The organism is Pauljensenia sp. C0170B4, from assembly GCF_056590235.1.
In genome coordinates, this window is record NZ_JBWPVS010000005.1 from 57,672 (window position 1) to 173,014 (window position 115,343).

General features: G+C 59.7%; 97 protein-coding genes and 1 tRNA gene (2 of these 98 cut by a window edge). 62 read left to right on the top strand and 36 right to left on the bottom strand.

Annotated features, from left to right (window positions below):
- From AC1EJ1_RS07650 to AC1EJ1_RS07670, 5 genes are all read left to right on the top strand, one after another.
- Positions 1–827, top strand: the 3' end of a protein-coding gene (locus tag AC1EJ1_RS07650) for a DUF6541 family protein (protein WP_058237040.1). Its footprint begins 1,219 nt before the window's first position; only the last 827 of its 2,046 coding nucleotides appear in the window; its start codon lies beyond the left edge, outside the window; the stop codon is at positions 825–827.
- Between the two features lie 126 nt (positions 828–953).
- Positions 954–2,147, top strand: coding sequence for a UDP-galactopyranose mutase (gene glf / locus AC1EJ1_RS07655; protein ID WP_480294339.1), 1,194 nt, complete (start codon positions 954–956; stop codon positions 2,145–2,147).
- Positions 2,147–4,150 carry a glycosyltransferase gene (locus AC1EJ1_RS07660; RefSeq protein WP_480295642.1) on the top strand — a complete coding sequence of 668 codons (2,004 nt, stop codon included), beginning with the start codon at positions 2,147–2,149 and terminating at the stop codon, positions 4,148–4,150. Before glf ends, AC1EJ1_RS07660 begins: the two co-directional genes overlap by 1 nt.
- A 21-nt stretch (positions 4,151–4,171) precedes the next feature.
- Complete coding sequence (locus AC1EJ1_RS07665; protein ID WP_285015757.1) at positions 4,172–5,056, top strand: ABC transporter permease; 885 nt, start codon at positions 4,172–4,174, stop codon at positions 5,054–5,056.
- Positions 5,057–5,818, top strand: a complete 762-nt coding sequence (locus tag AC1EJ1_RS07670; protein ID WP_058237036.1) for an ABC transporter ATP-binding protein — start codon at positions 5,057–5,059, stop codon at positions 5,816–5,818. It abuts the gene before it with no gap.
- A gap of 56 nt (positions 5,819–5,874) precedes the next feature.
- Here the strand turns inward: AC1EJ1_RS07670 and AC1EJ1_RS07675 are convergent, their stop codons facing one another.
- Complete coding sequence (locus AC1EJ1_RS07675) at positions 5,875–6,858, bottom strand: hypothetical protein (RefSeq protein WP_285015754.1); 984 nt, start codon at positions 6,856–6,858, stop codon at positions 5,875–5,877.
- A gap of 263 nt (positions 6,859–7,121) precedes the next feature.
- On the opposite strand from AC1EJ1_RS07675, the gene AC1EJ1_RS07680 reads away from it, so the two are divergent.
- The 3 genes from AC1EJ1_RS07680 to AC1EJ1_RS07690 are packed head-to-tail and all read left to right on the top strand — an operon-like array spanning position 7,122 to position 12,413.
- Positions 7,122–7,391, top strand: a complete 270-nt coding sequence (locus tag AC1EJ1_RS07680; RefSeq protein ID WP_371935782.1) for a WhiB family transcriptional regulator — start codon at positions 7,122–7,124, stop codon at positions 7,389–7,391.
- A 4-nt stretch (positions 7,392–7,395) separates the two neighbouring features.
- A complete protein-coding gene (locus AC1EJ1_RS07685; RefSeq protein ID WP_480295643.1) occupies positions 7,396–10,929 on the top strand; it encodes a glycosyltransferase in 3,534 nt (1,177 codons plus the stop codon).
- Positions 10,926–12,413, top strand: coding sequence for a DUF5719 family protein (locus AC1EJ1_RS07690; protein WP_285015750.1), 1,488 nt, complete (start codon positions 10,926–10,928; stop codon positions 12,411–12,413). The genes AC1EJ1_RS07685 and AC1EJ1_RS07690 overlap by 4 nt, the downstream gene beginning before the upstream one ends.
- Positions 12,414–12,432: 19 nt before the next feature.
- Here the strand turns inward: AC1EJ1_RS07690 and AC1EJ1_RS07695 are convergent, their stop codons facing one another.
- Complete coding sequence (locus AC1EJ1_RS07695) at positions 12,433–12,852, bottom strand: metallopeptidase family protein (RefSeq protein WP_092648713.1); 420 nt, start codon at positions 12,850–12,852, stop codon at positions 12,433–12,435.
- Positions 12,853–12,945: 93 nt separating this feature from the next.
- Here AC1EJ1_RS07695 and AC1EJ1_RS07700 point away from each other — a divergent pair, with 93 nt between their 5' ends.
- Positions 12,946–13,422, top strand: a complete 477-nt coding sequence (locus AC1EJ1_RS07700; protein WP_092649122.1) for a DUF3499 domain-containing protein — start codon at positions 12,946–12,948, stop codon at positions 13,420–13,422.
- Between the two features lies 1 nt (position 13,423).
- Here the strand turns inward: AC1EJ1_RS07700 and AC1EJ1_RS07705 are convergent, their stop codons facing one another.
- Positions 13,424–14,263, bottom strand: coding sequence for an RDD family protein (locus AC1EJ1_RS07705; protein WP_157886372.1), 840 nt, complete (start codon positions 14,261–14,263; stop codon positions 13,424–13,426).
- An 85-nt stretch (positions 14,264–14,348) separates the two neighbouring features.
- Between AC1EJ1_RS07705 and AC1EJ1_RS07710 the strand changes: the two genes are divergently transcribed.
- Positions 14,349–15,275, top strand: a complete 927-nt coding sequence (locus AC1EJ1_RS07710) for a stage II sporulation protein M (RefSeq protein WP_480295644.1) — start codon at positions 14,349–14,351, stop codon at positions 15,273–15,275.
- 6 nt (positions 15,276–15,281) lie between these two features.
- On the opposite strand, the gene AC1EJ1_RS07715 is transcribed toward AC1EJ1_RS07710, so the two are convergent.
- Genes AC1EJ1_RS07715 through AC1EJ1_RS07735 form a run of 5 tightly spaced genes read right to left on the bottom strand, consistent with a single transcriptional unit; the run spans position 15,282 to position 21,027 of the window.
- Positions 15,282–16,661 (bottom strand): DUF58 domain-containing protein, encoded by a 1,380-nt coding sequence (locus AC1EJ1_RS07715; protein ID WP_257590286.1) that lies wholly within the window; start codon positions 16,659–16,661, stop codon positions 15,282–15,284.
- Positions 16,658–17,656, bottom strand: coding sequence for an AAA family ATPase (locus AC1EJ1_RS07720; RefSeq protein WP_092649119.1), 999 nt, complete (start codon positions 17,654–17,656; stop codon positions 16,658–16,660). The genes AC1EJ1_RS07715 and AC1EJ1_RS07720 overlap by 4 nt, the downstream gene beginning before the upstream one ends.
- Positions 17,657–17,675: 19 nt before the next feature.
- Entirely contained in the window at positions 17,676–18,857 is a 1,182-nt protein-coding gene (locus AC1EJ1_RS07725) for a DUF4350 domain-containing protein (protein ID WP_092648712.1), read from the bottom strand.
- A complete protein-coding gene (locus tag AC1EJ1_RS07730; protein WP_285015743.1) occupies positions 18,854–19,585 on the bottom strand; it encodes a DUF4129 domain-containing protein in 732 nt (243 codons plus the stop codon). Before AC1EJ1_RS07730 ends, AC1EJ1_RS07725 begins: the two co-directional genes overlap by 4 nt.
- Positions 19,586–19,599: 14 nt before the next feature.
- Positions 19,600–21,027, bottom strand: coding sequence for a DUF7847 domain-containing protein (locus AC1EJ1_RS07735; RefSeq protein ID WP_058237027.1), 1,428 nt, complete (start codon positions 21,025–21,027; stop codon positions 19,600–19,602).
- A 163-nt stretch (positions 21,028–21,190) separates the two neighbouring features.
- Between AC1EJ1_RS07735 and mtrA the strand changes: the two genes are divergently transcribed.
- The 6 genes from mtrA to secA all read left to right on the top strand — a co-directional run bounded on the left by mtrA (position 21,191) and on the right by secA (position 30,572).
- Positions 21,191–21,871, top strand: a complete 681-nt coding sequence (gene mtrA / locus AC1EJ1_RS07740; protein ID WP_058237026.1) for an MtrAB system response regulator MtrA — start codon at positions 21,191–21,193, stop codon at positions 21,869–21,871.
- The gene (gene mtrB / locus AC1EJ1_RS07745) at positions 21,852–23,510 is read left to right on the top strand and encodes an MtrAB system histidine kinase MtrB (RefSeq protein WP_285015739.1); all 1,659 of its coding nucleotides are present in this window, start codon (positions 21,852–21,854) and stop codon (positions 23,508–23,510) included. Before mtrA ends, mtrB begins: the two co-directional genes overlap by 20 nt.
- Positions 23,507–25,246 (top strand): LpqB family beta-propeller domain-containing protein, encoded by a 1,740-nt coding sequence (locus tag AC1EJ1_RS07750; RefSeq protein ID WP_480295645.1) that lies wholly within the window; start codon positions 23,507–23,509, stop codon positions 25,244–25,246. The genes mtrB and AC1EJ1_RS07750 overlap by 4 nt, the downstream gene beginning before the upstream one ends.
- A 114-nt stretch (positions 25,247–25,360) precedes the next feature.
- Positions 25,361–26,068, top strand: a complete 708-nt coding sequence (locus AC1EJ1_RS07755) for a ComF family protein (RefSeq protein WP_480295646.1) — start codon at positions 25,361–25,363, stop codon at positions 26,066–26,068.
- 177 nt (positions 26,069–26,245) lie between these two features.
- Positions 26,246–26,920, top strand: coding sequence for a ribosome hibernation-promoting factor, HPF/YfiA family (gene hpf / locus AC1EJ1_RS07760; protein ID WP_058237022.1), 675 nt, complete (start codon positions 26,246–26,248; stop codon positions 26,918–26,920).
- A 673-nt stretch (positions 26,921–27,593) separates the two neighbouring features.
- Entirely contained in the window at positions 27,594–30,572 is a 2,979-nt protein-coding gene (gene secA, locus AC1EJ1_RS07765; protein ID WP_285015735.1) for a preprotein translocase subunit SecA, read from the top strand.
- An 85-nt stretch (positions 30,573–30,657) separates the two neighbouring features.
- On the opposite strand, the gene AC1EJ1_RS07770 is transcribed toward secA, so the two are convergent.
- Positions 30,658–31,140: an Rv3235 family protein gene (locus tag AC1EJ1_RS07770; RefSeq protein WP_285015733.1), complete on the bottom strand. Its 483-nt coding sequence runs from the start codon at positions 31,138–31,140 to the stop codon at positions 30,658–30,660.
- Positions 31,137–32,240, bottom strand: a complete 1,104-nt coding sequence (locus AC1EJ1_RS07775; RefSeq protein WP_285015731.1) for a LysM peptidoglycan-binding domain-containing protein — start codon at positions 32,238–32,240, stop codon at positions 31,137–31,139. The genes AC1EJ1_RS07770 and AC1EJ1_RS07775 overlap by 4 nt, the downstream gene beginning before the upstream one ends.
- A gap of 162 nt (positions 32,241–32,402) precedes the next feature.
- Here AC1EJ1_RS07775 and AC1EJ1_RS07780 point away from each other — a divergent pair, with 162 nt between their 5' ends.
- Positions 32,403–32,975: a hypothetical protein gene (locus AC1EJ1_RS07780; protein ID WP_058237018.1), complete on the top strand. Its 573-nt coding sequence runs from the start codon at positions 32,403–32,405 to the stop codon at positions 32,973–32,975.
- 7 nt (positions 32,976–32,982) lie between these two features.
- On the opposite strand, the gene AC1EJ1_RS07785 is transcribed toward AC1EJ1_RS07780, so the two are convergent.
- Positions 32,983–33,198 (bottom strand): helix-turn-helix domain-containing protein, encoded by a 216-nt coding sequence (locus tag AC1EJ1_RS07785; RefSeq protein ID WP_058237829.1) that lies wholly within the window; start codon positions 33,196–33,198, stop codon positions 32,983–32,985.
- A 258-nt stretch (positions 33,199–33,456) separates the two neighbouring features.
- On the opposite strand from AC1EJ1_RS07785, the gene AC1EJ1_RS07790 reads away from it, so the two are divergent.
- Genes AC1EJ1_RS07790 through AC1EJ1_RS07800 form a run of 3 tightly spaced genes read left to right on the top strand, consistent with a single transcriptional unit; the run spans position 33,457 to position 35,982 of the window.
- Complete coding sequence (locus AC1EJ1_RS07790; protein ID WP_058237017.1) at positions 33,457–34,077, top strand: SAF domain-containing protein; 621 nt, start codon at positions 33,457–33,459, stop codon at positions 34,075–34,077.
- Positions 34,074–35,384, top strand: coding sequence for a CpaE/TadZ family protein (locus AC1EJ1_RS07795; RefSeq protein WP_285015726.1), 1,311 nt, complete (start codon positions 34,074–34,076; stop codon positions 35,382–35,384). The genes AC1EJ1_RS07790 and AC1EJ1_RS07795 overlap by 4 nt, the downstream gene beginning before the upstream one ends.
- 46 nt (positions 35,385–35,430) lie before the next feature.
- Entirely contained in the window at positions 35,431–35,982 is a 552-nt protein-coding gene (locus AC1EJ1_RS07800) for a DUF6912 family protein (protein ID WP_157886370.1), read from the top strand.
- A gap of 12 nt (positions 35,983–35,994) precedes the next feature.
- Here the strand turns inward: AC1EJ1_RS07800 and AC1EJ1_RS07805 are convergent, their stop codons facing one another.
- Genes AC1EJ1_RS07805 through AC1EJ1_RS07815 form a run of 3 tightly spaced genes read right to left on the bottom strand, consistent with a single transcriptional unit; the run spans position 35,995 to position 41,317 of the window.
- Complete coding sequence (locus tag AC1EJ1_RS07805) at positions 35,995–39,186, bottom strand: AAA family ATPase (protein WP_285015722.1); 3,192 nt, start codon at positions 39,184–39,186, stop codon at positions 35,995–35,997.
- Positions 39,183–40,454, bottom strand: a complete 1,272-nt coding sequence (locus AC1EJ1_RS07810) for an exonuclease SbcCD subunit D (RefSeq protein WP_092649116.1) — start codon at positions 40,452–40,454, stop codon at positions 39,183–39,185. Before AC1EJ1_RS07810 ends, AC1EJ1_RS07805 begins: the two co-directional genes overlap by 4 nt.
- 53 nt (positions 40,455–40,507) lie before the next feature.
- Positions 40,508–41,317 carry an inositol monophosphatase family protein gene (locus AC1EJ1_RS07815; RefSeq protein WP_058237012.1) on the bottom strand — a complete coding sequence of 270 codons (810 nt, stop codon included), beginning with the start codon at positions 41,315–41,317 and terminating at the stop codon, positions 40,508–40,510.
- Positions 41,318–41,410: 93 nt separating this feature from the next.
- On the opposite strand from AC1EJ1_RS07815, the gene AC1EJ1_RS07820 reads away from it, so the two are divergent.
- A complete protein-coding gene (locus tag AC1EJ1_RS07820; protein ID WP_074026193.1) occupies positions 41,411–42,151 on the top strand; it encodes a glutamine amidotransferase in 741 nt (246 codons plus the stop codon).
- 101 nt (positions 42,152–42,252) lie between these two features.
- Here AC1EJ1_RS07820 and rsgA read toward each other — a convergent pair whose 3' ends face one another.
- The 3 genes from rsgA to AC1EJ1_RS07835 are packed head-to-tail and all read right to left on the bottom strand — an operon-like array spanning position 42,253 to position 45,265.
- Positions 42,253–43,326 (bottom strand): ribosome small subunit-dependent GTPase A, encoded by a 1,074-nt coding sequence (rsgA, locus tag AC1EJ1_RS07825; RefSeq protein ID WP_285015714.1) that lies wholly within the window; start codon positions 43,324–43,326, stop codon positions 42,253–42,255.
- Positions 43,323–44,762 (bottom strand): 3-phosphoshikimate 1-carboxyvinyltransferase, encoded by a 1,440-nt coding sequence (locus AC1EJ1_RS07830; protein ID WP_285015712.1) that lies wholly within the window; start codon positions 44,760–44,762, stop codon positions 43,323–43,325. Before AC1EJ1_RS07830 ends, rsgA begins: the two co-directional genes overlap by 4 nt.
- Positions 44,759–45,265 carry a DoxX family protein gene (locus AC1EJ1_RS07835; RefSeq protein ID WP_070726395.1) on the bottom strand — a complete coding sequence of 169 codons (507 nt, stop codon included), beginning with the start codon at positions 45,263–45,265 and terminating at the stop codon, positions 44,759–44,761. The genes AC1EJ1_RS07830 and AC1EJ1_RS07835 overlap by 4 nt, the downstream gene beginning before the upstream one ends.
- Before the next feature lie 187 nt (positions 45,266–45,452).
- Here AC1EJ1_RS07835 and AC1EJ1_RS07840 point away from each other — a divergent pair, with 187 nt between their 5' ends.
- The 4 genes from AC1EJ1_RS07840 to AC1EJ1_RS07855 all read left to right on the top strand — a co-directional run bounded on the left by AC1EJ1_RS07840 (position 45,453) and on the right by AC1EJ1_RS07855 (position 48,936).
- Complete coding sequence (locus AC1EJ1_RS07840; RefSeq protein ID WP_285015710.1) at positions 45,453–46,178, top strand: sigma-70 family RNA polymerase sigma factor; 726 nt, start codon at positions 45,453–45,455, stop codon at positions 46,176–46,178.
- Positions 46,175–46,486, top strand: coding sequence for a hypothetical protein (locus AC1EJ1_RS07845; RefSeq protein ID WP_058237008.1), 312 nt, complete (start codon positions 46,175–46,177; stop codon positions 46,484–46,486). The genes AC1EJ1_RS07840 and AC1EJ1_RS07845 overlap by 4 nt, the downstream gene beginning before the upstream one ends.
- Positions 46,487–46,661: 175 nt before the next feature.
- Positions 46,662–46,736, top strand: coding sequence for a 50S ribosomal protein bL37 (locus AC1EJ1_RS07850; RefSeq protein ID WP_371935780.1), 75 nt, complete (start codon positions 46,662–46,664; stop codon positions 46,734–46,736).
- 790 nt (positions 46,737–47,526) lie between these two features.
- Entirely contained in the window at positions 47,527–48,936 is a 1,410-nt protein-coding gene (locus AC1EJ1_RS07855; protein ID WP_285015707.1) for an Nramp family divalent metal transporter, read from the top strand.
- Positions 48,937–48,970: 34 nt separating this feature from the next.
- Here AC1EJ1_RS07855 and AC1EJ1_RS07860 read toward each other — a convergent pair whose 3' ends face one another.
- On the bottom strand, positions 48,971–49,573 hold the full coding sequence (locus AC1EJ1_RS07860) for a GDSL-type esterase/lipase family protein (RefSeq protein ID WP_285015704.1): 603 nt from the start codon (positions 49,571–49,573) through the stop codon (positions 48,971–48,973).
- A gap of 335 nt (positions 49,574–49,908) precedes the next feature.
- A complete protein-coding gene (locus AC1EJ1_RS07865) occupies positions 49,909–53,643 on the bottom strand; it encodes a multifunctional oxoglutarate decarboxylase/oxoglutarate dehydrogenase thiamine pyrophosphate-binding subunit/dihydrolipoyllysine-residue succinyltransferase subunit (RefSeq protein WP_480295647.1) in 3,735 nt (1,244 codons plus the stop codon).
- Positions 53,644–53,963: 320 nt separating this feature from the next.
- On the opposite strand from AC1EJ1_RS07865, the gene AC1EJ1_RS07870 reads away from it, so the two are divergent.
- From AC1EJ1_RS07870 to AC1EJ1_RS07895, 6 genes are all read left to right on the top strand, one after another.
- Positions 53,964–55,301, top strand: a complete 1,338-nt coding sequence (locus AC1EJ1_RS07870) for a hemolysin family protein (protein ID WP_092648700.1) — start codon at positions 53,964–53,966, stop codon at positions 55,299–55,301.
- The gene (locus AC1EJ1_RS07875) at positions 55,298–56,347 is read left to right on the top strand and encodes a hemolysin family protein (RefSeq protein ID WP_070726401.1); all 1,050 of its coding nucleotides are present in this window, start codon (positions 55,298–55,300) and stop codon (positions 56,345–56,347) included. The genes AC1EJ1_RS07870 and AC1EJ1_RS07875 overlap by 4 nt, the downstream gene beginning before the upstream one ends.
- Before the next feature lie 258 nt (positions 56,348–56,605).
- On the top strand, positions 56,606–57,706 hold the full coding sequence (locus AC1EJ1_RS07880) for a M23 family metallopeptidase (protein WP_480295648.1): 1,101 nt from the start codon (positions 56,606–56,608) through the stop codon (positions 57,704–57,706).
- A complete protein-coding gene (locus tag AC1EJ1_RS07885; RefSeq protein WP_070726404.1) occupies positions 57,697–58,461 on the top strand; it encodes a glycerophosphodiester phosphodiesterase family protein in 765 nt (254 codons plus the stop codon). The genes AC1EJ1_RS07880 and AC1EJ1_RS07885 overlap by 10 nt, the downstream gene beginning before the upstream one ends.
- Before the next feature lie 59 nt (positions 58,462–58,520).
- A complete protein-coding gene (locus tag AC1EJ1_RS07890; protein ID WP_480295649.1) occupies positions 58,521–59,198 on the top strand; it encodes a DUF4126 domain-containing protein in 678 nt (225 codons plus the stop codon).
- Positions 59,199–59,282: 84 nt separating this feature from the next.
- A tRNA-Arg gene (locus AC1EJ1_RS07895) sits at positions 59,283–59,355 on the top strand.
- A 325-nt stretch (positions 59,356–59,680) separates the two neighbouring features.
- On the opposite strand, the gene AC1EJ1_RS07900 is transcribed toward AC1EJ1_RS07895, so the two are convergent.
- Positions 59,681–59,872 (bottom strand): hypothetical protein, encoded by a 192-nt coding sequence (locus tag AC1EJ1_RS07900; protein WP_480295650.1) that lies wholly within the window; start codon positions 59,870–59,872, stop codon positions 59,681–59,683.
- 6 nt (positions 59,873–59,878) lie between these two features.
- Here AC1EJ1_RS07900 and AC1EJ1_RS07905 point away from each other — a divergent pair, with 6 nt between their 5' ends.
- Positions 59,879–60,208, top strand: a complete 330-nt coding sequence (locus AC1EJ1_RS07905) for a hypothetical protein (RefSeq protein WP_480295651.1) — start codon at positions 59,879–59,881, stop codon at positions 60,206–60,208.
- Between the two features lie 26 nt (positions 60,209–60,234).
- Positions 60,235–60,570: a sigma factor-like helix-turn-helix DNA-binding protein gene (locus AC1EJ1_RS07910; RefSeq protein ID WP_480295652.1), complete on the top strand. Its 336-nt coding sequence runs from the start codon at positions 60,235–60,237 to the stop codon at positions 60,568–60,570.
- Between the two features lie 328 nt (positions 60,571–60,898).
- Here AC1EJ1_RS07910 and AC1EJ1_RS07915 read toward each other — a convergent pair whose 3' ends face one another.
- The 5 genes from AC1EJ1_RS07915 to AC1EJ1_RS07935 all read right to left on the bottom strand — a co-directional run bounded on the left by AC1EJ1_RS07915 (position 60,899) and on the right by AC1EJ1_RS07935 (position 65,304).
- Complete coding sequence (locus AC1EJ1_RS07915) at positions 60,899–62,227, bottom strand: DUF3631 domain-containing protein (RefSeq protein WP_480295653.1); 1,329 nt, start codon at positions 62,225–62,227, stop codon at positions 60,899–60,901.
- On the bottom strand, positions 62,224–62,565 hold the full coding sequence (locus tag AC1EJ1_RS07920) for a hypothetical protein (RefSeq protein WP_480295654.1): 342 nt from the start codon (positions 62,563–62,565) through the stop codon (positions 62,224–62,226). The genes AC1EJ1_RS07915 and AC1EJ1_RS07920 overlap by 4 nt, the downstream gene beginning before the upstream one ends.
- Positions 62,566–62,974: 409 nt before the next feature.
- Positions 62,975–63,163: a helix-turn-helix domain-containing protein gene (locus tag AC1EJ1_RS07925; RefSeq protein WP_480295655.1), complete on the bottom strand. Its 189-nt coding sequence runs from the start codon at positions 63,161–63,163 to the stop codon at positions 62,975–62,977.
- Positions 63,164–63,231: 68 nt separating this feature from the next.
- Positions 63,232–63,501 carry a helix-turn-helix domain-containing protein gene (locus AC1EJ1_RS07930; protein WP_480295656.1) on the bottom strand — a complete coding sequence of 90 codons (270 nt, stop codon included), beginning with the start codon at positions 63,499–63,501 and terminating at the stop codon, positions 63,232–63,234.
- Positions 63,502–64,071: 570 nt separating this feature from the next.
- Entirely contained in the window at positions 64,072–65,304 is a 1,233-nt protein-coding gene (locus AC1EJ1_RS07935) for a tyrosine-type recombinase/integrase (protein ID WP_480295657.1), read from the bottom strand.
- 284 nt (positions 65,305–65,588) lie between these two features.
- On the opposite strand from AC1EJ1_RS07935, the gene argS reads away from it, so the two are divergent.
- The 4 genes from argS (at position 65,589) to AC1EJ1_RS07955 (ending at position 72,176) form a co-directional block, all read left to right on the top strand.
- Positions 65,589–67,268 carry an arginine--tRNA ligase gene (argS, locus tag AC1EJ1_RS07940; protein WP_058237002.1) on the top strand — a complete coding sequence of 560 codons (1,680 nt, stop codon included), beginning with the start codon at positions 65,589–65,591 and terminating at the stop codon, positions 67,266–67,268.
- A 45-nt stretch (positions 67,269–67,313) separates the two neighbouring features.
- Entirely contained in the window at positions 67,314–68,768 is a 1,455-nt protein-coding gene (gene lysA, locus AC1EJ1_RS07945; protein ID WP_285015688.1) for a diaminopimelate decarboxylase, read from the top strand.
- 100 nt (positions 68,769–68,868) lie between these two features.
- Positions 68,869–69,708 carry an aldo/keto reductase gene (locus AC1EJ1_RS07950; RefSeq protein ID WP_092648689.1) on the top strand — a complete coding sequence of 280 codons (840 nt, stop codon included), beginning with the start codon at positions 68,869–68,871 and terminating at the stop codon, positions 69,706–69,708.
- A 239-nt stretch (positions 69,709–69,947) separates the two neighbouring features.
- Positions 69,948–72,176: a S8 family serine peptidase gene (locus tag AC1EJ1_RS07955; protein ID WP_480295658.1), complete on the top strand. Its 2,229-nt coding sequence runs from the start codon at positions 69,948–69,950 to the stop codon at positions 72,174–72,176.
- 183 nt (positions 72,177–72,359) lie between these two features.
- Here AC1EJ1_RS07955 and hrpB read toward each other — a convergent pair whose 3' ends face one another.
- The 6 genes from hrpB to AC1EJ1_RS07985 form a co-directional block, all read right to left on the bottom strand.
- Entirely contained in the window at positions 72,360–74,909 is a 2,550-nt protein-coding gene (gene hrpB / locus AC1EJ1_RS07960; RefSeq protein WP_480295659.1) for an ATP-dependent helicase HrpB, read from the bottom strand.
- Between the two features lie 94 nt (positions 74,910–75,003).
- Positions 75,004–75,900 carry an aldose-1-epimerase gene (locus AC1EJ1_RS07965; RefSeq protein WP_058237823.1) on the bottom strand — a complete coding sequence of 299 codons (897 nt, stop codon included), beginning with the start codon at positions 75,898–75,900 and terminating at the stop codon, positions 75,004–75,006.
- A 123-nt stretch (positions 75,901–76,023) separates the two neighbouring features.
- Positions 76,024–76,905, bottom strand: a complete 882-nt coding sequence (gene pflA, locus AC1EJ1_RS07970; RefSeq protein ID WP_480295660.1) for a pyruvate formate-lyase-activating protein — start codon at positions 76,903–76,905, stop codon at positions 76,024–76,026.
- A gap of 146 nt (positions 76,906–77,051) precedes the next feature.
- Complete coding sequence (grcA2, locus tag AC1EJ1_RS07975; protein WP_058236997.1) at positions 77,052–77,303, bottom strand: autonomous glycyl radical cofactor GrcA2; 252 nt, start codon at positions 77,301–77,303, stop codon at positions 77,052–77,054.
- A 56-nt stretch (positions 77,304–77,359) separates the two neighbouring features.
- A complete protein-coding gene (gene pflB, locus AC1EJ1_RS07980; RefSeq protein ID WP_058236996.1) occupies positions 77,360–79,456 on the bottom strand; it encodes a formate C-acetyltransferase in 2,097 nt (698 codons plus the stop codon).
- Positions 79,457–79,720: 264 nt separating this feature from the next.
- Entirely contained in the window at positions 79,721–81,463 is a 1,743-nt protein-coding gene (locus AC1EJ1_RS07985) for a pyruvate dehydrogenase (RefSeq protein WP_070726417.1), read from the bottom strand.
- Between the two features lie 263 nt (positions 81,464–81,726).
- Between AC1EJ1_RS07985 and AC1EJ1_RS07990 the strand changes: the two genes are divergently transcribed.
- The 24 genes from AC1EJ1_RS07990 to AC1EJ1_RS08105 all read left to right on the top strand — a co-directional run bounded on the left by AC1EJ1_RS07990 (position 81,727) and on the right by AC1EJ1_RS08105 (position 105,872).
- Positions 81,727–83,034 (top strand): homoserine dehydrogenase, encoded by a 1,308-nt coding sequence (locus tag AC1EJ1_RS07990; RefSeq protein WP_480289333.1) that lies wholly within the window; start codon positions 81,727–81,729, stop codon positions 83,032–83,034.
- Positions 83,035–83,037: 3 nt separating this feature from the next.
- Positions 83,038–84,150, top strand: a complete 1,113-nt coding sequence (gene thrC / locus AC1EJ1_RS07995) for a threonine synthase (RefSeq protein ID WP_285015672.1) — start codon at positions 83,038–83,040, stop codon at positions 84,148–84,150.
- A 148-nt stretch (positions 84,151–84,298) separates the two neighbouring features.
- Positions 84,299–85,243 carry a homoserine kinase gene (gene thrB / locus AC1EJ1_RS08000; protein ID WP_285015669.1) on the top strand — a complete coding sequence of 315 codons (945 nt, stop codon included), beginning with the start codon at positions 84,299–84,301 and terminating at the stop codon, positions 85,241–85,243.
- 269 nt (positions 85,244–85,512) lie between these two features.
- Positions 85,513–87,378, top strand: coding sequence for a transcription termination factor Rho (gene rho, locus AC1EJ1_RS08005; RefSeq protein WP_480289433.1), 1,866 nt, complete (start codon positions 85,513–85,515; stop codon positions 87,376–87,378).
- Positions 87,379–87,552: 174 nt separating this feature from the next.
- On the top strand, positions 87,553–87,765 hold the full coding sequence (gene rpmE / locus AC1EJ1_RS08010) for a 50S ribosomal protein L31 (protein ID WP_058236992.1): 213 nt from the start codon (positions 87,553–87,555) through the stop codon (positions 87,763–87,765).
- Positions 87,766–87,848: 83 nt separating this feature from the next.
- Positions 87,849–88,952 (top strand): peptide chain release factor 1, encoded by a 1,104-nt coding sequence (gene prfA, locus AC1EJ1_RS08015; protein WP_092648684.1) that lies wholly within the window; start codon positions 87,849–87,851, stop codon positions 88,950–88,952.
- Positions 88,945–89,853, top strand: a complete 909-nt coding sequence (prmC, locus tag AC1EJ1_RS08020) for a peptide chain release factor N(5)-glutamine methyltransferase (protein ID WP_074026190.1) — start codon at positions 88,945–88,947, stop codon at positions 89,851–89,853. The genes prfA and prmC overlap by 8 nt, the downstream gene beginning before the upstream one ends.
- Before the next feature lie 4 nt (positions 89,854–89,857).
- A complete protein-coding gene (locus AC1EJ1_RS08025; RefSeq protein ID WP_480295661.1) occupies positions 89,858–90,517 on the top strand; it encodes an L-threonylcarbamoyladenylate synthase in 660 nt (219 codons plus the stop codon).
- A gap of 12 nt (positions 90,518–90,529) precedes the next feature.
- Positions 90,530–91,672 (top strand): glycosyltransferase family 4 protein, encoded by a 1,143-nt coding sequence (locus AC1EJ1_RS08030; protein ID WP_285015659.1) that lies wholly within the window; start codon positions 90,530–90,532, stop codon positions 91,670–91,672.
- 2 nt (positions 91,673–91,674) lie between these two features.
- Complete coding sequence (locus AC1EJ1_RS08035) at positions 91,675–92,202, top strand: hypothetical protein (RefSeq protein WP_480295662.1); 528 nt, start codon at positions 91,675–91,677, stop codon at positions 92,200–92,202.
- Between the two features lie 143 nt (positions 92,203–92,345).
- Entirely contained in the window at positions 92,346–93,245 is a 900-nt protein-coding gene (atpB, locus tag AC1EJ1_RS08040) for a F0F1 ATP synthase subunit A (protein ID WP_285015655.1), read from the top strand.
- 43 nt (positions 93,246–93,288) lie between these two features.
- A complete protein-coding gene (atpE, locus tag AC1EJ1_RS08045; RefSeq protein ID WP_092648680.1) occupies positions 93,289–93,495 on the top strand; it encodes an ATP synthase F0 subunit C in 207 nt (68 codons plus the stop codon).
- Positions 93,496–93,500: 5 nt separating this feature from the next.
- Entirely contained in the window at positions 93,501–94,085 is a 585-nt protein-coding gene (locus AC1EJ1_RS08050; protein ID WP_092649113.1) for a F0F1 ATP synthase subunit B, read from the top strand.
- Positions 94,085–94,912: a F0F1 ATP synthase subunit delta gene (locus AC1EJ1_RS08055; protein WP_480295663.1), complete on the top strand. Its 828-nt coding sequence runs from the start codon at positions 94,085–94,087 to the stop codon at positions 94,910–94,912. The genes AC1EJ1_RS08050 and AC1EJ1_RS08055 overlap by 1 nt, the downstream gene beginning before the upstream one ends.
- Positions 94,913–94,955: 43 nt before the next feature.
- Positions 94,956–96,590: a F0F1 ATP synthase subunit alpha gene (gene atpA, locus AC1EJ1_RS08060; RefSeq protein WP_092648678.1), complete on the top strand. Its 1,635-nt coding sequence runs from the start codon at positions 94,956–94,958 to the stop codon at positions 96,588–96,590.
- Between the two features lie 3 nt (positions 96,591–96,593).
- The gene (locus AC1EJ1_RS08065) at positions 96,594–97,520 is read left to right on the top strand and encodes a F0F1 ATP synthase subunit gamma (RefSeq protein ID WP_092648677.1); all 927 of its coding nucleotides are present in this window, start codon (positions 96,594–96,596) and stop codon (positions 97,518–97,520) included.
- 18 nt (positions 97,521–97,538) lie between these two features.
- Positions 97,539–98,993 (top strand): F0F1 ATP synthase subunit beta, encoded by a 1,455-nt coding sequence (gene atpD, locus AC1EJ1_RS08070; protein ID WP_371935771.1) that lies wholly within the window; start codon positions 97,539–97,541, stop codon positions 98,991–98,993.
- The gene (locus tag AC1EJ1_RS08075; protein WP_058236982.1) at positions 98,993–99,256 is read left to right on the top strand and encodes a F0F1 ATP synthase subunit delta/epsilon; all 264 of its coding nucleotides are present in this window, start codon (positions 98,993–98,995) and stop codon (positions 99,254–99,256) included. The genes atpD and AC1EJ1_RS08075 overlap by 1 nt, the downstream gene beginning before the upstream one ends.
- A 79-nt stretch (positions 99,257–99,335) precedes the next feature.
- Positions 99,336–99,758, top strand: coding sequence for a DUF2550 family protein (locus AC1EJ1_RS08080; RefSeq protein WP_058236981.1), 423 nt, complete (start codon positions 99,336–99,338; stop codon positions 99,756–99,758).
- Positions 99,759–99,785: 27 nt separating this feature from the next.
- Positions 99,786–100,484 (top strand): endonuclease NucS, encoded by a 699-nt coding sequence (gene nucS, locus AC1EJ1_RS08085; RefSeq protein WP_285015641.1) that lies wholly within the window; start codon positions 99,786–99,788, stop codon positions 100,482–100,484.
- Positions 100,485–100,497: 13 nt separating this feature from the next.
- Positions 100,498–101,751, top strand: a complete 1,254-nt coding sequence (locus AC1EJ1_RS08090; RefSeq protein WP_285015639.1) for an N-acetylglucosamine-6-phosphate deacetylase — start codon at positions 100,498–100,500, stop codon at positions 101,749–101,751.
- A gap of 498 nt (positions 101,752–102,249) precedes the next feature.
- The gene (locus tag AC1EJ1_RS08095; protein WP_285015636.1) at positions 102,250–103,902 is read left to right on the top strand and encodes a hypothetical protein; all 1,653 of its coding nucleotides are present in this window, start codon (positions 102,250–102,252) and stop codon (positions 103,900–103,902) included.
- Positions 103,899–104,912 carry a hypothetical protein gene (locus AC1EJ1_RS08100; RefSeq protein ID WP_285015634.1) on the top strand — a complete coding sequence of 338 codons (1,014 nt, stop codon included), beginning with the start codon at positions 103,899–103,901 and terminating at the stop codon, positions 104,910–104,912. The genes AC1EJ1_RS08095 and AC1EJ1_RS08100 overlap by 4 nt, the downstream gene beginning before the upstream one ends.
- A 6-nt stretch (positions 104,913–104,918) precedes the next feature.
- Positions 104,919–105,872 (top strand): tetratricopeptide repeat protein, encoded by a 954-nt coding sequence (locus tag AC1EJ1_RS08105; RefSeq protein ID WP_285015632.1) that lies wholly within the window; start codon positions 104,919–104,921, stop codon positions 105,870–105,872.
- A gap of 64 nt (positions 105,873–105,936) precedes the next feature.
- On the opposite strand, the gene AC1EJ1_RS08110 is transcribed toward AC1EJ1_RS08105, so the two are convergent.
- The 5 genes from AC1EJ1_RS08110 to AC1EJ1_RS08130 all read right to left on the bottom strand — a co-directional run bounded on the left by AC1EJ1_RS08110 (position 105,937) and on the right by AC1EJ1_RS08130 (position 114,160).
- Entirely contained in the window at positions 105,937–106,458 is a 522-nt protein-coding gene (locus AC1EJ1_RS08110; protein WP_285015631.1) for an O-acetyl-ADP-ribose deacetylase, read from the bottom strand.
- 70 nt (positions 106,459–106,528) lie between these two features.
- Positions 106,529–108,718, bottom strand: coding sequence for a 1,4-alpha-glucan branching protein GlgB (gene glgB, locus AC1EJ1_RS08115; RefSeq protein WP_285015630.1), 2,190 nt, complete (start codon positions 108,716–108,718; stop codon positions 106,529–106,531).
- 102 nt (positions 108,719–108,820) lie between these two features.
- Positions 108,821–110,230, bottom strand: a complete 1,410-nt coding sequence (locus AC1EJ1_RS08120) for a phosphotransferase (RefSeq protein ID WP_480295664.1) — start codon at positions 110,228–110,230, stop codon at positions 108,821–108,823.
- Positions 110,223–111,938: a maltose alpha-D-glucosyltransferase gene (gene treS, locus AC1EJ1_RS08125; RefSeq protein ID WP_058237816.1), complete on the bottom strand. Its 1,716-nt coding sequence runs from the start codon at positions 111,936–111,938 to the stop codon at positions 110,223–110,225. Before treS ends, AC1EJ1_RS08120 begins: the two co-directional genes overlap by 8 nt.
- A 197-nt stretch (positions 111,939–112,135) precedes the next feature.
- A complete protein-coding gene (locus AC1EJ1_RS08130; protein WP_480295684.1) occupies positions 112,136–114,160 on the bottom strand; it encodes a maltotransferase domain-containing protein in 2,025 nt (674 codons plus the stop codon).
- Positions 114,161–114,493: 333 nt separating this feature from the next.
- Between AC1EJ1_RS08130 and AC1EJ1_RS08135 the strand changes: the two genes are divergently transcribed.
- Positions 114,494–115,343 carry the 5' end (the start) of a glycogen/starch/alpha-glucan phosphorylase gene (locus AC1EJ1_RS08135; protein ID WP_285015628.1) on the top strand. The gene runs 1,520 nt beyond the window's last position, so 850 of the gene's 2,370 nt are visible here — the first part of the coding sequence; the start codon lies at positions 114,494–114,496; the stop codon falls past the right edge of the window.

Sequence of the window (115,343 nt, forward strand, 5' to 3'; positions counted from 1 at the left end):
TGGGAATTCTGACAATAGGTGGGATTCTCGTCTGCGTTGGTCAGAAACAGGGATGGGTCCTTCCGGCCTGGGCATCCATCGTAGCCCTATATCTGATTGCTGCAGTACTGTGGAAACCGGGCCTGAAGCTCGTGGGCCTGTGGTACACAGATCCTGCTCGTATAGGCTCAGCAATTCCCCTCATAGCTGCGCCGGTGTCTATAGTCGCGCTGGCGACGGTGATTCATGTCGTGCACTGGCACTGCGCGCGTGCGTTGGGAGCGGACGACAAGCGACGCTCACTGCGTCCCCTGCTATTGCTGACCTGTTTCGGAGTCACGATCGGGCTCCTATACGTCCCAACGGGTAAATACGGGCGCACAGTAGGAGCGCACCAACTGTACCTGAACTATATGCAGCTGAACCAACAGGGCTACAGTTCTCTGGTCTCTGATGCTGAATTAACGATGATGGCGAGAATAAAGGAAGAAATCCCCCCGGATGCCGAGGTAATCGGAGATCCGATGAATGGTTCGTCCTTGTTGTATGCGGTTGCCAATGTTGATGTAACTTTCCGCCACATCACCGGGTCATACGATCCTGACCTGCTTGATGCCGCCTATAACATCTCAGACATGCTGGAAGATCCTGAAATCTGTCGCGTCCTGAATGCGCACGACATTCAGTACTATTACACCGACTCGTTGACATATTGGCCGGAAGAAGCAGATACGCGCCCACTATCTGTGGGACTGCGCGAAGGTCGATTCTTGACGAGGCATATGCGCTTGGTTGATCGAGGCGGAACTGCGGCGCTCTGGAAGATCACACCTTGCGAGGAGAAATGACGATGCCTGTGCGATTGAGTAGTCTGTGGTGGCTTACCTTAAATCAGAGCCGAAAGGCGCTAGCATTTAGAGCTAAGTGCATCCTGCGGTAGGCAACCGCGCCAATTAAGGATTAAGGAGAATGCAGTGGAGAAGGACCAACCGGATCTCGTTGTGGTGGGTGCGGGCCTATTTGGACTGACGATCGCACAACGAGCTGCAGAAGAGCTTGGACTCAAAGTCGCCATCATTGAGAAGCGCTCCCACATTGGTGGAAACGCATGGTCGGAAGAAGAACCAACCACCGGCATTGAGGTCCACCGCTATGGCGCTCACTTATTCCATACATCCAACGAGCGGGTGTGGGAATACGTCAATCGCTTCACTTCTTTTACGAATTACCAGCATCATGTCTACACCACTCACAACGGCGAAGTGTTTCCCATGCCGGTCAACTTGGGCACCATCAACCAGTTTTTCCGCGCGGCGTACACTCCCGACCAGGCGCGCGCGGTCGTTAAAGAGCAATCCGCCGAACTGGGTGACAAGAAGCCGGAAAACTTTGTCGAAAAAGGAATCTCCCTTGTCGGGCGTCCGCTCTATGAAGCATTCTTCATGAACTACACAGCCAAGCAGTGGCAGACAGAGCCAGAGAACCTTCCCGCATCGATCGTCTCGCGCCTGCCAGTTCGATACACCTATAACAATCGGTACTTCAACGACACCTATGAAGGGCTGCCAACCGACGGTTATGGCGCGTGGATGGAAAAAATGGTGGACGACCCGAATATCACGGTGTACACCGATACCGATTTTTTCGACGATTCACACGAACTCAGCCGATCCCATGTTGTCGGCAAGATTCCAGTTGTGTACACCGGCCCGATCGACCGTTACTTTGACTACGACGAGGGTGACCTTGGATGGCGCACCATCGACTTGGAAGAGGAAATCCTCGACACCGGAGATTTCCAGGGAACATCAGTGATGAATTATGCAGACCTGGATGTTCCGTACACCAGAATTCATGAGTTCCGCCATTTCCACCCCGAACGCGACTACCCGGCTGACAAGACGGTAATCCATCGCGAATACTCCCGTTTTGCTGAACGAGGCGACGAACCGTACTATCCCATTAACACCAGCGATGATCGCGAGCGTTTGGAAAAGTACCGCGCCAAAGCTGACAAAGAGCCCAATGTGTTGTTCGGCGGCAGGCTTGGAACATATAAGTACCTCGACATGCACATGGCGATCGCCTCTGCGCTGACGATGTTCGACAACGTTCTTCAGCCTCACTTCGCTGATGGTACGCCGCTAAAGTCAGGAGAAAACAACTGATGAGCATCACGTCACACCAGGACTACACCCAGGTCGCGCGAATAGTCTTTCCCGCACAGGGGGAAGAGGATCTGCTGCCCCTGTATGTAGATTTCGGCCGGGCACACAATTCGACAGAACCCATTGATGCCGGCAGCAAGAAGGCGCGCAATGCCACACTGCGTAGTCTTGCCATGCAACGCCATGGGGGCGAAGACCATAGCGCATTGATCAACGGGGACTCGACAATGAGGCTGCCTGGAGGTCTTCGAGTCTCATTCGCGTCAGTCTTTAACGCGTTTCCCGCGAGTTACTGGCGCCAGTGGACCCGTGCGACAGCAGCACGTCTCGAAGTGACGATCAAAGGACGCGCATCGGTTCTGGTCTATAAGTCCAACGCTCAGGGGCGCTTTGTGCGTATCGACTCCGCAACGGTCGATTCGCGGACCGTTGAGTTCGACATTTCACTGAAGACGTTTGCCGATGGCGGCTGGATCTGGTTCGACGTCATTGCATCAGATGAAGACGCGCAGTTCCTCTCCGGATGCTGGAAAGTGGACGCGTGCCCTGACGGTGATGCGTCCCTGTCGATCGGCATCACCACCTTTAATCGCCCTGATTACTGCGCAAAGACAATCCTCGCCCTTGGTGAAGCCGAAAATCTGAAGGATATCCTCAAACGGGTATACGTCGTCGATCAGGGCAACAAGTACGTCAGCGATGATGAGCTCTATCCGAAAGCAGCGGAGTCGCTTGGCGATAGGCTCGTCATGATCCACCAGGGAAATATGGGAGGCTCCGGTGGATTCTCGCGCGGCATGTACGAATCGGTACAAGCTGACGAGACAGAATTCCACATGCTGCTTGATGACGATGTCATCGTGAACCCCGAATCAGTCGAACGTTTGGTTCGCTTCGCATCACTGTGCCGTAACCGCACGATCGTCGGTGGGCAGATGTTCGATCTTAATGACCGTGCAGTTGCTCACTCCTTTGGCGAGGGAATCAATACGTGGCGCTGGCTGTGGGGACCTGTTCCGGGAACTGAGAATCGCATTGATCTTGCACTGGCTAATCTCCGTCAGCGTCGTGAACTGCACCGCAGACTCGACGTCGACTACAACGGCTGGTGGATGACGCTCATTCCTGTCTCAGTGATCAAAGAAATTGGCTTGTCCTTGCCGATCTTTATCAAGTGGGACGATCTTGAATACTCGCTGCGCGCCTCCGAGCATGGCGTGAGCACAGTGACCCTCCCAGGGGCAGGTCTGTGGCACGTAGCGTGGGGTGACAAAGACGACGCACGCGACTGGCAGGCGTACTACCACGAGCACAACAGGATCCTGACGGCTCTTCTGCATTCGCCATATGACCACGGTGGCCGCCTGCCGTACGAGCTCACGACACTTGACGTGAAGCACTCTGTATCTGCTGAATACTACGCCCAGTCAGCGCGACTGATGGCAGTGCGCGATATCTTGTCTGGCCCTGAGCATCTCCACCGCACCCTCAAGACGCGCATGCAACAGCTTCGTGAAATGACGAAGAACTTTACTGACGCGCAGTACAAGTCAGAGCCGGACGCCTTCCCGCCGATTAATCGTCTGAGCCGTTCGCGTTTCAAGAAAGGGCTACCCAAGGGGCCAAATATGCTGACCTTGGCGCCTTGGACACTGAAAACACTGATCCGGTTGATGACGCCTCCGAAAGAAAGCGCAAAACAGCATCCGGAAGGATTTGTTGCACACGCTGACTCGAAGTACTTTATTTTGAGCCAGTTTGACTCTGTCCTCGTCACGAAAGCGGACGGCTCTGGCACAGCATGGTACAAACGAGATCCACGGAAACTGCGTAAGCTCCTGAGTCAGTCAATTTCGGCCAGAAGCCAACTGATCAGCCGCTGGGATGAACTTTCAGCGCAATATCGACAGGCTCTTGCGCATATCGTCTCGCTCGACGAGTGGGCGAAGACTTTTGGTATCACGTCCAATGAATCAAGTGAAACTGCCGCCGCGGAGTACTGATCGAACAGAATTCTTCCATTGATGACTAAAGAACTGAGCGAATACCCACTTCGAGCGCCCGGCCATTCGGCCGGTTTGCTCGACTTGGGACGATGGAGTTTCCTCCTGCGCCTGTTGGTGAAGAAAGAACTGCGGGTACGCTACAGAGGGTCCGCGCTGGGCATGGTGTGGAGCTATGTAAAACCAGCGGTCCAACTGGTCGTTTACTACATCGCAATGGGTAAATTCATGGGCCTGGGTCGTTCCATTCCCAGCTACGTGGTCTACCTGTTCGCCGGCATGGTGATGATCAACTTCTTCAACGAGATCCTGTCCAACACCACGCGATCGATTATCTGGAACGCTCCGCTGGTGGGCAAGATCTATCTACCACGCGAGCTATTCCCGGTCTCAAGCTTGTGGGTCGCCTTCGTCCATGTTGTTCCGCAGATCGTTGTGCTGATAGTCGGAGCACTCCTCTTCGGATGGAGACCAACCCCAGTGCACATTCTGGTCGGTGTACTTTCAGTGCTGACGATCGGCATGTTCTCCCTCGGTTTAGGTCTGCTCTTCGCGGCTTTCAACGTCTTTTTCCGTGACGCTGAAAACTTCGTTGACTTGCTGTCGATGGTTGCTATCTGGGTCTCGCCTGTGTTCTACCAATGGCATATGGTGGCGGATGTCTTCCCTCGGTGGCTTGTCAACCTCTACATGCTGAACCCTCTTGCGATGGGCGTCGAACTGTCTCACTTCTGCTTCTGGGCACCGACGCAAGGCGTTGTCGAAGCCGGCCGTACGAGCTGGGACCTCATGGCCCCAAGCATGCCCGCACTGATGATGGGATCCTTCGTCATTGCGTTTGGTGTGCTGCTCATCGGCCAACTGGTCTTCCACCGTCTTGAAGGTAAGTTCGCACAGGAGTTGTAAATGAACGATCCTCACAATTCTGGGTCCGAAGCCCTCGAGATGGTCCGGCTTGAACACCTCGACAAGGAATTTCGGCTGCGCCACACCCGTTCCATCAAGGAATACGTGGTGTGGACCCTGAAGGGGCGCAAAGATGAACTGGACGATTCCTTCAAAGCACTTGACGACCTGTCATTGTCAATCCACCAGGGTGAGTCCGTGGCACTGCTCGGCTTCAATGGCTCAGGAAAATCCACCACGCTCAAACTGATCAGTGGCGTGATGCGCCCCGATCAGGGCACTGTTCTGGCCCGTGGCAGAATCGCCGGTTTGATTGAAGTTGGCGCGGGAATGCACCCGGATCTGACCGGACGCGAAAATATTTACCTGAATGCGGCGATTCTGGGCATGAAAGAAAAGGAGATCGACGAAAAGTTCGATCAGATCGTGGCGTTCAGCGAGATCGAGAAATTCATCGACACTGAGGTGAAATTCTACTCCTCAGGTATGTACATGCGGCTTGCTTTTTCCGTTGCCGTCCACTGTGAGCCTGACGTCTTCCTGGTCGATGAGATCCTCGCCGTGGGAGATGAGCCTTTCCAACGCAAGTGTATTTCGAAGATGGAAGAGCTTCGGGGTACCGGCCAGACGCTTGTTGTTGTCAGCCATGACCTCGAAATGATAAAGAACATTTGTGAGCGCGGCATCGTGCTGGATCATGGAGTCAAGAAGTTCGATGGGTCAATCGTTGAGGCCGTCGACTTCCTCCGCGCCTCTCGATAAGAACCAGTGTGCCGCCGGAGTGGGGGCCACCCGCGCTGTGCGAAGCCGCCAGAAGGCTAAGGGCGCAGCTGCGCGCGTTCCTGGGTGGCGATGCGGGCGATCTGGTCGGCAACGGCTGGATCGTCTGGGTCAAGCCCGCCGCAGGCGATGATGACCAGAGGGCGGCTGCGGCTCAGCGCCCAGAGCAGCAGACTCGTATCTGCAACCAGGCCCCGGCTCATCACAGCGATACGAGGCGGCAGGTCGATGCTGCCGCGCAGGGATGCCGGCGTAGCGCTGTCAGTGCGTGGAGATCCGGGCACAGCACTGTCACCGCGTGGGGACTTCGTCACGCCACCGTTACCATGCGCAGACCCCGGCGCAGCGCCCTCATCGTGCGCAGCGCCAGGCGCGCCGCCGTCAGTCTCCCACAACTGCCCCCACGCTAGATTCGAGGGCTCATCGACCCGCCAGCCGGCAGAAAAAGTAGGCAACTCATCAACACCGAAGTCCGGCACATCGTTGTACCCCGACACCTCAGCGATCGCATCCATCATCGCGCCGGGCAGGTCCCCGTCCCATTGCAACGCCAGCGCAGACAAGTTATGCGCATACACACTCACACCGGCCTCATCAGCGGCGCACGCCCGCTCAGACACCTCGCCCGTGATCAAAATGTCGGCGTCCCCCTCGTCCATGAGGGCCGCGTCAACGGTGCGCCACCCGCACAGCCACGAGGCACCCGCCCACAGGCACCCTTGCCACGAAGACGGCATGTCCACGCAGATCCGTCCGCGCGGCTGACAGTCCTGATCGTCGAGGGCGACCTGCCCGCTCGGCGCGTTGATGCTGCGACTGTCACCGCTGCCGACGCCGGCAAGGTCACCCCACTGGTTCATCGCGGAATACTCCATCAAAAGGTTCGCGATCTTGGAGAACCAGCGGGCCAGAACAGGGCCGGAGAGCTCGGTGCGCTCAATGGGGGAGGCTGCAAGGTCGTACCACGTCAGTAGTGGCAGCGGCTGTCTTTGAAGCAGGCTGACCAGCTGATGAAGAGTCATACTCGGTACGTTAGCGAAAAAGGCGGGGGAACGGGGGGTGTGCCCGCGCAAACCCGTGACATTGCAGGCTGAATAACGGTTAGGTCACCGTGAGTGGCCACGCTAACCCGCGATGCGACACAGCGACAACTCGACACGCCGAGTGGCGGAGAAAAAATCGCAAGCGAACTTGACACCGGCGGATAACAACGGTGTAATTCAGGTACGAACTGTTTACGGCGAGGGGACGATAAATCGTGTGGAACATCCTGGGTGACGGACCTCTGACATGGTCCGAGGCTGCGGATGTCGAGGCATTTGCCCGTGCTGATGGCCCGCTGGCGTGGCAGCAGCATGCGCTGTGCGCACAGACAGATCCAGAAGCCTTCTTCCCGGAAAAGGGAGGATCGACGCGCGAAGCGAAAGCCGTGTGCCAATCATGCTCAGTGCGTGAAGAGTGCCTGGAATACGCATTAGCTCATGACGAGCGATTCGGAATCTGGGGCGGATTGTCCGAACGGGAGCGTCGCCGCTTGCGCCGTGCCGCTGGCTGATGACATGACCTCCAGCGCTTCGCACCGCTCGGCGCACACTACGCCACCCTCGTCCAATCCTGAACAATCAGACGCTGACGTCTCACCTCATGGCGATGAGCCAGGTTCACGCCGCGCGCGCAGCCACACTGCTCACGGCGTTGTCGCCGTGCTGGTCACCCGTTCGACGAATGACAACCGTTGCCGCGCAGCCGCGGTCAGTATCGATTCCCAGGCCGAACAGCCCGAACACCTCGTCATCATCGATGCGGAAGCTGGGGATCCCCGGCCACCTCACACTCCCGCCCAGGCTGACAAACACGCCACGCTCGACGATGCCATTCGTGACTTCACGGTTCCGACCACCTTCGTCTCAACACCAGGTGCGCGCAACCTCTCTGACGCCATCCACCGTGCATATGCCGACAACGATCGCGTGGCTGAACTGATCGATAATTCCACGTGGCTGTGGATCATGCACGATGACTGTGTGGCGCACCCACAGTGTCTGTCTCGTCAGTGGAATACCGCCCAGAGCGGACGCACAATCGGCGTGGTCGGTGCCAAACAGGTCGCAATGGACGGCTCACGCCTCCTTGAGTTGGGTATTCGCGCCACCCGTTCAGCACGGCGAGTCGACACAGTAATGCCCGATGAGATCGATCAAGGTCAATACGATGACACGTCCGATGTCCTCGCGGTCGGCACCGCCGGCATGCTGGTAAGCACGCAGGCATGGACGAAACTGGGCGGCTTGAGCCCCTACCTCGGACCTTTCGGTGACGGACTGGAGTTCGGCCGCAGGGCGCGGCGCGCCGGGTACCGCGTCGTCGTTGACCCGAAGGCACGAGTACGACATGAACAGGCCAGCCTGCGTGACCAAGGCGCTGACCATCCCGATGACGCGTCTTTCCAGGTACGCCGCTATGCCCAGTTGTTCAACTGGATGGTGGCTGCACCATGGTGGCAACTGCCGCTGCTCATGGTGGCTCTGACCGTGTGGACACCGCTGCGTGCCATCGGCAGGATCATGACCAGTGCCGCCCACCTGGCGATACCTGAGCTGAGCGCCTGGCTCAAGCTGATCGCACACACGCCCGACCTGATTCGCGCACGCCACCTCGCCGCCCGCACCGCCACACTGCCCCGACGAGTACTCGCATCAGTGGAAGCCAGCCCACGCGAGGTGTGGCGCGCCCGTAAACTTCGAGCCCGCACCATTCGCGCACGCAACGACATGGACGAGGGCGACCCCATCCAGCATGCCTCACTGCGCAGCTACCGCATGACCAGTGCTGTGACGTTCACAGTGATGACCGTGATCACTGTCGTACTCAGCATCGTCCTCTGGCACTCGCATCTGTCCACCCTGCGCGGAGGTGCCTGGCTTGCATTGCCATCGACATGGAAACAGACGGCGCAAGCCGCGCTGACATGGTGGTTGCCGTCAGGCAGTGGAATTGCTGCTGTTCCTGACCCGTTCCTCGTTCTTCTCACGGTGCTCATTGCGCCGTTGTGCGCCTTGGGAGTATCCCCAACGTATGCGACTGCTCTTTTGCTGGCCGCAGCCATACCGGCATCGTGCCTGACAATGTGGGCTCTTTCGTGCGCTGTGACGGCGTCACTGCGCCTGCGAGTCGTGATGTGCATGGTGTGGACCTGCGCCCCGACATTGCTGCTGGCATTACTCCAGGGACGTCTCAGCGCCGCCCTCGTCCACGTCTTTCTTCCCCTGGCAGCGTGGGGCTGGATCCGACTGATCAGCCGCGCAAAGCCAACACTGGTCGTCCCGAGCGCTGATGGGGTGGCAACTCTTGACCGCCATGTCCGTGCCGGCGGAGCGTGGGGGATTGGGGCAATCAGCCTGGCCGTCATCGTGAGCGCGGTGCCTGCCCTGATGGGTGCGGCTGTGCTGATCGCCGCCGTTGCACTGATGCGGTGGAGGAGGCGTGCCGCCGTCCTCGCATGGTCCCTCGTGCCTGCTGGAGTTGTGATCACCCCATTGGTCAGCGCGGCGATCCGCACTGGCGGTACAAGCTGGCATGCGCTCATTACGCCTGGCGGTGGAACACTTGCAGTTCCTCCTGCACAGGCCTGGCAGATTGCACTGGGTCTGCCCTTTGACATTCGTGCCCCCTACGGAGAACTCAGCAGACACAACCCGTCGGTGTGGACGTGGCTGAATATTCACGGTTTGACCACAGCGCTCATCTGCGGGGCAGTCGTTATTGTCATGCTGGCGGTGTGCGCCCTGTTGAGCATCCTCCCTGTGCGTGTCCATGAGCCCTTCACCCGCATGTGGGGAATGGCCGTGGCAGCGCTGAGCCTGTTCGCAGCCTACGGTGTGAGCACAGTGCCAGTGGCACTGGGGGCCGATGCTCATGCCCCTGCCGGATGGCTCGCTGCAGACACGGTAGCCTATGCGTGGCCCGGCCCCTTTATTTCACTGGGACTGTTGGGCATGACCCTCGCGCTGTCAACGTGCGACAGTCCGCACTACACGGCCAAGGCTGAAGACGGTGAGCTGACTGTGCGCATACGCGCATGGTCGCAGCGCCCGCCTCTCATCCGTAGCGCAGCCACCGCACTGGTTGCCTGCACCGCGCTGGTCCCCATGATCGTGTGGGTCACGATGATGATGGCGCCCCCAACGGCGAGCAGAGTCACCGCCACATCGCGCCCGGCCCTGCCAGCTGTGTCCACTCACGCACAGGAATCACCGCGAGGCGGACGCACCCTCGTGATCGCCCCACTCGAACCGTCCGCTGAAGCGTTTGGCTCAGCCGAGGGGACAGGCGCGGCCAGTCCACATGATCATCAGGAAGACGAGGCCGCGACGCGCGCTCACGGCGCACTGGCCGCGTGGATCCTGCGCGCCCAGGACGTGTCATGGACCGATGATTCAGCGCTGACACGATGGGCCCGTCTGATCGCAGTCAGTCCGAGCGAGGCGGATGGCGATGCAGCCCTCCCAGACCCCGTATCCGCGCAGCTTCTCAGCGCACTCGCCACGCTGGTTGCGACCCCTGACGAGCAGGCTGCGCGCATCCTGTACCAGCACAACATCGACACAGTGGTGTGCACCGGATCGAAAGGTTCCCACGCGGCTGCTTCTCATTGCCAGGCCAACGTCGAAGAATCACTCGACAAAGTGGCGGCACTGGAAAAAGTAGGTGACACGGATGCGGGTGCCCTGTGGAGAGTCCGACCAGATTCGGCCCAGCCCGCACACTTACGGATCGGCACGACGCCGATTGACTCCACTCAACTCGGCACGTCAGTCGCCCTTGATACTGGAGCAGGGGTGGACGAGGGAGCCCCTGCCACCCTGGTGTGGGCGGAGCGTTCAGATGCGCGCTGGCATGCCACTGTGGACGGGCGCGCACTTGAATACGTGACACCCTCGGAAGCCACCTGGGCTCAAGGCTTTGCACTGCCAGAATCGGGGCAGCTTGTCATCACCTGGTCGTGGTGGCCGCAGACCCTGTGGCGCGTTGTGCTCGCTGTGGCCGGAGCCGCCTGCATTATGGGCCTCGTGCCACTCAGGAGGCGCACATGAGTACCGCGCACGCACCCACAGCCGTGCCCCGCACGAAGCTGGCACGCTCACGGCGACCGATGGTCGCCGCACTGATCACGATTATGGCTATCGCGTCAATCTGCTACCTGGCCGCACGCTCCGCCACAACGCAGCCCAGTGCCATCGGCCCGGCCCGTATTGAAGCTCCGGTTGTGACGGCGTCCCCCTCGTCAGTGACACTGGGCTGCCCGGGAGGCCTGGACGACCCGCAAGCCGTCGGCAATACGCGGATGCCGGCGCAATGGTGGGTGTCACCTGCCGGATCCTCTGGTGTCAACGCTGGCGGGAACGATGCTGCAAAGAACGAACCACACGTGGCACTCACCGTGACAGGAGAGCGTGTGCAACGTGCCACCGCGCTGGTGCTGTCGGGAAACGGCGGAGGAGAACTGCGCTCCTTGGTGCTCGACACATGCCGACCAGCTCTGCAGGACCAGTGGGTTGCGCTCGGAAGTACTCTCGTGGGTGAGGACGTGGTGCTCCAACTGGTCAACCCATCCGACAAGTCGACACAGGTTTCCATCGATGCAATCAGCGAATCTGGCCCGACCACCACGCCAGGACCTGCCGTCGTTGTCCCGCCCCAATCACGCATGTCGCTGCTGGCAGCCTCCTGGTTCCCAGGATATGAGCGCCTTGCACTGCACGTTCGAGCCGACGGTCCCGGCGTCATCGCCTGGGCACAGTCATCCGGCATGAACGGTGAGACACCGTTGGGACTGACGCGAATTGCAGGGCAGCCAGCATCGCTGGACTCCGTCATAGCGTTGCCGGATCGCACCGCACTCGAATCAGCAGCCATCCGTATCGCCGTACCCAGCGGAGAGAACGCGCAGGTCACGTTGAGCGTGCTGAACCCCGTGGGAACAACGCCGTTGGCCGGCACCGACCAGCTCACCGTGGACAACGGGACAGTTCTGGATGTGGATATTTCCACGCTGGATGACCAGGCTCGTGCAGTTCGCGTCCAATCAGATGTGCCCATCGCGACAACCGTGATGGTGAAGACGGTTGGGAGCCAATGGAACGGGTCGCAGACGCACTGGGAAGACAGAGATGCATCCGTCGGGGTCGCTCCCGTCACGACGCTCACCATCCCGGCTCGCCAGGACCTCGGGGCGCTCCTGAGTGACATTCTGGCTGAGGAGCAGGTGGCGCGTCCAACAGCCCTCGAAACTGCCAGCGGTGCAGAACTGAGCACCATGTCCGTGCTTGTCACCACCGGCGCGAACGCCACACAGGTGAGTATCGGGGACCTCACACACGACTTGCCAGCCGGGACAAGCACGCAGATCGATCTGGACGAAGCAGCTCAGCAGACACTCGAAGCCAGCCAGCCGGTCCACGTCAGCCTCGCACTGAGTGTGAAGACACCGACAGGTATGCTTCACGCGGTGACAGGGCTGGATCACGCCGGGTTAGGACAAGGCCAGGAAACGATCCTCATGACGCCCAGCCGATAAGCGGACCGGACTGAAGCGACTACATGTCGAAATACTCTTCGAGCTCGTCGGGCGGAATCGCCAGAATATGCGAAATACGGTCAGCCAGAATCTGACGCATCACCGTGTCCATGTCTGAGCGCGCGCTGTGCAGCTCCATCGCCCGGCGATACACGACGATACGGTCACGCAGCCCGCGCCGGCGATCAGCGGGAAAAATGCGGGCAATGACCACCGAATGGTCCTCCCACGCAGCAGGATCGGACGGTGGAACATCCTCCACACCGAATTCAATGGTCGCCACAGCTGGCCACCGTTCAGTCAGCTCACTGACAGCATCTTGAACGCAGCGCACAAACTGTGCGCGCCGCGTCATTCGCGCAGGGATGCCCGGAACAAACTGTGGTCCGCGCGTCCCTCGTCCGTGGCGATCACGACGACCTTGACTCCGTGTAGGCACATGGCCACTGTAAGCGATGACATGGCGAAAATGGCAGTCAACCTTGGGTGTGCCTCCACGCAACCGGCGTCAGGCCACCCTACAGTAGAAGGCGTGATGCTGGCTCGACACTGTTCCAAACCCGGATGCGCAGGGGCTCCTGTTGCAACATTGACGTATGACTATGCCGATTCGACGGCCGTCCTCGGTCCACTGTCAACAGCGAGCGAGCCGCACGCATACGACTTGTGTGAACGCCACGCGAATAATCTGACTGCCCCTCAAGGATGGCAAATCGTGCGTTTGCAGAGCTCGTTTGACCCGGCACCACCATCGGCCGATGACCTGATGGCGCTCGTTGACGCAGTCCGCGATGCCGCCCACACCGATTCAGCCTCACCAGTGGCTCAATGCGTCGCGCACCACGCCCAACAAGGCGACCCGGCTGCCCCCTCGTCAATTGACGGGAAAGACACACCCAACCGCCCCTGGCAGGCTGAACGCGGCCCCTTCGCTGGTGATCACGAGGCCAGAAAATCACGGTTCCATGTGATTACGACACAGGGAATGACTCCTGAGGACAAGGAATAGTTCAGGCAGCACCGATCTCAAAAGGCACGGCGCCTGCGCGTGACCTTTGAACGTCATCACGGTGATGGCGACGCACGTCGCGCACATACTCGCGATTACGCAATGTCACCAGGAATGCCGCGATGAAACGCTCCGCATCAGCCGTGGGCGGGGCAGGTGAGACATAATCCAGCAACGAGTGGGCGTACTCCGATGTGAGCTGAGCGCGCTGAGCTGGCGACATGGTTGCGATCGTGCGCATCAGATACAGGCCGTACGCCCTCACGTCACTTCCAGGATCAGTGAACAACGCAGTGTCAGCCCATCGCTTCAACTCCGGTGGCATCACCAGGGGAACAAAATGTGCCGGCTCAGGCAGTCGGACCACGATCGTTCCTGCAGCGATATCACCCAGACGCTTTGACTGCTTGTTGACCAGCGATGTCACCGCGGCAACCGACCCCATCGTCATGAAAATTTCCAGGAGCGCGGACACCGCTCGCATCGCGATCTGACGCATCGTGACAGGACCACCGTCATCTCGAACAACCTGCAGGTGGAACGCCCATTTGCCCAGTGAGCGACCATGCGTCAAAAACTCCACAGTCATCGGGGCGATCAGGAAGATCATCACCATCGTGCCGATGATACCGATGCGTTCCAGTGACCATGAGTCAAAGGTGCCCAGAAACGTCATCAGCAAGAACACGCTGCCGAAGGTGGCGATATACACATACATATCGATAAGGAGAGCCAACCCACGCACCACGGGGGAGGCGGGGTAGACGTCCAGGGAGACACCCTCGCCGGTTTTCAACCGGTTATCGGAAATCTTGCGTACGGGCGAGACGTTTGGGCTCATGTATGACATGCTAGCTCGAGTGGACATAGATGCGCTGAAAGCTTCGCGGTCGCCTTCATGGGATCGACTCCATACGCTTGCACGGATGCGCCGCCTGGACGGCGATCAGATTGACGAACTCAGCCTGCTGTACAGGCGTGCATCTTCGGACCTGGCGATGATACGCGCCACCATGCCTGATCCGGACCTCATCCACCAACTGTCCAACGACCTGGCGCGAGCGCGTTCACGCCTGACCGGAACGTCAGGCGCATCCCTGGTTGGCATGGCTCGATGGTTCAAAGTGACGCTGCCTGCCGCACTGTACGAAGTGCGGTGGTGGACAATCGGCATCATGGCGTTGTTCCTGACGATTACCATTACTGAAATTGTGTGGCTCGGACGCAACCCCGCTGCCATTGAAACGCTGATGGAGCCAGAAGCAGCACGATCATTCGTCTTCCACGACTTCGTGGAGTACTACTCACAGGACACGAACGCCCAGTTTGGCGCATCCGTATGGTTTAACAACGCATTTATCGCCATCCAGATGATCGGCGCGGGTATCACCGGAATCATGCCGTTCGTGATCATTTACAACAATGCTGTCTCCATGGGGGTAACAGGTGCGCTGGTTGTGCACTATGCGGGGCCAGCTTTCTTCCTGCATTACATCCTTCCGCACGGTCTGCCCGAGCTGACGGCGATCTTCATTGCCGGTGCGGCAGGGCTGCGCCTGTTCTGGGCTCTGATCAGCCCAGGTGGTACCACCCGCGGACGAGCCCTTGCGCGAGCTGGCAGGTCAATGGTGGTGATTTGCGGCGGCCTGGTGATCCTCCTGGCACTCTCCGGTTTCATCGAAGGATTCGTGACGCCATCATCATTGCCGAACTGGATTCGCATCGGCAGTGGGGTACTGGTCATCACCGCACTGTGGCTGTACACGTTCATCCTCGGAGGGCGTGCCCACAAGCTCGGGATCATTGGCGATCTGGAATCGGATGCCGGGTACGCGCAACCCGTTGCTGCCTGACCTGTGCTAGGCCAGTCCCTGGCCTTTCAGCTGCACATACAAGTCAGCCAGTTTGGCGCTGAGCAGACCCGCCGACACGTCGAGCGTCATCACACCGATGCGATTGAGTTGCTCACAGGCCTGACGGATCTCACGGCGGGCAGCGGAAGCAGCTGCCGCGCCATACACCTGATCAATCGTGTCAGATTCTGACAGCATGTGATCCAGATGCGGGTCACGCGCCGAAGCTACGACCACACGATGATTGCGCGACAGGGCTGCCACAGAATCCACAAAGTCAGGATCTGACCCCAACGGCGGAACTTCGGTAACCAGGACCAGCAGCGAATGGTGATGCACCATGCGCCCTACTTCCACGATCACCTTATTCCAGTCAGTAGGTTCAACGGTGGGCTGCACGCCGGCAAAATCGATCGCCAACTGGTTGAGAAGGCGCGGCCCCGTCAGACCGCTGACACGGGCACGCACCTGACGGTCAACCGCCATCACGTGCACCTTGTCCCCACCTCGATCAGCTAAAGCCGCCAGAAGCAGCGTCGCTTCAATACCTGAATCCAGGCGAGGCGCCGACCCGACATCCACCACGTCAGCGTCATGCGTATGTTCTTCAACTACTGAAAGGTCGCTGCTGCGAATCATCTCCACATCTGTGGGGCCCAAAAGCAGGGATCCTGCGCGCCCGGTATCCACAACGATCACCACGTGGCGATCTCTTTCAGGGCGCCACGTGCGCACCATGAGGTCGCGTGAGCGGGCAGTGGCACGCCAGTCAATGTCACGAGGGTCATCACCGATGACATACTCGCGCAGAGAATCAAACTCGGTGCCCGGTCCGCGCAGAACCGTGGCCGTCGACCCATCCAGATCGTGGAGGCGCTGCAGTCGGGACGGGAGTAGGCGGCGCGAGCGGAACTCCGGGATCACTGTCAGCGTCAGGTCAGCTCGCAACGACACCTGACGGGACCCCAGCCGAAGTGGACCCCACGCGCGCACGGTGACAAAATCAGAAAAAACCGTGCCACGCCTGGCAGGAAAAATCGCTGTCCGCAATCGCGCCTTACCGTGCGCCTCGAGACGCACATGGTGACGACGAGGGTCCTGGCGCACCGACGGCGGCCATGCATCGCGCACATCCATGTGCACGACCCTGCCGGAGGGATTTGCCAGAGTGAGGGTGCAGACTGAATCAGTGCCGGCACGAATAGGTGAAGGCGTCTCCCTCGTGACTTCCAGCCTTCGCGGCGAAAGCGCGAGCGCACTGTCAACCAGCACCATCGCCACCACGAGGAGGAACCACGCGACCGTCAATGTCATCGTGGGGAAAAAGATGATGGGGATGATGCCAAGCGCCGTGAGGGCGACAGCTCTCCACGAAGGGATAATCACCGTGGAACCGCCACCGTCGCCAGGACGTTGTTGATCACTGCCGTTTTTGTCGTACCTTCCAGTTCTGCTTCAGCATTCAGTGAGAGACGATGCGCAAGAGTTGCCGGCGCCATCGCCTTGACGTCATCAGGAGTGACAAATGATCGACCCATCAGGAACGCCCACACCCGCGACGTGGCCAACAGGGCGGTACCGCCTCGTGGCGAGACACCGAGCGATGTTGCCGGGGAACGACGGGTTGCCTGGACAAGATCGACGATGTAGGCGATTACTGCGTCGTCCACGTTGATGTGCGCAGCAGCCTTTCGGGCCAGAGCCAGATCATCAGCCGTGGCGACAGGTTCCACTCCCGCCTGTCTGAGCTGCAGAGGATCGAATCCGCGCTGGTGACGCGCCAGCACTTCCCGTTCCACATCTGCCTGCGGAAGCGGCATGTCGAGCTTGACCAGGAAACGGTCCAGCTGCGCTTCAGGCAGGGGATAGGTTCCCTCCTGCTCAACGGGGTTCTGCGTGGCGACCACCATGAACGGCTCACGCAGACGATGAGTCGTGACATCAACACTGACCTGGTGTTCTTCCATTGCTTCAAGCAAAGCGGACTGGGTCTTTGGTGGGGTGCGGTTGATCTCATCGGCCAGCAGGATATTCGTAAAGACCGGGCCTTCGCGAAACTCGAAGGACGAATCGCCCGCGTTCCACACCATCGACCCGGTGATGTCAGCCGGCATCAGGTCGGGCGTGAACTGGACTCGTGTCATCTCAAGATCCACAGCCGCAGCAAGGGACCGCACCAGCAGTGTCTTCGCAACGCCGGGCACACCCTCAATCAGTGCATGTCCGCCTGCCACGAGCGCAATAATCAAGCCGGTGACGGCCTGATCCTGGCCGACAACCGCTTTGCTGATCTCGGAGCGGATCCGCAGCAAGGATTGCTGGGCTGACTCGAACTCTTCTTGAGAGAACTCGTGAGAAGACTGGTGAGGTGGGGTGCTCATCTGGTCATTGGTCATCTGGTCACTCATGGCGAATATCAGCCTCCAATTGTTTGAGTTCCTGTGCAAGGCGGGCAAGATCCTGATCGTTGGTGGGGGCCGGCCCCCACAATGTGTCGTCAGCACGCATCACATCCACACCTGAGGCTCGAATTGCCTCGGTCAGCGCGGCGCGTGAGGAATGGTCAGTGACCCCTAGGCGGCGGGCAATCCTTCGTGCCGTGTGGACGCGCAACGACGTGGCTGCGTGGGCGTGCGCACGGTTGGAACGCAGGAGTCGTCCTCGTCCCTGGACGGTTTCAATGGCGGGGACAGGCGTGGGCAGGTTTTCAGGAACGAGGCGACCAAGACGCACGCCTTTGACCCACGCCAGCATTGCCATCGTCAGGCCCAGCAGTAAAATTCCGTATTTGAGCCACAGCGGCATCGGAGGGGCAGGTGCGGCAACCGTCGTGCCGGCGTTCAGTGAGCCCACGAACCACACCAGGTTCGCGTTGCGGCCCAGGGTGTTCAACGCCAACGCAGCATTACCCGCCTGAGCGATCGTCTTGTTCTGCACCACCGCCCCGCCGGGAATAATGGCGCGGAACTGGTCACCCTCGATCTTCTCAGCGTAGACAAATTGGCCGGAAGACTGCTCGAAGCACCCGGTCCACGGTTCGTGCACGCTGACTGTGACCTCGGACTTCGAAATCTTTCCGGCCCGTTTGGCCGCCTCGGACCGGCACGTTGAATCCTCCAGCAAACGAACCGTCGCAGGGACGTCTGGTTTCAGGACACCAGGCAGAAGCTGGGACGTGCCGGCAAACGTGACGCCGTTGAATTCCGGGCCGGTCATCTGACCGTTCGCGATCCACACGATTGAGTCGATCCGGTCGGTGTACATCTGAAAATTCAGTGGCACCACATCTCCTGCGACTGCGAGCGTGGTATCAGGCTGCTGAGCGCGGGCGATAGCGTCCTCCGGCGAAGACGTGACGAAGACATTCACCCCTTGTTCGCGCAGGACTTCAATGAGGGCGGCCGAGCCTTCATCGTGCAGATTTCCGGCGGAAAATGGGCGCCGATCCTGCGAATTGGTCGGGATAATCAGCAGGAGCGCCATGCACGCGACAATGATGCCGATCAGGATCAGCAGGGGTTTGCTTTCGCGCAGTCGTTGCCGTGCGGACAGCGTGGCGACCGTGGCTCGTTGCTGATTCACCTGGCCCCCTGGGCTGAGGGAACACGGTCAGCGTCTGAGGGTGAGTGTTCAGATACTGAGCCGTCTGGAGACGAGTCGCCTGACGGTGGGTCACCTGCGAGTGATTCGCCTGAGGAGGTGCGTGAAGTGCGTAGCGCTTTCGTCAGTTTCATCAGGCGGGTGACATCGTCACGTGTCGGAGTTGACCTGCCGTATAGGACAGCATCGAACAGCGCGGCCGCATTGACGAGGGAGTCGCGCGAGTCTGGAAACTGCGCGCTGGCAGCCGTGGCCGCTTCATGAGCGGTCAGGCCAGGCGTGGCACGCACGACGTCACGCTCGTCAAGACTCAGGACCAGGTAGCGCATTCCCCAAATGAACGCCTGTGCGAAGTCCGCCTCTTTCAGATAGCTAGATGCGTTGTCATGCGCCTGGCGTGCGGAGACGTCCTGGTCGGACATGACCGAATGAGAACGCACACGGTTGCGTAGGCGAATGGGGTTGAGGATCAGCGCGACAATGAGAAGCACGGCAAAGACAGCCAGCGCCACCATGAGAATCTTGAAGCCGGGCAATGTAGGGAAAGACTGCTCCTGAAGAAATCGCAGGATGCGCTGCAGGAGTGTCTCACCGGACTTGTCGACGGGGTCTGGAAACTGATAGCGCGTCTTGGAAAGCTCGCGTTGGAGCCACTCCTGAGCCTCTGGGGCATCCGGAGTGACGGGCACGTCCAGGTTGACGATTCGCATCAGTGGCCTGCCAGTCAGGCGCGGGCAGCTTGAGCCAGGGCGGGGCCGAGGTTTTCCTTGCGCATGCGTTCATCGACATACATCAGTGTCGTAAAGCAGGCGACGACCGGCAGCGTGATGGCTTGCGCGATCGTTGTGCCCAGGACGGACGAGACGAACAAAATGGTGGGGGAGCCGGTCAATGCGAGCAGGCCCGTGACGGCACCGACCACGCCGCTGGCGACAGATACAAGCGCAGTGAGCAGAATGTAGATCAGCGCGTAGCGTCCGAATGTGCGCCAGAAACTGCCTTTGGTCAGCTTCCATGAGCGTTTGATGGAGTCGATCAGGCCGGCGCGTTCGATGACGATGACGATTTCGACGTACAGGAGTCGAATCAGCAGGAACAGGTAGACCAGTGAGAAAATGAGTGCCGCGACGGTGGCAACAAGGAGCATGATGACAATGCGCTGCATGTCGCTTTCCTGAGCACTTCCCAACTGAGTGAGCACGAAGATCATCAGCGCACCGATGGCGATGCTGGGGATCGACAGGAGCAAACCGTACAGGGACAGCACGCCTACGCGTGACTTGATCTGGTTCCACGCTTCCGCCAGTGTGCACGCCCTGCCCAAAACAGCGTCCTGAACGGTTGCGCACAGCACGCCGGTGACCAGCACGGTGGAGATCGTCAGAAGAACGGTGGTAGTCACCGCGTTGATACCGAGGTTGGTGGCGATGCTGGACAGGTCGGACAGGATGAAGTCAATGAGAACGGTTGGGTCTTCGTCAGTTTGGTCGATCAGCGGGAAAAGCTTGTTGAAGACCGAATCGACCGTCAAAGACGAGATGATCGCGGTGATCACTGCGACGATCAGGACGACGACAAGGGTGAAACCGAAAACAACAGACGGGTTCGAACGCATCGCACGGAACGTTCCCTCGAACAGTTCACCGATCTGGAGAGGGCGCAGCGGAATGACCCCTGGCTTGGGGTCACCCAGGCCCCATTGCTGCGCCCGAGGAGCATTCTGCGGGGCAGGGCCGGCACCGGGAGCAAAGTTCTGATCACCGCCCCCTGGCGCCGAGTGGTCGCTTGCATGCGACCACTGGGCGGAAGCCTGTGAGGCTGGCTGGCTGGGTGCGGCGAATTGGTCAGATCCATTGGCAGGCGGAGCGAACGACGTGCGCTGTCCCCACCGCGGTGGCGGAGCACCCCAGGATGAATCAGGCCCTTCACGTGAGTCGGAACCTGGCTTATAGGCTCCGGCGTGGCCAGATGCCCCGCCGGTAGCGGTGGAATCAAATTGTGATGCGGAAGACGCGGATCCAGAACCTGGTGCTGACCAGGAAGCGTCGTGGCCGGCTTCGGGCGCGGTCTGATTGGCCTCGTAAGGCGGAGACGACGATGCGCCCTCCGATGCCGATTGGTCGAATGTACGCGACTGATCGCTTTCACTCATGGTCTGACTCCTTGGACATTAGTGTCAGTGCAGTGATCGTTTTTAATCGTGCCATGAAGTCATGGACAATTCTATTTTTCACGACCGTGAGTGCCACAAAAGGAACGGAAGTTGAAAGCGGGTCGACTGTAAAAATTGTCCATTTCGTGACACTATTGTGATTATGGCAGCACATATCCTGGTGGTAGATGATGACGTCGCACTGGCGGAGATGATCGGCATCGTCCTCGAATCTGAAGGCTTCATCGTCACCGCAGTGGAAGACGGTGCTCGTGCGCTCGATGAATTCCACACCGATGCTCCAGATCTGGTGCTGCTGGACCTGATGCTGCCGGGAATTGACGGCATTGAAGTATGTCGTAGGCTTCGGCGCGAATCCGACGTTCCCATCGTCATGCTGACGGCACGCTCCGACACTGCTGACGTGGTGGCCGGACTCGAAGCCGGTGCAGATGACTACGTACCCAAGCCGTTCAAACCCAGGGAACTTGTCGCCCGTGTGAAGGCCCGCCTGCGAGGTCGAGACGAAAGCGCCGAGGAACACCTGCGCCTGGGCGAACTGTCCATTGATGTGGCCGGACACGTGGTGCGCCGAGGCGGCGAGACGATTGCGCTGACACCGCTCGAATTCGACCTGCTGGTTGCGCTGTGCCGCGCCCCATGGAAGGTGTTTACGCGCGAGGAACTACTGGAAAAAGTGTGGGGCTACCGTCACGCTGCCGACACTCGTCTGGTCAACGTCCACGTCCAGCGTCTGCGCTCGAAGATTGAACGCGATCCGGAGCGCCCCGAAATCGTCATTACTGTGCGCGGAGTGGGGTATCGTGCCGGAACAGGGTCGTGACACTGCACCGGAATCGGACGCGACCACTCGGCAACCGCGCTGGCATGAACGCCTGTGGCTCTGGCAAAAGGCACGCAGCTCGCTTTCAGTGCGTATCGCCCTGTCACTGTGCGCCTCGGCGCTGGCACTGCTGATTATCTTTGCTCTGATCACGTCCGAGCAGCTCACCGACAGTGTCTTCGATAACAGGAAAGACGCCATCTTGGAGGACGCTGGTGTTCGATTCGCTTCCGCGCAATCCATGTTCGACCAGTCGACAGCCTCCAGCCCTGACCAGGTTCAGGAGCTGGCGCGTCGAATGGTGGCTAATGTGCGTGGTTCAGCTGCCGGCGCCGGAGCAGTGTCGGTGATGGTGCTTCGCTCGCCCTCGTCCGACACTAATTTCCGCATCAACGAAATTATCAACGTCGACTACTTGACAACCATCACGGACCCACTGCGTGACGCGGTTGTTGAATCGACCAGCGGTCAGTGGCAATCCGTGGCGCTGCACGACAGGGATGGCAGTGAACAGCCGGGCATCATCGTCGGCTCTCAGGTCAACCTGCCGCGCGCCGGGCTGTACGAAATGTACATTATCTACTCGCTCAAACAGGAACAGAACATCATCACGATGGTGATGCGCTCCCTGGGCTGGGCCGTCATCCCTATTGCGATCGTGTTGCCGCTGGCAGTTTTCCTGATTCTGTATCACCTGATGGGTCCGGTGCGCATCACCTCGTCCGCCGCATCGCGACTGGCCGAGGGCGACCTGCACGCACGCGTACCGGTGACAGGTGTCGACGAAATGGCTCGCTTGGGACAGACCTTCAACAACATGGCGGATTCCCTGCAACACCGCATCACCGAGTATGACGAGCTGTCGAAACTCCAGCAGCGTTTCGTCTCCGATGTCTCACATGAACTGCGCACCCCGCTGACCACAATCCGCATGGCGGAAGTGATGATCTGGAAGGATCGCGACAACTTATCCCCATCGACGAAGCGATCTGCCGAGCTCCTTCACGAACAGGTCGAACGCTTTGATTCCATGCTGGCTGATCTGCTGGAGATTTCCCGTTACGACGCCCGAAGTGCCCTGCTGGATGCCGAGTCCACGGATCTGCGTGCACTCGCAGCGAAAGTGGTCAACGATCACAGTGAACTCGCTGAGCGTCTCAACGTGCCGATCATCATCCACAACCCAGAAAACAGATGCGACGCAGAGATCGATTCGCGCCGCGTCGAACGAGTTGTCCGCAACCTCGTTGTCAATGCGATCGAACACGCGGAGCGCCGCGCCGTTGATATCGACATTGCCGCCACCGACACCGATGTCGCCCTGCGGGTGCACGATCACGGCGTGGGGATGAGTGAAGAGACCGTTTCCCATGTCTTCGACCGTTTCTTCCGAGCCGACCCCGCTCGCACGCGCACAACGGGTGGAACCGGGCTGGGTCTGGCAATTGCGCGCGAGGACATCAACCTGCATGGCGGCACCATTGAAGCCTGGGGCGTGCCGGGAGCAGGATCTTCATTCGTCATCACGTTGCCGCGCAAGGTGGGCACAGCCGTGGCATCCCGCCCGCTGGAACTTTGGAAGGATGAATGGGGCGAGGGACGCGAGGATGGTTCGTCCGAAGGAGGCGAGGCGGAATGAGGCTGAATCGAATCGCGCGTGCATGCGGTGTGCGGCACCGGTCAGCAGGTTCGCCCGTCTCGCAGTCGCCGGTCCTTATGCGTGCACTCGCATGCGCAACAGGCATTGCGATGGCATTGTCAGCTGCTGCCTGCTCAGTGTTGCCGACTGCCAGCTCGCCCCACCCGTTCGACGTTCCCACGCCATCAGCCGAACCGGTTGAAGTGGCGGCAGGTGGCCCGGCTCAGGGCAGCACCCCGGACATGTTGGTGTCCGATTTCCTGCTGGCGTGCGCTGCCGGCACAACTGACGATTTTGCAGCGGCGCGCCTGTATCTGACCGAAAAAGCTGCCCAGACGTGGCAGCCGACCACAATGATTCAGGTGTATGCGACCGCGTCGACACCCTCGACACAGTTGCAGGAAGGTACGGGCGATGTGACGACAGAGGTCACTGCCCCCGCGGTCGCAACAATCGACGCCAACGGTGTGCTGACACCCTCCGAATCGGGTTCTCAGATCGCACGGTCGTTCCACTTGGTCCAGGAAGATGGTCAGTGGCGCATCGATTCTCTGGACGATGGGGTCATGGTGTCGGAAGCATCCTTGGCAGCCTCCCACCAGCTCGTTTCCTTGTATTTCCCGTCCAATGACGGGGGAGCATTGGTGCCTGATCCGCGGTGGTATCCGATCCGCCGTCTGGCTACTCACCTTATGGAAGGACTCCTCGCAGGACCATCCCAGTCGATCGCGCCGGCCGTCACCTCGGCGATTCCAGAAGGCGTAGCCCTGGGCGCAGGAGGAATCAGCGTTGACAACCAGGTGGCCAGCGTGGCGCTTAACGGGCAGGTCGCGCCGGTACAGGACCCGACGGAACTGTACTGGCAGATCTACACCACGTTAACGCAATCCACGTCCGTCACCTCGGTGCGCATTGTGTCTGAGGGTGCGACGATCGAGGACCTGGCAGTGCCGCTGGGTCCCGACTACCGCATGGACAGTGCGGTGGGGATTTCAGATACAGGTTTTGTCAGCGTATCTGGCAATTCCACGCGCCTGCTTCTTACCCCGGAGCAAATTGGGCCAGACGCGTCAAAGCCGGCAATTGGACCCACCTCTGATGCTGCGATGGCGTGGGTGGGGCAGGACACTGTCTATATTGCTGACGGTGATGGCGGGCAGGTCGCGCATCCGGTCGCCTCGCCATCATGGCCCTCAGTCGACCGCTTCGACATGGCGTGGACAACGTCGTCAACCACGCCCGGTTCTCCCATCTACATCATGGGGCTGGGCGGCACCTACATTGAGCTCCCCTCACCATTTGACCACTCCCACACTATTCACTCGGTGGAAGTCTCACCCGACGGTGCGCGCCTGGCTCTGATCCGCGAAGTCGGTACGACCCGTTCGGTGTGGGTCGCGCCGATCGTGCGTGACCCTCAGGGAGTGCCGACCAGCATGGGTACGCCCATCCAGGTCAGCGCCACGTCTGCCACGGTCAATGACGTGTCGTGGGCTGGCACCGTGACGCTCGTGTTCGACGAGTCCGCCTCGGATTCTTCACCTCAGATCCGCATCGAGCCCCTGGGTGGATTCGGCTCCACCATGCCTGTGCCTGGTGAGGTCGAAATGATCAGTGGAGGGGCGACACCCTCGAACATCTACATCCGCACCCGAGAAGGGAACCTGTATTCGCGTTCAGGGTCGGTGTGGCAGGCCGTGGGCGCCCCCGTTCGCGAGATTTCCTATCCGGGCTGAGACGGGTTATCCACAGAACGGCCCGTGTGAGTCGACACGAGGCACCTAATGAGGTCTGCTGGAGGAGTGGATTACGCCGACGCAACTCACCTTTTGCATCACACATTGACGAGGGTGTCCCATGCACTGTCGGACCTGATCTTGCCCGTGCAATGCGTGGGGTGCGGTAAGTGGGATGCGATCCTGTGCGAGCGTTGCCGTGCCATTGCCACGAATGATCCGGGCGCCTGGCAGGCGGTTGAGGTGAACGAACAGCAGATGATCATGGCGTGGGCACTGGGTGAATATGCGGGAGCGCTGCGTTCGATCGTTCTGGCTGCCAAGCATCGTCCACGCGTAGATCTGAGTGAATTTCTGTGGCGCTGTGGGATCACGCTGGGGGAACATGTGGCGCGCGAGGCGGCGTGGCGAACACTTGATGCGGATGAAATATGGGTTGTGCCGGCTCCGTCACGCTTTGCCAGGCGTTTTCGCGGACAACTCGTGGCGCTCGATGTGGCGCACGGAGTAGCGGTGGGTCTGTTGCATGCGCGCGTTGATGCTGATGGTGGGCGCTCGCGGATGCGTGTGCGCGTCATCGATGCAGTGCGCTTGCGTGTGGGAAGCAGCAGCCAGTCTGGGAAAAGCGGGGCTGCTCGCGCCGCAGGACGCAGCGGGTCGATGATTCGGCGTGTCGATATTGTGCCCAAAGTGAACGTCATCCTCGTCGATGATGTGATGACGACGGGGGCGACGGTGCGTGAAATGGCGCAAGTGCTGGGACCGTCGGTTCAGGCGGTCGTCACCCTGTGTCGGGTCAGTGCGACAGGCACACCCCAGTAACGTGAAATACGTCACGACCATGCATTATGATGGAAGGCACATAACAGAAGGCAGGTCGGTTCCGTAACGTCGGGCCTGCCGCGATACAGGGGGTGATAGCAACACTCACCGCTCATCGCAATGAAGCGTGAGCACTGTTGACGTGGGCACCGGGCCCACTGAATCTCTGGAGGAGACATGGACATCACAATTGTCGGACGTAATGCCGAAATCCATCCGAATTTCCGTGAGTACGTTGAAGAGAAGGTGTCGAAGACAACGCAGTTCTATCCGCGGGCACAGCGCGTGGACGTGGAATTGACCCACGAAAGGAACCCGCGGCAAGCCGACACCGCTGAGCGTATCGAGCTGACGGTCTACGGGAAAGGCCCCGTTATCCGTGCCGAAGCAACCTCAGCGGACCGTTATGCGGCAGTTGATATCGCAGCGGGAAAGCTCTTTGAAAGGCTGCGTCGTGCGCGCGACCGCGCGAAAGATCATCGGCGCCATTACCAGCCACACCCGCATGAGGAGTTCGATCCGCGCACCCTTGAATCCGAACTTGAACCCGAGGCAAAGCCAGCCGCCGCGCCTCGTGCCGAACTGAAGAGCGCGTACGACCTCAAGCCGGGTGAGGCCCGTGAAGAACAGCTGGGTGATTCTCCCGTCATTGTCAGGCAAAAAGTCCATGAAGCTGAGCCGATGAGTGTGGATGAGGCGCTCGACCAGATGGAACTGGTTGGTCACCCATTCTTCCTCTTCGTCGACAAGGAAACACACCAACCGTGCGTGGTGTATCACCGTCACGGCTGGACCTACGGTGTGATCCGCCTGAATACTCGAATCGGAGAAGGCGAATCGCGAGACGACTAGGCGAAATAGGTCAAAGCATCGGTGTAAGCGCTGACCTGATAGCCATCGCGTTGGCCTGTTGTTCATAGTGCTGTCAGTTCATCGTGCTGACCTGTTAGTTCACAGCGCCGGCCTGATAGGTCTTGGCGTCGGCTTAACCGCTGACTGGCCCCTTATGTGGCCCGCTGCCAAGGCAGCGGGCCACACCTTTGTATGCGTGAAAGCTGTACCAGCGATCGGTGCTGCCGCCGCGGACGCGTCTTGTGCCTTTCTCCCTCGAACCCGCTCTCGTGCCGCCATTCGCGCGTGCTCATCTCTTGAGCCCGCGCCTTGTACGGGTTCATCCTTCATGCGTGCCCCTCTTGTCCGCCTTCTGTGCCCCAACTGTCGATCTCAGCTGACTGCAGCGAAGGGCGGATATGCCTATACGCCTGTGACCTGCATGGCTAGAGACAAGTTTGGCGTGGCATCTGTGCGGTAGGGCGCGAGATCGACAGTTGGGGTTGTGGGGGAGTGAGAGGACGGTCGAATACGCGACGACAGGGTGCTGAGTGTGGCTGAGAGCGAAAGAGTTGAATGCCATTAATCGTTTGTGGCAGATTTTTCGTAGACTGTATAAGCGTGATATGCGCCTTTTAACTAGAGTGCGTGCACGTAGGGGCAGAGTGCCTCGAATGAGACGTCAGGAGAACCGGTGTCACTGATTGACAAAATCCTCCGAGCTGGAGAAGGACGAACGCTGAAGAAACTCGAGCGTATCGCGAACCACGTAGATGCACTTGAAGAGGATTTTAAGGCACTGACCGATGAAGAACTTCAGGCTAAGACCCCCGAATTCAAGAAGCGCTACGAAGACGGCGAGACGCTGGATGAACTGATGGTGGAAGCGTTCGCCACAGTTCGCGAAGCTGCCTGGCGGACGCTGCGTCAACGGCCATTCCACGTCCAGGTGATGGGCGGCGCTGCCCTGCACATGGGCAACATTGCCGAAATGAAAACCGGTGAAGGTAAAACTCTGGTTGCCACGATGCCCTCGTACTTGCGAGCCCTCACCGGCAAAGGCGTCCACGTGGTCACCGTCAATGACTACCTGGCGCACTATCAGTCAGAGCTGATGGGACGCGTCTACCGCTTCCTCGGCATCAGCGTCGGATGTATCCTCACCGGCCAGACCCCAGACGAGCGACGCAAACAGTACGCCGCCGATATCACCTACGGCACGAACAACGAGTTCGGGTTCGACTACCTGCGAGACAACATGGCTCAGCGCACTGAAGACATGGTGCAGCGCGGCCATGCCTTCGTCATCGTTGACGAGGTTGACTCGATCCTGATTGACGAGGCGCGTACGCCTCTGATTATTTCCGGGCCGGCGACCGGTGATGTCAACCGGTGGTACACCGAGTTCGCGCGCATCGCGAAGCTGCTGGAACGCGACGTGGACTACGAAGTCGACGAGAAGAAGAAAACGGTTGGCATCCTGGAACCCGGCATCGATAAAGTCGAGGACCAGCTGGGCGTGGAGAACCTGTACGAAGCCGCCAACACGCCGCTGATCGGTTTCCTGAACAACTCCATCAAGGCTAAGGAACTCTTCCACCGCGACAAGGACTACATCGTCAGTAAGGGCGAAGTCCTCATTGTCGATGAGCACACCGGCCGTGTGCTGCCCGGGCGCCGTTACAACGAAGGTATGCACCAGGCGATCGAAGCGAAGGAAAAGGTCCAGATCAAGGCTGAAAACCAGACGCTGGCAACCATTACGCTGCAGAACTACTTCCGCTTGTATCCTGAGGGGTCACGCTCCGGTATGACGGGTACGGCTGAAACGGAAGCCGCCGAATTCTCCAATACCTACAAGATGGGTGTCATTCCGATTCCGACGAACCGGCCGATGATCCGTAAGGATCATTCCGACCTTGTGTACCCCACGCTGAAAGGCAAACTCAACGCGATCGTTGAGGATATTGAGGAACGCCACAAGGCTGGACAGCCGATCCTGGTGGGCACGACGTCTGTGGAGAAATCCGAAGTGCTGTCCAATATGCTGCGTCAGCATCACATCTCCCACCAGGTGTTGAACGCCAAACAGCATGAGCGTGAAGCTCAAGTCGTGGCAATGGCTGGCCGCAAGGGCGCAGTCACCGTTGCCACCAACATGGCTGGCCGTGGTACCGACATTATGCTGGGCGGCAACTCGGAGTTCATTGCGCAGTCCAATCTTGCTGCCAAGGGTCTCGATCCGACTGAGAACGCTGAGGAGTACCGCGAGGCGTGGCCGAAAGCACTGGAGGAAGCCGAAGCGGCAGTTGAAGCTGAACGCGAAGAGGTGCGCGAGGCCGGTGGCCTGTACGTCCTAGGCACTGAGCGCCATGAGTCGCGACGCATTGACAACCAGTTGCGTGGTCGTTCCGGCCGTCAGGGAGATCCGGGCGAGTCTCGTTTCTACCTGTCAATGGAAGATGACCTGATGCGCCTGTTTAATTCAACGATTGCGCAGCGCATTATGGCCTCGAACGCATACCCGGAAGATATGCCACTGGAGTCCAAGGCTGTGTCACGCTCCATTGCCAGTGCACAATCGCAGATCGAAGGCCGTAACGCTGAGATCCGCAAGAACGTCCTCAAATATGACGACGTGATGACCAACCAGCGCGAGTTGATTTATGACCAGCGTCGTCAGGTCCTTGAGGGTGCTGACCTGCAGGATCAGGTATCCTGGTTCATGGATCGTCTGGTTGAATCACTCATTGCTGAGCACACGCAGGAAGATTCGGCTCACGATTGGGATCTGAACGAGCTGTGGGCAGCGTTGCGCTCCTACTACCCGGTATCAGTGAGCGCCAAAGAGGTGGCCGAAGCTCACGGCGGGCAGGACTCATTGGTGCGCGATGACCTGAATTTTGAAATCAGGGGTGACATCCACACGGTTTATGAGCTGGGCGAGGAGCAGCTCAAACAGAACCCGTTGGCAATTCAGCAGCTCGGGGAAGATCCGATGCGTGACCTCGAACGCCGTGTCGTGCTGGCGACGGTCGACCGCCTGTGGCGCGAGCACCTGTATGAGATGGACTACCTCAAGGAAGGCATCGGCCTGCGTGCAATGGGACAGCGCGATCCTCTGGTCGAATACAAGGCTGAGGGCGCGCAGATGTTCCAGGCGATGATGGAGCGTATCCGCGAAGAATCGGTTCAGCAGATCTTCGGCTACCTGCACCAGTTCGAACTCGCGTGGCAGCGTCTGCGCGAACAGGGCGTGCTCTCACCTGCTGGTGAACAGGACGATGAGGCTGCTGAAGAAGACACGACCGGAGCGCTGGAAACTGCTTCAGCGCTGTGGGATTCGGAGGATGACGCCAAGGAAGGGAACTCCGACGAGGCGTCAGAGGCTGAACGTGAACAGCAGCGCCGGATTCGTCAGATGCAGCAGGAAGCCGAGCAAAAAGCTGCAGCTTCGTCTGCAGCGCTGGCGCGTGCTACATCTGTGATGGGTGATGTGGGCCAGCAAAAGCAGGCAGCACGCTTGAAGTATTCATCGAGTAACACCGGTGGCGAGGCGTCGCCTGCTGGCGGTCGGACTGCTGGACGAGGCAGGAGCGGTAACGCGGCTTCGTCTGGCGGCGGGAACCGTGCGCAGCGTCGTGCTGCGGCCAAGCGGAGGAAAAACCGCTAAGGCATCGATACCTGGCAGGCGAGAGATCCGCTCTCTTTGCAGGCGAATTCCCTATGCCTCCTGACAGGTAGTGCGCGGGCAGATTCTAAATGATGTCGAGAGCGGTGGCGAGCCATCGCCCTCGAAAATCTTCCAGCCTCAGCGCTGCTGCCCTGATCCGGCCGCACACCGCAAAGACGACGGTGGTTTCAAACGTCCCAGGTTTGATGGCGCACGTGCTCACTGACATGACGCGACATGGGGCAGGGCTGGTGCGCCGCGCGGGGAGCGCGCCGCCCGGATCGAAGTCCGTGGCATCAATCTGGTCGTAGAGCCCCGGCACGACCCACCGTCGAAGCTGCATGATGGGTCTGCGTCCCAGCAGAACCTCAATGATGCCGCGCGTCAGGTTGGCTGCCCACGTCCCTGCGTCGGGCAACATGTCGCGCGCAATGGGGCGCGCCGGATCGGGCTTGAGGCGCTCTTCAAAATCGAGGACGAGCGGGGTGGGCATATCTCGACGCATATCCCATCTCAGGCAGCCATCTGTGCTGCGGGAGTAACGTTCGGCTGCGCGTATCGTGCTCATGAGTTCTCCTTAGGGGGAATCGTGATAACTGTTCCTGGGTGGATCAGGTCAGGATCGTCTCCGATTACCTCAGCGTTCGCATGGATCAGTCGCTCGACATGGCGGGCGATCGTGGCATCGGATGCTGAGGCGGGGAGGGATGTTTCAGCGATCGTCCACAGACAATCGCCAGGCTGGATTTCGTAGTGGGTGGCGCTGCCCGTGTTGGACGAAGCGGTGTTGTGGGTGGGGGCGGGCGAAGCATCGTGTCCTGCGGTGCCAACACCGTGTGAGTGGACGGATGAGGCTGCCTGTCCGGCAGAACTTAAACCGTTGGAGGAAACAGGTGAAGCAGGCTTCCCCGAGGAATCGATGCTGTATGCGTGCGAGGGGGAGGCGGGCTGCTTGGATGAGTCGGTGCCCTGGGAAGCCGATGATCCAGCAGGGTGGCTGACTTGAGACGGAGTGTTCTTCGCAGATGGTGCAGAGTGCTCGGTCTGTGTCGACGGCCCAGAGTGCGAGGGTGCCATCGCGTTGCCTTCTGGTTGAGTGTCGTGTGGCATCTGGTGAGAAGGGGAGGGAAGCTGTGCGCTTGGACCTCCTGATTGCGCTGTCGAAGTGGATTGTGCGGTCAACGCTGGCCAGGTCAGATCATCGGGAATCGTGGAGTCACCCTCGTCGATGGAAGAAAAGGGAAGAACGTGCGTGGCAGATGATGTACTGGTCAGAGAAGGGGTGGAAGGCGTGAGTGGCGCGGCAAAAACCGGCATTCCAATAGCGCTGATAGCGGTGGTCGACACGCTCAACGCCAGAGCATGACGCGCGATTACTGCGCGTGCCTGCTGCGTGCCGAAGCGACGAATAAAACGAATGAGAGCCCGCGACAGTGCATCAGTGCGCGACGAAGCTGTCGCGAGGAGTGCCAGGAAGACGCAGAGCTGGTTCCATGCCAGAAAAACCGTTGCAACACAGGCGATGATCAGAGCAATCAACAGCTCCGGTCGATACAGATCACCTGATCGCACAATGAGGACAGCGAGGTAGGCGGTCAGTGCCAGGAGAGGTACACCTGCCCAGGCAGTGACCGTCACCAGCCCACGATTGCAATCAGTTCCATCCATGACATCCGTCTCGACTACGTATCCAGACCTGCTGTCTCCATTCATATCGAACTTCTTTCGTATCAGTTGATGTTAGTTCGTAAGAATTGATTAGAGTGTGCACGAAAGAATAATTGATGTCAAGTGGTGGCAGTTCCTTTTAGTTTGTGCCACACTGTGCGCATGGATCTGGATCGCCTTCTGGCAGACTTAAGTGCGCGCTTCGATGCTGAACGGCGCGAGGAAATGGACATTCTTGTCGACGAGCTCGCAGATGTTGAATGTGCGCGTGTAACGATGTCAGCGCGCCTGCTTGCGACGCGGGGGAGTAACTTGAACGTCTTACTGCGCGGAGGTGAGCGCATGGCAGGGATCGTTCGAGACTGCGCGCGTGAGTGGATTGTGATCGACAATGGGGTACACATGGTGCTCATCCCGGCTCACGCCATTGTCGCAGCCTGGCCGCTGGGAAGTCGCGCAGCCGATGAGTCAGCGCTGGCACATGAGGTGGCGATCAGTCACGTTCTGCGCGCGCTGAGAGATGAGAATGTGTACGTCGTCATCGACCATGAAGGCGGCCAGCACGCAGGATACGTCTGTGCTGTCATGGGTGACCACTTTGATCTTGAAAGCATGTCCAGCGGGCAGGCTCTTGACACGCGTGACTTCACCACTCCAGTCGTCATGTCGCTGTCGACGGGTGGGATACGCACGCTGCGTGCGCCGAGCCAGATGGCAGATTCGCTGATGATCTGACGCGCCGTTAGCTGTGAGCCGATTCGACCTTCATGCGCTCACGAGTAGCCGCGTACTGATCCTGAATGTACTGCTCGAGAACACTGGCTTCGACCCGCCATGCCTTCTTGCCGCCAACCTGGATTGCAGGAAGTTCCCCCGACGTCACCAGTGAACGGGCGGCGGACATCGTCAGGTTCAGTGTTTCAGCGACGTCGGCCAGTGTCAGGAATCGTGAAGTCATACCCATATCATGACATTTCCTTTCAGTTCAGTAAAGCTTTATTCACTTGTTGTGGATATAGTGCGGTGTTCATCGAAAGTTGCGTGTCCACTTTGTGAGCATGTGGACGAGGCGAGAGGACTCCTCGACGAGGCCTCATGTGTGAAGATGCAGGTCAGAGCGAACTGACCGCAAAGGCAGTGTGTGGGGGCGAGCGGAAGTTTTTGTGGATAACTCCACATCGAGGAAAAAACCGGGCATGATGTGGGAGTGCCACATATGAAGAACACCGCCCGAATACCGCGCCGGCGCAGCGTCATACGTGATCCGCGATTCCTGATCGGCATCGCACTCGTCACGCTGTCTATCCTTGCGTGCACACTCCTTGTATCTCATGCCCGCGGCGGAGTAAGCATCTATCAGGCAACGCGCGACATCGCTCCGGGAGAACCGCTGGATACGTCGAATCTGCAGATCGTGGATGCACGGCCCGAAAGCAATGCGTATGTGCAGCGCGATGAGCTTCCTGACGGAGCGCTGGCGTCGCACAGCATCGGAAAAGGTGAGCTGATTGCAACGGGAGCAGTGACAACAGACGAAGACGACGATTATCGCCGCCTCGTGATCGACATAGGTGCCGGACTACCGGAGTCCACTGCTACCGGCACATCCATTGAACTGTGGTCGATCCCTTCAGCCTCCATGAGCAAAGACCATCAGTCCCACCCAACGGTCGTATCGGGCAACGCCGTTTTTATTCGCAGTGTCGAGGGCGCCGCAGGAATCGGTGCTGCATCGGTGCACAGAATTGAAGTACGTATCCCATTTTCTGACGTCTCAGCCGTGCTTGAAGCTACGGGAGGAAACGGAACGATCACGGCCGTTCCGATCGGACAATGAGTGGGCCGATCGGTGTGATCGTGTGCGCGCCGACCCAGACGGAGGGGCGCCTCGTCCAGGCGATCAACGAAAGCGAGGAGTTTACTGTGTCGCGCCGGTGCGCTGACCTGACGGAAGTGCGGGCATGCGCGCGCTCATCGGTTGCACAATGCGCCATTATTGATGCTGATGATCCTGACCTTGATGCCCGCATAGTGGAGGACCTGCACGCGCACCATATCGGTGTCATTGTTCTCGCGCCCCTGGCTGATGCGCCGTCCTTACGTGCGCTGCATGCTGATGGAATTGCTCAGCCCGATTCACCTGATGGGATCGTGGATTCGCTGCGCGCCTTGGGGATGAGTGCATCTTTTTCTCCGGAGAGCGGTGAGCTTCCCCAAACGGGGGAGGATGCGTCCGGCCGACGGGAAGCCCAGATAGCGCATCAAAAGCGCTCCTACGCATTTGCCGACGGTGATGACGAGTTATCAGACGGGCAGCGCAGCGTTGACGGGACTGCGGAATTCGGGAAGATCGTCTGTGTGTGGGGGCCGTCAGGTGCTCCCGGAAGGTCGACAATAGCATTCAACGTGGCGGCGGGTGCGTCAGCCAGTGCGCGCGTCCTCCTCGTCGATGCTGACACGTGTGCACCATCCCTGGCTCATATGGCGGGTATTGCGCAGGATGCGTCGGGTATCGCTGTGCTCTCACGGACTGCTGCGCGCACTGATGTCGGAGCCGACGAGATTCGGGGAGCTGCAGTACCACTGACCGATTCCCTCGACATTCTCACGGGAATCACGTCGCCGCAACGTTGGCGTGAGGTATCACCGGCAGCGGTGGTCAGCGCACTGTCGGCGGCCCGCTCGCTGTATGACCTCATCATCGTGGACGTGGCTGCAGCAACGCTGGATCCGGTGGCACCGGGGAATCGGCATCAGGGGTCGCGCGATGACCTGGTCGCGGCAATTGTGCGGAACGCTGATGCGGTGATGTGCGTGTTTCGTGGTGATTCTCTGGGTATCAATCGGCTTGTGGACGCGTATCAGTGGGTAGGCCAGATCGCCCCGCACGTCGAGCCGATCCTGGTGGCCAACCATGTGTCATCGTCGGGAGCAGGGCCTCGACCTGTCAACGCGATTGTCCAGGCCCTCGCTCCGGTGATTCCCGGGCGCAGTATTCAACTTGTCCCGGAGGACTCGCGCGTGAGCGCCTCCCTGCTGCACGCGCGGGCAATTGTTCATGCCGAACCTGATCAGCCGGTCGGTCAGGCGTTGGCCGCGCTGACCCAGGTGGTGTTGGCTGTGCTTCCTGAACATGCTGCGTGATGCTCACCGCGGCAAGCGCGCGGCACTGATGTGGGACACTGGAGGCATGCGATTGTATGTGCCAGCGGTTTTAGACGAGTTATCTGCCGATCAGCCGCCTGTTCGACCAGGGTATGTGGCGATTCTTGAGGATGGGCTTCGAGGCGACGACATTGAGGAGCGTGAAGACTCTGCGATGAACCAGGCTGCTCTCGCCTCACTCGAATTGATCCGCGATCGCCGCGATGCAGAGGACGAAGAAGATGGTGATGAGGCTCGCGCATGCCTTGATTCACCTGCCTTCTGTGTGCCGGCACGCCGAGTTGTCATCGCGTGTGAGGCTGAGGCTGAGGTCAGCGATGAGGCAGGCGACCTGGCTGCTGTGCATGTTGCACAGGCACGTCCCCAGACGTACCGGTGGGATGATGTGGTGGCTTTCTTCATTGATGACGCGGAGGCGGCGCCGCTGGTTGAGCGCGTGACGCAGGCCCTCACTGAGGACGATGTGACCGGGGCTCTTGACGCGCTGTGGGATGAACCGTTGCTGTGGTTTGACGCGAGTGAGCGCACCACGTGCGCTGGTGGTGGCATCGTCAGCTGCGGCCGTACCCGCGTGTGATTCTCGAGGTGCCTATGCGCGTACCCGCAGTGTTGATCCTCCCGATGCCACTGGTATGACTTCGATCTGGTCTAAGATCCGCGACGTCATGTCTGCGACGTGCGAAATCACGCCGATGGTACGCCCTGATGTGTGCAGGGACGCCAGCTGCGCCATCACCGTGTCGAGGGTGGAGGAGTCAAGTGACCCGAAGCCTTCATCGATGAACATCGTGCGCAGTTCGATGCCACCGTTTTCGGTGGTCACGACATCGGACAGGCCCAGTGCCAGAGCAAGGGAAATGTAGAATGTTTCTCCTCCCGATAACGTCTTCGGGGAGCGTACCTTGTCTGTTTCATGGTCGAGTACCGTCAGGCCGAGGCCTTGAGCTTTATTGCGCGAATAGTCCTTGTCTGAACGAATCAGCTCGTAGCGCCCGTTCGAAATTGTCATGATACGAGGGTTAGCGCAGGCCAGAACGTCATCCAGTCGTCTACCGAGCACCCAGTGGGACAGAGAAGTTTGCGGTGAGTCCGCCGAGAGCTGACCCGATGATGCCAGCTGCGAGAGGTAGTCAAGCGGCCCGAACGCGTCGCGGTTCTTCACCAGTGTGTCGAGGCGTTCCTGAACAGTTGCCACAGCTTTTTTCACATCGGCAGCAACCTGCGAGCTGGCGCCGGCACGTTGGGCTGCTTCACGCGATACTGACTGAGCGTCTTCGTAGCTGCGCGCTGCGGCGTCAACGTCGGGACTCCGGGACGTGTCAACGTCTTTCAGGCGCTCGGATTGCAGGGAATTGTGCACGTGTGCGTCATCTCGATCAAACGCTGTGATGCGAGCATCCATTTCGTTGATTGCCACGTCGGTGCGCATGTCAGCGCGCACCTGGGCGGTGCCACCATCGCCTTCAGCGTAGCCGTATCGTTCGAGGGCATCCGCCTGTTCAGCCAGCGCCTGGTCGACGGCAGCTCGCGCGTGGATGGCGTTTTCACAGGCATGTCTCAATGTGTCAATGGCGTCGATCTGCACTGTGATGTCGTGATCTATGTCCTGCAAGGTCGCTTCGCCATCGCCGTGGACGCGCGCCGCTGTACACCGCTTCTCATCAGTATCTAGAGCTGCCTGCGCCGTTTCAATGTCGTGAGTCAGGCGATCACTGCGGCGGAGCAGGTCACGGCATGATTCGTCGTCACGTGTGCGCTGCGTCCGAAGTTTCTCGGCGGTCTTCTGGTCGTGTTGCACCGCTTGTAGAGCAACTTTCAGAGCGTCGATTGTGCGTGCTTCGTCTGCCAGTGCGGCTGTCAGATCCTCCACGCTTCCGTCAGCTTGCTGCCCGAGGGCATCCCATGTGGAACGAATCGATGCGCATTGCGCGCTTAATTGGGTGAATGCATCCTGTTCCTGCTGATACTGCACGTGCAACTGGTCGATGTCAGCAGGATCGACGGTGCCCGCCTCGCCTGCCTGGGCAGGGGACGGGTGCTCGGTTGAGCCGCACACCGGACACGGCTTCCCGGATTCCAGAGTCGAAGCAATACGCAGGGCTGACTGCGCGAGCAGTGCGCGCCGCGCCTGCTGTATAGTGTCATGAACTGTGTCGATGCGCGCCTGAGCTTGTTCAGCTTCGCGTATCGTGTCTTCTAACTTCTGAGCAACAGTGACGGCACGGCGCGCGGCGTCGAGCCGCTTGTCGAGAGCCTCGTGGCGCGTTTGAGCCGCGGTGAGGTCGATCGAAGCGGTCGTTGCCCGCTCATCGGACGCAGCCAGGGCTTCCAACTGTTCGGCATCGTTTCGCATGCGCTGACGCAGCAACTCCTGCTGCCGGTTAAGCTGCTCGAGCTGACTTTGTAGCCCCTGCAAGGCTTCGCGTCGCTCTGGCAAAGCGGCCTCCACGGCGGCCAGTTCAGAGATTTTGATGTGGCGAGCGTGCAGAGTGTCATGGGCGCGGGTCAGCGTGAGCACCGTGGCAGCTATCTCACTGTCATCTGCCAGGGAAGGCTCGCGCGATTCGTCGGTGTCCAGACCTGACAGGTAAGCAGGATCGACGTGGGCACTGCGGGCAGCAGCCATCGCGTCCGCCAGTGCATCGCGCGCGTCGACCTGGCGCGTTCGAGCCTCGTCCAGGCGATGGAGAACAGGAATAACGTGAGCTGCCTGGCGTGCTCGAGCCAGTTGGGTGCGCACTGCGTCAATGTCTTGACGCTCAGCGTTGAGTGTGCTCGCGCGTTTTTCCAGTTCGATGCGCTCACGCACACGCCGGGCGAGGTCAGTCGCGGCTTGCAGCTGCTTGCCTAGTTCTTCTGCAGTGTCCGCACACTCATGCGAGCGCTTCAGATCATCGTGTGCTTGATGCTCAAGAATCCTCTGACCATCCTCCAGATGCGTACGTATGGCAGCATCGTCAATGCCGATTAACTCGACCAGCATGGCGGCAGTGATCGGTGGAGAATCGTGTGCGCTGAGATCTGCCGTCGACTGGCTTTCGTCGGACCCACTTTCTTGGGCGCTGGGCGGCGGTGTCGAATCAGGGTCTGTGTCACCGAGTGCCTGCCATAACTGCGCGGGCAGTGAGTGAATCAGTGAACTGACCCGTTGCTGATCGTGTTCGAGGCTTCCTCGCGCCGCCTTAGCCTTCTCCTTCAGTGCCGTTTCGAAATTGACGAAAAGAGAAGTCTGGAAGATGCTGGATAGCAGTGCGTGACGATCTTCAGATGAGGCAGTGAGAAACTGGGAGAATTTTCCCTGCGGCAAAATCGCTGTTTGCAGATACTGAACGCCGTTAAGACCGATGAGGTGAGTGATCTCAATATTCGTATCTTTGACTCTGGAACAGAGCGCATCGACGGTGACGTAGGTGCCGGATTCGTCGGCTCGAACCTTTTCCAGGTGAGCACTCTGGTTGATGGCAGTCTTACGGCCTTCACGCGTGAACTGGGGAGTACGCGTCACGCGGAAGATACCCGCATCTGTTTCAAAGACCAGGGACACGCGCGAGGGTGCCTTCTCATCAACCAGCGTTGAACGCAGACGTGCATTATCTGCATCGCCTTGACGTGCAACTGTGCCGTAAAGCGCGAAGCTCACGCAGTCAAGAATCGTCGATTTTCCAGCCCCGGTCGGACCGTGCAGCAGGAAAAGCCCACCATCGTCGAAGCGCGTGAAGTCCACTGTGTGGTGAGAGATAAACGGGCCAATACCTTCCAGATCAAGGCAACGAATTTTCATTGGACGCTCCTGACCTGGATCTGCTCCCACACTGAATCAATGACGGACCGCTCTGCTTCATTCAGGGAACGGCCGATCGTCTGCTCGAAGTACTCGTCAATGACGGCACGATCTGAGCGCGCGGCCTGTCTGCTCGGACCGGTAAGGCGTTGGCTGGCGGGCACGGGTGGCGCATGCAAGATGGCGAGCGCGTAGGGAAAGACGTGACGGATGCGTGCAATCAGGTCACGCGGACGAATGTCGTCAGTTACCGTGATCGAGACGAAGTCGTCTCTCTGCTCCGCATACTGGTCAGAAATAACCTGTTCGAAGGGCCCCTCGATCACGTCGAGATTGCGCCAGATAGGGGTGGGAACGGTCTCAATGTCGGTGAGTGTGCCTGCGTCAATATGAAGAAGCGTCACCGATTGGGTGGAGGAAGCCTCAGAAAAGGAAAACGGCATAGGTGATCCGCTGTAGCGGATCGTGGCGCTGCTTCCGCTGATATTTTGCGGCCGGTGGAGGTGGCCGGCAGCCACATAGTCAATACCGTATTCGTCGAAGACACCCGCTGGCACCGAGGCGACCCCACCGACCTGGATGTCGCGTTCTGATTCAGATGGGGCTCCGCCTGTGAAGAATGCGTGCGACATGACGATTCGCACGCCGTCATCGCTGTTCAGAGTGCCACTGGACTCATCGTTGTCACGCCCGCCGTCATGTCCGCCGGTCACCTCACCGCTGCGCATACCGTGTCCATGGTGGCGAGCCTCGATATCGGCACCGATTCGGCGCAACGCAGCACTTATGACGGCCTCATGCGAACGCACCAACGGAATCGCCTGGCCATCCTCGTCAATAATGTCAGACAGGGGTTCGCGCACCAGGTCAGGCTCGAGGTAGGGAATCGCGTAGATGGTGGCATGCTCACCGTCGCTGGACGTGACGACGATGGGGCGGTCAATGTCCTCGATGGTGGAAGCAATCGTGAGTGAGTCTTGAAGAAAAGGAGCGAGGTAGCCCAGCCGAATGGCGGAATCGTGATTGCCGGGAATGATGATGACACGAGTCAGTGAACATAGGCGAACAAGGGCGTCCGACAGAGGACGGAGAACGTGGGCGGGAGGGACTGCTCGATCGAATAAATCGCCGCTGATGAGGAGCGCATCGACGTGGCGCGACTTCACCAGATCGATGAGCCACTCGAAGAAGAGGTCGCGCGCTGGGGACAGGTCGGCCCCGTGCAGGGTGCGGCCAACATGCCAGTCAGAGGTGTGCACAATCAACATGCTGTCAGTGTGCCCCATGCCATGTGCATTTGCGTACCGCCCCGGCAAACACCCTAATCAGAGGTGCTGTCAGGCCAATCCAGCTGGGTCAGAATCTCCTTGTGAATCAGTCCGTTGGAGGCACACGCATTGTCACCCCACGGGCCGTCCTCGCCGGTCAACGACGTGAAAGAACCGCCAGCTTCAGTCACAATCGCACAGCACGCCGCCATATCCCACACGTTCAGTTCCGGTTCGCATGCTGCATCGACCGCACCTTCAGCGACCAGCATGTAGCTCCAGAAATCACCGTAGGCACGGGTGCGCCAAAATGATGACTGTAGCTGGAGGAATTGCCCTCCTCGATCATGGTGGAGCCATCCGTCCAGCGAGGAATACGACAGGGACGCATCCTCGATCGAATCCACCTTCGACACGGAGATTTTCTTCGCTCGCATCAACGAGGTGCCGGTCCACGCTCCCTGGTCAGCAGCAGCCCACCAGCGCCGCTTCAACGCGGGCGCAGAGGCAAGTCCCATCACGACCCGATCATCTTCAACCAGAGCGATCAGCGTTGCCCACACCGGCACACCGCGCACAAAATTCTTCGTCCCGTCAATCGGATCGATGATCCACCGGCGGGCAGAATGGCCCGACGAGCCTCGTTCCTCACCGACTACCGCGTCGCGCGAGCGCACGTGGGACAGCTGGGAGCGGATCAAATCCTCCGCCGCACGGTCAGCATCGGTTACGGGAGTGAGGTCGGGCTTGGACTCAACCTGAAGATCCTGCGCACCGAAACGATCCATCGTCAGCGCATCCACCTGGTCTGCGAGGACGTGCGCCAGGCGGAGGTCCTCAATGTAACGGCGAGTATCAGACATGCTTCTACAGTATCGGCATTTGGCGTGTAAAGTCCTATCTCACGGCGGCGCTTCGCTGAGCGCAGCGGGACACATTCCGTTTACAGTATGGACATGTCACAACCATTCCTCATGCTGACCTCACGTAGCGAAGAAGTCGTTGCACGCGATGAGCTGATTAACCTGCCGCGCCTGGCAGGCCTGTCATCCGATGAGATCGTCCATGTGCGAATGGAAGCTGACCCCTTCCCATCAGTCAACTTCGACGAGTATTCCGGAATCATTCTGTGCGGATCACCGTTTGACGTGGCCGCTCCTGAAGACCGGAAAAGTCAGGTACAGCACGATATTGAGCGTAATCTTTTCGCACTCTTTGACCGCCTCCTCGACGAGTCCTTCCCCTTTTTCGGAATCTGCTACGGCCTGGGTCTACTTGCTGTGCATCAGGGCGGACGCGTCGGACCTGAAGCTGCCGAGGAGATCTCCGCACCGCAGATGACACTCACGTCTGCCGCCGCAGGGGATCCGCTGTGCGAGGGAGTGCCCGACACGTTCCGCGCATTCGTCGGCCACCACGAGGCCGTGACCGCCATGCCTGACAGTGCTGTGCTCATTGCGCAGGGACCGTCTATCGCGCCAGTGCAGCTGATCAGGGTAGGGGAGTCGTGCTGGGCCAGCCAGTTCCACCCCGAACTTGATCACGCAGGTATTGACGTGCGAATCCGCGAATATGCGGACCGGGGTTATTATGCGCCGACTGAACGTGCCCGCATTGAGTCGGAAACCGCGTCGGCCGATGTGTCGGGCGCGCACTTATTCCTGCAAAACTTCGCTCGCCATTTCCGCCGGGGCTGAACTGCTTCTGGCTGCCAGGCTGATCTTCGCGGTCGGCTCAGCTCCCGCAGTCGGTCTGGCCCCTCAGGGGCGGCTAGCCCGAGTGCGCCGATCGGCGCGCGTCAGTGGTGAGCTCTTGCGCTAGCCGTGGACTCGAGAAGTCGGCGCGCCGAATCGACAATCCTGCGCCGCCTGTCCGATTCGTCACTGCTGACCGGTTGCGCGTTGAAAGGTTCCTGCCCACTGATCCATGCGTCCAGCGCGCATGAAGGCTCCGACTCCAGATGCGTGCACATCGGCAAGCACCACGAACACACATCCTTCAGCTCAGGGAACACCGCCAGTACATCGGATTCGTCAACGTGGGCCAGGCCGAAGGAACGGACACCGGGCGTGTCAATCACCCACCCGCCTGACGGCAACATGAAAGCTTCCAACGACGTGGACGTGTGCCGCCCTCGTCCAGTCACGGCATTGACGTGACCCACACTGCGATGCGCATCGGGTACCAGCGCATTGATGAGCGTGGACTTACCCACTCCCGAATGGCCGACGAGCACCGACGTCCTGCCTTCCACGTGAGCGCGCAGTTCCTCCAAACCAGTCGTGACCTGCCCACAGCCGCCTTCATCGGTTCCTGTTGCTGTCGTCACGACAAAGGGGACACCAAAGCCGTCGTAGGTACGAATAATGTCGTCAGCAGGCGCCAGGTCAGACTTCGTCAGGACGACGAGGGATTCCATACCTGCCTCATGTGCGGCAACCAGACACCGGTCAATCATCCCGATCCGAGGCGGCGGACTGGCCAGCGCCGTAACGATCACCATCAGCTGCGCGTTTGCCACGATGATCTTCTCGCGCTGTTCAGGCACATCCTCACGCGAGCGCCGCAGCACCGATGAGCGCTCCTCAACAGCGACGATGCGCCCCAGAGTATCTTTCGCACCCGACAGGTCTCCCGTCAGCCGCACTCGGTCACCGACAACGACAGAGCCGCGACCCAGCTCGCGAGCCTGCACTGCAACAATGCGTACACCGCTATCGGCGGCAACAATGAAACGCCCGCGGTTAATCGCAATAACGCGACCCAGCGGGCGGGTCGACCAGTCCGGGCGCTTCTTGGTGCGCGGCCGGGATCCTCGACCAGGACGCACTCGCACCCGCGGATCATCAGTGCCGATATCGCGTCTGTTCACTGATCCCCACTTTCGGCCGATGCGACCGTCGCCTGCCACAACGCGACAAAATCAGGCAGTGTCTTACCTGTCGTCCCAATATCGAAGACGCGCACGCCGTCCACCACCAGTCCGATGATTGCTCCGAACGTCGCCATGCGGTGATCGTGATACGTGTGCAGGTCCGCTGCGTGGAGCGCTCGCGGGCGAATCGTCAGCGCATCAGGGTACTCTGTTACGTCACCGCCCAGTCGCTCGATCTCGGTGCGCAGAGCGCTCACACGATCCGTTTCATGCCCTCGCAGATGACTGATTCCCGATAGATGCGACTCGGTCGATGCGACAGCTGCCAGCGCCGCCACGGTCGGCGTCAGCTCACCGATGTCACTCATATCACGGTTAACGCCGAGCAACCGGCCACGCTCAGGGCCCTTCACGCAGAGGATCTCGTCGGCATCCACGTTGACCTGCCCACCCATCTGCTGAGCGATCTGACGAAACGCGTCACCGGGTTGCGTCGTGTGCACGGGCCAGTGCGGGATTCGCACCTGCCCACCGGTGACCAGAGCAGCAGCGATGAACGGCCCGGCGTTCGACAGGTCGGGCTCGATGGCAACGCGGCTCAGGATCGGTAGCTCCGGCTCAATAATCCACGAGGGAGCCTGTGCGTCGGTTGGTGTTGTGCTGCCACAGGTCGCACTGTCAGGGCCGTTCAGGCCACCCTCGTCTGTGCCGGAGCGAACGGTCACACCCCATTCCTGGAGGGTCCGCACGCTCATCTGAATGTGCGGCAGAGACACCACCCGGCCAGTGAGTCGAATCTGAACCGGCCTGTTCATACGGGTGGCGAGCAGGGGAGCGCTCAACAGCAGCGCTGAGGCAAATTGTGACGACTCGTGTGTATCAACGTCAATCGTCATCGGTGCATGGCGGTTGGTCACGCCATCACTGCCGCAAATATCAGCGGGAATCCCGTCGAGTTCGAAAGGCAGGAAACCTGGTTCGCCATGACAGGTGATACGAGCGCCGGCACTGGTCAGAGCGCTCAGGAGTGCATCCAGAGGGCGTACGCGTGCTCCCTCGTCGCCGTCAAAAAACGCGTGCACGCCGGCCGCGGCGCACAGGGCGGGCACGAAACGCATGACGGTTCCGGCAAGGCCGCAGTCAATGTGTGCGCGCGCCTCGCCCATCGTGTGCCGAGAGGGACGCACGCGCGCCGATCCTGTGGAATCCCAATCGACAGTGCAGCCCAATTGTTCGAGCGCATCGGCCATCAGGCGTGTGTCACGCGAATCCAAAGCTCCGTCGATCACACACTCATTCGTACTCTGAGCGGCCAGAATGAATGCACGATTGGTCAGCGATTTTGAACCGGGAACTGTGACGCTGGCATCGATTCGCCGGTGAGGTTCGATGAAAGGCGCGGACCAGAGGGGAAGCAAAGCCCCCGCCGTCATGCCTGATAGACCTCCGAAGCGTCATCCCATGCCTGACTTCGTGCCGCACGCAGCTCGGAGCGGTGATCGGCCCAGTTGCGCAGCTTCCACGTTGCGGATGGGCGACCCTCACGGTCGGTCGAGGCGATGACCAGGCCGCCGAACAAAGCGAAATCCTTGATCAGGCCGTTCCTCCACGCAGCGCGCTGATCGGGGGTTCCCTCCGTCCACACGGGGTTGTTCACCAGAGCCAGAGGGATGGAGGTCAGAGCCAATACCGCTGCAGAGGTTCGTGTGGCCTTGCCCAGAGCCAGTGACACTCCGGCGACAGCGGTCACGCCGCCCAGTGCGCGTGTGGCAAGTTTGAGCTGGCCATCGCTCAGCGTCAGGCCGGTCTTGTCAAGCAGCGGACGTGCCGGTTCAATGCGCTCCACGTGTTCGTCAGGATTCCTGATTGCGCTCACCCCGGTTGCAATGAATGGGAGTGCGAGCAATGGTCGTGCGACTAGGCGAAGAATATTCATGATCCTATGGTCTGCCCTTCTGGATGATCTGGCGACTGTGAAGAAGCGATGGAACAAATTCAGTTCCCCGCTCGTTATGAAGTATATGAGGCAACAGAGCATCCGCGGGGCTTTTCAGGCAGGTGACACGCGATATCAGGTGGGTGTGACCGGCCTAGCCGGCCATTTGGCACTAATGTGGATGCTGATGGCACACACGTTCACTCACACCCACAGCGCCGAGGATACCGCTGCTGAAACGGCTGCGGATCTGGATCCGTCGACGCGCGTGGATGGTGAATCTGACGGCGGGCAGGGCACCCTCGTCAATGAGTCTGTGGCCAATGGATCTGCGCTTAAAGAGTCTGCGCCGGTGGGGAAGAAGGAACGTTTCGAGGCTGAAGCACTCCCGCTGCTTGACCAGCTCTACGGCGCGGCACTGTCGATGACGCGCCACCGGGCTGATGCTGAGGACCTAGTGCAGGAAACATTTGAGAAAGCCTACGCAAAGTTCGACCAGTACAAGCCGGGCACGAATATCAAGGCCTGGCTGTACCGGATCCTGACCAACACGTATATCACGCACTACCGCAAGGCCAAGCGCTCCCCGAAACGCTCGGGCACGGAAACGGTGGAGGACTGGCAGCTGGTCGATGCCGCGTCTCATTCGGAAGAGGGATTGCGCTCAGCTGAAGCCGAAGCACTTGACCGCATTCCGTCCGACCAGGTACGCGACGCGATGGAGGACTTGTCAGAGGACTACCGAGTGGTCGTGTGGCTGGCGGACGTCGAGCAGCTCAGTTACAAAGAAATCGCTCAGACGCTGGACATTCCAATCGGCACGGTAATGTCGCGTCTGCATCGCGGCAGGGCGGCATTGAGGAAATCTTTGGCAGGCCTTGCGCGCGAATACGGGATAGGAGACAACGCATGAGATCACTCATTCACATCACCTGTTCCCAACTGCGTGCACACGTCGGCGAGATCGTGGATGTCGAGATGCGCACGTGGTCGGATTGTCACGACGAGGGCGACGCTGCGCGCGCGATCCCGATCGAAGCGTTGGATGAGCGGGCGGCTGAGCTGTTGGTTGCTCATGTGCAGCGCTGTCAGACCTGTCAGCGAGCCATCCAACGTGAGCGCCAGTTCCGGCAGATGCTCAAGCGGGCCTACTTGGCGCGCACGGTGCGTGCGCCTGAATCGCTGCGGATGCGGATCTGCAGCGTGTATGAACAGGAGTAATTGGCAGGGCTTGTGGACCTGAGAGCCAGGGTCGACGGGCGTGAATGCCGGGGCAGTGGAGGAGAGTACCAAGGCCGGGGACGTGAGATTGGTTTCGATTAGCCTGAGATATTTGTGACTTGGGTCAGTCTATGGAAAACTGGGCAAGTTGATTCAACAATTTGAGGAGGCCGTGATGTCGAAGCGTGGTCGTAAGCGCCGTGCACGTCGCAAGAACGCTGCCAACCATGGCAAGCGTCCCAACTGCTAGTTGGTGTGCGAGCAAGCTAATCTGACGCACGTCACTGACCGGATCTCACGATCCTGAGGCCGTGCGAGTAAAGCCCAGCATCTCATGGTGCTGGGCTTTTTTATGTGCCTGGGGCGACAGGCGGTCGCGGGCGGGGAGCGCGTTGGAATGGGGTTAATACCGGGTTAATGCCCGAAATGTGGGTTAATGCGCGAATGTCTGTATGGCGTGAGCGGTACACGCCGGTTGTGGACTTGAAGGGCTGACATTCGGCTCCGCAAGCGCAGATCTAGCTCGAGTAGGTGCACATTCCCCTAGATCTAACTTGGGCAGGTGCACATTCCCCTAGATCTAACTTGGGTAGGTGCACATTCCCCTAGATCTTCGCTTTTTTGTGCACGAACCCCTGGAAATAATAAGCCTGTCCTTGGGCGAGTTTTCAAAAGCGCTGGTCACGGGCCATGAGTGTGTCTGTATGCATCTCCGCTGACGCTTTATCTAGGGGTATGTGCATTTTGCGAGTCAAATTTAGGGGTATGTGCAACGAGAGACCTTAAATCTAGGGGTATGTGTATCGAGAGATCCACTTTGGGGTCGCTGGTCCTAGGTCATGACAGGCGCTGTGAAGTGTGGCGCAGACATCTCGAGATGAATTCCGGGTAGCCGAAAAAGAGGTATCGTATACCCGTGAGGTTCTACAAATGGTTCTATGCCGTGGGTCTGGGAAGCTGCCTGGGCTTATTCGAGGCCAGGCGTTTGAGGGGATTCCTCCTCGCACCGAGGGATTGGTAAAGTGAAAGAGAAAGTGCACGTGAAACGTGAGAGTGGAGTGCGCACGACTGGACGCGACGATGCAGCACCGCGCACAGACGGTCGCCGGCATTTAGTGACCCTTGCTAACGGGCCGTCTCTGCAGGAGATCAACGGAACTGTGGCGATCCCTGATAAGAATGCGAGCTTCCTGTGCCAACTCTTCGCTTTTTCGGGCCCGGGCGCCCTGGTCGCGGTAGGTTACATGGATCCGGGCAACTGGGTAACTTCCATCGGCGGCGGTCAGCAATACGGGTATCTGCTGCTCAACGTCATTCTGGTTTCCTCGCTGATCGCGATGCTGCTGCAGTACATGGCAGCCAAACTTGGCATCGTTGCCGGCATGGACCTGGCGCAGGCTACGCGCGCCCACACCTCGCGCACACTCGGGCTCGTCCTATGGGTCGTCACCGAGCTCGCCATCATGGCGACCGACCTGGCGGAAGTCATCGGCGCAGCTATCGCCTTGCACTTATTGTTTGGACTGCCGCTCATCGTCGGTGTCCTCATCACCGTCCTCGACGTGCTGCTGCTCTTGCTGCTGATGAGCGTCGGTTTCAGGAAGATTGAGGCCATCGTCGTCACGCTGATTCTGACGATCATGGCGGTTTTCCTGTACGAGGTCATCCTTGCGCAACCCAGCATCCCCGACATGGCGAAGGGTTTCCTGCCGTCACCCCAGACGCTGAGCCGCGGCGAACTCACCATGGCACTTGGCATTGTGGGCGCAACCGTCATGCCCCACAACCTGTATCTGCATTCATCCATCGTGCAGTCTCGTTCCTACAACCGACATGACGAGGGCGACCAGGCTCGCGCCGTACGTTTCGCTACGTGGGATTCGAACATCCAGCTGGGTGCAGCGTTCGTGATCAACTGCCTCCTGCTGCTTTTGGGTGCTGCGCTCTTCTTCGGTTCCAGCGAGGACCTGTCCACATTCGGCTCGCTCTACGATGCGCTCCAGGATCCCTCGCTGGCAGGTACAGTTGCCAGCCCGGTTCTGTCCACGCTCTTCGCTGTCGCACTGCTGGCCTCGGGCCAGAACTCAACGATTACCGGCACGCTGACGGGCCAGATCGTGATGGAGGGTTTCATCAGGCTGCGCATTCCGCTGTGGGCGCGCCGCGTCATCACCCGCGTCATCACTGTGATTCCTGTGTTGGTCTGCACGATTGCATTTAATGGTTCCGAGGTCGCCCTCGAAGAACTCCTGGTGGGATCGCAGGTATTCCTGTGCATCGCATTGCCGATTTCAATGGTGCCGCTGGTGTGGCTGACATCGTCGAAGAAAATCATGGGGGAGCGCTTCGTCAACGCGAAATGGGTCGCAATCCTGGGATGGGTGTCCACCATCGTGCTGACAATCCTCAACCTGAAACTGATCCTCGAAATCGTTGGAGGGTGGCTCTGATCAGCGCGGCAACCTCGCCGCGGCCGGCAGGGTGTTACGGCATCGGGTCAGCGTCCACCCACTCAAACCAGCCTTGGTGAAGAACCAGGTACGCCATCAGCGCGTATCCGGCTTGCGCCGGCAACGTGAGCTCATGGGGGGAGCGGGCAGTGGATGCGGCCATGTCAGCGATCCACTGGTCATGTGCGACCAGGGGCTCCAGGCACGTCACGTAGGTGATACCCCGGCGGTCACACACTTCCGCACATGCTCGGTCAAGGGCCGCCAGCTGCTGCTGCTGGGCTCCGGCCAGAGGCGGTGGGCCGACCACAAGCGTGGAGATGCCGCGCTCGCGCGCACGGTCCACAATATTGGCCAGATTCAGGCGTGACCGCGGTGTGGATAACCCACTGGGCACGTCGGCCGCACCAACGGCTACCACCATGTGCAATGTGTCGGATGAGGAAATCCGCGCGTTGACTTCACTTTCCCACCTGGCAGCGAGACCTGCGGTTGTTTCTCCAGGAACGGCGAGGGGCATGACGGCGGGGGCTGAGGCAAAACGGGTGCGTGCAATGACGCGTCCAACCCACCCCAAGGCCCGGGGGTCACCGGTTCCGGCAACCAAGTCATCACCGATCACGCAGATGCGCTTCACTGGTTTCCTCCTTCATGCACCTTCCACTAGATTAGCCGCTCGCAGCGCCCATCACACGTAACGCAAGCTGGCAGGTCAGATTCTGGCCCGACAGGTGTTCAAAGGTATGTGGGAACGACGAAGAAGCTCCGCAGATCGAGGTTCACACACCAGCTGTGCACGGGCCTGTGAGGAGTGAGGAAGAAGTTCCGCAGATTCAGGCCCGCGCGCTAAATGCCCAGAGTCCTGCTTAGATGACGGGGCGGATGGTACAGAAGCGGAGCTCACATGCCAAGTGCCCCTCGAGCGCGAGAGGCGCAAATCGAGGAGCACGAGGCGTCTATGAAGCGAGCAGGTCAGTCCTCGCCAAAGAGTGTGGCGAGCAGTTCAGCGAGCTGGCGCTTGTGGGTGGAGGCCCGGCCTGCCGCAGGGGAAGCGGACGCAGGACGCGACACCACGATGGGCTGCACGCCCAGTTCGGTGAACACGTTAAGCGCCATGAACGGCCACGCGCCCTGGTTGCGGGGCTCATCCTGCGCCCACACAACCTCAGCACCCGGGTAGCGATCCAGCTGCTCACGAATCTCATCGATCGGCTTGGGGTAGTACTGCTCGACACGCACGATCGCAGTCGACCATGCTTCCTTCGCCTCACGTTCCTTGACCAGGTCGTAGTAGAGACGGCCTGAACACAACACCACGCGATTGACATCGGTGACGCGCTGGTCGACCTCGCCAATGACGGGCAGGAAGTGACCGGACGTGAAATCGTCGATCGACGAGCTGGCTGCGGGCAGACGCAGCAGCTGCTTGGGCGTGAACGCAATGAGGGGTTTACGAGGGCGCCTGTAGGCCTGCGTGCGCAGCATGTGGAAATGCTGTGCCGGTGTCGACGGCTGACAGATCCACATGTTGTTTTCGGCGGCCAAAGTCAGATAACGCTCAATGCGCGCTGACGAGTGGTCGGGGCCCTGCCCTTCATAGCCGTGGGGGAGCAGAAGGACAACCGAGGAGCGTTGTCCCCACTTCTGCTCAGATGAGCTGACGAACTCATCGATCACTGACTGGGCGCCATTGGCGAAGTCACCGAACTGTGCTTCCCACACGACCAGCGCATCAGGACGCTGAACCGAGTAGCCGTATTCAAATCCCATGACGACGTACTCAGACAGGGGCGAATCGTAGATTTCGAAGATCGCCTGATCGTCGGTGAGGAAGTTGAGCGGAGTGAACTCGCGGCCATTGTTGTGGTCATGCAGAACCGCGTGACGCTGGACGAACGTTGCACGACGGGCGTCCTGTCCGGAAAAACGCACCGGAGTTCCTTCCATGACCAGCGAGCCCAAAGCGATCAGCTCACCAAAGCCCCAGTCGATCGGGCGTGTGCCCGTCGCCATTTCCTGACGCCGTTCACACAGCTTCAGCATCTTGGGATGGGGAACGAAGCCATCAGGGAAGGTGTTGAATGCTTCACCGATGCGTTCGATGGCGCCTGCCGGAACGGGGGATTCCCAACCGATCATCATGCCCTGGCCAGGCAGCTGGGATTCAGGAACCTGCCAGCCTTCCTCACGGGTCTGCGTGAGGATCTTGTTCAACTCGTCTTCGTATTCCTTGATGGATGCTTCGACCTCTTCTTCGGTCAGCTGCTCGCGTCCGATCAGGTTACGCATGTAGACGGTGCGGGTTGATGGAATCTGACGGATCAGTTCATACATGACGGGTTGCGTCATCGACGGATCGTCGCCCTCGTTGTGGCCGCGTCGGCGGTAGCACACCAGATCCACGATCACGTCCTTATGGAAGCGCTCGCGATAGGCCATTGCCAGATGTCCCATGCGCACCACTGACTCGGGATCATCGCCGTTGACGTGCAGGATCGGCACCTGCAGGCCTTTGGCCAGGTCCGTCGGGTAACGGGTTGAGCGTCCCGATGTCGGGCCGGTTGTGAAACCGATCTGGTTGTTGACGATCAGGTGGATCGTGCCGCCGGTTCGATATCCCTTGAGCTGAGACAGGTTCAGTGTTTCCTGCACGACTCCTTGGCCAATGAAGGCGGCATCGCCGTGGATCAGAATCGGCACAACCGAGAAATCATCGTCATGGAGCTGATCCTGCTTGGCGCGCACGATGCCTTCGAGGACGCCGTCAGCGGCCTCCAGGTGCGACGGGTTTGCAGCCAGATACACCTTGGTGGCCACACCGTCTTCACGGCTGAACACGCCTTCAGTGCCCAGGTGGTACTTCACGTCGCCGGAGCCTTCGTCCTGCGGGTTTTCGTTGCCTTCAAACTCAGAGAAGATCTGCCCGTAGGACTTGCCGGCAATGTTGGCCAGTACGTTCAACCTGCCGCGGTGAGCCATTCCGATAGCCACCTCAGGTAAACCGGCCTGTGCTGCATCCGACAGGATCGCATCAAGCAGTGGAATCAGCGATTCGCCGCCCTCCAGTGAGAACCGCTTCTGCCCGACGTACTTGGTCTGGAGGAACTCCTCGAATGCCTCCGCGTGATTGAGAGTAGACAAAATGTGGCGCTGTTCCTCAGTCGAGGGCACGGAGTAGGGCTTCTCGATGCGCTCTTGGACCCATTTGCGCTGCTCAGGATCCTGAATGTGCATGTATTCAATGCCGATGGTGCGTGTATATGTATCGCGCAAACGATCGAGGATTTCCCTCAGCGTCATGTAGGATTCCCCGCCAAAACCGCCTGTGGGGAACTGACGATCCAGATCCCACACCGACAGGCCGTAGCTGGTGATATCCAGGTCAGGATGGCGCCGCACACGATAAGCCAGCGGGTCAGTGTCAGCAGCAAGGTGCCCGCGCGAGCGGTATGCGTGAATCAATTCCGCAATACGTGCAGGCTTGCCTTTTTCGCGCTCAATGTCGTATTCGCGATCAGGCTCCCAGTGATAAGGCGGGTGGGGGACATGATAGGTATCGAAGACGCGATCCCAGAATCCGTCCTTGCCGGACAGCTTGTTGTCCATCAACCGCAAGAACTCGCCGGATGCCGCACCCTGAATAATGCGATGGTCATAGGTGGAGGACAGGAACATCGTCTTGCCGATGCCGAGCTGAGCCAGACGGCGAGGGGACACGCCCGCGAATTCGGCGGGGTAGTTCGTCGCGCCGACACCGACGATGAGTCCTTGACCTGTCATCAGGCGCGGAACAGATGTCGTGGTGCCGATCGTGCCGGGATTCGTCAGGGTCACGGTGCCGCCCTGGAAATCATCCGGGGTCAGTTCACCATCGCGAGCACGACGCACCGTGTCGTTATAGGCGGCAACGAACTCGAGAAATGTCAGTGTGTCCGCTTCCTGCAGGACCGGCACCATCAGCGAGCGCTTCCCGTTGGGTTGCGCCACGTCGATCGCCAGCCCGAAACCGACGTGCGCGAGACGCTCAATTTGCGGCCGGCCCTTCTTGTCGGTGGAGTAGCGCACGTTCATTGACGGCATCTCGCACATGGCTTCCACCAGCGCGTATCCGATCAGGTGAGTGAACGAGACCTTGCCGCCGGTCGTGCGAGCCAAGTGGCGGTTGAGCAGTGAACGGTTTTCGATCAGCAGTTTTGCCGGTACCTGGCGGGCAGATGTGGCGGTCGGAATCGTCAGCGACTGGTCCATGTTTTTCGCCGTTGCCCGTGCAATGCCCTTCAACAGATCGGTACGATCTTCGGTCCGCGCATCCTCATTGAGCTCAGTGGCCGCGCGCGCCGCCGTCATGCGCGTGTAGGGCGAGGTGGCTTCACTGGTCTGCGCCAGTGGTGCGGGAGGAAGGTCGGATCGTGTGACCAGCATCGTGTTGGCTGGACGCTCTTCCTCTGACTCGTCGGCAACGTCACTTGCCGAAGTCTGGTCGGCTTCGTCGCCGTCCGGTTCGCTGGCTTGTATGTCCTCTTCAGCTGTGACGCGTACATCGGCTTCGTCAGCCTTTTCGAGGGCGTCGACAGCCTTGAAGTACTCGCGCCAGGCGTCGTCAACTGAACTGGGATCCTCGTCGTACTGGACCCTCATGTGGTCAATCCACCACTGCTGATCCTTTTCGGACTCATGAGTTGATTCGTGTTGATCGGAGGCGTCCACCGTGGTCACTCCTATCGTGGAAACGTGAGGTTTGCTCGCCTCCAGCATAGAGGGTTTTGTGGGGAAGTCTCTCGATATTGAGATAATTTATCGAGTTTTTGTCAAACTGTGCGTGTGCTGGCCAAATACCCACCCAATACTTGTCTATTCCTTTACATATTGGTACGAGGGTGGCCGCGCCGCATGTCCACCGCTGTTCATGCCCGAACATTTGCCTGTACACTATTGGTCATCATGGACAGTGACAGTTGCCCCTTGACATTCACTTTGATGATGCCTAGCGATGTGCCCAGTCAGTCGCACACACATGAGGTTGTCTCGTGGTTTTAGACATCATTTTCTTGCTGCTCGGAGTTGTGCTGACATTCGGCACCTTCATCTTTGTGTCCTCGGAGTTTTCCTTGGTTGCACTTGACCAGGCATCCGTCGAACGGCGAGCATCAGCAGGCGATAAGCGCGCAGCACAAGTCCTGAAAGCCACACGCACGTTGTCCACCCAGCTATCTGGTTCCCAGGTCGGAATCACGCTGACAACTATTTTGCTGGGCTATACAACTCAGTCGGTTCTGACCCGACTGATCAACGATGGCCTGATATCCGTGGGATTGGCCAGCGCCATAGCCGGAACGATTGGCGTACTCGTCTCAGCCGTGCTCATCAATGCATTTTCGATGCTCTTCGGTGAGCTGCTGCCCAAGAACCTTGCTCTGGCGCATCCGCTGAAAACCGCCGGTATGGTGGTGCCATTCCAGATGGCGTTCACGTGGATCTGCAAACCGATCATCTTCCTGCTCAACGGCACAGCGAACGCGATTTTGCGGCTAATAGGCATTGAACCCCAGGAAGAGATCTCCTCTGCCCGGTCGGCGTCCGAACTGGCCGCCCTCGTGCGTCACAGTGCAGAAGAAGGAACACTGGACACCTCCACCGCATCTTTGTTCACGAACTCTATTCGAGTCGGTCAGCTCTCCGCCGTGGACGTGATGTCCGATCGAGGACTGCTGTGCACGCTTGGATCCGACGCGGTAGCTGCTGACGTCGTGGCACTGTCGAAGGAAACTGGTCACTCGCGTTTCCCCGTCATTGGTGATGACAGTGATGACGTGCTCGGTTTTGTCTCATTGCGCCGCGCGGTTGCTGTGCCGTGGGAGAAACGCTCTGACGTGTCCGTCCTGTCGTCCTCTCTGCTCAACCCCGCCCCGAAAGTGCCCGAGACGATGTCTCTTGCTCCGCTGCTGCTTCACCTGCGTGAAGAGGGCCTGCAGATGGCTGTTGTGGTGGACGAGTATGGCGGAGTTGCCGGCATCGTCACCCTGGAAGACGTCGTGGAAGAAATCGTCGGAGAGGTATCCGACGAGCATGATCATCGTCGCCTCGGTATACGCACTCAGGTTGACGGCACGTACCTGGTGCCCGGAAGGCTGCGGCCCGACGAGCTGGCCGAACGGCTCGGAATTATCGTCCCCGACGAGGGCGGCTACGAAACCCTGGCTGGGCTGATCATTGACAATATTGGTCGCGTCCCCGAAACAGGCGACACAGTGGTGGTCGATCGTGTGCGCCTGACTGTCACGCAGATGCAGGGCCGGCGCGTCACGCAAATTGAAGTGGAGCCTCCCCAGACCGATGACCAGGAGCAGGAGGATGAGCTGATATGAGCCCCGCACTTGGCATCTTTCTGACCATATTGCTGTTGGCCATCAACGCGTTCTTCGTGGCGGGTGAGTTCGCCACCACCTCGACCAGGCGATCACAGATTGAGCCTCTGCGTGACAAAGGCGTGCGCGGCGCCAAGCAGGCGATGTACGCGCTCAAACATGTCTCCCTCATGCTGGCGATTTGCCAGCTGGGTATTACGGTGGCCTCCACGTCACTGGGATTCGTTGCTGAACCGGCGATCGCGCACCTCATTCACGACCCGCTGGTGGCAATCGGAATGCCGTCAGCAAGCGCTCACGTTGTCGCGTTTGTTGTGGCCCTCCTGATCGTCCTGTTCGCGCATGTGGTGTTCGGGGAAATGGTGCCGAAGAACATCTCGATCGCCATGCCGCACACCGCGCTGCTGATATTGGCTCCGCCGCTCGTCGCGATGGGACACGTACTGCACGGTGTAATCCATGCAATGGACAACGCAGCGAACTGGTTCTTGAAGATCCGCGGAATCGAGCCACAGTCGGAAATTTCCGCGACCTTCACCGTCGAAGAAGTCGCTTCGATCGTCAAGCTGTCGGAGCGCGAAGGAACAATCTCGGACGACCTGGGACTGCTCAGCGGAGCACTCGAGTTTTCTGAAGAAACCGCAAAGTCGGACATGGTCGCCCTCGACGATCTGATCACGGTTCCTCGCGACGCGACACCCAACGATGTCGAGCGCCTCGTGGCGCAAACGGGATTCTCACGCTTCCCGGTGACTGGAGACGGCGACGAAATCATCGGCTACATTCACCTCAAGGACATCCTCTATGCCGATACTGAAAAGGAGCGTCTGGAGCCGATCACCGCATGGAGGATCCGGAAGATGGATCGCGTCCATGAAAATGACGAGGTGGAAGACGCCCTGCGACGCATGCAGAAGTCGGGGACACACTGTGCACTGGTGATGGGGGAATCGGGGGCAGTCATCGGTGTATTGTTCTTGGAGGACATACTCGAAGACCTGGTCGGTGAAGTCAGGGATTCCCTGCAGCGCGGACAGCTCGGGTGACACTGTGCGGCAGAGATCTCGGCGGGGGAATGCAACGTGCGTGATGGTGCCCACTGGCGACCTGATGTGATGAATGACCCGTGCGTCTCGCGCGGATTAGGCTTCCCATCTGGCAGTGCATCAGCTAGTCTCGGTCACAGGCCGTTATAGTTTTGTGATCAGAGCTGTCGCGGGTTATATTGACGTCAGTGCTATGCGGCGCAATCAACAAGACGATGCGTCGAGGGCGATATCTGTGGAATTCAGGAAGGAACGGGCATGGGATCTGCGGAATTGACACCGCAAATCGATGCGCCACACACGGTACCTGAACAGGGTCACACTATCGCCTCCCCGTTTCCTCGTCGCAGCACGATCCACCAGCACACACGCCCTGAGTCCATCGACGCGCTCAGTGTGATCTCACCTTTCCCATCTCGCCGCTCGCTGCATGCGGACGCGTCGCCCTCGTCAATCGACGACGAAGCGGCTGACACCTCGCGAAATGAGGCTCTGGTCGGACTGGACGCGCTGCCCAAACGGGCTGATCGCCACGCTCGTCCAACACGTTCACGACGCGTGCGACGCACCACGACATCCTATACGAGGCAGAATAATGCGCCGTCGAGCCGCCTACGCACCCGCAAACCGCTGGCTCTCAGCGTCCTGGCTGTCGCCACTATTGGAATTGCGATCCCGCTGAGTGCATTCCTCAGCCCGCAGGATGTGTCCAACCAGCCGGTCGCAGCCACCTACAGCGGGCCTGCTCAGACCAGCTGGGCGACGATCGGAAACACGACCACGCATGCTGGGACGCTCGAGGCGTACGCCGGTGCCGCATCTCGTTCACGCGCACGCCAGCCACTGGACGTCGACCCGTGTGTGCAGGCAGAAGGTGCCGCTGACGGAAACCGTGCGGTGCGTGAATCTGCCAATGTCATGTGGCCATTGAAGCAAGGCAGCTACGAAGTGACCTCACCGTTCTCCATGCGCGTCTCACCCATCTCAGGCCAACTCCTCATGCATGAAGGCGTTGATATGGCGTCCACGCTGGGAGAGCCAATCCACGCGATTGCTGACGGCACGGTTGTCGAATTCAGCCAGGACTCCCGCTCAGGATCCTACGTGCGTATTGAGCACCGCCTCCCTGACGGCACCGTGTACTACTCGGCTTATGCCCATCAGAGTTCCAGTGACGTGCTGGTGAAGGAAGGCGACACCGTGACGGCCGGACAGGTGATCGGTGCGGTGGGCAATGAAGGATGGTCCACAGGGCCGCACCTGCACTTTGAAATCCGTACGGCAGATGACACGCCGGTCGATCCGATGCAGTGGATGCCGGAGCATCAGGCACATTTCCTGGATCAGGTATGTCAGTAAATTCCCAGCGGGCAGATGAGCGAGGACCACTCATCATCGCTCACCGAGGCGGAGCTGACGAGAGGCCCGAAAATACGATGCGCGCCTTCCGCGGAGCCATTGACGCGGGCGTGATCCACCAGGAAACCGATGTGCACCTGACACTGGACGGTGTCGTTGTCGTCCACCACGACCCCTCCATACAGGTCACACACGGTGAACCGGTCACTATTGCGCAACGTACGTTCGACCAGATCCGCAGCCTTGATACGGCCAACGGTGAGCCGGTTGAACGACTCGAAGACGTGCTGAGCAAACTGCCGCTGGCGCGATGGAACATTGATGCAAAGGTTGATGAGGTTGTCGATCCGCTGATCCATGTCATTGATCAGGCAGAGGCATGGGATCGAGTTGTCCTAGCCTCGTTCAGTGAGCCGCGTCTGCGCCGCGTTCGCCACGCCCGCCCCTTCGCTTCCACGTCGCTGGGAATGTCAGGGATCGCGAGGCTCATGGGTGCAGCTTCGACCGCCTCAAGTGCGCGCACATGGAACGTTCCTGGACCTGACCAGGGAGTGCTTGCCGCACAAGTGCCGCTGGCATTTAGAGGGATTCGCGTGGTCACGCCGCGTTTCATTGCCACGGCACACCGACATGGCCTGGCTGTCCACGTGTGGACACTGAACGCTGCCGCGGATATTGAACACGTCAGGCGAATGGGAGTCGACGGCATTATTACCGACCGGCCCACGATGGCCCTGGAACTCGCGCGCCTCTGATATTTGGTTACTGCACACAGAAGTAGCGATGCGACGTCCGGCGGTGCGAAAATCAACCTATGGAGATTCTGACTGCCACCGGCCTGTCAAGTGCTGCCGGCCTGAACGCGTACATTCCCTTGCTCATCCTGGGCGCACTGGACAAATTCACGTCGTGGGTGAATCTGCCACCCGCGTGGAACTGGCTGTCATCATGGTGGTCGCTGGGAATCCTCGCAGTCCTTCTGGTCGTCGAAGTCGTCGCTGACAAGATCCCGGCCCTCGATTCGGTCAACGACATCGTGCACACATTCATTCGGCCGGCATCCGGTGGCATTGTCTTCGCCTCTGGTGTGGGTGCACAAACGGTTGCCACCAACGACCCGGACTCGTTTTTTGCCGACACGTCCAACTGGCTGCCCATCGTCATCGGACTGGTGATCGCGCTGGTCGTCCACCTGACGAAAGCATCCGCGCGTCCGATCGCCAATGTGACAACCGCAGGCCTGGCCACTCCGTTCATCTCCGCAGGCGAGGACACGGCGTCCCTGGGGATCTCACTGCTCGCCGTGGTCGCCCCCATCATTGCTCTGATCCTGGTTGTCATTGTCATCGCATTCATGGCGTGGGCGATCGTGACGGTGCGCCGCTCCCTACAGCGCGTCCCACGATCAGGTCGTCACGAACGAGAGATCATCAGCGACGCGGACACCCTCGACAATCTCAACGATGCACGAGGGCGGCCTACGCGCGACTAAATGCCGGGTGATCCTTTCCACTGGCTGTGCGCGTGAGCAGGGGAGCGCCACTGCAGGCGGAAGTGCTAAACTCGACAGGCGTTGGCCCCGATAGCTCAGCGGATAGAGCGTCTGCCTCCGGAGCAGAAGGTCGCAGGTTCGAGTCCTGTTCGGGGCGCGGGACTGGTTTAGCAAAGTGGCGTTATATCAACGAAAAGTGGTTTTGCGTAATTCCGGCTACCCTCTCTCGTTCCCCGAGCGTTCCCCGAAAAAAGCTCGTACTAAATAGCCTGCGAGCGCTCGCGGCCATGCTTCGTCGTGTTGGGAACACCCCGGCACCTGACCCCCGCGCCGCTCTTTCTCCCTACCGCCCTGTCTTAGCAAGCGTGGAGCGTGGCAACTCAAAGGTGAATGGGGTTTAAGACCTGAGAGAGTGATTAATAGGCGGGGTGTGTGAGACTTCTAGTAGCGGATCCGGCCTGTGCAACATTCGGGGGATTCCCCTAATTTGCAACATTCTGAGGATCCTCAGGATTCGATAACGACGGATCTGTCGAATCGGAGATATTGGCACTTGTGCCAATATCGATGCTGCCGCGTTTCCAGCGTCCGTTTTCTCTCCTGCCGTCTGCTTCCAGCACGAGGGCTGTTGTCATAGCGTGCTGCCCGCTCAATGCGTCCGTGTAATGTAGCATGGAGTTGTGGTTAATCGTGTAACTACTGATCAAGTAGTAAGCATCCTTGAAGCTGGTGACCCTGACAATGAAGTGTGGGCGGCTTTTAGTAGAGCCGTCACCCTGTTCGCCTATAAAGCGCGCTTGTCGTACGACGAATGTGTGGCCTGCGCGTGGATATGGGCGCATGAACACCCTCAACAACTGGTAACCGCGTGGAACCGCGGGGGTGTAGGCGGGCTGATTCTGCGAGTGCGTGGCCGCTTAACCGAAGTATTCAAGGACTACAAGCACCACAAACACGAGGAATGTAACTTGCTGGTGACGGGCTTTCAACCTGAACCGTTGGACGCGTAAGCATGTGTAGTGAGTACAGTGCGCCTGTGGTGCGTGAGCTGGTGCGCGCGTCGTTCAGTGATGCTCACGCGTGGGGGTGGAGTATTGACGGCACGTATCGTGAAGTGGGGATGCCGCGCGCCCAGTTCGACCCTTACAGGCAGTCAACGTTATGGGCGTGCGTGGCTGACGGTAGACGCGCGTTCGACGCGCTGCCAGCACAGTTGCGTCGCCGCGTCTATCTCAGCGTGGTCATGGGCTTGCCACAGGTGGAAGTAGCGCGCCGTGAGGGTGTCACTCAGGGCGCTGTGTGGCAGTCGCTAACGCGTGCTGACGAACTCATGTTGACGTTTCTCAACGGTGACGAGGACGAAGCCGGGTAGGGCGGTTGACAGTCACGGCCGTGCGCCTCATACTGTGCGTAGCGCTTCTAGCGCTACAGTGATAAATTCCATGGGATATTTACCCTTTCGTCATGGAATTTGTACGCCGGCTTTTGCCAGCGCCTTACCCCAGCGCGCTCACGCTGGGGTAAGCCTTTACCCGCGCCACCACTTTGTGTGAGAACGGTTCTCAGTCTCCTTGATTGCTGCCCACCCATGCCGCGCCGACGCGGGGGCGCGGTGCGCTCGCGGGCGTGACGCGCGTGGCTCCCACCGCCGATTGCCATGAGAGCCACACGCCGCAATGTTGGACTGGTGCGTTGACAGGTTAGGCGCACCCCTCCAACCCACTGTCAAACAGGGATCCTTGCTTGCCGTCGCCCGTGTAGGTTGTATTTGTCCGCAACACCGCAACATCGTTGGTATCGCACGGGAAAGTCCCGTTGCATATCGCTTTTGTATCCGCAACATCCGCAACAGATTCGTCATGAGTGTTGCACTTGTTGCGGATAGCATCCGCGGGGACGCCCTGACTATTCGTTGGTATAACGCCAATGTTGCGGTGTTGCGCTTGTTGCGCTTCTTGGAGACTGCGGGCGGGTAGGTACCGTTCCCACGCGTCAATGAACGCGTCACGCAAGTATCCGCGCGGGGTTGCACCGCCGATCCTGATGGCTTGGGGGTGAATACCGTAACCCTTGAGCATGCGGGCAAGGCGACGCGTGTCCATCGGGCGGCCTTTGAGGTCGCCCCACGGTGATTCCTCCATCATGTTCAGCTCGTTAACTAACTCGCCGCTTGTAATCCTGTCAGCTCCTTTACTCTCGAAGATGGTGTGAATGTCAACGAGTAGTTCGGCCCCCAGTGTTGCGGGCGTGGATTCGGCGCTTGTCATGGTGATTGCCGCGGTACGCGCGGCTTGCGGCCACGCACCCCCAGCAAGATCAGCCACGGCAATAAGCGGCTCCCACACATCCGCGTTACGGTCTCGGATCTGGTTAGGCAACATGGGGATGCCCACGTTATCCCGTTGTTGGCTTGCCCACTGCTCGAACCAATCATGCAGCCCGATAGCTTCAGGTTCGCACGTGCGGATCCTCCACTGCTCCACCTGCTCGGAACGCTTACGCCGCCGCATCCTGACAATGACAGAACGCGTGGCAATCGTGTCAGGTAGATACCCCAAGCCCGCGAGCGCTACGGCACAGTACGTGTCGAATTCTTCGATGCCCGCCCCGTGATCGAGGCATCTCCCAATACGTGCGCCTTTACGGTGTCCAGCGTTGAGGAATGAACGTAGGTCTTCGTTGCCGTTTGCTTTGGGGCCGAAGATTGCGTCTATCTCGTCGAACAGGACGGTTGGGGACGTGTCTTCCTTAGAGACGCGCCTGAACAGGTAGGCGGGTGAGACGTTGGAAAATGACAGTCCGTTGCACACGAGTGGTGCTGTCACTTCCAGTGCTCGTGTCTTGCCTGACCCAGGTTCGGGAGAGAGGAAAGCGAGCCGGGGGGTTCCTTCCCACTCGTCCATGAACCATGTGTGCGCTATCCATAGGACGTGCGCAACGCGTGATTCACTGGTGGGGTAGGCGACGAAGCGGCCTAGGAATTTGTAGACGGCATCGAATAGTTCGCTGCCTTCTTCTTTTTCGCTCAATCGTCCACCCCGCGTTCTTTAAGGGTTCGGCGTTGGCGTTCTGCCCGCGCGTGGTCGCCCCGCATGTCGCACAAGGTGGCGTAATCGGGGTAGCGGATCGCGTCTTCTAGATAGGGTAGGCATAGTGCCATGATTGCCGTGAAGTAGTCTTCGCACGCCTTCCAACCGCGTTCGAACCACTCTTGGATCCACTGGTGTTTATGCTCTTCCACGGCACGCTTGTAGCCGTCTACATAGCCTTCGTGGTGACCGATTGAGATACCGTCGGTCATTCCCTGCACGTAGATTTGTTGCTCACGCGGGGTGAAGCGTCTCCAATCATGTTTATGCGCACTCATACGACCACCCCGCTAGGGGTCTCGTTGGTGAGTATGAATACTTCTAGGGGGATGAGGCTGGCAGTCTGCTCGTCAATGCCCATGCCTTTAGCAAGTAGGCGTGTCACGTCGTTCCCGAACATACAGGTGTGCCCCTTAACAGTCCTGTGTTCTAACTGCCTGAATAGGTCGGGCGGGGGTGTGATGTGGTGCTTGTCTAGGGCTTGCATCACGCCACTGACGGGTATCCAGAATACAGCGTGGACACGGGTTGAGCTTCGGTCTATGCAAGCGCCGTCGAGTCGGCTCTCGAAGTCTCCCAAGCGCCCAACGTTCGTGCTACAATAAGCGTATTCCGGTGGCTGACTGGGGGGCGTTCCACGATGAGAGCGCCCCCCTCTCGTGTACTCACCCTTCGAATTGTTGAGTGTCATGCCGCGTCACCGTCCCTGTACTGGTTGGGTGTGGGCACGCCTTCGGTTAACAGGCGCTCCATCTCGTCTGCGGGGATCAAGATACGCGAGCCGAACTCAACGGTTTTGATCCGCCCTTGCTTGATCCACGTGTAGATCGTGTTGGGCGCAATGCCGGTGAAGGCCGTCAAGTCGCTAACCTTCATGTAAGCGCGGTATTGCCTGTGCTCGTCCCTACAGGCTTTGCGGGTTACCGGATTGTTTTCTGGTGCGCTCACAGGGCATCACCACTGGCTGAGATGGTTCCGCGTTCAAGGAACTTCTCGTACTCGTCAAGCGGGATGCGTATGACGCGACTGTGGTCGCCTAGCTTAAGTGCTGGTAATTGCCCGCTGTTGATCCACTTATGCACGGTGGTTGGCGTGACACGCAAAGTGTTAGCCACCTGGGTGACCGTAATGTAACTCGGTAAAGTGACTTTTTGGGTGACCTGTTGAGTGACACGACCTGATTTATGTTGACTTATGTCGTATAAATGGGCCATAGTGTATATGCCTCCTCATGTAAGAGGGGGAGCCAATGGAAGAACACTCACGCAAGTAAATCTTCTGTTCACTGTGCCTCGCCTGAAGTGTTGCAGCACTTCGGGCGAGGCGTGGACGGCTCACCCCGTCGGTGAATGGATCATCTGTTCGATGACCCTTCTCGCATTTAAGCACAAGACAGAAGTCTTATCTACCTTGTCGAGACTCTTTATCCACAGGCCATGATGGCCGTGAAGCGTGGTTACGTGCATCGAACTCACCTTAGCGGGGGGAGAATCACAGGAAGTCCACAGCCTTATCCACAGCCTAATGCGGCTATAGACAAGTGTGTTGATACTGATTATCAACTAAAAGATGGTGGCGTGATATCGGTTTTCCACAGGCACCCCCCCGCGGCTCAATCCACAGACTTAGCGCGTGGCTCTCCAAGGCGAATACCACGGTTGAAGGGAAGATTTTTGTCTGTTATCGGCGTGTCGCGCCTGACCCCTATGCGCCCAAGGTATGACGCGCTGAGTCGGACAGTGCTACCCCAGCGCTACACACTGCTTCCGTTCACCTGCGAGCGCTTAGCCCACGATGTCGGTTCTCGTTTCCGCTTCGCTTGCTGGTGGGTTCAACACCCAATCAGCCATGTAGGTGGCCACAAGGCGCTGACGCTCCAAGCTAGCGTGAGAATAGCGGCGCTGCATATTCGGATCATTCCTGACCTCGTGCCCCATCATCGCGTCGACATCCATCATGATGGCACCACTGGTTAGCTGGGCTTGCGTCTCGAACGTATGGCGCAAACAGTAGGGTGCCATCCGGTCATAGTCATGCCGTTTCTGTGTGGCCTTCACGGTCTTTTGGAAACTGGTCAGTGAGACTGCTCGCCCTTTTTCTTTAGGTGACTGGAACACGTAAGCATCCACCCCGGTCATATGGCTACTAATGTGCTGCTTCAACATCGCGGTGATGCGCGGGTCAATCGGAATGGTGCGAAGACTGGAGCGCGTTTTAGCGTTGTCCTCGCCTCGCTGCGCCTCGCCTTCCATCTTCACTGTGTGCTCGATGCGCACAAGATTGTTCTTGAAGTCAATCGCCTTGGGCTTCAAGCCTCTGACTTCTCCCGGCCTCATGCCGGTAACAGTCATGAGAACTAAGGCGGGTCTGCTCTCGTCGGACGCTTCGGCTATCACGTTCTGTACTTCCTCACGCGATAAAGCACGGTTGGAGTGAGCGGGCGGCTCGTTGACCTGTGGGCGTATAAGATCCTTCGAGTGTCTGCTGACCTTCGGCACCACGTCGATCACGTCGGAATCTTCCGCCGCTCTCATAATCTGCTTAAACAAGCGCCACACTTCCTTGCGCTGCCCGTAGCCCAATGGTGCGACAACCTCGGTCACCCACTGGTCAATCATGTACTTGTCGATCTGCTTGATCGGAACGTCTTCCCAGTAGGGCAGAATATATTTTTTGATTCTTGGCTCGCGTGTGCGCGCTGATGAGGGTGCCCATCGGACGGACTTCCTGAACATCGGGTAGTAGTCGCCAAACGTCATATTGTCGTACCGGGCTTTGCGTTCTGCTTCGGCGCGCTCACGCTCCACCTGCTCAGGACTTTTCCACGTTCCCCGGTCAATAGATTGCTTCTCAGTCGATAGCCATACTTGCGCGTCTTCCTTGCGTGAGAACGTGGCCGGGGCGGCTATACGCTTCCCATTCTTGCGCGGGTCTGGATAATCCGCCCTGTAATTCCCGGACGGTAGGCGCTTGATTTTACCGAAGGGTCGCTGCTGTTGGTGCGTGTTGCGTGGCATGGTGGTGGCTCCTTTGAGTGCGTTTCGTTCCCCGAGCGTTCCCCGAACGTTCCCCGAAACACCTAAAAACAAGCATAATACAGGCACTAGACGCACTCAAGGCAGACGGGACTTTTAGGCTCTATATCAACACAAAACGCGCGTTTACTGAATTACGCAAAAACGTGGTTCGAGTCCTGTTCGGGGCGCTCACAGGTAGGCGCTCAATGAGAGATTGAACGCGGGGTGCGCCACAGTGCGGTAACGAGTGGAAGCACGGTGCCGATGCCGTCTAATCTTGAACCATGACGCCTGAAGAACTTTCTGCACTGATCACGCGCATTGTGCGCGATGCCGCCCACGCCGGCACCATCACCCTGGATGAGGCTGACATCCCTGAAACAGTGACCGTGGAACGCCCTCGGCAACGCGAACACGGAGACTGGGCATCCAACGTTGCGATGCAACTGGCCAAGAAAGCACACACCGCGCCGCGTGCCCTGGCCACCGTCGTGGCAGACGCACTGCGTGAGAACGAGGGGATCGACAGCGTTGAGATCGCAGGTCCGGGATTCATTAACATCCGACTGGCCGCAGCCAGTGCCGGCGAGCTTGCGCGCACCATCGTGGAAGCAGGCGAAGCATATGGGCGCAACGACTCACTTGCCGGCACGCATATCAACCTCGAATACGTCTCGGCCAACCCGACCGGCCCGATTCACCTGGGTGGCGCACGCTGGGCGGCCGTGGGCGATTCGCTGGCCCGCTTGATCAGCGCGAGCGGCGCAGAAGTCACGCGCGAATACTATTTCAACGATCACGGCTCCCAGATTGACCGTTTCGCCCGCTCACTGGTGGCGCGCGCTCGCGGTCAGGAAGCGCCCGAGGACGGGTATGGCGGCCAGTACATTCAGGACATCGCAGACCAGGTGCGTCACGATGCGGCGGCAGCAGGGGAGCCTGATCCTGCCACACTGCCGGATGAAGAGGCTGTCGAGGCATTTCGCGCTCGCGGCGTTGACCTGATGTTCGCGCAGATCAAGGATCGCCTGCGCGCCTTCCGCGCCGAATTTGACGTGTTCTTCCACGAAGACTCCCTGCATACCTCCGGAGCCGTCACACGTGCCATCGAAATCCTGCGCGAACGCGGCGAAGTGTTTGACGAGGATGGCGCCGTCTGGCTGCGCACCACCGATTACGGTGATGACAAAGACCGCGTCCTCATCAAGTCGGACGGCCAGGCTGCCTACTTCGCAGGCGACGTGGCCTACTACCTGGATAAGCGCTCCCGCGGAGCAGACGCAGCAATCTACCTGCTCGGCGCTGACCACCACGGCTACATCGGCCGCATGATGGCCATGTGCGAAGCATTTGGTGACAAGCCAGGTGTCAACATGCAGATCCTGATCGGCCAGATGGTCAACCTGGTCAAGGACGGACAACCGGTGCGCATGTCGAAACGAGCCGGCACGATCGTCACCCTTGATGACCTGGTGGATGCTGTGGGCGTTGACGCCGCGCGCTACTCACTGGTGCGCGTATCGATGGATTCAAACGTGGACATCGACCTGGACCTGCTGTCCTCGCACACAAACGAAAACCCTGTCTACTACGTGCAGTACGCACACGCCAGAACCTGCAACGTGGCGCGTAATGCAGCTGAACACGGTGTCAGCCGAGACGCCGGATTCGACCCGTCCGCGTTGGACCATCCTGCCGACAGTGAACTGCTCGGAGTGCTCGCCACATTCCCGGCACTTGTTGCGCAGGCCGCTTCAATGCGTGAACCTCATCGTGTGGCCCGTTACCTCGAACAACTTGCTGCGACGTACCATGCATGGTACGGGCAGTGCCGCGTCACCCCTCGCGCTGACGAGGACGTGACCGAGTCCCACGTGGCCCGCCTGTGGCTCAACGATGCGGTGACGCGGGTTCTGCGTAACGGACTGGCACTGCTGGGAGTGAGCGCCCCTGAGCGCATGTAGTGCACGCAGCTTGTCCAGCGCCAGGAATCGAGAAAGAGGACCACGATGTCAGCACATGATGCACAGGACGACCCGACTCTGATCCCCAGCGTGCCAGCAAAAGCAACCGTTGGTACCCTCGTCTGTCCCGAGCCTTCCGAGCGTGCGGACATGTGGCCGTGGTCAGCTCGCCGCACAGATGATGGTGTCATCGAAATCGGTGGGTGCGCGCTGACGGAGATGGCCGAAGAGTTCGGCACGCCGCTTTTTGTTCTGGATGACCGCGACCTTCAGGCTCGCGCTCGTATGTGGGCGTCCACCATGACCGAGGAATTCTGGGACGGATACGGCATGAACGGTGGCGACGCATTCTATGCTGCCAAGGCTTTCATGTGCTCCCACGTGGCCCGCACCGCCACTGAACGTGGCATGGGCATCGACACCTCCACCTTCGGGGAGTTGACCAGTGCGCTGCGCAGCGGCGTGGACCCCGAGCGCATCGGCCTGCATGGGAACAATAAGTCGGACGAGGAAATCCGTGTGGCGCTCACTGCTGGTAACGGCCGAGGCATTGCCCGCATCTTCGTGGACTCACCTGGTGAAGTGGATCAGATTCAACGCATTGCGGCCGAGAGCGGCGTGACAGCGCGTGTCATGGTTCGAGTGAAGACCGGCATCCATGCAGGTGGCAACGAGATGATTCAAACCAGCCACGAAGACCAGAAATTTGGTCTATCGGTGGCAGGAGACGATGCGATGAGCGTCGTCCGTGCGATTCTGGATGCTCCGAACCTGACGCTGGTGGGTCTGCATAACCATATCGGCTCGCAGATCGCTCAGGCTGAGCCTTTTGCCCACGCCGCACGGATAGTCATGGCTTTCCGCCACAGGATTCATGAGGAACTGGGTGTCCTCGTCGATGACATCGATCTGGGTGGGGGACTGGGCATCGCCTATACGTCAACCGACCCGATTCCACCCACACCTGCGCAGGTGGCGCGTGAATTGGCTACAACCGTTCGAGCAGAAGCTGAGGGCTATCACGAACCAGTCCCGCGAGTGAGCGTGGAGCCAGGACGCTCCGTGATCGGCACGACAACGGTCACCGTGTACACGGTGGGTGCGGTGAAGGACGTGCAGGTCAGTGACGATCTGGTGCGCCGCTACGTGGCTGTCGACGGGGGAATGTCGGACAATATTCGACCCGCACTGTACGACGCGGAATATTCCGTCACGCTGGCGAATCGGCGGCTTAGTGCACCGCTGGTGCGCTGCCGAGTGGTTGGAAAGCATTGCGAGTCCGGTGACATCGTCGTGAAGGACGTCGACCTGCCCGCTGACCTGCATCGCGGTGACCTGCTGGTGGTGCTGGCGACGGGAGCCTATGGCTGGTCGATGGCGTCGAATTACAACATGGTGCCGCGGCCAGGCGTTGTGGCCGTGCGCGACGGGAATGCTGAGGAAATCGTGCGTTCCCAAAGCGTGGAAGATCTACTGGCCTGCGACGTGGGCCTCGCCTGACCTGCGTGAAGCTGGGTGAAGCTTCAGGATCACTGGCAGCTGTGCGCCCTATTACGTCAATGCCACTTGCACCAGTGGCGCAGTGCGTTATGGTCGATGCATGGCTGATTCGACCTCTCACGTGAATGACATTGTGTTGAAACAGGGAATGACCATCCCGCAAGTTGGTTTTGGTACCTACCAAATACCGCCTGAGGAAACTGCAGAACGGGTCGAACAGGCGATTGAGGCGGGATATCGGCACATCGACACTGCCGCTGGATATCACAATGAAGCCGGCGTTGGTAAGGCGATTCGACGTTCAGGTCTGGAGCGTTCCGATATTTTCGTGACGACGAAGTTGCAAAATAGCGATCACGGTGCTGACCGAGCCATTGAGGCGCTGGATAATTCCCGACGTGCGCTTGGTCTCGATGTCATCGACCTGTATCTGATTCACTGGCCGGTTCCCTCGAAAGATCTTTTTGTCGAAACGTGGCGTTCCATGATCCGCATGCTCAACACGGGAGCCGTGCGCGCGCTGGGCGTCTCCAACTTTCTGCCTCATCACCTCGACCGTCTACGCGACGAGACGGGCGTGACACCGGTGATCTTACAAACCGAAGTTCATCCGTCTTTCTCGCAGCCTGACGTATTGTCCGATGCCCGTAACCGGGGAATGGTCATCGAAGCGTACTCACCGTTGGGCCAGGCGCGCGACCTCGAGGACCCGGTGATCCTCGACATCGCTGAGCGTGCCGGTGTCACCGCGGCGCAGGCTGTTCTGGCGTGGCATATGCAACGTGGTCGCGTGGTCATTCCCAAGACCACGTCGCCTGAGCGCATGGAGGAAAACCTGGCTGCAGCTGGTGTGAGCCTGCCGGAAACTGACTTGGAGGCGATCGATGCCCTCCACAGTGAAAGCGGCCGCATCGGGGCGCATCCGGACGAATTTGAGTAAAGAGCGTTTAAACTGGCAGAACTGCGTGTTGCGTAGGGGTTGTTGTGTGTCGCGGCAGTTCAGGCGTAGTTTAGAACAGAAGATATTGACACCTGTAGTGTGTGATCACGTTGTGGACAAACTAATCAGAATGTGAAACCTTGCGTCTTTCTTGAATGCATCTGACTTAACCTGCGGTTTATCTGAAGTTAAATTCTCAGATTTCTTTCAACATGGTAAAAGTGAGGTCAAGAATGCGTGTGCAGCGTAATGTAACGCGGGCTGCCCGGCTGACAGCAGTGACGGTTGCTCTTGGCGTGGCCAGCGCTGGCGTCGTCACGGGAGTGGGGAGTGCCCAGCCTGGAACACCAGCTGACGACGGTGCAGAAGTGGAAGTTGCTCAATCTGGAGATGCCCCTCAGTCACCTGATGGCGCCCAGTCAGGACAGCCAGTAGCGGCGAACCAGCCGGCCGCAACAGACAGGGCGGCAGACGAGGGAACCCCCCAGGCGAACGATGCGAGCGATCCTGAGCCAGGTGTTCCCTACGTCCAGAATTTTGCGATTAACCTCAAGCGCGGCGTCAGTTCAGATCAGTTTAACTCTGCCGTGGCGGCCGTGCGTGACACGGGTGCCGTGATCCTGCAGCAGTACCCGCAGATCGATTCATTCTTTGCTCAGACAGCTGACAGAAACTTTGCGGAGCACGTGCGCACGACACTGGCCGACAAGAAGGTGCCGTTGACGAACGTCGGACCCACCCGCTACGCCAAGGTTAAAGGTGACGAGATTGTCGTGGAAGCGGCTCAAGACTCAGCCCCGTCAGGGCAGTCAGGCACATCGACGAGGATGACGGGTCGCAGCCAGCTTGAAAAGAACAGTGAACTGGACCAGGAGTACACACCCGATCCTCAATCCGAAAAAGCGTGGGGTCTGAAGGCTGTCCGTGCCGACCAGGCAGCGGCCGTCGATGTCATGCTTGCGCCGGTCACCGTCGGTGTCATCGACTCCGGTATCGATGGAACTCACGAAGACCTCAAGGACCAGATCGATCACAGCAAATCCGTTGGATGCTCTCACAATGGTATTCCTGACACCTCGTTTGAGGCATGGCAGCCCTCCCCGACATCTGGATCTGATCACGGGACACACGTCGCCGGAACGATTGCTGCAGCGCACAATGGGATCGGCGTTGACGGTGTAGCACCGCATGCGAAACTTGCCGCGATTAAGGCAGGAAACGCTGATGGTCTGTTCTACCCCGAATACGTTACCTGCAGCTTCATCTGGGCTGCAGAACACGACATCGCGGTGACCAATAATTCATACTTCACCGATCCGTGGGAACACTGGCTTCCCACTGAAGAAAACCAGGCTGCAGGCCTGGAGGCCGTGACTCGCGCGGTTGCTTACTCCCACGACCACGACGTACTCAACATCTCGGCTGCCGGCAATGACGATCGCGACATTGACAACGCGACGACAGACAGTGGCAGCCCGAATGATGTGGCTGGAGCTGCAATTGAGAACCGCTCGTCAGTGGGAGGCGTGGACCTTCCCAGCGATCTTTCCGGAGTAGTCGTGGTCTCTTCGGTGGAAAAGCCAAAGGGTTCAGATCCGCTTGACGGACCCTTCATTCGCTCATACTTCTCGAACTACGGCGCGAATGCTATTGATGTCGCCGCACCTGGATCGAGAATCTTCTCAACGATTCCACTTGGTTTCGACTGGTGGGATAAGACTGCACTGTACGCATCGAAGAGCGGTACATCTATGGCGTCGCCACATGCCGCAGGCGTTGCAGCACTATTGCGGTCCGTTAACCCGACGCTGAGTGCTGACCAGGCAGCAAACCTTCTGCGTGAACAGGCAGGTGGCCGCTACACGGTCTTGGCCGACCCGAACAACGCAGAGGCGCCAGACGGCAAGGAATACCGTGGCACCGGTCTGGTGGACGCACTGGCTGCTGTCACAGTGAATCAGCCTCAGCCGACGGTTGCGGGAGTGGAGTACTGGGACTCTGAGAGCCAGTCGTGGAAGGCCATTGCGGATGCGAAAGTTGCTCCCCAGGGTGAGTACGTCAGGATTCGTGCAGCAGTGGCCGGGCCCTACACGAAAGCTGCTTTGCGAGTCAACGGTCGGTCCGTGGCCACCCTTGACGGGACTGGCGCCTTCGACTCGCAAGTTGCCTTTCTGGAAGCTGAGTTGAAAGTCGCTCAGGCATTCACTGCGGACAGGAAGCTGAATGTTGCAGTCGACGCGTGGGGACGTAATAACGATGCGCGTGCTGATGACGATGTGACGGTGGCTGTTCAGGGAACTCTGGACACGACTCGCAAGCACGACGAGCAAAATAAGCAGCCAGCTGCATACAGTGCAAAGCCCAGCGTTGCCCGTACCGGCGCATCGGTGCCCGCGATGGCACTGGCCGGTCTTGCGCTTGCTGGGGCTGGAGCGTTGACAGCTTCGCGACGCATGACGCGTTCCTGATTTAGTGAGGATGGCACCGGGTGCAACCGCATCCGATGTCGCACTCAAACGTGGCGCCTGCACCGTGTGGTGTGGGCGCCACGTTGTCTGTCCAGGCCACCACAGGCAGCGCCGGCGGGAATCCTTCGCTCTTTGAGCAGCCCCGGCGAACCCTCGGCGTTCAACAACCGCCGTTCAACACTCTCAGCGGGATCGCCCTCGTCCCTTTGCGCGCGAGCTGGGAGTAGCCGACAGGGGGTCTTCAGGCCAGGCATGCTTCGTGTACCGGCCGCGAAGCTCGGAGCGAACCTGTTGGTAGGGACCAGCCCAAAATGACGCAAGATCGGAAGTGATCGCCACCGGACGACCGGCCGGATCGGTTAGGTGAATAATCAGCGGAACTCGGCCGTCGACGAATCTGGGCGTAGACGTCCACCCGAATGCTTCCTGGACTCGCAGCGTGAGCGTCGGCCCGTTCTCAGTCCACTCAATGCGCCGACGTGCTCCCGTTGGAATCTCAATATCGGGCGGAGTCAGTTCATCCAGTCGCGCAGCCTGAGGCCAGGGCAACAGCGAACGCAACAGTCGCATCGTATCGATGCTGGTCAGTGGTTTTCCCGAAGCCAAGGCAGGTAAATCCTCAGCTCCCCACTGTGGAAAACTCGAGGCCAATGCTGCATCCGACACATCCGGCCACGGATCTGTGACAATCTCGTGGAGCGCTGCCATGCGGGCACGCAACTGCACGGCGGTCGGTGTCCACGTCAGCGCTGACATTCCGTGCTCATTCAAGACCTGCGCCATGAGATCTTGAACAGTCTGCGGCGGCAGCGTCCTGAGTGACCGTGACGCGAGTCGAATAGCACCCAGCATGGTGGCCTGTTCGCCGCGAAATCGCTGTGCTGCCGGATCATACCAGGCGCGCGTGTCCTCATGGACAAGGGCGCCCGCACACCCCAGCGCATCATCCTCGCTGAGGGGGAGCGCCGCCCGGATCAGCGCGGTTGAACTGCCTGACGGCCGTGTCATATCGCTCACCGCCAGCCACTGCTGTCCGGCGAGGGGACTGGTAGCGGGCAGGGACGCTCCCAGACCGGACACCGACTGGTAGGACAAGGGAGAATCGCGGCGCCTACGCATGATCCACTGCGGGTGAGCGGTGGCCGCGACGAGGGCAAGCTGGTCATCACGGCTGAGCTGGTCTGCAGGTGCGTGGCGCGACATGTCGGCAGCGTATCGACCCATGAGGCGTGTCAGTCGCGCCGACTGGTCGCGTATATGCGACCACTCGGCGTGCGAGGAGTGGCACAGACGGCGCACGCTGGCAGCAAGATCGGCGTTGTCACAGCGAATCTGCTCATCAATGATCGCAACACACTCACACGCGGCCTCCACCCCGATGACCGGCGCGCAGGCTGCCAGTGCGTGAGCAAGCGAGGGTGCGACCGGCAGTCGCGCAATCATCTCGCCATGAGGTGTGGGCGCGCCCTCAGTGTCGAGCGCCCCGATAGCGACCAGCGCCTCGCGAGCAGCCTGGACATTGCCCGAGGGGGGCTGATCCATCAACGGCAAGTCAGCAAAGTCGCGCACGCCCCACACCGCGCACTGCAACAGTGCATCAGTCAGATCAGACTCCACGATTTCCGGGGCCGGGGTCTGCCGGCGGCGCGCCCACTCATTTTCCGCGCAGCACCGCACCGCCCAGCCAGGGCCGAGCCTGGCTGCACGCCCTGAACGCTGGACCATCTCAGCTCGTGACGCTGGCACTGTGACCAGGGTGGTGACACCGCGTGCCGGGTCAATGGACGGGTGGCGAGCCAGCGCAGAATCAACAACGACGCGCACTCCGGGAACAGTCAGTGACGATTCAGCGATCGACGTGGACACGATGACGCGTCGCCGTCGCTCGCAGCCCTCAGGCACAGGTGTCAGGATACGGTCCTGCTCGGCCGCCGACAGAGCGGACAACAGAGGCACTATCTCCACGTCGCCTCGCAGACGCGCACGCAACTCATCAATCAGCATGCGGATCTCGCGTGCACCTGGCACAAAGACCAGGACATCTGCGCTGGTGCGCTGCACAGTCTCATCGACAACGCGACCCATGTGAGCCAGGAACTCTCGACTTACTCCCACTCGACCATTGCCACCGACAGGTGCGAGAGCAGAAACGCTCGGTGCAGCAGGCGCCCACGACTGTTCCAGTGGAAACAGCACGCCCGGCGCCTCAATCGTCATGACATCTGCACCCTCGCACTCGCAGGCGTGGGCGCGGACGAAAGTCAGTGTCGGCGCCATATCCAGCGTTGCCGAGGTGAGGAAGATCGTCAGATCCTCACGCAGTGTCTGCCGTACATCGAGCAGGAACGCCAGGGCCAGATCAGAGTCGAGCGCACGCTCATGGAACTCGTCCAGAATTACGGCACTCACTCCCGGCAAATCCGGATGAGCCTGGAGGCGGCGCACCAACACGCCAGGGGTGACCATCTCGATACGCGTGTGCGGGCCGACGGCGCGCTCGCCGCGCACCGTGAACCCGACCGTTTCCCCCACACGCTCACCCAGCAGGGAGGCGATTCGTCGGGCGGAAGCGCGCGCAGCCATACGTCGCGGCTGCGTGCAGACCACCGTGCCGCTGACGCGCGCTGCGACAGCGGGCGCAATGAGCGTCGTCTTACCGGACCCGGCGGTGGCTGACACGACGGCAAACGTCCCCGGGTGCGCGGCGCGCGTCACCTGATCGAGGACTGACACGATAGGCAGGTCCGGTGGATGTGTGATCAGATCAAACAGCGATCGCCGGGGCTCGCTGGCACTCGACCCCGGATCCGTCACAGTGTCAGTGTGCTCACTCGACGAAGTCAGCACTGATCATGAACGTCATCGAGTAGTCCTCGCCCGGTTCCAGCACGATCAGGTCGATCCCGGAATTGAACGCATCAGGCGGGCAAGTCATCGGCTCAACAGCGGTGGCGATACGTCCCTGCTGATCACCGGAGTACACCTGAACCCACGGCGCGTCAGAGGTGACCGACACGGATGAGCCACCCTCGTCACACAGGCTGACTTGCCACGTGCCGTCGGGCAATTCGGTGAACGCGTGATCGACCGACTGGCTGCCGATGAGCCGCCCGGAGCGGAAATCCAGATCCAGATCTTCCACATCTTTCAGCTCGACGGGTGCCAAACGCTTATCGACATCGAAAACCTTGCCGGCCGGAACCGTCAGCGTCATCGCGTCGATCGACTGCTGACCGATCGTGATGTAGGGGTGGTGTGAGCAACCATAGGGGGCAGGTTCGCTGCCCACATTCTTCGCGTAGATCGTGATGCTCAGGCCGCGCTCCGCGCTCAGTGCGTACGTCACCGACAGGTCGAGGGCGAAGGGGTAGCCGTATTGCGGCGGCAGGAATGTGCTCATGGTCGCTGAATCAGAATCGGAGTGTACGACGGTCCAGTCGGTCCAGGACACCAGCCCGTGCAGAGCTGCCCCGGTTTCGATTTCGTTTCGCGGCACGTCCATGCGCTCACCGTTCCACGTGTACGTCGCCTCGGTGATGCGGTTGGGCCACGGTGCCAGCGTCTTGCCGAAGTAGCCCTTCGTCAAAACGTTCGGGTCGAACGGAAGCGTGACATCGCGGCCGTTGAACGTCAGGGAAGCAAGAGCCGCTCCCACCGACACCACGTGAGCGGTGTATGCGCCTGCGCGCAGAGCAATATCGTGTCCGGAAAGTGTACGTGTCATCGTTCCCACCCATCTGTGCTGGCAATCGTCATAGATTTCTTCCAGTGTAGTGGCTCGAGGCCGCTGCGCTGACACCCCGAGCGCGGGTGACGGAACCCACGCCAAGGGTGGCGCGAGGCACTGCTACATCACCGCTGCAATATCGAAGCGGCGCAGCTGCTCGCGCACCTTATCCACGTGCTCCACACTCGGGGGCTTGACGTCCTCCAGCTTGTACGTCATCCCCAGGTTCTTCCACTTGTCAATCGCCATCTGGTGGAACGGAAGGACTTCCAGACGGGACACGTTCGGCCACTTTTCGACGATCCGTCCCACTCGGTCGATGTTGTCCGGATCGTCGGTCAAACCCGGCACCAGGACGAAACGTACCCATACTTCGGTGCCGTGCTGAGCCAGGCGATCCCCGAAACTGATGGTGGGTTGCAGGTCGCGGCCAGTGACCTTTCGGTAGGTATCAGGATCACCGGACTTCACGTCGAGCAGCACCAGGTTCGTGTCCTCGATCATTTCATCGGTTGCCATCGCACCCAGGAAGCCGGAAGTGTCCAGCGCCGTGTGAATACCCATTTCACGGGCGCCGCGCAGGATGCGTGCAGTAAAAGCAGGCTGCATCAGTGCTTCGCCGCCCGACAGCGTGATTCCGCCGCCGGTGGTACGGAAGATTCTGCGATAGCGCTTAATGCGGCGCAACAGTTCATCGGACTCGATGGGCTGGCCGTCGCGCATATTCAGAGTGTCAGGGTTGTGGCAGTACAGGCAGCGCAGCGGGCACCCGTTGAGAAAAATCGTCATGCGGGTACCAGGTCCGTCCACCGCGGTCACGAGTTCCCACGAGTGAATCGACCCGAGTGTTCCTTCGCGCATACGGCGCAGACGATCTGTTCGCTCAAGGTCGGTCAGCTCCTGCAGGCCGGCTGTGCCCGCCCCGGCCATCCGATTAGCTGGCGGCTGAAAATCCTGGTCGCCGAGCAGCTCAATAGCCACTGGCTGTGACTGTGTCGTCATGTATGCACCTCCTGCCATAAAAAGCGCTTGGCTGCCTGCCATCGTTGAATCGATCGGCAGGCAACCAAGCGGCACGTTTCAGTTTTCTGATCTTCGCATTGCGGTGTCATCGCGCAGTGCCGAGGACGCCCTCGTACCTGCGGGGATCAGGCTGAGTGGTGGAACGTACGGGACAGAACATCCAGCTGCTGCTCGCGGGTGAGCTTCACGAAGTTCACTGCGTAGCCGGACACACGCACCGTCAGGTTCGGGTATTTCTCAGGATGGTCGATCGCATCTTCCAGGGTGGAACGGTCCAGCACATTAATGTTGGCGTGGTACAGCCCCTTGATGCCGCCGTTCTCCTCACGCTTGTCCTTCATGTCGGCCAGGCGCTCATCAAACGTCTTCGTTGCCATGATCTCTCCTTCTCAGGTTGTTTCTAGTATCTCAAAAGAACTGTTCGTCGTCTCAATCAGTCTTCAGGAATGAAGCCGGAATCGAGGATGCCGACCAGGTTCGTGACCTGCTCGCCCTTGTTCCGACCCAGACCTGATGGCGTGATCGTGTTGGTCAACGAAATGCCGTCAAGGGCATCGTTGTAGTCCAGTTTACCGACCGACAACATGGATGCGACCATGCCGTGCGTGTCCACACCGTTCTGCGGGTTGGCGCCCGGCGCGAAAGGTGTGCCGGCCTTGTGTCCGCAGGGGAACGCGCCGGTTGCGCGGCCGTAAACCACGTTCGAGGTAATGGTCAGCACCGACTGAGTCGGGATGGCATCACGGTACAGGGGGATCTGACGGATCTTGTCCATGATGGTGTGAACAACGGTGGCGGCGATTTCGTCTGCACGATCATCGTCGTTGCCGTAGGTCGGGAAGTCACCTTCGACCTCGTAGTCCACAACCAGGCCGGTCTCATCACGCACGGGGACGACCTTGGCGTACTTGATGGCAGCCAGGGAGTCGGCCACGATGGACAGGCCGGCGATACCGCAGCCCATGGTGCGCACGATATCCGAATCATGCAGTGCCATTTCCATCGCTTCGTAGGCGTAACGGTCGTGGCAGTAGTGGATGATGTTGAGGGCCTCAACGTAGGTGCCCACAACCCAGTCCAGCATGTCCTCGTACTTGGCCCAGACCTCATCGAAGTCCAGCGGGCCGTCACCCTTGATGGGCTCGTACTCGTCAACGATCTGCTTGCCGGTCATCTCATCGCGACCACCGTTGATGGCGTACAGCAGAGCCTTGGCGGCGTTGACGCGCGCGCCGAAGAACTGCATCTGCTTGCCCACGCGCATCGGAGACACACAGCATGCGATCGCTGCATCGTCGCCCCAGTGAGCGCGGATCTGCTCATCGGATTCGTACTGGATGGAGGACGTCTCAATCGAGATCGAGGCGCAGAATTCCTTGTAACCTGCGGGCAGGTTCTCATCCCAGAAGATCGTGATGTTTGGCTCGGGAGCCGGTCCCAGGTTGCGCAGTGTCTGCAGCAGACGGAAAGACGTCTTGGTGACCAGTGTGCGACCGTCCTCTGAGAAACCGGCATCTGACCAGGTTGCCCAGTAGGGATCGCCGGAGAAGATCTGATCGTACGCCTCGGTGCGCAGGAAACGCACGATACGCAGCTTGACAACCAGGGCGTCGATGATTTCCTGAGCGTCCTGCTCGGTGATCACGCCTGCCTTGAGGTCGCGCTCGAAGTAGATATCGAAGAATGCGGACAGGCGGCCGATCGACATTGCAGCGCCGTCCTGAGACTTCACGGACCCGAGGTAAGCGAAGTAGGTCCACTGCACAGCTTCCTGCGCGTTCTTCGCGGGGCCGGAGATGTCGAAGCCATAGCTGGCAGCCATGCTCTTCAGTTTCTTCAGAGCCTTGATCTGCTCGGCGTGTTCTTCACGGTAGCGGGCCCAGTGCTCGGAGAACGGCTGATCAGCGTAGCGGTCCTTGTCAACCTGCTTGGCTTCGATCAACGCGTCGACACCGTACAGAGCGACGCGGCGATAGTCACCGATGATACGGCCACGGCCGTAGGCGTCCGGCAGGCCGGTGATGATGTGGGAAGAACGGGCTGCGCGAATACGAGGTGTGTAAATATCGAACACGGCATCGTTGTGGGTCTTGCGGTACTGAGTGAAGATCTTCTTCACGTCAGGGTTGACCTCTTTGCCGGCTTCCTTGATGGCGGTTTCCACCATGCGCCATCCGCCGAACGGCATCATCGCGCGCTTGAGGGGTGAGTCGGTCTGCAAGCCGACGATCACATTGTCGTCGTCGCTGATGTATCCGGGGCCGAACGCGTCAACGTCTGCCGGTGTATCCGTGTCAACGTCGAGTACGCGCTTCCTGCGCTCCTCGGACAGGTAATTCTTCTCCAGTGTGTCCCACAGGCGCAGTGTCTTGTCTGTAGGGCCAGAAAGGAAGGAGGCGTCGCCCTCGTATGGCGTGTAGTTGCGCTGAATGAAATCACGAACGTCGATGTGCTCGGTCCATGCACCGCGCTCGAACCCATCCCACGGGTCTTCGCTGACGGATGTTGGAGCAGTCATCTGGGTGGTCATAATCCCTCTTCTCCGGTTCCGGTCCCTTCGATCTGAAGGGTTTCGGTGGCGTGGTTCGCGGCCAGCCAATGTATGTCTGTTTGACATCTGACCTTATTGTCTCTCGAAAGCGCTGGGCCTTCTAGGAGGATCCTGAATCAGGACCTATGGACTACGTCTCACTGCGCGTGGTTATGCTGACGGCATTCTGAGCAATGGGACAAAAGTCCCATGACGAATGTCGCATTATGCAGTAAGCGACGAGGGAGTCCTGTCCGCGCCGGATCAGAAGCGTGGAATGTTGCGCATATTTGACGTTGCCATCGACACTGCTTCGCCGGCACCGCGGTTCAACACGATCTTCGACATGGCCGTGGCAAAGCCGAACAGCTGCTCGCCGGTAATTTCAGGTGGAAGGCTCAGCGCGTTTGGATCGGTGATGACTTCGACGAGGGAGGGACCGCGATGGCTGAGCGCCCTCGTCAAGGCATTGCGCACATCCTGAGGATCGTCCACGCGTTCAGCCTGGAATCCCATTGCGGACGCGACATCTGCATAGTGCATGTCGTGCACGTCGGTGCCGAAGTCAGGCATTCCGTCCACGAGCATCTCCAGCTTGACCATGCCCAGCGTTGAGTTATTGAACACGATGACCGTGATGGGCAGGTCATGCATGCGGGCTGTGACCAGCTCGCCGAGCAGCATTGACAGGCCGCCGTCGCCTGAAATGGAGATCACCTGGCGGTCCGGGAATGCTTCCTGAGCGCCGATGGCCTGAGGCAGAGCATTCGCCATTGATCCGTGCAGGAAGGAGCCGATCAGTCGGCGCGACCCCAGCGGATCGATGTAGCGGGCTGTCCACACGTTGCACATGCCGGTGTCGGCGGTGAAGATCGCGTCGCGTGCGGCAATCTCGTTCAGGACGTGTGCGACGTATTCGGGGTGAATCGGCTTGATGTGCTCGACCTTGCGCGTATAGGAGCCGACGGGTGCCTTCATGATCTTGGCGTGCTTCTTGAGCTGCTTCTTCAGGAATGCTGATGAGCGGCGTCCCTTGAGCTGCGGCATGAGGCTGTCAATCAATGCCTTGACATCGGCGCAGATCGGCAGGGACACGTCGGTGCGTCGTCCGAGTTTTTCGGGGCTGTTGTCGACCTGTACGGTCAGCGTGTCAGGCAGGAACTGGTTGTACGGGAAGTCTGTTCCAAGCAACAACAGGACATCCGCATCGTTCATGCCTTCTGCAGCTGCGCCGTATCCCAGCAGGCCGGTCATGCCGACATCGAAAGGGTTGTCGTACTGAATGAAGTCTTTCCCGCGCAGGGTATGCCCGATTGGTGCCTGCAGTGCGTCTGCCAGTGCAATGACCTCATCATGTGCGCCCGCCACACCAATACCCGCGAAAATCGCGACCTTCTTGGCTTTGTTGAGCATGGTGGCAAGCTGAGCAACATCATCGGGGTTGGGGTGCAGAATCGGACGGCGAGCCGGAACGAACTGGGGTGTGGGAGCCTGCGCCTTCTGGTCAGACACGTCACCGGGAATCGTCACCACTGCGACGCCCTGAGTGCCAATCGCGTGACGGATTGCAGCGTTCATGACGCGCGGAGCCTGTTGAGCGGTGGAAACCATTTCGCAGTACGACGAGCACTCCACAAAAAGCCGGTCGGGGTGGGTCTCCTGGAAGTAAGACTGTCCGATCTGCACGCTGGGAATGTGTGAGGCGATAGCCAGGACAGGCGCGCCGGAACGCTGCGCATCAAAGAGGCCGTTGATCAGGTGCAGGTTTCCCGGGCCGCATGAACCAGCACACACTGCCAGTTTTCCGGACACCTGAGCATCAGCGGCAGCGGCGAACGCGGCCGACTCCTCGTGGCGCACGTGCACCCAGTCGATACCGCCCCTGGCGGATCCTCCGGTTTTGCGCACCGCATCAACAATTGGGTTGAGCGAATCGCCCACGATCCCATAGATCCGATGTACTCCAGCTTCCACCAATTGGCTGACGAGTTGTTCTGCGACGTTCATTGCGTCTTTTTCCTTAACCGTCGAGGATCGATCTGCGAATCACCACATACATGCGGCGCATCTTTTACTGTACGCAATCTTGCTGCCATACACCTCGTGATGACGCTCACGAGGGAGCCCTCGCTCGCAGTGACGGTCGCCATTGACGAGGGGCGAGCATCAACGACGCGGATCCATGTGCCGCACACTGGACACTGTCGCATCGGGCCTGTGGCCTTGGTTAGGATCACTATCGAAACGTCTGATCAATGAAGGGGTGCACGATGTCGGAACAGCCGCGCACAGTGCGAGTCGCCATCCTGGGAGCGGGAACCGTCGGCTCGCAGGTCATTCGACTGATCCACGAACGAAGCGCTGACTTGAGCGAACGATGCGGAGCGCAGCTGGAAATCTCAGCTGTCGTCGTGCGAAATGTGCACGCCCCGCGTGATGTTGACATCGATCCGGAACTGCTGACAACGGATGCGGCAGAAGCGATCGACCATGCAGACATCGTCATCGAACTGATCGGCGGCATTGAACCGGCACGTGAATACGTGCTGCGGGCCCTGAATGGTGGGGCAACGGTCGTGACCGGCAACAAGGCACTGCTTGCCGCCCACGGTCCGGAACTGTACGAGGCTGCGGCCCAGGCGGATACGGACCTGTACTTCGAAGCGGCAGTGGCTGGAGCCGTCCCAGTTGTCTACGGTCTGCGTGAATCGCTGGCAGGTGACAAGATCAGCCGTATTGTCGGCATCGTCAACGGCACGACGAACTTCATCCTTGATTCCATGCTCACCGCACACGCCAGCTACGAACAAGCCCTTGCCGACGCGCAGAAACGAGGCTACGCGGAAGCTGACCCCACTGCTGATGTCGAAGGGTATGACGCTGCCGCTAAGTGCGCACTGCTGGCCTCCCTGGCGTTCCATTCACGCGTATCCATGAACGATGTCAGCGTCGAAGGCATCTCGCAGATCACCGCTGACGACATGATGGAAGCGGCGCGCACTAATCACGTGATCAAACTGCTCGCCGTGGCTGAGCGTTGCCTCGACGATCTGGGCAATGAAGTGATCAACGCGCGCGTCCACCCCGCCCTTGTGCCGACAGGACACCCACTGGCCACTGTCGACGGCGTGTACAACGCCGTCATCATCGAAGGCGAATCTGCCGGACGGCTCATGTTCTACGGGCAAGGCGCAGGCGGTGCGCCAACTGCCTCAGCGGTATTGTCCGACCTGGTCGCCGGGGCGTCCCACCGTGTGCACGGTGGCCATGCTCCGCGCGAATCCACCTACGCGCATCTACCGATCATTGAACAGGGCATGACACGCACCCGCTATCAGCTTCGTCTGCATGTTCATGACGATCTGGGTGTTTTAGCTGACGTGGCCTCCGTATTCGCCCGTCACGGCGTATCCATCCACTCGGTCGACCAGCGTGACGGTGAACCGGGTGCGCAAACCACCATCGTGATCGCCACGCACTGTGCCCGTGAGGCTGACGTGCTGGCAGTAGCTGAAGCACTCCGTCAATCTGACGCCGTCATCGACGTGGCGTCGCTCCTACGTATGGAAGGTGAATAACACATGGCTCATCAATGGCGCGGATTGCTGCGTGAATACGCTGAGCGGCTCCCACTGGAAGAATCCGACCCGGTTGTCACACTGCTGGAAGGTGGCACACCACTGGTAGAAGCTCCTGCCATTTCGAAGCGCGTCGGAGCGCGCGTCTGGCTGAAAGTGGAAGGCGCCAACCCGACTGGCTCGTTCAAGGACCGCGGCATGACAATGGCCGTGTCCAAAATCGCCGCCACCGACACCCAGATGATCGCCTGCGCCTCCACCGGCAACACGTCAGCCTCGGCTGCAGCCTATGCTGTGGCTGCCGGACTGCAATGCGTCGTGATCCTGCCCGCCGGAAAAATCGCTGCAGGAAAGCTGGCCCAGGCCATCATGCATGGTGCCCGCCTGGTTCAGGTCGACGGAAACTTCGACGATGCGCTGCGCATCGTGCGCAAGCTGACGGAAACCTACCCTGTCGCACTGGTCAACTCGGTCAACCCCTACCGCCTACAGGGGCAAAAGACCGCCGCATTCGAAATCGTTGACGCGCTGGGCGATGCGCCCGACATTCACATACTGCCCGTGGGAAACGCCGGGAACATTTCCGCCTACTGGATGGGTTACAACGAATACGCTGGCCAGAAAGCTGTCACCACGATGGAAGAGTCCTACCGAAACCTTCCAGCCGTTGCCACACACGTACCGCAGATGTGGGGCGTGCAGGCAGCCGGAGCGGCACCATTTGTTGCCGGACACCCCATCGACAACCCGGAAACAATTGCGACCGCCATCCGGATCGGATTCCCTGCGTCGTGGGATTTCGCCTCACGTGCGCGCGACGATTCCAAGGGACTCATCACCGCTGTTCCCGACGAGGAAATCATGCGCGCCCAGCAGATCATCGCCGGCGAAGCCGGAGTATTCGTCGAGCCGGCATCTGCCGCATCCGTGGCCGGGCTGCTCCGCGCAGCTGAAGACGGACGCGTTCCGCGCGACGCACGAATTGTGTGTACGGTGACGGGCAATGGCCTGAAGGATACGAAGACGGCGCTCGCGGCCCTGCCTGACGGGGGTGTGCAGGCCGAAGTCGTTGCACCCGACACGCACGAAGTTGCTGAACTGCTGGGGTTGAAGTAGCCGACGTTACCGAGGTGCACGCAGGCGCATCGCTGTGTCGTTAGTGGGCGATTCGGCGCCGTGTGCGGTCTAGACTAAGTTTCATCGCCTCACGAACGGCGGCGAGCGCCGCCCTCGTTCACTGTTAATCAATGTGTGGGAGACCATCGTGCAACTGCGTGCGGATTTTGCTCGTGTCAGCGTGCCGGCCACCAGCGCCAATTTGGGGCCGGGTTTTGACTGTCTCGGGATCGCACTGGATCTGCGCGACATCGTGTCCGTTCACGCCACCGCCGGCCCGACCAGCATTGTTGTCGAGGGTGAAGGGGCAGGCACTGTCAGCGAGGGCGACGACAACCTGATCGTGCGTGCGATGCGAGTGGGCTTGGATCATGTGGGCGCGCCGCAGGTAGGCGTGAGAATGCACTGCCATAACGTCATTCCGCACAGCAGGGGATTAGGCTCATCGGCCAGTGCCGTCGTGGCGGGACTGGCCCTGGCGCGCGAGCTGATCCGCGACGCTGAGGCGCTGGATGATCACACGATCCTGCAGCTCGCCACGCACATGGAAGGGCATCCGGACAATGTGGCCCCCGCAATCGAAGGCGGCATGACAGTGGCGTGGATGGGTGATGATGACGCTCAGGCCCTGCGATTTGAGCCCCCCGCGTCGATGACGCCCACCGTGTTTATTCCTGATTTCCCACTCGCCACGTCGAAGGCGCGTCAGGTCCTGCCCGACGTCGTGCCCTATCGCGATGCTATTGCCAATATTTCACGTGCAGCTGTGCTGGTTGCCGTCATGTCCGACAATGCGCGCACTTTCGGCTCGGACGATGCGGATATCAGCCGCTGGCTTTTCGACGCAACTGAGGACCATCTGCACCAGGAATACCGGCGCGCCGTGATGGAGCCGTCACTGGCACTGGTTGACTGGCTGCGTGAAGCCGGCGTGGCGGCAGTGGTCTCCGGCGCAGGACCCACTGTCATGGCGTTGAACCACGTGGATGATGACATGCGTGCGAGCGCGCAGCGGTCGGGTTGGACTGTGCGCTCTCTGGCTGTCAGCGGGGATGGAATCCGAACAGATCGCCCGCAGCGTCCCAATGTGTGATTTTCCGCTCAACAATCCTCGCATTGCCACGCGAAAGATGGCATAGTGGGGGGAGAAGTGGTTAAACTTTTCAGCGGTGACTGTGTTGTACAGTCATAGCCGCTGTGTCGGCCATCCTGGTACTCGTCACAAGACTTGTTCGACGTGTACACCTCCGTTTGTGTATCTTTCAACGGATTTCATCTGCCCGCATAGGGCGATCAAGTGAGGAACAATTAGTGAGCAACGATCACACTGATGGCGCATCGAATCACGCGCCATTGTCAGCCATGAAGCTGACGGAGCTGAAGGCACTTGCAGCGCAGATGGGGCTCCGCGGAGTCTCGACCATGCGCAAGGCCGATCTGGTCTCCACCATCGAAGCCGCCCGCCGCGGCAACAATTCGTCTCAAGCACGCTCAGAGCACAAGCGCCCTGCCGCTGGCGCCTCTGAACGCCACCAATCTGAATCGACAGGCGAACAGGCCTCGACACCGACACGGTCACGAGGACGTCGCCGCGTCGCCACTGCCGGTGCTGTCGAGCCGCGTCAATTCTCACTCGACTTTCCTGGGTCGGACGTCCAGAGCAAGCCGCTGGCTCCCAAGGGTGACGGCCACGACGAGGGCGACTCATCTGACGAGCACCGCGAACGCAAGCCACTGGCCCGCAAGGGCAATGGTCACGGACGTTCACGCTCCAACCAGTATGACCGCAGCAACGAGGCGCGTGAGAATCGCGCGGCTGCCCTCGATGTGCGTGCTGAACTCGCCGGTGTTCACAGTGATGATGACTCGGCCGACGCTGAGCAGTCCGGTAGCGAGTCAGCTCACCGCAAACTCAATGAGATTGAACTGCCTGAAGGCGACAACGCGAACAACTCCCGTGGGCGCGGTCGCAGAGAACGCAATGCGCGCCGCCGCGGACGAGACCGTGACGAGCGCCGAGACCGCTCAGATCGTTCGGAGCGAAATTCGCGCAACAACCGACGTCGCGACAATGAGCCGGAAATTCGTGAAGACGATGTGCTGGCACCTATCGCAGGCATCCTGGACGTTCAGGAAAACCACGCCTTTGTTCGTACCTCGGGATACCTGCCCGGCCCGAACGATGTGTACGTCACTTTGGGCAATGTGCGCCGGTGGAACCTGCGCGCAGGCGATGCCGTCTCCGGTGCGGTGCGTCAGCCTCGCGAAGGCGAGCGCCAGCGCCAGAAGTACAACGCACTGGTCAAGGTGGACACCGTTAACGGAATGTCTGTCGAGGAAGCCGGCGAGCGCCGCGAATTCGGCAAACTGACGCCGCTGTACCCCAATGAGCAGCTGCGCCTGGAAACCACCCCGAAGGCCGTGACGCCTCGCGTCATCGACCTGGTGGCACCGATCGGCAAGGGACAGCGAGGATTGATCGTCTCCCCGCCGAAGGCCGGTAAGACGATGATTATCCAGCAGATCGCCAAGGCAATAGAGGTCAATAACCCTGAGGTTCACCTCATGGTCGTCCTGGTTGACGAGCGTCCTGAAGAAGTCACCGACATGCGCTCCATTGTCAAGGGTGAAGTCATCGCCTCCACGTTCGACCGCCCCGCTTCCGACCACACCACGGTTGCCGAACTTGCCATTGAGCGAGCCAAGCGCCTGGTCGAGCTGGGACAGGACGTTGTCGTGCTGCTCGATTCACTCACGCGCCTGTCACGCGCCTACAACCTGGCGGCACCGGCGTCAGGTCGTATCCTCTCCGGTGGTGTGGACGCTTCCGCGCTGTACCCGCCCAAGAAGTTCTTCGGCGCAGCCCGCAACCTCAAGGAAGGCGGCTCACTGACCATCGTGGCCTCTGCCTTGGTGGAGACCGGGTCCAAGATGGACGAAGTCATCTTTGAAGAGTTCAAGGGCACCGGCAACATGGAACTGCGCCTGTCGCGCGCGCTGGCAGATCGTCGAATCTTCCCGGCCATCGATGTCAACGCCTCGGGCACTCGTCGCGAGGAAGTCCTGTTCAAGCCTGAAGAGCTGCGCATCATGTGGAAGCTGCGCCGCGTCCTCGGATCCCTTGAGCAACAGCAGGCACTGGAAGTGGTTCTGGACAAACTCAAGGAAACCCAGTCCAATGCTGAGTTCCTCATGCTGATCCAGAAGACCACGCCGAACGCTGACTAGATTACCCACCGGCGGTGCAGGTGGGTAATCTCACCTGCACCGCCGGTACATCATCTGGATCTATCGGCCGGAAAGTGGCACAATTGCAACTCGGTTCCGGTTCACCGCGTAATGCGCGATGTCGATGATTGCGCATGCGGACCCGGCGTCCTCGAATCCCGTAAGGAGAAAACCATGAAAAAGGGTATCCACCCCGAATACGTTCCCACCACGGTGACGTGCACATGCGGCAACTCGTTTGAAACACGCTCGACGATTACGTCGGGTCAGATGCGCGTGGACGTGTGCTCCCAGTGCCACCCGTTCTACACGGGTAAGCAGAAGATTATGGATACTGGTGGCCGCGTGGCTCGCTTCGAAGCCCGTTACGGCAAACGCAGCAAGTAGCGTTTGACTTCAGCGCCGGTGACCCGTCAGGGCACCGGCGTCTTTGTATCGCACATCTTTTCGCCACAATCGGAGGAGCTCGCATGGCATCGGCATCACACGCAGATGAATTCCCGACGCTGCAGGCACTGCTCGAAGAGCACCATAGTGTCGAGCAGCAAATGGCAGATCCTGCACTGCACAACGATCAGGCAAAGGCTCGTAAAGTGGGGCGGCGCTACGCCGAACTGAACCGTGTTGCCGAGGCTTACCAGCGCTACTGCGCAGCCACTGACGATATGGAAGCAGCTCGCGAACTCGCTGAGGAGGATCCCTCATTCGCGGATGAGGTGACAAGCCTGGAGGAACAGACCCGCCAGGCGCACGATGCCCTCGTCGATATTCTGACGCCGCGCGACCCTGACGACGCGCTCGATGTGATCCTGGAAGTCAAGAGCGGTGAAGGCGGCGAAGAATCCGCCCTGTTCGCAGCAGACCTGGCACGTATGTACGAGCGCTACGCCACCACGAAGGGATGGTCGGTCACCGAACTGTCCTCCACGCCCACCGAGCTGGGCGGCTTCAAGGACATCACGATGGCGATCCGCGCCAAAGGCACACCCAGCCCGGAAGAAGGCGTGTGGGCTCATCTCAAGTACGAGGGTGGCGTTCACCGCGTCCAACGCATCCCTGTCACCGAATCGCAGGGACGAATCCACACCTCTGCTGCCGGCGTATTCGTCATGCCGGAAGTTGAAGAAGATGACGAAGTTGAAATCGACCAGAACGATCTGCGCATCGACGTCTACCGTTCGTCAGGGCCTGGCGGACAGTCCGTGAACACGACGGACTCGGCTGTGCGCATCACTCACATTCCGACCGGCATCGTCGTGTCGATGCAAAATGAGAAATCGCAGCTGCAAAACCGTATCGCAGCTATGCGCGTGCTGGCATCCAGACTTGCTGCTGAAGCCAGGGCCAAGCGTGAGGCTGAAGCCAGCGCACAGCGCCTGTCTCAGGTACGCACCGTTGACCGCTCGGAGCGCATCCGCACTTACAATTTCCCGGAAAACCGTATCTCTGACCATCGCACCGGTTTCAAGGCCTACAACCTTGACCAGGTGTTGTCCGGCTCCCTGGATCCTGTCATCCAGTCAGCGATCGACACTGACGAGGCAGCGCGCCTGGGCAAAGCGGGCGATGAATAGGGCACTGAACGAGCAGCTGGTGCTGCCGCGTTCAGCAACCTATACGCCACGCGAATTGTTCGCGTGGGGCAGACGCGCCCTTCAAGCAGTCAACCTGGAAGGAGCACACGCCGACCAGGATGCCCGTGAGCTGCTGGAATGGGTACTGGGCTGTGACAGCCTCGTGAGCGCTCCGGATCAGGTGGGCGCGCGCGCAGCAGAACGCTACCGCTGCGCCATCGCATCGAGGCGCACCAGCATTCCTCTGCAGCACATCACAGGTCGCATGTATTTTCGGATGCTCACCCTGCGCGCAGAGCCCGGCGTATTCGTTGTTCGACCCGAAACCGAAATGGTCGCGCAGCACGCCATTGACGCGGCGCGAACCTGCAGTGCGGATGAGCCTGTGGTGGTGGACCTGTGTACAGGGTCGGGAGCCATCGCACTTGCGGTTGCCACCGAGGTACCCGCCTCGCGTGTTCTTGCCGTGGAGATTGACGAGGCTGCCTGTCAGCTAGCCGCTCGCAATATCGCTGACATCGAGCCGGTGCGCGTTCATCTGGTACGCGCCGATGCATTATCCGCCCTCGTCGAATACGAGGGGAGGGCCGACGTTGTCGTGTCGAACCCGCCGTATGTTCCCGGCAGCGCCCACCCTACGCAACGCGAAGCGCAACTGGACCCGCCGCGTGCCTTGTATGGCGGGGGAGAAGATGGGCTGGTGATCCCACGTGGCATCATGACCCGGGCGCGCGCCCTGCTGGCTCCGGGCGGCACACTCGTTATGGAGCACGCCGAATCTCAGGCAGAGGATCTGGTGGCATACGCTACAGCTCAGGGCTTCACGAATGCGCATACGGCACCGGATTTGACGGGACGGCCCCGCATGGTTATCGCAACCGCCCCCGTCGTGGAACAATAGCTGCGTGGCACATTCGACTATTCTTCACTGTTCACATGGCATCTCAGCGCAGGATCTGCAGCGCATCCGCACGTGTGTCAACGGTGGTGGCCTCATCGTCATGCCGACCGACACGGTCTACGGGATCGGCGCAACCGCACACGACCCTGCCGCCGTCGAAGCTGTTCAACACGCCAAGGGGCGAGGACGCTCCAAACCGCCGCCGGTTCTGGTCGCAGATAATGAAGCGCTGGACGTGCTAGGCACTGACATCAGTGAGAGCACGCGTTTACTGGCGCGACGGTTCTGGCCTGGAGGGTTGACGCTGATCGTCCGCGCCCACCCCGACCTGGGCTGGGATCTGGGCGACACGGGCGGCACGATCGCACTGCGCATGCCTGATAGTGGGGTGGCGCTGTCGATTTTGCGCGAATGCGGTCCAATGGCCGTCACATCAGCGAATCTGACGGGCGAGCCTCCCGCCACCAGTGTTGAGGCGGCCGCTGCCTCGTTCGAGGATCACGTCGACCTGTATATTGACGGTGGTCCAACGGCGGGGGCGACTCCCTCGACGATCATCAATATGGCCACGGAGCAGCCCACACTGATCCGCCTGGGTGTGATCGACCCGCGCGACCTGGAAGATACGGCGGGCTGCACTTTTAAAAGTCCTGAGGACAAGTAGGGGCCGCCACCGATGAAGGTCTACCTGCTGCTCATGCTCATAGCCAGTGGTGTCACCGCGATTATGACGCCGCTGGTGCGATGGGCGTGTCTGCGGTGGGGGATCGTGCCGAAGCTGCGTGAACGCGATATTCAGGTCACACCGATACCGCGACTGGGTGGCATCGCCATGACCGTCGGTCTGCTCATCACTTTGCTGATCGGCTCACGAATCCCGTACATGGCGCCCGTGTATTCGACCAGCATCCCGTGGGCAGTGATGGCAGGTGCTGCAGCCATGTGCGTGCTGGGCGTGCTCGATGACCTGCTGGAGCTGGACTGGCTGACCAAACTGACCGGACAGATCCTGATCGCCGGTCTCATGGCACTCCAGGGTGTTCAACTCGTTTCATTTCCCATCTTCGGCATTACGATCGGGTCGTCACGGTTGTCGCTGATTGCCACCGTGTTCGTCATGGTCGGCATCGTCAACGCCGTGAACTTCATTGATGGTCTGGACGGTCTGGCGGCCGGAGTCGTGGGGATTGGTGCAGCCGTGTTCTTCGGGTATTCCTACCTGCTGTCACGCCAGCTTGGTGCACAGTCATATGCGACAACCGCGTCACTGATCGTGATTGCACTGGTCGGGATCTGTGCCGGGTTCTTGTGGTACAACTATCACCCCTCGTCCATCATGATGGGCGGGGGAGCTGAGACGCTGGGATTGATTCTGGCTGCCTCCGGTGTCATCGTCACCGGCCAGATCGACCCCAACGTGCTGGAGCGAAGCCAGATCATCGCCGGTCTCATGCCGATTATTTTGCCCCTGGCTGTGATCGTCGTCCCCATCGGAGATCTGATGGTGACGGCAGTTCGACGCATGATGCGTGGGAAGAGCCCATTCCACGCCGACCGCTCCCACTTCCACGATCGCCTATTGGCACGAGGACGTTCCCATCGCGCCGTTGTCATGATTTTGTATTTATGGACGGCGATCATTTCAACTGCCGCGTTGTCCTTGCTGCTGGTTGAATGGAATCGGACAGTGATGATTTTTGTGCCGCTGATTGTCCTGGCCACGATCCTGACCGCATCTGAATTCCCGTGGAAGATATCAGCGCGCGCACGCCCGCCACAGTCCGAGGCAGATGCGCCCGACCCGAGATCCGAAAGGTAGCCATGTCACTCGACCATGACCACACGCCCACCCGCGCAGCTACTCAGCCAGCGATGAATCGCGCCATGACAGCGCTGCGCCGGTTCATAGTGCTTGCAGGCGTCGTGATGACAGGCGGGGTCCTGGTGTGCTGGGCGTTGATGTCAACGGTCGGCTGGGCGACCGCGCTGGTCAGCATCCTAGTTGTGGCAGTCCTGTGCGCCGCCGAATTCGTTGCACTGCCGCGCATGGTCGCGCAGGGACCGAATCTGTTCCTGGCGTGGATCGGCGGGGGATATTTGCTCAAGCTTGTGGCAGTGGCGGTCGCGCTCTTGGCATCGCGCCCCCTGGGGCTCAATCACCGCGTTGTCGCGATGACAGTAATCGTGACAATCCTCTCATTGATGGTGATTGAACTCGTGATTTTGATGCGTACACGCATCCCCACGGTAGTCCCAGTTGCGACGCAATCCGGTCAAGTGGCGCAAACTCGCGACCACTCCCGCACGCGGTTAGGTGAGCACGATCCGGGTGCTGACACCTCAATGTGACGTTTGTCCCGCGTATCAGGTAGTTTTGGCACTAAAGAGGGTCTGAACCCTGTTAGAGTAGGGACGCTGCAACGCTCGTGACACCACGTGTCGGCTAGCCTGTAGAGCAGTGCATGCGGATCGAAAGGAGGCCGTCCTCGGCGATGTCAACGACCCAGGTGTCCACACAGGTCACGTCACGCTCCGCTGAGCCCAGGCGACGTAACCTTCCGCTCTGGTACTGGATTGTCACGGCAGGTCTGGTTCTTCTGATAGCTCTGACAGCTATCCCTGCGCTGCGCAGCCATCCCCACAGTCCCGGTGTGACAGATTTCTTCCCGCCATCACTGTTCGGACCTGAACACGGTACGGTGGTCAACCGCCTGACACTGGCACGTATCATTGCTGCGGTGCTGATCTGCGCTCTGTTTGTTGCGGGCGCAATGAGGGCGAAGATCGTCCCCACTCGCTTCCAGCAACTGATTGAAGCATGCGCCCTGTTTATCCGCGATTCGATCTCCATCCCGATGTTGGGGGAGAAGCGAGGGCGACAGTACGCGCCACTGATCGGCGTCTTTTTCTTCGGCGTGATCGCAATGAACATCACCGGTATCGTTCCCGGTATCAACATTGCCGCCTCGTCGGTAATCGCTGTGCCGCTGGTGTTCGCAATCTTCTCCTACGTGTCGTTCATCTGGGCGGGTATCCGTACCCGCGGTGTCGGCACGTTCTTTGCTGAGCAGCTCTTGCCGAAGGGACTCCCTAAGCCGGTTTACCTGCTGATCACTCCCATCGAGTTTTTCTCAACATTCATTGTCCGCCCCGCAACGCTGGCGATCCGACTCCTGTGCAACATGATGTCGGGACACCTGTTGCTCGCATTGACGTTCTTCGGGACGTCAGCCCTGCTGGCGGCGGCAGGCTCGCTCAAAGCTCTGGCGGCCGTCACATTCGCGGCAGCCATTGCAATGACGCTTTTCGAGATCTTCGTCGCCTTCCTGCAGGCCTACATTTTTGCCACGCTGACTGCTGTCTACATCAAGTTGTCGGTGGAATCCCATTAGTCAAATACACAGCCGCTTGGCACACACAGAAAAGGAAGAATCCATGACCGGAACAATCGCCTACATCGGCTACGGAATTGCAACCCTCGGACCTGCTTTGGGTATTGGCATGCTGGTGGGCAAGACCCAGGAAGCAACCGCCCGTCAGCCTGAGGTTGCCGGCCGTCTGTTCACCAACATGATCATCGGTGCCGCACTTGTCGAAGCCCTCGGCTTGATCGGCTTCGCAATGCCCTTCGTCGTTCAGTGATATTCATGTTGCCAATGCAAGAAGCAGGAGATGCGGCGGCTGGGACGAGCGTCCTCGTCCCACCAGTGGCCGAAGTCTTTCTGTCTGCCATCATTTTGCTGGGAATCTGGCTTGTCATCGGCAAGTTCGCTCTTCCCCGCATCTACGCGATGATGGATGAGCGCGAGGAGCGCATCGAGGCCGGTCTGCATGCTGCTGAACAGGCACGTGAAGACCGTGCACTTGCTGAACGCGAACGCGAAGAGGCGTTGGCGCAGGCCAACGTTGAGGCTCATTCCATTCGCGAGCAGGCAAATGCTGACGCGAAACGCATCAGGTCTCAGGCTCGCGAATCGGCCCAGGAAGAAGCCGCCCGCATTCAGGAGAACGCTCAGCGCCAGATTCAGGCTGAACGCCAGTCAGCAGTGGTTTCGCTGCGCTCGGACATTGGTGAGCTGGCAACCCAGCTGGCCGAACGCATCGTCTCGGAGCAGCTCAGGGATCAGGATCTGTCACATCGGGTGATGGACCGCTTCCTCGATGACCTTGATGACATGTCGTTGAGCACAGCTGCGTCGACCTCCGCACAGCCGCAAGGAACGAACGCATAATGCGCAGATCAAGCCGCATGAGTGTCGATGCCGCACAGTCAGTTGTGTCGCGCATCTTGTCGCCCACGTCCTCTGAAACTGACCAGGGACTGCGTGTGGCGGAAGAGCTCTTCGCTATCGCAGATATGGTCAGGGACGATTCACGCCTGGGTCGCTCATTGACCGATCCGGCGCGCGCTCGTGAGGACAAGGTGCGTCTGGCTGACGACTTGTTCGCCGCCACGGTCACCTCTCAGACGCTCGAGGTGATTCACACTCTCGTCGAGGGCGAGTGGTCATCGTCCAGTGACATTATCGAGGGTCTGGAGCAGGTGGGTATTCACGCTCTTCTGCGTGACGCAAAGTCTCATGACGGCTTGGACCGGGTTCTGTCCGAATTGTCCGACATTCACCAGGTCCTCCTGTCCAACCGGGAGCTGCGCACGCAGCTGTCGGTGCTGGGGCGTGGATCATCTGACGATCGGGCAGCTCTGGTGGAAAAGATTTTCGGACCTCACGTCAGCGCATGGACTCTGCGGATTGTGCGCCGCCAGGTCGGACGGCTCAACAAAGGACAGCTGATGTCGCATCTGCGCCATATCGCGCAGGACGCAGCGTCCCTGAAAGACGAAAACCTGGTGTCCGTCATCAGTGCCGGCCCGTTGACAGATACTCAGATGCATCGCCTCCAGACGATGCTCAACGCGAAACTGGGCGAAACGGTCAGCATCGACATGACATACGATCCCTCCCTGATCGGAGGATTCCGAATCATTTCCGGCGACCTCGTCATAGATTCATCGATAGCAACGCGACTACGACAGTTGCACCAATCCCTCGCGCACTGATAGATGATGGCGCACCACAATACACAGACAAAGGAAACGCTCAATGGCTGAACTCTCGATTAGCTCCGAAGAGATCCGCTCGGCTCTCGATTCTTTTGTGGACTCCTACAAGCCCACTCAAGCGGCAGTCGAAGAAGTCGGACACGTCACCGAAACGGCCGACGGCATTGCCCGCGTGGAAGGCCTGCCCGGTGCAATGGCAAACGAGCTTCTTCGCTTTGAAGACGGCACGCTTGGCGTGGCCATGAACCTCGACGTGCGCGAAATTGGTGCCGTTCTGCTGGGTGATTTCAGCGGCATTGAAGAAGGCCAGCCGGTTCACCGCACAGGTGACGTTCTGTCTGTGCCGGTTGGTGACGGATACCTGGGGCGCACCGTTGACCCCCTCGGCAATCCGATCGACGGTCTGGGCGAGATCCAGGATCTGACGGGTCGACGCGCCCTCGAACTTCAGGCACCCGGCGTGATGATGCGTCGTTCGGTCCACGAGCCGCTCCAGACCGGTCTGAAAGCTATCGACTCGATGATTCCGATCGGACGTGGCCAGCGTCAGCTGATCATCGGTGACCGTCAGACAGGTAAGACCACCATCGCGATCGACACGATCATGAACCAGCGTGATAACTGGCTGTCGGGCGATCCGAGCAAGCAGGTGCGCTGCATCTACGTGGCGGTTGGCCAGAAGGGTTCGACGATCGCATCGGTGCGCTCCACACTGGAAGAAAACGGGGCGATGGACTACACCACCATCATTGCCTCACCGGCATCCGACCCCGCAGGCTTTAAGTACCTTGCGCCCTACACCGGATCCGCTATCGGACAGCACTGGATGTACGAGGGCAAGCACGTCCTCATCGTGTTCGATGACCTGTCCAAGCAGGCCGAGGCCTACCGAGCCGTGTCCCTTCTGCTGCGTCGCCCACCGGGGCGTGAAGCATACCCCGGCGACGTGTTCTACCTGCATTCACGTCTGCTGGAACGTTGCGCCAAACTCTCCGATGAACTGGGCGGCGGATCGATGACGGGTCTTCCCATCATCGAAACGAAAGCGAACGACGTATCGGCCTACATTCCGACCAACGTCATTTCAATCACCGACGGCCAGATCTTCCTGCAGTCGAATCTGTTCAACTCGAACCAGCGCCCTGCAGTCGACGTCGGTATCTCGGTGTCCCGCGTGGGTGGCGACGCTCAGATCAAGGCCATGAAGAAAGTGGCGGGCACGCTGAAACTGACGCTGGCCCAGTACCGTTCGATGGCGGCGTTCGCAATGTTCGCTTCCGACCTTGACGCCACGACCCGTTCACAGTTGACTCGTGGTGAGCGTCTGATGGAACTGCTCAAGCAGCCGCAGTCCACGCCGTACCCCGTGGAAGAACAGGTCGCATCGATCTGGGTGGGCACGCACGGCTACCTCGACAAGTTGGACGTGTCTGACGTGAGTTCCTACGAGCATCAGCTTCTGGACTACCTGCGCTCACACTCCGACGTGCTGACCACGATCCGCGAGACTGGCGTGCTGGATGATGACACGGAGAATGCTCTGCGTGAGGCCGCAGAGAAGTTCACGCAGCAGTGGCTGAGCGCGCAGCCAGGTGAGAACCTGGAGGACGGCGAGGTTGAAGCTGAACATTCACGTGAAGAGATTGTCCGTCGTCGCCGTGAGAAGAAGGCCTGATCGATGGCTGGTCAGCAGAGGATCTACAAGCAGCGCATTGCGTCTACGCAAACGCTGAGCAAGGTCTTCCGCGCCATGGAGATGATTGCAGCCTCCAGGATCGGCGCGGCGCGTCGCGATGCGACCGAAGTGGGACCCTACGAGCAGGCGATCACGCAGGCTGTGGCCTCAGTTGCCATCCACACGGATATGGGGCACCCGCTGACCGACGTGCGAAACGACACGCCTCGCGTGGCCGTGCTGGTGGTCGCTTCTGACCGAGGCATGGCGGGTGCCTATTCAGCGACAATTCTGCGTGAAACAGAGCACCTGGTCACCACGCTGCGCGAAGAAGGGAAGACCCCGATCCTGTATACCTGCGGGCGTCGCGCCAAGAATTACTTCAGCTTCCGTGGCGCTGAGATCGAGCGTTCGTGGGAAGGTGAATCGGACGAACCCAGCCTGGAGATGACGCACAGCATCGCCGAGGAACTGCTGAAGCGGTTCCTGGATGAGGACAGGATGACCGGCGTGTCCGAGGTTCACCTGGTCTACACGCGATTCAGGAACATGATGAGTCAGATCCCTCAGGTCAGGCAGATGCTGCCGCTGACTGTCGTGGATGCCTACGGTGAAGGCGAGACAAATGAAGTCGATCCGGTAAAGGACGACGGATCGCTGCTTTTCCCTGAATACGAATTCATCCCGTCTGCGCGCGACGTCCTCGATGCTTTGCTACCGCTTTATGTGGAAAGCCGCATCCGCAACGTTCTGCTTCAAGCCGCCGCATCGGAACTGGCGTCGCGTCAGCGAGCGATGCACACGGCAACCGACAACGCTGAAGAATTGATTACGAAGTACACGCGTTTGGCGAATTCGGCCCGCCAGGCGGAGATCACGCAGGAAATTAGTGAGATCGTGGGCGGGGCCGACGCCTTGGCTAACGGCTGAGCCCACATGATGGAGAAGATGACCATGACAGAATCACCAGAAACCGGCGAAGGCCGAGTTGCCCGCGTCGTCGGCCCCGTTGTCGACGTCGAGTTTCCGCCTGACCGGATCCCGGCCCTCTACAACGCACTGCAGGTGGATGTGGAGCTGCCTGACCAGGGCGAAGGATCCGAATCATTCGTCATGACGCTGGAAGTCGCACAGCACTTGGGTGACAACCTGGTTCGCACAATCGCACTCAAGCCGACTGACGGCCTGGTGCGCGGTGCCCGCGTGCGCGACACCGGCGGCCCCATCACTGTCCCGGTCGGTGACGTCACCAAGGGACACGTCTTCAACGTGATCGGTGAACCGCTCAACCTCAAAGATGGCGAACAGCTCGAAATCACAGAGCGCTGGCCTATTCACCGTCAACCACCTGCATTCGATCAGCTTGAGCCACGCACCAAGATGTTCGAAACGGGCATCAAGGTGATCGACCTGCTTACCCCCTATGTGCAGGGCGGCAAGATCGGCCTGTTCGGCGGCGCAGGCGTGGGCAAGACCGTGCTGATTCAGGAAATGATTCAGCGTGTTGCTCAGGATCACGGCGGCGTGTCCGTGTTCGCCGGTGTGGGCGAACGTACCCGTGAAGGCAACGACCTGATTCACGAAATGGCTGATGCAGGCGTCTTCGACAAGACCGCACTGGTCTTTGGCCAGATGGACGAGCCGCCGGGGACCAGGTTGCGTATCGCGCTGACCGGTCTGACGATGGCGGAATACTTCCGCGATGTACAAAACCAGGACGTGCTGCTGTTCATCGACAACATCTTCCGTTTCACTCAGGCAGGTTCCGAGGTGTCCACCCTGCTGGGCCGTATGCCCTCGGCCGTGGGTTACCAGCCGAATCTGGCGGACGAGATGGGCCAGCTTCAAGAGCGCATCACCTCTGCCGGTGGTCACTCCATTACCTCGCTGCAGGCCATCTACGTGCCAGCCGATGACTACACGGACCCCGCGCCGGCTACCACGTTCGCGCACCTGGATGCGACCACGGAACTGTCCCGTGAGATCGCGTCGAAGGGTCTGTACCCGGCGGTTGACCCGCTGTCATCGACCAGCCGTCTGCTTGACCCGGCTGCGATCGGCCAGGAACACTACGATGTGGCAATCCACGTCAAGGCCATCTTGCAGAAGAACAAGGAGCTGCAGGACATCATCGCCATTCTGGGTGTCGACGAATTGTCCGAGGAAGACAAGGTCACGGTTGCGCGTGCACGTCGAATCGAACAGTTCCTGTCACAGAACATCTATATGGCTGAAAAGTTCACCGGCCAGCCAGGCTCCACCGTTCCGCTGTCAGAAACCATCGAAGCCTTCAAGCGCATTGCCGAGGGCTACTACGACAAGGTTCCTGAGCAGGCATTCTTCAATATCGGCGGCATTGAGGATCTGGAGCGCAAGTGGCACGAACTTGAGGCAGAATCCTGATGGCCGAGACAGGGGCGCTGAGCGTCAAAATCGTGACGAAGCGAGGCCTGTCCTGGCAGGGAGCTGCGCAGTATGTGCAGGTCCCAGTCGAAGACGGCTCGCTGGGCATTTTGCCTCATCGTCAACCATTGTTGGCTAGATTGAAAGAAGGTCCCGTCATTCTCACCATTGGCGACGACACGAAGACATTTCCGGTAGCCGGCGGATTCGTCTCCGTGGATTCTGACGTTGTCACCGTTGTTGCAGAAGGCATGGAGTCCTGAGAACACTGAGAACTACGTCCGTGATGAGCATTCATCACGGACGTAGGCGATATTACTGCATGGAAGGAGCTACAGCATCATGAACACTGCGTTGGTGTGGGCGCTGTGGCTCATCGTCATACTCGCCGTCATCGCTATGCTGATCGTCGGCTATATCAATGTGCGTGCCCGCCGGCTGGACACCTACCTGGGATCGTTTAGATGCTGGGCGCGCCGAGACTCTCAGTCCGGCTGGACAGCCGGAGTCGCCCATTACGGAGTCGAAACCCTCACCTGGTACCGCCTGGTGGGGTTTTCCATGCGGCCGGTTTTCTCAATGCCTCGACGTACCCTTGAAGTCTCAGCGCCCGACACTCGCTCTGTTGACGGAACCATGATCGAAGTGCATCTGGTCTCCGGTGATGATCGCTGGCAGGTGGCGATGGCCGCATCCAGTTACAACGGCCTGGTGTCATGGGCAGAATCTGGCCCTCCGCGTTCCTCGCAATCGTCCATCGACTAAAACGAGCAAAAAGGCAGGCACGCTTTCGTGCGTATCGTAGTAGCAACATGTTCAGTTGATTATTCAGGCCGGCTAACCGCGCACCTGGACAAAGCCCCGCGCGTCATCATGCTGAAGGCAGACGGCTCGGTCCTGGTTCACTCCGATGGCGGCTCCTATAAGCCGCTGAACTGGATGAGCGCCCCGTGCCATATGCGCATCGATGAGCCCAGCACCGATGAAACGGATCTAGGCGTGAGCGAGGTGTGGACTGTTCAGGCCGCCAAGTCTGACGACCAGCTGCTCATCCGTATTTTCGACGTTCTCCACGACGTCAACGAGGACCTCGGCGTGGATCCGGGCCTCATTAAGGACGGCGTGGAAGCCCATCTGCAGGCTCTGCTGGCTGAACAGGTGCCCTTGATCCTGGGAACGGGATACTCGCTGGTTCGCAGAGAATATCCCACGCCAATCGGGCCGGTGGATATGCTGGTGCGCGACGAACACAATGTTCCCATCGCTATCGAGGTGAAGCGACGCGGTGGCGTCGACGGAGTGGAACAGCTCACTCGCTACCTGTCGCTACTGGCCAGAGATCCCCTGCTTTCTGACATTCGCGGCATTTTCGCTGCTCAGGAGGTCACGCGGCAGGCACGCACACTGGCAGAAGACAGAGGAATCCACGTAGTCGTACTCGACTACGACGCAATGCGAGGCGTCGATGACGCAGAATCTCGCCTGTTCTAGGAAAAGAGAGACCATGACGGATCAGACTGATCAATCCACTTCACTCGTTGCTCTTCGAGGACGGGTCGTCACACCGGATACGGTGATCGACGATGGGGTAGTGGCGTGGAACCGCGACACCATTATCTGGGTCGGTGACGCGGCGGCGCAGGAGGCCCCCTCGTCAATTCGTGAACAACTCAATGATCTGAAGCCGAGCGATGACATCATCATCCCTGGCCTCGTCGACGTGCACTGCCACGGCGGTGGTGGCGAATCGTTCCCGAACGCGCAGACCCCCGAGCAAGCGATGACGGCTGTTACCGAGCACCGCGCTCACGGGACGACCTCCCTTGTTGCATCGCTGGTGACTGCTGACGCGCAGACCCTCAAGGAACGTGCTGCCATGCTCGCCACGCTGGCCGATCGAGGGGAGCTGGCTGGAATCCACTTTGAAGGTCCGTTCGTGTCTCATGAGCGCTGTGGCGCGCAGGACCCACAGTTCATCTGCGACCCGGATCCCGTGCTGACAGCTGAACTGCTGGACGTGGCTGGCGGGCACGCGGTGACCATGACCGTGGCGCCGGAGAAACCGCACGCCAGCGGTGAGGGATCAGTGGCTGAAGTACTGCGCGAGGGGGGTGCTCTGCCATCGTGGGGGCATACGGATGCAGAGCCGGACGACGTTCAAGCCGTCTTTGAGGACGCCCGAGGACGCTACGCTGATCAGCTGAAAGACCCGGACCATACACGTCCCCTGGCGACGGTGACGCACCTGTTTAACGGCATGAAGCCGATGCACCACCGCGATCCCGGTTCCATTGCAGAGTTCCTTGCAGCGGGTGCGCGAGGTGATGCGGTCGTGGAGATGATCTGTGATGGTGTGCATGTCAATCCCACGCTGGTGCGCTGTGTGTACGAGGTTCTCGGACGGTCGCGCTGCGTCTTCATCACTGATGCGATGGCTGCTGCCGGAATGGCGGATGGCAGCTACCAGCTTGGGCCTCAGGCTGTGACGGTAACTGATGGGATTGCTCGTCTGACTGATGGCGGAGCGATCGCCGGTGGAACAGCTCACCTGCTCGATTGCGTGCGCGTCGCAGTGGGCGCTGGAATTCCGCTGGTCGATGCGGTATTTATGGCATCTGCTCAAGGTGCCAGAATCCTTGGCGATGAGACGGTGGGGGCACTCGAAGTCGGCAAGCGTGCTGACGTGGTCTGTCTGGATTCTGAGCTGCACCCCTTGCGCGTGTGGCGCGCGGGTGTCGTGTGCGATAGGAATAAGTAAGAGCGGCAAGACGACGTAGGCGGCCAGAGGAGCGATCACGACATGGGGCGGGGCAGACGGTCACGAAAACGACCTTGGGGCGGCGAACATCCGCGCCTCGATATGAGTCGTCTGGCCTCCATGCCGCATAGTGCCGAGGGGCCTGGTGGGCTGCACTATCAGGTGTCGTACGTGTCGGGATCGCAGAAGACGTACACGTGTCCTGGTTGTGTCCATCCGATTGCTCCTGGCACACCTCATGTGGTCGCGTGGCCCGAAGAAGCACCCTTTGGATGGGATCAGGGGGTGGAAGCCAGACGCCATTGGCACCGGCATTGCTGGGAGCACCGGCTTCGGCCCCTCTGAGCCTGACTTGTTGGGCCTGTCTCGTGAGCCCGTCAGGCACTGCCCTTTTCGACTCTGCGATATGATGGATTATTACCATCGGTTCTGCGCTCACATCAACGGGCACTGTATTGTGAATGACATACGAGGAATTTTTGCGGAGGAGCGGACACTGTGAGTGGTATCAGACGTTACGCCAGCGCTTTAGCCGTTGCAGCAGTGGCTCTTGTTGCTGGCATCATCGGCATTTTAACACTGACCGTCTGGGCACCTGGACAGCACATTGAGGCCAAGGCTGACCCAGATCAGCCCTATGTGATGACGCGTGCGCGTGTGCTCCCTTTGAAAGCAGAAGACGTGACAGTGACCGTCGAAGCTGCCGATGCGTCGACGCCCGTCAGTGTCGTGGTTGGATCCACTCCTGATGTGATCGGGTGGCTCGGTGACGAGGCTTATACCGAAGTTGTGGGCCTGGAAGCTGGTATGACACAGCTGAAAGTAACCGACCATGCGGAAACGGATGCGAATCAGGCGCAATCGTCGGATGTGGCTGATGGCGAGCAATCCGCAGCTGCTCCTCAGTCAACGGCCGATGGTCAGGCACAGTCCGAAGCCCAGACTGCCAAGGAAGAAGCTCAGTCGGGGGCCTCGATTGCGAACCCGTTGGATAATGACATGTGGTTGGATCAGGCAGCCGGCCAGGGGAGCGCGTCGCTCACACTGAAAGCCGTTCCTGACACGGTGTCCGTACTGGCCACGACAGACGGTTCGAAAGCCCCGACATTGACGTTGACATGGCCGGTTGAGCGCACCAATATCGCAGCGATCGCCGTGTGGCTTTTGACCATTGTCCTGGCACTGATCGCCGCAGTCATGGCGGTCATCATCTGGCGCAACCAGCGTCGCCGCGCGGCACGTGCCGACGAGCTGAAGTCTCGTGACCAGGCTGATACCACCGACACCGCCCTGATCGACATCTCCCAGATGCCAGACGCCGAGGAAGCTTCTGACGAGGCAGACGATGAGGGTGACGTGTCGCAAGCTGAGGACGGTACTCATGAAGCAGACGAGGCTGAGTCGATTGATGTCAGCGAGCCGGTCCCGGTAGCCGACCTGACAGATGAAGCTGACGGCTTGCCTGAGGAGCAAGCCCACCGGGAAGAACACGATCACTGTGAAAAGGTGAAACGCTCCGAAGAGGCGGACCAGTACGAAGAAGCGGAAGAGCCGGAAGAACTTGCTGAATCCGCTGAACCTGTCGAGCCGGCCATGAACGGCGAAGCTGAAGACCTCGTCGAACAGAAACAGGCTGCCGAACCCGCTGAGTCGGAGGAAGCTGTAGAACCGGCTGAGCTTGCTGAGCCGGCTGAGACTGCAAAGCCAGCCGAACCAGTCGAACATTCGGCCCCCACCGATTCGGGTGTCATTGACATGTCCTTGGCTCGTGTACCGATGGTCTTCCCGACGCGACGCGCATTACGCGAAGCGCGCTCCCGCGGCGAAGAATCGGTGAATATCGATGGTCACGAATTCAACACTGGCCTCATCCCGATCGTCCCGTTGGCGCACCAAGCAGACAGCGGCGACACCCTCGTACGTCAGACAGACGGCGACCGTGCGGAAAACGAAGCCGATCATGTGAGCGGCACTGGCCACGCGAGCCGAACCGACCGTTCACAGGACGGCGACGATCCACGGGGCGACGATACACAAGCTGACGCCGAACGACCTCAGGACACTGGCCGTTCCCAAAAGGGCGCATGGACGTCCATCATGTCGAACTGGCTGCATCGTGACGGAACAGGACCGACCAAGGAGGAACAGTGATACGCCGCCGCATCTGCGCTGCCGTGGTGATGCTCGCATCACTGTCGATGGTCAGCGCCTGCTCGTCAGGAGAAATAGAAGTACCGGCCACTGAACAGCCAGCGTCCGGCGCAAGCGGTGCGGCCAACCTGGATGCCAACCGCATCAACACGATCCTCGGACATATCCAGGCCGCACTCGACCAAGCCAGTGACGAAGGCACGACCGAAGCCCTTTCCGGACGCGTCAAAGACCCGGCTCTGCGCATGCGCGGTGCACAGTTCGTGCTCGCCAAAGCCAAGGACACCACGGTGCCGCAGCTGAGTCTCACCGGGGAAATGGTGACATCGACCAACTCAACGACGTGGCCGCGAATGTTCCTGGACATCGAGCAAAGCTCGGACGGGGAACTGCCGATTGTTTACGTCATCACTCAGCAGGATGCGCGCTCCAATTACGAACTGGAGAACTGGGCGCGCCTTCTGGGCGGCTCAGAATTCACGACAGCCCCACTGGAGACGGGTGCAGCATACGTACCTGCCGATGCCGACGGCTTCATCATGACGCCCAGCGAAGCAGTGGAAAAATACGTCGAAATGCTCAATTCTGGCACCGCCGGATCCGACATGTTCGCAGAAGACGAGTATGCGCGCTCGCACTTCGACGAGATCGCATCGCTCGGACAATCCGTGCAGGCCGCCGGTACCGTCACGGCTCACGCACAGACGGAGGGATTGCCGATCTCAGGAATCGTCTTGAACAACGGATCAGCCCTCGTGTCCGCATCGTTCGCAATGACGCACACCTATCAGCGCACGGTTGCCAGATCCACCATGCAGCTGGGCGGCTCCCCTGCGGCTATTAACGAGGGAGACCCCAAGGTTATCGGATCGGCATCTGCAAAATACCTGGTCTCGGTTTTGATTGAGCTGCCGCAGGCCGGATCCGATCAGAAAGCTCGCGTCATTGGCGCTGAACGTGTGATCGAGCAGGTCACGCGCGACGATTCAACCAAACCCGAAGGAGAATAAGTGGCAGTGAGTGATCCATCAATGGCGCAGCACAATTCGCAGCGGGAACCAGCCTCGCGTGCAGCGCACAGCGCGGAGGCCTCCGAACAGTCCCACGTGCAGCGTCAGGTCGCCGATTCTCACGGTGCCGTTGACCTGTCCGCTTCGGGCGTCCCTGCTGCTCCTGTCGACGGTGATGCCGGGGTGCAACTGAACGTGCCTTTGATTCGCGACTGCGATGACGCTCAGTTCGAGGACATCATGGCAACGTCACGCACAGTTCCCGTGCTGATGGCGTTGTGGTCATCACGCTCCTTGGAGTCATCGTCCTTTCTGTCCATGCTGGAGGAGATCGTCCGCGAAAGGAGCGGCGCCTTCCAGTTGGTGAAGATCGAGGTGGAGAAAGCTCCGGGCATCACTCGCGCACTTCAGGTGCAGGCCTTGCCGACGGTGTGTGCACTGATCGGTGGGCGCCCGATCCCGCTCTTCCAGGGAAATGCGATTAAAGAACAGGTCGTGCCGGTCCTGGATGAACTGTTGACGGCAGCCCAGCAGATGGGGGTTACGGGCCGCGTCGCAGTCAGCGGGGAGGACGTGAAGGCGCCCGTACCGCCTGAACACCAGCATGCGTTGGACCTGGAAGAATCAGGTGACCTCGACGGCGCGATCGCGGCGTGGGAGAAGATCGTGGAGCGCAATGCGCGCGACCACGATGCTGAGGCCCAGTTGGCGCGCGTGCGTCTGCTTGAGCGCGGCACGGCTGGGAATGCGGATAACGACCTGGATCATGCTGATGAGCTGTTTAACGCCGGCCAGCACGCTCAGGCCTTCGACGTTCTGATCAGCGCTTTGGAGCACAGCACCGATGATGACAGGCGTGAAGAGCTGCGCACACGCATCTTGGACTTGTTCCGCGTGGCCGGATCCTCACCGGAAGTCAACGCTGCCCGTCGCAGGCTGGCAACCGCTCTCATGATCTAGAGGCTGGTGTGGGGTCGCACCGTAGGTGCCAGCGCGAACCGATTCGACCGCGCGTCGGGGCAGTCTAGTGCTCGCCGGCGACGCTGCGCCATACGTGCAGGGCTCGTTCATCAAATAAGCAGAACACGATCCTGATTGCGTGCTCGTCCTGTTCGCTTTCATAGGTGCGAGCCGCCTCTATGCCGATACTCGCAACCTGTTCCATATCCCAGCCGTACACTCCTGCTGAAATTGCAGGGAACGCTACGGAGCGTGCACTGATGTCCTCGGCAACCCGCAGACTCGATGTGAAGCAGGAGCGTAGCAGATCCGGGTCAGTCTGCCCGCGATGCCGGTTAGGTCCGACAGTGTGGATTACCCAGCGCGCCGGCAGTCTGAAACCCTCAGTCGCTACAGCGTGCCCCACGGGAAGACCATCAGGGAACTGGCTGGCACGCACTTTCTTGCAGGCGGCGAGCAGGTCGGGCCCAGCTCCGCGGTGAATTGCCCCATCCACGCCGCCACCACCCAGCAGTGACGAGTTCGCAGCGTTGACAATGGCATCCACCTCAAGTGTTGTGATGTCGCCGCTGATCAGTTCCATCATTGCTCGCATATCTCACGGGCGGTTGAGCGAGCAGGCAGGAATTGCTGCCCGTCCGCTCAGCCGTCCGTGTCTAGTTCTCAGATGTGACAGGACGCAGCCAGAGCGCACCCAGCGGCGGCACGCGCAGCTCAGCCGATGCTGGCCGGCCGTTCCATGGAACATCTTCAGCGATGACCGGCCCCATGTTGATCACACCGGATCCGCCGAACTCTTCGCTGTCAGTGTTGAGGATTTCCTCCCACTGGCCGCTGAACGGCAGTCCCACGCGGTAGCCCTCGTGAGGCGTGCCGGCAAAGTTCGTGACGCAGACAAGGAGGTGCTGCTTGTGATCGGAGCCCATCCCCTTGCGGATATGGGAGATCACGTTGTGATCGCCGTCTGACGCGTCGATCCACTCAAAGCCCGTGTAGTCGTCGTCCCACAGCGCGGGCTCGTCGCGATAGATCCTGTTGAGAGCCGACACCAGCGACAGCAACCCGGAATGCAGATCGTCATCGAGCAGCCACCAATCCAGAGAATGCTGCTCGGTCCATTCCTGTTCCTGCCCAAATTCCTGTCCCATGAACAGCAGTTGTTTGCCAGGATGCGACCACTGGTAGGCGTACAGTGCGCGAAGCGAGGCCATCTTCTGCCACTTATCACCGGGCATCTTCGAAACGAGCGAGCCTTTGCCGTGAACGACCTCATCATGGGACAGCGGCAGAATGTAGTTCTCGGAGAATGCGTACACCAACGAGAACGTGAGTTCACCGTGGTGCCAGCGACGGTTGACAGGGTCTTCCTGCATGTACCGCAGCGTGTCGTTCATCCAGCCCATATTCCACTTCATGCCGAACCCCAGGCCGCCTCCTGACGTTGGCGCGGTCACGCCGGGCCACGCTGTTGACTCTTCAGCCACCATTACGATGCCGGGGTGACGCCTGTAGGCAGTTGCGTTGGCTTCCTGCAGGAACTGGATGGCTTCCAGGTGTTCGCGACCGCCGTACTGATTCGGCCGCCACTGGCCTTCCTTGCGTGAATAATCCAGATACAGCATGGAGGCCACCGCATCGACACGCAAGCCATCGACGTGGAACTCCTCGAGCCAGTACAGCGCGTTGGCAACCAGGAAGTTGCGCACCTCCCGACGCCCGAAGTTGAAGACGTACGTTCCCCAATCCGGATGTTCACCACGCAACGGATCGGGATCCTCGTACAGGGGAGTGCCGTCGAAACGGGCAAGCGCCCAGTCATCCTTCGGGAAGTGGGCTGGCACCCAGTCCAGGATGACGCCGATACCTGCCTGGTGGAGGCGGTCCACCAGATAACGGAAGTCGTCGGGCGTGCCGTAGCGTGAGGTCGGCGCGTAGTACGAGGTGACCTGGTAGCCCCACGAACCGCCGAACGGATGTTCAGCCACCGGCATGAATTCGACGTGCGTGAAACCGGCTTCGGTGACGTAGGCGATCAGCTCATCAGCGAGCTGACGGTAGCCCAGCCCCTGTTTCCAGGATCCAATGTGGACTTCGTACACTGACATGGCAGCGGTGTGCGGGGTGGTGTGAGCACGCCTGTCCATCCACTCATCGTCATCCCACCTGTGGAAACGGTCGGTGACAACAGAGGCAGTTGCCGGAGGAATCTCGGTGGCACGTGCCATCGGATCAGCCTTTTGGAACCAGTTACCGCCCGGCCCTCGGATCTCGAATTTGTAGCGCGCTCCCACGCCCACACCTGGGATGAACAGCTCCCACACGCCGGACGATCCCAGTGAGCGCATTGCGCTGGCGGTGCCGTCCCAGTAGTTGAAGTCGCCGACGACGCGCACGGCAGACGCGTTGGGCGCCCATACCGCAAATGCGACGCCCTCGACGTCACCCATCGGGCCGGTGTAGTGAGTCAGATGTGCTCCCAGAACTTTCCACAGTTCTTCGTGTCGTCCCTCGGAAATGAGGTAAATATCCATTTCGCCCAGTGTGGGCAGGAAACGGTAGGGGTCGTCCATCAGTGTCGTCTGGTCACCGTAGGTCACGCGCACTCGGTAGTCGGGAATATCGTCACATTCAAAGACGGCAACCCACACGCCGGATCGTTCGTGAACAGCGTCAACTGTTTGATCGGGCGTGACAATTTGGACGGCGTCGGCCAGATGATGCACCGTGCGGATCGTCACTGACCCGTCACTGAGGTGCGCTCCGAGCACGGCATGAGGCAGGTAGTACTGCCCCTGTGCCACTGTATCAAGGAGGTCTGGATCTTGAGGAATCGGTGAGGCGTTCATGACCTCATTTTCCCATGCACACGGTCACGGCGTGGCCGTTCGGACGGTCGTGGCGTTCTTTCCAACAAACGACCGTCCGATGTGCTCCACGTGTCGACCGGTTTACCGCTCAGCCAGTTCGGTGAGCGCATCGAGGGGAATACTCAGCCAGTCTGGACGCATCCTATGTTCGTAGATCGACTCATAGGCTGCCTTCTCAATGATCAGTGCAGTCATGAGTGCGTCGTCGCGACCCGAGAAATCAGCGTGATACCCCTCAAGGAACGCACGCTGGTGCTGGCTGACCCACTCGTGAGCGACGGCATCGTCAATCGCTGAGTCATCATCGGCAAGGCGTCGTGCCTGAGCCATCGCATAGTCGAAGGAACGCAGCATCCCGGCAACGTCCTTGAGCGGCAGGTCAGGGGCGGTGCGCTCGGCCAGGGGGCGCAGCGGCTCACCCTCGAAGTCCAGAATCTTCCACCCATCATCGCTGAGCAGGGTCTGCCCCAGGTGGTAGTCGCCGTGAATGCGGGTCGCCTGAAGCGGCTCGTCCCATTGTGAGAGCTGGTCCAGCTTGCGGCCCAATGTATCCACGAGTTCGCCGGTCAGGCCAGGGACCTCAGCGTGCGCAGCATCGAGGTTGTTGCGCACCCGCGCAGCGATCTGCGATGGCGTCGGTCCGTCAGCAGTGGGCAGAGCCCTCGCCAGAATCTCATGCATCTGAGCTGTCACGGTACCCAGTGAACGTGCCTGCTCGGTAAGATCTTCACCGCGGGAGGCACCATCGACAAAGAAGACGAAACCGTCGCGCCCATCGCGTACCAGCTCACTGATAATGGTCGCCACACACAGTTCCGATTCCTTCTTGGGCCACGAACGCACGCGTGCCGGGACGGCAACGTAGCCGAAAACGCGTGGCACGTGGTTCCAGTCAGCCTCGCATAGCGCGGTGGGCACCTCAACATCCGGGTGAGCACCCTCCGTGAGCACGCGCAGTACCTTCGCGATGATTCCAGGAGTCTCGTCTGTGGTACCTCGGAAAATAACCGAGGTGTTCGACTGCTCGCCTCCATACACCTGTACCTGGTCACGCATGTCGCGCATGCGTTCAACGGTGTCAGCATCCACCGTTCCAACGGCACGACCCATCGCCAGCCACGTGTCCCAAAATGCCCACACCGACACGCCGTCCAGAATACTCAGGTCACCAATCGATCCGATGGGGTCGCCCTCGTCAACGTCCGTCGCAGGATCGTCGAACGTTTCGGCAACGTCGTCTCCGGCCTGCGGAACGAGAACGAGGGGGACGTTGAGCAGTTGCGAGCCGGCCTGGATGATCAGCAGGCGAACTGACGCTAAATCACCGGAATCGGACTCCGGAGTTCCCGGCGGTTCCAGATAGCCTGAATCGGCATTGAGCTCGCCAATGACCTGCAATGTGCGGTCGCTGGTGCGTGGGAACCATCGCCTCGACGTGAGCCACGGGGCGATCGCTTCCAGGAGTTGAATGGAAGACGGTGCGTTACTCATCTTCTTCCTCACTTTCTGGTTCAAGGAACGTCACGCCCAGCCAGTAAAAGCCGTGGCGCGGCAGCGTGATGTCCACCGTCTCATCGTCACGCACATCCGGGAACGCGTTGCCCGATCCAAGATCGTACAGATGCCAGCCGGCCATGCCGGGCAGGTGGATCTTCGCGGAGTGCGGTTCAGTGGACAGGTTGTTGACGCACAGAATCGTTTCGGATTCGTCTCGGCGCAAGAACGCGAGCACAGCATCGTCAGAGGACCACAGCAGCGTCATGTCACCAAATCCGAACGGCGCGTGCTTGCGGCGCGTGTTCAGCATCTTGCGCGTCCAGTTCAGCATCGAGGTCGGGCGGGTGGCATGCTCGGCCACGTTCACTGCGCGCTGGTCATAGGTCGGTGATGAAATTCCCGGCAGGAACCACTGATCCTGCGGGGCATCGGAAAAGCCCATCGTCGGCGTGTCATCCCACTGCATAGGGGTGCGCACGCCGAAACGGTCAGGCAGATCCACGTTGTCACCCATACCGATCTCATCGCCGTAGAACAGGAACGGGGAACCGGGCAAGGACAGCAGCAGCGCGTAGGCCAGTTCAACCTCGCGGCGCGAGGCATGCAGCAGTGGCATGAGTCGTCGACGGATACCGACATTGGAACGCATGCGCTCTTCAGGGCAGTACCACTCATACATCCTGGCGCGTTCCTCGTCCGTGACCATCTCCAGGGTCAGTTCATCATGATTGCGCAGGAAAACACCCCATTGGCCACCCTTGGGCAGGGGAGGGGTGGCAGCCAGGATTTCGCGCAGCCCGTGTGAGGATTCCTCGCGCAGTGCGGCGAAAATGCGCGGCATGATCGGGAAGTGGAAGCAGATATGGCACTCGGGTGCCTCATCGGTTCCAAAGTAGGCGACAACCTCGTGAGGCGGCTGGTTCGCCTCGGCAATCATGACGGTGCCGGGGAACTCTTCTTCGACCATTGCGCGCAGGTCCGCGATGAACTCGTGCGTGGCCGGGAGGTTCTCGCAGTTCGTACCTTCTTCTTCGAACAGGTAGGGGATGGCATCCAACCTGAAGCCGTCCACACCGGTGGTGCACCAAAAACGCACCACGTCTTTCATGGCTTCGCGCACCGCAGGGTTTTCATAGTTCAGGTCCGGCTGGTGTGAGAAGAAACGATGCCAGAAGAACTGGTGGCGCTCCTCATCCCACGTCCAGTTCGATACTTCCGAGTCCACGAAAATGATGCGCGCGTCGGCGTATTCGTTGGGTCGGTCACGCCAGACGTAGAAATCGCCGTACGGTCCGTTCGGGTCGGAGCGTGAGGACTGGAACCACGGGTGCTGGTCGGACGTGTGGTTCATGACCATGTCCAGCACGATGCGCAGGCCTCGTTCATGTGCGGCTTCCACGAGGGCACGGAAATCATCCATCGTGCCGAAGCGTTCGTCGATGCCCTTGTAATCGGAAATGTCGTAGCCGCCGTCGGCCAGAGGGGAAGGAAAGAACGGGGGCAGCCAGATTGCATCGATACCGAGCCACTTGAGGTAGTCGAGCCGCGAGATCAGGCCGGGAATGTCACCCACGCCGTCGCCGTTGGAGTCCTGGAAAGAGTGGATCAGCAGCTCATAGAAGACTGCGTGGCGGTACCAACTGGGGTCGTCGGCCACAGGGACGAGGGCGGCTTCATCCTCGTGTGGCTGGTCCACCGTCATATTGTGGAATGGTGAGAGTTGCGCGTAACTGCTGGAGGTGGCGGTCGTCGTCTCAGGTGCGGCATCCAGTTCAGCGCGCGATGAATCATCAACGGTCATGGCATCATACTGCCAGTTACGGCGCGCTGATGCACGGTGTGTACGCATTTCATGCCCGGTGAGTGGGACCCGCGGCGCCTGGAGGCGCGCGGTGCATTCTACTGTTGCTGTTCAACCCCAAAGACGTGTCCGATGCGGGTCCACGGGCTCAGCCGCACCACATTCGACGCACCCCAGCGGTACTCCATGCCGTCCAGTTCATCGACAAGGTTCAACCCGCCGCCGTGGCCAGCGTTGAGCAGCTCCATGCCGGGCGCGCTGACATCGAGGTCAACAGAGCCCCACACTTCATGATGCGGATCCAGTGAGACCACCACGATCACCGTGTCCGGGTTCCCATCAGGTGTGAACTGTCCGGGAATGTGCCGTGAGAAGCACAGCAACTGGTCGTTGGATGTACGGTGAATGCTGATCTGGTGAAGCTGCTGCAGGGCACGATGTCGCCCTCGTGCAGTGTTGAGCAGGGTGAGCAACTGAGGAATACCCGTGCGCTCCGCATCCTCCCACCTGCGCGGACGGTACTCGTATTTCTCGTTGTTGATCTGTTCTTCAAAACCGGGGCGCGGTACCGATTCGACCAGCTCGTAGCCGGAGTAGATGCCCCACGTCGGAGCGCCGCATGCGGCCAGAATCGCGCGGATTGCAAACATGGCGGTGCCGCCCTCGGTCATCTGCGGCGTCAAAATATCGTGCGTCGTCGGCCAGAATGTCGGGCGCATCAGGTGCGGTGTCTGCTCGGAGACTTCCTTGAGGTACTCTTCGATCTCCTTCTTATAGGTACGCCACGCGAAGTACGTGTAGGACTGGTCAAAACCGACGGCACCCAGCGTGCGCATCATGGCGGGGCGAGTGAACGCTTCAGCCAGGCAGATCACGTCTGGATATTCGCGATGCAGCGTGTCCATCATGCGTTTCCAGAAGTTCACTGGCTTGGTGTGCGGGTTGTCCACTCGGAAAATCCTCACGCCGTGTGCGATCCACAGGCGGAACAGGTCGTGGATCGCTTCGAACAGGCCTTCAGGATCGTGATCGAAGTTAATGGGGTAGATGTCCTGGTACTTCTTGGGCGGATTCTCCGCATACGCGATGGAGCCGTCGGCTCGCTGCGAGAACCATTCGGGATGGTCCCTGACCCACGGGTGATCCGGTGAACACTGCAGGGCAAAATCGAGTGCGACCTCCATGCCGCGTTCGTATGCGGCAGCGACGAATGCATCGAAATCGTCAAAATCTCCCAGGTCAGGGTGAATCGCGTCGTGGCCCCCTTCATCTGACCCGATGCCGTAGGGGGAACCAGGATCGGTTTCCAGAGCATTCAGCGTATTGTTCTTGCCCTTGCGGAACGTCGTGCCGATGGGGTGAACTGGTGTGAGGTAGATGACATCAAATCCCATCGCGCTGATGCGATCGAGTTCCTCAATTGCGGTGCGCAGTGTGCCTGAGACCCATGTGCCATCAGGGCGCTGGAATGCGCCGGCTGAGCGGGGGAAAATCTCATACCAGGAGCCCACCAGGGCGCGGGTGCGCGCGACATGCAGCGGATAGGCCTCAGTGCGACCGACCAGGTCACGCAGTGGGTACTGACGCACAATGTGGCGCACAGAAGACGATATCCCGGCCGACAGGCGCTGCTGGTTTGATCGGGTGGCATCGCGCATGATGGAGATTGCACTGTGGAGGACGCGCGCATGGGGCTCAGCCAGACCCTGCTGGTCAGAATTGGCCAGTGCCCTCCCTTCGATCATGCGCTCAAACAGGCGTGCGCCCTCTTCCAGCATGAGGTCAGCGTCGATGTCGGCATCGACTTTAATGGTGGCATCATGTCGCCACGTAGCGTAGGGATCTGACCACGTCTGAATGCAAAATGACCAGTTGCCGGGTCGGTCAGGCATCACCCATGCCTCGTAGCGATCCAGACCGGGTGCAATATCCACCATCGGAGCAATCGTGTGGTCATGTCCGTCGGGGTCAATCAGGACCGCTTCGGCCTGATAGGCGTCGTGTCCCTCGCGAAACACCGTTGCGCGAATGGGGAATGGCTCACCGGCGGTCGCCTTGGCTGGAAGTCGCCCGCCTTCCACAACGGGGGAGAGTTCCACCGCGGGGATGCGTGTCACGGTCATGTCGAGTGGTCGAGAAGATTTGTGGCTCACACTGTTAGGGTACTGAATTTGGGAGGCACGTGGGGGACCATGGGTGGTGTGCGCATCGCCAAGAAGAATTCCCATGCCGTATCTTGTGGTCGCATCAAGGCTGAACGTGACTGAGCCATGACACGTTCGAGACCCCACGTGAAACGTCAATGAAATTTTCTCACCATGCATTCAGCGGAGATATTCACCATTCGACGCTGAATGCAGGGACCACTAGACTGCTGTGTGTGAGAATGATTCAGCGCATTACACGCGGGTGCTTCTGCTGCTGCAGCGTGTCTAACTGAAGGGATTGATTACTAGATGTCGTATAGCCTGGCTGATGCAGCCACTTCGCAAGTCCGCTCCTTTTCAGGTCGACCAGCAGATCGCTCCACCCTCATGGAAATGTGGCAGGGCCTTTCTGCGGCAGTTGTTGACCGCGTCGCGAGCGACTGGGATCGTACCAACCGTCTGTATGCAACCAAACGACGGGAACACTATTTCTCGGCCGAATTCCTGATGGGTCGCGCCCTGCTGAATAACCTGTCGAACCTCGGCCTGACGGATGAAGCAGAAAAGATCGTCAATTCTTTTGGCCAGACGCTGTCCGATGTCCTGGAACAGGAACCGGATGCAGCGCTGGGCAACGGTGGCCTCGGGCGACTGGCAGCCTGCTTCCTCGACTCTTGCGCCACACTGGACTACCCGGTGAACGGCTACGGAATCCTGTACCGCTACGGCCTGTTCAAGCAGCTGTTTGAGGACGGCTTCCAGCGTGAACAGCCCGATGCGTGGATGGAGGAGGGCTACCCCTTCATTGTGCGCCGCGAGGAAGAACAGCGCATCATTCACTATGCCGACATGGATGTGCGAGCCATTCCCTACGACATGCCGATCACCGGATACGGCACACGCAACGTGGGAACGCTGCGACTGTGGCGTGCTGAGCCGGTTGAAGAATTCGACTACGACGCGTTCAACTCGCAGCGCTTCACTGACGCCATTGTCGAGCGTGAAGCCGTCGCGGACATTTCACGCGTGCTGTACCCCAATGACTCCACGTTCGAGGGCAAGATCCTGCGCGTGCGCCAGCAGTACTTCTTCTGCGCCGCCTCGCTGCACGACATTGTTGCCAACCATATTGCCCAGCACGAGGGCGACCTGACAACGC

Excerpts from the sequence above, each read along its gene's own strand:
- AC1EJ1_RS07660 (WP_480295642.1), top strand. The coding sequence starts at position 2,147 with ATGAGCATCACGTCACACCAGGACTACACCCAGGTCGCGCGAATAGTC.
- AC1EJ1_RS07665 (WP_285015757.1), top strand. The coding sequence starts at position 4,172 with ATGACTAAAGAACTGAGCGAATACCCACTTCGAGCGCCCGGCCATTCG.
- AC1EJ1_RS07670 (WP_058237036.1), top strand. The coding sequence starts at position 5,057 with ATGAACGATCCTCACAATTCTGGGTCCGAAGCCCTCGAGATGGTCCGG.
- AC1EJ1_RS07675 (WP_285015754.1), bottom strand. The coding sequence starts at position 6,858 with ATGACTCTTCATCAGCTGGTCAGCCTGCTTCAAAGACAGCCGCTGCCA.
- AC1EJ1_RS07685 (WP_480295643.1), top strand. The coding sequence starts at position 7,396 with ATGACCTCCAGCGCTTCGCACCGCTCGGCGCACACTACGCCACCCTCG.
- AC1EJ1_RS07690 (WP_285015750.1), top strand. The coding sequence starts at position 10,926 with ATGAGTACCGCGCACGCACCCACAGCCGTGCCCCGCACGAAGCTGGCA.
- AC1EJ1_RS07705 (WP_157886372.1), bottom strand. The coding sequence starts at position 14,263 with ATGAGCCCAAACGTCTCGCCCGTACGCAAGATTTCCGATAACCGGTTG.
- AC1EJ1_RS07710 (WP_480295644.1), top strand. The coding sequence starts at position 14,349 with ATGCGCCGCCTGGACGGCGATCAGATTGACGAACTCAGCCTGCTGTAC.
- AC1EJ1_RS07720 (WP_092649119.1), bottom strand. The coding sequence starts at position 17,656 with ATGAGCACCCCACCTCACCAGTCTTCTCACGAGTTCTCTCAAGAAGAG.
- AC1EJ1_RS07730 (WP_285015743.1), bottom strand. The coding sequence starts at position 19,585 with ATGCGAATCGTCAACCTGGACGTGCCCGTCACTCCGGATGCCCCAGAG.
- AC1EJ1_RS07735 (WP_058237027.1), bottom strand. The coding sequence starts at position 21,027 with ATGAGTGAAAGCGATCAGTCGCGTACATTCGACCAATCGGCATCGGAG.
- mtrA (WP_058237026.1), top strand. The coding sequence starts at position 21,191 with ATGGCAGCACATATCCTGGTGGTAGATGATGACGTCGCACTGGCGGAG.
- AC1EJ1_RS07750 (WP_480295645.1), top strand. The coding sequence starts at position 23,507 with ATGAGGCTGAATCGAATCGCGCGTGCATGCGGTGTGCGGCACCGGTCA.
- hpf (WP_058237022.1), top strand. The coding sequence starts at position 26,246 with ATGGACATCACAATTGTCGGACGTAATGCCGAAATCCATCCGAATTTC.
- AC1EJ1_RS07770 (WP_285015733.1), bottom strand. The coding sequence starts at position 31,140 with ATGAGCACGATACGCGCAGCCGAACGTTACTCCCGCAGCACAGATGGC.
- AC1EJ1_RS07775 (WP_285015731.1), bottom strand. The coding sequence starts at position 32,240 with ATGGATGGAACTGATTGCAATCGTGGGCTGGTGACGGTCACTGCCTGG.
- AC1EJ1_RS07780 (WP_058237018.1), top strand. The coding sequence starts at position 32,403 with ATGGATCTGGATCGCCTTCTGGCAGACTTAAGTGCGCGCTTCGATGCT.
- AC1EJ1_RS07785 (WP_058237829.1), bottom strand. The coding sequence starts at position 33,198 with ATGACTTCACGATTCCTGACACTGGCCGACGTCGCTGAAACACTGAAC.
- AC1EJ1_RS07790 (WP_058237017.1), top strand. The coding sequence starts at position 33,457 with ATGAAGAACACCGCCCGAATACCGCGCCGGCGCAGCGTCATACGTGAT.
- AC1EJ1_RS07795 (WP_285015726.1), top strand. The coding sequence starts at position 34,074 with ATGAGTGGGCCGATCGGTGTGATCGTGTGCGCGCCGACCCAGACGGAG.
- AC1EJ1_RS07800 (WP_157886370.1), top strand. The coding sequence starts at position 35,431 with ATGCGATTGTATGTGCCAGCGGTTTTAGACGAGTTATCTGCCGATCAG.
- AC1EJ1_RS07805 (WP_285015722.1), bottom strand. The coding sequence starts at position 39,186 with ATGAAAATTCGTTGCCTTGATCTGGAAGGTATTGGCCCGTTTATCTCT.
- AC1EJ1_RS07810 (WP_092649116.1), bottom strand. The coding sequence starts at position 40,454 with ATGTTGATTGTGCACACCTCTGACTGGCATGTTGGCCGCACCCTGCAC.
- AC1EJ1_RS07815 (WP_058237012.1), bottom strand. The coding sequence starts at position 41,317 with ATGTCTGATACTCGCCGTTACATTGAGGACCTCCGCCTGGCGCACGTC.
- AC1EJ1_RS07820 (WP_074026193.1), top strand. The coding sequence starts at position 41,411 with ATGTCACAACCATTCCTCATGCTGACCTCACGTAGCGAAGAAGTCGTT.
- AC1EJ1_RS07830 (WP_285015712.1), bottom strand. The coding sequence starts at position 44,762 with ATGACGGCGGGGGCTTTGCTTCCCCTCTGGTCCGCGCCTTTCATCGAA.
- AC1EJ1_RS07835 (WP_070726395.1), bottom strand. The coding sequence starts at position 45,265 with ATGAATATTCTTCGCCTAGTCGCACGACCATTGCTCGCACTCCCATTC.
- AC1EJ1_RS07840 (WP_285015710.1), top strand. The coding sequence starts at position 45,453 with ATGGCACACACGTTCACTCACACCCACAGCGCCGAGGATACCGCTGCT.
- AC1EJ1_RS07845 (WP_058237008.1), top strand. The coding sequence starts at position 46,175 with ATGAGATCACTCATTCACATCACCTGTTCCCAACTGCGTGCACACGTC.
- AC1EJ1_RS07875 (WP_070726401.1), top strand. The coding sequence starts at position 55,298 with ATGAGCCCCGCACTTGGCATCTTTCTGACCATATTGCTGTTGGCCATC.
- AC1EJ1_RS07880 (WP_480295648.1), top strand. The coding sequence starts at position 56,606 with ATGGGATCTGCGGAATTGACACCGCAAATCGATGCGCCACACACGGTA.
- AC1EJ1_RS07885 (WP_070726404.1), top strand. The coding sequence starts at position 57,697 with ATGTCAGTAAATTCCCAGCGGGCAGATGAGCGAGGACCACTCATCATC.
- AC1EJ1_RS07890 (WP_480295649.1), top strand. The coding sequence starts at position 58,521 with ATGGAGATTCTGACTGCCACCGGCCTGTCAAGTGCTGCCGGCCTGAAC.
- AC1EJ1_RS07900 (WP_480295650.1), bottom strand. The coding sequence starts at position 59,872 with ATGCTACATTACACGGACGCATTGAGCGGGCAGCACGCTATGACAACA.
- AC1EJ1_RS07920 (WP_480295654.1), bottom strand. The coding sequence starts at position 62,565 with ATGAGTGCGCATAAACATGATTGGAGACGCTTCACCCCGCGTGAGCAA.
- AC1EJ1_RS07925 (WP_480295655.1), bottom strand. The coding sequence starts at position 63,163 with ATGAAGGTTAGCGACTTGACGGCCTTCACCGGCATTGCGCCCAACACG.
- AC1EJ1_RS07930 (WP_480295656.1), bottom strand. The coding sequence starts at position 63,501 with ATGGCCCATTTATACGACATAAGTCAACATAAATCAGGTCGTGTCACT.
- AC1EJ1_RS07935 (WP_480295657.1), bottom strand. The coding sequence starts at position 65,304 with ATGCCACGCAACACGCACCAACAGCAGCGACCCTTCGGTAAAATCAAG.
- argS (WP_058237002.1), top strand. The coding sequence starts at position 65,589 with ATGACGCCTGAAGAACTTTCTGCACTGATCACGCGCATTGTGCGCGAT.
- lysA (WP_285015688.1), top strand. The coding sequence starts at position 67,314 with ATGTCAGCACATGATGCACAGGACGACCCGACTCTGATCCCCAGCGTG.
- AC1EJ1_RS07950 (WP_092648689.1), top strand. The coding sequence starts at position 68,869 with ATGGCTGATTCGACCTCTCACGTGAATGACATTGTGTTGAAACAGGGA.
- AC1EJ1_RS07965 (WP_058237823.1), bottom strand. The coding sequence starts at position 75,900 with ATGACACGTACACTTTCCGGACACGATATTGCTCTGCGCGCAGGCGCA.
- pflA (WP_480295660.1), bottom strand. The coding sequence starts at position 76,905 with ATGACGACACAGTCACAGCCAGTGGCTATTGAGCTGCTCGGCGACCAG.
- grcA2 (WP_058236997.1), bottom strand. The coding sequence starts at position 77,303 with ATGGCAACGAAGACGTTTGATGAGCGCCTGGCCGACATGAAGGACAAG.
- pflB (WP_058236996.1), bottom strand. The coding sequence starts at position 79,456 with ATGACCACCCAGATGACTGCTCCAACATCCGTCAGCGAAGACCCGTGG.
- AC1EJ1_RS07985 (WP_070726417.1), bottom strand. The coding sequence starts at position 81,463 with ATGAACGTCGCAGAACAACTCGTCAGCCAATTGGTGGAAGCTGGAGTA.
- AC1EJ1_RS07990 (WP_480289333.1), top strand. The coding sequence starts at position 81,727 with ATGTCGGAACAGCCGCGCACAGTGCGAGTCGCCATCCTGGGAGCGGGA.
- thrC (WP_285015672.1), top strand. The coding sequence starts at position 83,038 with ATGGCTCATCAATGGCGCGGATTGCTGCGTGAATACGCTGAGCGGCTC.
- rho (WP_480289433.1), top strand. The coding sequence starts at position 85,513 with ATGAAGCTGACGGAGCTGAAGGCACTTGCAGCGCAGATGGGGCTCCGC.
- rpmE (WP_058236992.1), top strand. The coding sequence starts at position 87,553 with ATGAAAAAGGGTATCCACCCCGAATACGTTCCCACCACGGTGACGTGC.
- prfA (WP_092648684.1), top strand. The coding sequence starts at position 87,849 with ATGGCATCGGCATCACACGCAGATGAATTCCCGACGCTGCAGGCACTG.
- prmC (WP_074026190.1), top strand. The coding sequence starts at position 88,945 with ATGAATAGGGCACTGAACGAGCAGCTGGTGCTGCCGCGTTCAGCAACC.
- AC1EJ1_RS08030 (WP_285015659.1), top strand. The coding sequence starts at position 90,530 with ATGAAGGTCTACCTGCTGCTCATGCTCATAGCCAGTGGTGTCACCGCG.
- AC1EJ1_RS08035 (WP_480295662.1), top strand. The coding sequence starts at position 91,675 with ATGTCACTCGACCATGACCACACGCCCACCCGCGCAGCTACTCAGCCA.
- atpB (WP_285015655.1), top strand. The coding sequence starts at position 92,346 with ATGTCAACGACCCAGGTGTCCACACAGGTCACGTCACGCTCCGCTGAG.
- atpE (WP_092648680.1), top strand. The coding sequence starts at position 93,289 with ATGACCGGAACAATCGCCTACATCGGCTACGGAATTGCAACCCTCGGA.
- AC1EJ1_RS08050 (WP_092649113.1), top strand. The coding sequence starts at position 93,501 with ATGTTGCCAATGCAAGAAGCAGGAGATGCGGCGGCTGGGACGAGCGTC.
- AC1EJ1_RS08055 (WP_480295663.1), top strand. The coding sequence starts at position 94,085 with ATGCGCAGATCAAGCCGCATGAGTGTCGATGCCGCACAGTCAGTTGTG.
- atpA (WP_092648678.1), top strand. The coding sequence starts at position 94,956 with ATGGCTGAACTCTCGATTAGCTCCGAAGAGATCCGCTCGGCTCTCGAT.
- AC1EJ1_RS08065 (WP_092648677.1), top strand. The coding sequence starts at position 96,594 with ATGGCTGGTCAGCAGAGGATCTACAAGCAGCGCATTGCGTCTACGCAA.
- atpD (WP_371935771.1), top strand. The coding sequence starts at position 97,539 with ATGACCATGACAGAATCACCAGAAACCGGCGAAGGCCGAGTTGCCCGC.
- AC1EJ1_RS08075 (WP_058236982.1), top strand. The coding sequence starts at position 98,993 with ATGGCCGAGACAGGGGCGCTGAGCGTCAAAATCGTGACGAAGCGAGGC.
- AC1EJ1_RS08080 (WP_058236981.1), top strand. The coding sequence starts at position 99,336 with ATGAACACTGCGTTGGTGTGGGCGCTGTGGCTCATCGTCATACTCGCC.
- AC1EJ1_RS08090 (WP_285015639.1), top strand. The coding sequence starts at position 100,498 with ATGACGGATCAGACTGATCAATCCACTTCACTCGTTGCTCTTCGAGGA.
- AC1EJ1_RS08110 (WP_285015631.1), bottom strand. The coding sequence starts at position 106,458 with ATGATGGAACTGATCAGCGGCGACATCACAACACTTGAGGTGGATGCC.
- glgB (WP_285015630.1), bottom strand. The coding sequence starts at position 108,718 with ATGAACGCCTCACCGATTCCTCAAGATCCAGACCTCCTTGATACAGTG.
- AC1EJ1_RS08120 (WP_480295664.1), bottom strand. The coding sequence starts at position 110,230 with ATGAGTAACGCACCGTCTTCCATTCAACTCCTGGAAGCGATCGCCCCG.
- treS (WP_058237816.1), bottom strand. The coding sequence starts at position 111,938 with ATGACGGTGGACCAGCCACACGAGGATGAAGCCGCCCTCGTCCCTGTG.
- AC1EJ1_RS08130 (WP_480295684.1), bottom strand. The coding sequence starts at position 114,160 with ATGACCGTGACACGCATCCCCGCGGTGGAACTCTCCCCCGTTGTGGAA.